This window comes from Pseudomonas sp. M1 (assembly GCF_022760135.1).
Taxonomy (GTDB): Bacteria; Pseudomonadota; Gammaproteobacteria; order Pseudomonadales; family Pseudomonadaceae; genus Pseudomonas; species Pseudomonas citronellolis.
On the sequence record NZ_CP094343.1, the window covers coordinates 6,396,603 to 6,509,357 of the forward strand.

At 68.1% G+C, this 112,755-nt stretch carries 98 protein-coding genes, 1 tRNA gene and 2 pseudogenes (2 of these 101 running past the window's edge); 42 read left to right on the plus strand and 59 right to left on the minus strand.

Annotation, left to right across the window (positions count from 1 at the left end; genetic code table 11):
* Positions 1–63 carry the 3' end of an NADPH:quinone oxidoreductase family protein gene (locus PM1_RS28485; RefSeq protein WP_009615082.1) on the plus strand. Its footprint begins 918 nt before the window's first position, so 63 of the gene's 981 nt are visible here — the last part of the coding sequence; its start codon lies off the left edge, out of view; the stop codon is at positions 61–63.
* Positions 64–501: 438 nt separating this feature from the next.
* On the opposite strand, the gene PM1_RS28490 is transcribed toward PM1_RS28485, so the two are convergent.
* The 7 genes from PM1_RS28490 to PM1_RS28520 form a co-directional block, all read right to left on the minus strand.
* Positions 502–2,025, minus strand: coding sequence for a malonate--CoA ligase (locus PM1_RS28490; RefSeq protein ID WP_009615080.1), 1,524 nt, complete (start codon positions 2,023–2,025; stop codon positions 502–504).
* A gap of 8 nt (positions 2,026–2,033) precedes the next feature.
* A complete protein-coding gene (locus PM1_RS28495) occupies positions 2,034–3,335 on the minus strand; it encodes a malonyl-CoA decarboxylase (RefSeq protein ID WP_009615079.1) in 1,302 nt (433 codons plus the stop codon).
* Between the two features lie 23 nt (positions 3,336–3,358).
* Positions 3,359–4,816, minus strand: a complete 1,458-nt coding sequence (locus tag PM1_RS28500; protein ID WP_009615078.1) for an amidase — start codon at positions 4,814–4,816, stop codon at positions 3,359–3,361.
* Between the two features lie 156 nt (positions 4,817–4,972).
* The gene (locus PM1_RS28505; protein WP_009615077.1) at positions 4,973–6,007 is read right to left on the minus strand and encodes an ABC transporter substrate-binding protein; all 1,035 of its coding nucleotides are present in this window, start codon (positions 6,005–6,007) and stop codon (positions 4,973–4,975) included.
* Between the two features lie 26 nt (positions 6,008–6,033).
* Positions 6,034–6,840 (minus strand): ABC transporter permease, encoded by an 807-nt coding sequence (locus tag PM1_RS28510; RefSeq protein ID WP_009615076.1) that lies wholly within the window; start codon positions 6,838–6,840, stop codon positions 6,034–6,036.
* Entirely contained in the window at positions 6,840–7,766 is a 927-nt protein-coding gene (locus tag PM1_RS28515; protein WP_009615075.1) for an ABC transporter permease, read from the minus strand. The genes PM1_RS28510 and PM1_RS28515 overlap by 1 nt, the downstream gene beginning before the upstream one ends.
* 10 nt (positions 7,767–7,776) lie before the next feature.
* The gene (locus PM1_RS28520; protein WP_009615074.1) at positions 7,777–8,895 is read right to left on the minus strand and encodes an ABC transporter ATP-binding protein; all 1,119 of its coding nucleotides are present in this window, start codon (positions 8,893–8,895) and stop codon (positions 7,777–7,779) included.
* Between the two features lie 218 nt (positions 8,896–9,113).
* Between PM1_RS28520 and PM1_RS28525 the strand changes: the two genes are divergently transcribed.
* A complete protein-coding gene (locus tag PM1_RS28525) occupies positions 9,114–10,013 on the plus strand; it encodes a LysR substrate-binding domain-containing protein (RefSeq protein WP_009615073.1) in 900 nt (299 codons plus the stop codon).
* A gap of 319 nt (positions 10,014–10,332) precedes the next feature.
* Here the strand turns inward: PM1_RS28525 and PM1_RS28530 are convergent, their stop codons facing one another.
* The 4 genes from PM1_RS28530 to trxA all read right to left on the minus strand — a co-directional run bounded on the left by PM1_RS28530 (position 10,333) and on the right by trxA (position 14,861).
* Entirely contained in the window at positions 10,333–11,301 is a 969-nt protein-coding gene (locus PM1_RS28530) for a CDP-6-deoxy-delta-3,4-glucoseen reductase (protein ID WP_024128814.1), read from the minus strand.
* Between the two features lie 141 nt (positions 11,302–11,442).
* Positions 11,443–12,909 carry a 4-hydroxy-3-polyprenylbenzoate decarboxylase gene (ubiD, locus tag PM1_RS28535; protein WP_009615071.1) on the minus strand — a complete coding sequence of 489 codons (1,467 nt, stop codon included), beginning with the start codon at positions 12,907–12,909 and terminating at the stop codon, positions 11,443–11,445.
* Between the two features lie 116 nt (positions 12,910–13,025).
* Positions 13,026–14,288 (minus strand): transcription termination factor Rho, encoded by a 1,263-nt coding sequence (gene rho, locus PM1_RS28540; protein ID WP_009615070.1) that lies wholly within the window; start codon positions 14,286–14,288, stop codon positions 13,026–13,028.
* A 246-nt stretch (positions 14,289–14,534) separates the two neighbouring features.
* Positions 14,535–14,861: a thioredoxin TrxA gene (gene trxA / locus PM1_RS28545; protein WP_009615069.1), complete on the minus strand. Its 327-nt coding sequence runs from the start codon at positions 14,859–14,861 to the stop codon at positions 14,535–14,537.
* Between the two features lie 194 nt (positions 14,862–15,055).
* Here trxA and ppx point away from each other — a divergent pair, with 194 nt between their 5' ends.
* Positions 15,056–16,558 carry an exopolyphosphatase gene (ppx, locus tag PM1_RS28550; RefSeq protein WP_009615068.1) on the plus strand — a complete coding sequence of 501 codons (1,503 nt, stop codon included), beginning with the start codon at positions 15,056–15,058 and terminating at the stop codon, positions 16,556–16,558.
* Between the two features lie 926 nt (positions 16,559–17,484).
* Here the strand turns inward: ppx and ppk1 are convergent.
* Both ppk1 and hemB read right to left on the minus strand, forming a co-directional pair.
* Positions 17,485–19,695: a polyphosphate kinase 1 gene (gene ppk1, locus PM1_RS28555; protein ID WP_009615067.1), complete on the minus strand. Its 2,211-nt coding sequence runs from the start codon at positions 19,693–19,695 to the stop codon at positions 17,485–17,487.
* 22 nt (positions 19,696–19,717) lie between these two features.
* Positions 19,718–20,731 carry a porphobilinogen synthase gene (gene hemB / locus PM1_RS28560; RefSeq protein ID WP_009615065.1) on the minus strand — a complete coding sequence of 338 codons (1,014 nt, stop codon included), beginning with the start codon at positions 20,729–20,731 and terminating at the stop codon, positions 19,718–19,720.
* A 244-nt stretch (positions 20,732–20,975) separates the two neighbouring features.
* Between hemB and PM1_RS28565 the strand changes: the two genes are divergently transcribed.
* Entirely contained in the window at positions 20,976–21,539 is a 564-nt protein-coding gene (locus tag PM1_RS28565; protein ID WP_099049022.1) for a DedA family protein, read from the plus strand.
* Here PM1_RS28565 and PM1_RS28570 read toward each other — a convergent pair whose 3' ends face one another.
* Positions 21,540–22,778 carry a sterol desaturase family protein gene (locus PM1_RS28570; protein ID WP_009615061.1) on the minus strand — a complete coding sequence of 413 codons (1,239 nt, stop codon included), beginning with the start codon at positions 22,776–22,778 and terminating at the stop codon, positions 21,540–21,542. It abuts the gene before it with no gap.
* A 140-nt stretch (positions 22,779–22,918) separates the two neighbouring features.
* Between PM1_RS28570 and elbB the strand changes: the two genes are divergently transcribed.
* A complete protein-coding gene (gene elbB, locus PM1_RS28575; RefSeq protein ID WP_009615059.1) occupies positions 22,919–23,572 on the plus strand; it encodes an isoprenoid biosynthesis glyoxalase ElbB in 654 nt (217 codons plus the stop codon).
* Positions 23,573–23,685: 113 nt separating this feature from the next.
* Here elbB and PM1_RS28580 read toward each other — a convergent pair whose 3' ends face one another.
* From PM1_RS28580 to PM1_RS28605, 6 genes are all read right to left on the minus strand, one after another.
* Positions 23,686–24,138, minus strand: coding sequence for a YaiI/YqxD family protein (locus PM1_RS28580; protein WP_009615058.1), 453 nt, complete (start codon positions 24,136–24,138; stop codon positions 23,686–23,688).
* A gap of 68 nt (positions 24,139–24,206) precedes the next feature.
* Complete coding sequence (locus tag PM1_RS28585; RefSeq protein WP_009615057.1) at positions 24,207–26,102, minus strand: cytochrome c/FTR1 family iron permease; 1,896 nt, start codon at positions 26,100–26,102, stop codon at positions 24,207–24,209.
* A gap of 77 nt (positions 26,103–26,179) precedes the next feature.
* Positions 26,180–26,809 carry a LysE family transporter gene (locus PM1_RS28590; RefSeq protein ID WP_009615056.1) on the minus strand — a complete coding sequence of 210 codons (630 nt, stop codon included), beginning with the start codon at positions 26,807–26,809 and terminating at the stop codon, positions 26,180–26,182.
* Between the two features lie 416 nt (positions 26,810–27,225).
* Positions 27,226–27,984 carry a TerC family protein gene (locus PM1_RS28595; RefSeq protein WP_009615055.1) on the minus strand — a complete coding sequence of 253 codons (759 nt, stop codon included), beginning with the start codon at positions 27,982–27,984 and terminating at the stop codon, positions 27,226–27,228.
* A 39-nt stretch (positions 27,985–28,023) separates the two neighbouring features.
* Positions 28,024–28,584 (minus strand): mechanosensitive ion channel family protein, encoded by a 561-nt coding sequence (locus PM1_RS28600; RefSeq protein ID WP_009615054.1) that lies wholly within the window; start codon positions 28,582–28,584, stop codon positions 28,024–28,026.
* A complete protein-coding gene (locus tag PM1_RS28605; protein WP_009615053.1) occupies positions 28,584–30,497 on the minus strand; it encodes an ATP-binding cassette domain-containing protein in 1,914 nt (637 codons plus the stop codon). The genes PM1_RS28600 and PM1_RS28605 overlap by 1 nt, the downstream gene beginning before the upstream one ends.
* A 47-nt stretch (positions 30,498–30,544) precedes the next feature.
* On the opposite strand from PM1_RS28605, the gene PM1_RS28610 reads away from it, so the two are divergent.
* Entirely contained in the window at positions 30,545–31,018 is a 474-nt protein-coding gene (locus PM1_RS28610; protein ID WP_009615052.1) for a TIGR02444 family protein, read from the plus strand.
* Here the strand turns inward: PM1_RS28610 and PM1_RS28615 are convergent.
* From PM1_RS28615 to PM1_RS28625, 3 genes are all read right to left on the minus strand, one after another.
* Positions 31,015–32,286 carry an AlgP family protein gene (locus tag PM1_RS28615; RefSeq protein ID WP_174407164.1) on the minus strand — a complete coding sequence of 424 codons (1,272 nt, stop codon included), beginning with the start codon at positions 32,284–32,286 and terminating at the stop codon, positions 31,015–31,017. The genes PM1_RS28610 and PM1_RS28615 overlap by 4 nt on opposite strands.
* Positions 32,287–32,610: 324 nt before the next feature.
* Positions 32,611–33,078 carry an Rsd/AlgQ family anti-sigma factor gene (locus tag PM1_RS28620; RefSeq protein WP_009615050.1) on the minus strand — a complete coding sequence of 156 codons (468 nt, stop codon included), beginning with the start codon at positions 33,076–33,078 and terminating at the stop codon, positions 32,611–32,613.
* Positions 33,079–33,324: 246 nt separating this feature from the next.
* A complete protein-coding gene (locus tag PM1_RS28625; protein WP_009615049.1) occupies positions 33,325–33,807 on the minus strand; it encodes a disulfide bond formation protein B in 483 nt (160 codons plus the stop codon).
* Positions 33,808–33,921: 114 nt separating this feature from the next.
* Here PM1_RS28625 and PM1_RS28630 point away from each other — a divergent pair, with 114 nt between their 5' ends.
* Positions 33,922–35,022 (plus strand): PQQ-dependent sugar dehydrogenase, encoded by a 1,101-nt coding sequence (locus PM1_RS28630; protein WP_009615048.1) that lies wholly within the window; start codon positions 33,922–33,924, stop codon positions 35,020–35,022.
* Between the two features lie 62 nt (positions 35,023–35,084).
* On the opposite strand, the gene PM1_RS28635 is transcribed toward PM1_RS28630, so the two are convergent.
* The 6 genes from PM1_RS28635 to PM1_RS28660 all read right to left on the minus strand — a co-directional run bounded on the left by PM1_RS28635 (position 35,085) and on the right by PM1_RS28660 (position 41,210).
* Positions 35,085–36,323: a heme biosynthesis HemY N-terminal domain-containing protein gene (locus PM1_RS28635; protein WP_009615047.1), complete on the minus strand. Its 1,239-nt coding sequence runs from the start codon at positions 36,321–36,323 to the stop codon at positions 35,085–35,087.
* Positions 36,320–37,435, minus strand: coding sequence for a uroporphyrinogen-III C-methyltransferase (locus PM1_RS28640; RefSeq protein ID WP_009615046.1), 1,116 nt, complete (start codon positions 37,433–37,435; stop codon positions 36,320–36,322). The genes PM1_RS28635 and PM1_RS28640 overlap by 4 nt, the downstream gene beginning before the upstream one ends.
* Before the next feature lie 22 nt (positions 37,436–37,457).
* Entirely contained in the window at positions 37,458–38,222 is a 765-nt protein-coding gene (locus PM1_RS28645) for a uroporphyrinogen-III synthase (RefSeq protein WP_009615044.1), read from the minus strand.
* Positions 38,219–39,160 carry a hydroxymethylbilane synthase gene (gene hemC / locus PM1_RS28650; protein WP_009615043.1) on the minus strand — a complete coding sequence of 314 codons (942 nt, stop codon included), beginning with the start codon at positions 39,158–39,160 and terminating at the stop codon, positions 38,219–38,221. Before hemC ends, PM1_RS28645 begins: the two co-directional genes overlap by 4 nt.
* A gap of 228 nt (positions 39,161–39,388) precedes the next feature.
* Complete coding sequence (algR, locus tag PM1_RS28655; protein ID WP_009615042.1) at positions 39,389–40,135, minus strand: alginate biosynthesis regulator AlgR; 747 nt, start codon at positions 40,133–40,135, stop codon at positions 39,389–39,391.
* Between the two features lie 4 nt (positions 40,136–40,139).
* Complete coding sequence (locus tag PM1_RS28660) at positions 40,140–41,210, minus strand: sensor histidine kinase (RefSeq protein ID WP_009615041.1); 1,071 nt, start codon at positions 41,208–41,210, stop codon at positions 40,140–40,142.
* A 231-nt stretch (positions 41,211–41,441) separates the two neighbouring features.
* Between PM1_RS28660 and argH the strand changes: the two genes are divergently transcribed.
* A complete protein-coding gene (argH, locus tag PM1_RS28665; RefSeq protein WP_009615040.1) occupies positions 41,442–42,836 on the plus strand; it encodes an argininosuccinate lyase in 1,395 nt (464 codons plus the stop codon).
* 421 nt (positions 42,837–43,257) lie between these two features.
* Here the strand turns inward: argH and PM1_RS28670 are convergent, their stop codons facing one another.
* The 3 genes from PM1_RS28670 to gabD all read right to left on the minus strand — a co-directional run bounded on the left by PM1_RS28670 (position 43,258) and on the right by gabD (position 47,639).
* Positions 43,258–44,487 (minus strand): HDOD domain-containing protein, encoded by a 1,230-nt coding sequence (locus tag PM1_RS28670; RefSeq protein ID WP_009615039.1) that lies wholly within the window; start codon positions 44,485–44,487, stop codon positions 43,258–43,260.
* A 223-nt stretch (positions 44,488–44,710) separates the two neighbouring features.
* Positions 44,711–45,991: a 4-aminobutyrate--2-oxoglutarate transaminase gene (gabT, locus tag PM1_RS28675; RefSeq protein ID WP_009615038.1), complete on the minus strand. Its 1,281-nt coding sequence runs from the start codon at positions 45,989–45,991 to the stop codon at positions 44,711–44,713.
* Positions 45,992–46,187: 196 nt separating this feature from the next.
* Complete coding sequence (gene gabD / locus PM1_RS28680) at positions 46,188–47,639, minus strand: NADP-dependent succinate-semialdehyde dehydrogenase (RefSeq protein WP_009615037.1); 1,452 nt, start codon at positions 47,637–47,639, stop codon at positions 46,188–46,190.
* 608 nt (positions 47,640–48,247) lie between these two features.
* On the opposite strand from gabD, the gene PM1_RS28685 reads away from it, so the two are divergent.
* A tRNA-Arg gene (locus PM1_RS28685) sits at positions 48,248–48,324 on the plus strand.
* Between the two features lie 61 nt (positions 48,325–48,385).
* Here PM1_RS28685 and PM1_RS28690 read toward each other — a convergent pair.
* Positions 48,386–48,910, minus strand: coding sequence for a hypothetical protein (locus PM1_RS28690; protein ID WP_009615036.1), 525 nt, complete (start codon positions 48,908–48,910; stop codon positions 48,386–48,388).
* 124 nt (positions 48,911–49,034) lie between these two features.
* On the minus strand, positions 49,035–49,520 hold the full coding sequence (locus PM1_RS28695; RefSeq protein WP_009615035.1) for a hypothetical protein: 486 nt from the start codon (positions 49,518–49,520) through the stop codon (positions 49,035–49,037).
* Positions 49,521–49,794: 274 nt separating this feature from the next.
* Between PM1_RS28695 and PM1_RS28700 the strand changes: the two genes are divergently transcribed.
* The 7 genes from PM1_RS28700 to PM1_RS28730 all read left to right on the plus strand — a co-directional run bounded on the left by PM1_RS28700 (position 49,795) and on the right by PM1_RS28730 (position 55,162).
* The gene (locus PM1_RS28700) at positions 49,795–50,385 is read left to right on the plus strand and encodes an amino acid synthesis family protein (protein ID WP_009615034.1); all 591 of its coding nucleotides are present in this window, start codon (positions 49,795–49,797) and stop codon (positions 50,383–50,385) included.
* Between the two features lie 26 nt (positions 50,386–50,411).
* A complete protein-coding gene (locus tag PM1_RS28705) occupies positions 50,412–51,245 on the plus strand; it encodes an alpha/beta fold hydrolase (protein ID WP_009615033.1) in 834 nt (277 codons plus the stop codon).
* Positions 51,242–52,723, plus strand: a complete 1,482-nt coding sequence (locus PM1_RS28710; RefSeq protein ID WP_009615032.1) for an aldehyde dehydrogenase — start codon at positions 51,242–51,244, stop codon at positions 52,721–52,723. Before PM1_RS28705 ends, PM1_RS28710 begins: the two co-directional genes overlap by 4 nt.
* Positions 52,724–52,733: 10 nt before the next feature.
* Positions 52,734–53,219, plus strand: a complete 486-nt coding sequence (locus PM1_RS28715) for a flavin reductase family protein (protein WP_009615031.1) — start codon at positions 52,734–52,736, stop codon at positions 53,217–53,219.
* Positions 53,220–53,410: 191 nt separating this feature from the next.
* Complete coding sequence (locus tag PM1_RS28720) at positions 53,411–53,800, plus strand: carboxymuconolactone decarboxylase family protein (protein WP_009615030.1); 390 nt, start codon at positions 53,411–53,413, stop codon at positions 53,798–53,800.
* 41 nt (positions 53,801–53,841) lie between these two features.
* Positions 53,842–54,594: a GntR family transcriptional regulator gene (locus PM1_RS28725; RefSeq protein ID WP_009615029.1), complete on the plus strand. Its 753-nt coding sequence runs from the start codon at positions 53,842–53,844 to the stop codon at positions 54,592–54,594.
* 4 nt (positions 54,595–54,598) lie between these two features.
* The gene (locus PM1_RS28730) at positions 54,599–55,162 is read left to right on the plus strand and encodes an NUDIX hydrolase (RefSeq protein WP_009615028.1); all 564 of its coding nucleotides are present in this window, start codon (positions 54,599–54,601) and stop codon (positions 55,160–55,162) included.
* A 322-nt stretch (positions 55,163–55,484) separates the two neighbouring features.
* Here the strand turns inward: PM1_RS28730 and PM1_RS28735 are convergent, their stop codons facing one another.
* The gene (locus tag PM1_RS28735) at positions 55,485–55,778 is read right to left on the minus strand and encodes a DUF1330 domain-containing protein (RefSeq protein ID WP_009615027.1); all 294 of its coding nucleotides are present in this window, start codon (positions 55,776–55,778) and stop codon (positions 55,485–55,487) included.
* 77 nt (positions 55,779–55,855) lie between these two features.
* Here PM1_RS28735 and ribBA point away from each other — a divergent pair, with 77 nt between their 5' ends.
* The 5 genes from ribBA (at position 55,856) to PM1_RS28760 (ending at position 61,266) form a co-directional block, all read left to right on the plus strand.
* Positions 55,856–56,986, plus strand: coding sequence for a bifunctional 3,4-dihydroxy-2-butanone-4-phosphate synthase/GTP cyclohydrolase II (gene ribBA, locus PM1_RS28740; RefSeq protein ID WP_009615026.1), 1,131 nt, complete (start codon positions 55,856–55,858; stop codon positions 56,984–56,986).
* 349 nt (positions 56,987–57,335) lie between these two features.
* Entirely contained in the window at positions 57,336–58,361 is a 1,026-nt protein-coding gene (locus PM1_RS28745) for a polyamine ABC transporter substrate-binding protein (RefSeq protein WP_009615025.1), read from the plus strand.
* Positions 58,346–59,293 (plus strand): ABC transporter permease, encoded by a 948-nt coding sequence (locus PM1_RS28750; protein WP_024128816.1) that lies wholly within the window; start codon positions 58,346–58,348, stop codon positions 59,291–59,293. Before PM1_RS28745 ends, PM1_RS28750 begins: the two co-directional genes overlap by 16 nt.
* A gap of 6 nt (positions 59,294–59,299) precedes the next feature.
* Positions 59,300–60,109: an ABC transporter permease gene (locus tag PM1_RS28755; protein ID WP_009615023.1), complete on the plus strand. Its 810-nt coding sequence runs from the start codon at positions 59,300–59,302 to the stop codon at positions 60,107–60,109.
* A 17-nt stretch (positions 60,110–60,126) separates the two neighbouring features.
* Entirely contained in the window at positions 60,127–61,266 is a 1,140-nt protein-coding gene (locus tag PM1_RS28760) for an ABC transporter ATP-binding protein (protein WP_009615022.1), read from the plus strand.
* 470 nt (positions 61,267–61,736) lie between these two features.
* On the opposite strand, the gene PM1_RS28765 is transcribed toward PM1_RS28760, so the two are convergent.
* Positions 61,737–62,672, minus strand: coding sequence for an IS110 family transposase (locus tag PM1_RS28765; RefSeq protein WP_009615021.1), 936 nt, complete (start codon positions 62,670–62,672; stop codon positions 61,737–61,739).
* A 463-nt stretch (positions 62,673–63,135) separates the two neighbouring features.
* Positions 63,136–64,542 carry a purine-cytosine permease family protein gene (locus PM1_RS28770; protein WP_009615020.1) on the minus strand — a complete coding sequence of 469 codons (1,407 nt, stop codon included), beginning with the start codon at positions 64,540–64,542 and terminating at the stop codon, positions 63,136–63,138.
* Positions 64,543–65,106: 564 nt separating this feature from the next.
* Between PM1_RS28770 and PM1_RS28775 the strand changes: the two genes are divergently transcribed.
* Positions 65,107–65,592, plus strand: coding sequence for a flavin reductase family protein (locus PM1_RS28775; protein WP_009615019.1), 486 nt, complete (start codon positions 65,107–65,109; stop codon positions 65,590–65,592).
* 434 nt (positions 65,593–66,026) lie between these two features.
* On the opposite strand, the gene PM1_RS31455 is transcribed toward PM1_RS28775, so the two are convergent.
* Both PM1_RS31455 and PM1_RS31460 read right to left on the minus strand, forming a co-directional pair.
* On the minus strand, positions 66,027–66,755 hold the full coding sequence (locus PM1_RS31455; protein WP_370686638.1) for a methyl-accepting chemotaxis protein: 729 nt from the start codon (positions 66,753–66,755) through the stop codon (positions 66,027–66,029).
* Positions 66,756–66,884: 129 nt separating this feature from the next.
* Positions 66,885–68,201, minus strand: a pseudogene (locus PM1_RS31460) (cache domain-containing protein); the annotation flags it as partial.
* On the opposite strand from PM1_RS31460, the gene PM1_RS28785 reads away from it, so the two are divergent.
* From PM1_RS28785 to PM1_RS28805, 5 genes and pseudogenes are all read left to right on the plus strand, one after another.
* Positions 68,176–69,219: an LLM class flavin-dependent oxidoreductase gene (locus PM1_RS28785; RefSeq protein WP_009615016.1), complete on the plus strand. Its 1,044-nt coding sequence runs from the start codon at positions 68,176–68,178 to the stop codon at positions 69,217–69,219. The pseudogene PM1_RS31460 and the gene PM1_RS28785 sit on opposite strands and share 26 nt — an antisense overlap.
* Before the next feature lie 151 nt (positions 69,220–69,370).
* A pseudogene (locus tag PM1_RS28790) lies at positions 69,371–69,553 on the plus strand (helix-turn-helix domain-containing protein); the annotation flags it as partial.
* Positions 69,554–69,833: 280 nt separating this feature from the next.
* Positions 69,834–70,394 carry an FMN reductase gene (gene msuE / locus PM1_RS28795; RefSeq protein ID WP_009615014.1) on the plus strand — a complete coding sequence of 187 codons (561 nt, stop codon included), beginning with the start codon at positions 69,834–69,836 and terminating at the stop codon, positions 70,392–70,394.
* A gap of 11 nt (positions 70,395–70,405) precedes the next feature.
* Positions 70,406–71,593, plus strand: coding sequence for an acyl-CoA dehydrogenase family protein (locus tag PM1_RS28800; RefSeq protein WP_009615013.1), 1,188 nt, complete (start codon positions 70,406–70,408; stop codon positions 71,591–71,593).
* A gap of 9 nt (positions 71,594–71,602) precedes the next feature.
* Positions 71,603–72,730, plus strand: a complete 1,128-nt coding sequence (locus PM1_RS28805; protein ID WP_009615012.1) for a sigma-54 interaction domain-containing protein — start codon at positions 71,603–71,605, stop codon at positions 72,728–72,730.
* Positions 72,731–72,736: 6 nt separating this feature from the next.
* On the opposite strand, the gene PM1_RS28810 is transcribed toward PM1_RS28805, so the two are convergent.
* The 6 genes from PM1_RS28810 to sfnG form a co-directional block, all read right to left on the minus strand.
* Positions 72,737–73,780 (minus strand): methionine ABC transporter ATP-binding protein, encoded by a 1,044-nt coding sequence (locus tag PM1_RS28810; protein ID WP_009615011.1) that lies wholly within the window; start codon positions 73,778–73,780, stop codon positions 72,737–72,739.
* A 53-nt stretch (positions 73,781–73,833) separates the two neighbouring features.
* Positions 73,834–74,604 carry a MetQ/NlpA family ABC transporter substrate-binding protein gene (locus tag PM1_RS28815; protein ID WP_009615010.1) on the minus strand — a complete coding sequence of 257 codons (771 nt, stop codon included), beginning with the start codon at positions 74,602–74,604 and terminating at the stop codon, positions 73,834–73,836.
* Positions 74,605–74,704: 100 nt separating this feature from the next.
* On the minus strand, positions 74,705–75,370 hold the full coding sequence (locus tag PM1_RS28820) for a methionine ABC transporter permease (RefSeq protein WP_009615009.1): 666 nt from the start codon (positions 75,368–75,370) through the stop codon (positions 74,705–74,707).
* Entirely contained in the window at positions 75,367–76,740 is a 1,374-nt protein-coding gene (locus PM1_RS28825) for an LLM class flavin-dependent oxidoreductase (RefSeq protein WP_009615008.1), read from the minus strand. Before PM1_RS28825 ends, PM1_RS28820 begins: the two co-directional genes overlap by 4 nt.
* 9 nt (positions 76,741–76,749) lie before the next feature.
* Positions 76,750–77,964 carry an SfnB family sulfur acquisition oxidoreductase gene (locus tag PM1_RS28830; RefSeq protein ID WP_009615007.1) on the minus strand — a complete coding sequence of 405 codons (1,215 nt, stop codon included), beginning with the start codon at positions 77,962–77,964 and terminating at the stop codon, positions 76,750–76,752.
* Between the two features lie 192 nt (positions 77,965–78,156).
* Positions 78,157–79,248, minus strand: coding sequence for a dimethylsulfone monooxygenase SfnG (gene sfnG / locus PM1_RS28835; RefSeq protein WP_009615006.1), 1,092 nt, complete (start codon positions 79,246–79,248; stop codon positions 78,157–78,159).
* 283 nt (positions 79,249–79,531) lie between these two features.
* On the opposite strand from sfnG, the gene PM1_RS28840 reads away from it, so the two are divergent.
* Positions 79,532–80,260 carry a hypothetical protein gene (locus PM1_RS28840; RefSeq protein WP_009615005.1) on the plus strand — a complete coding sequence of 243 codons (729 nt, stop codon included), beginning with the start codon at positions 79,532–79,534 and terminating at the stop codon, positions 80,258–80,260.
* A 13-nt stretch (positions 80,261–80,273) separates the two neighbouring features.
* Here PM1_RS28840 and PM1_RS28845 read toward each other — a convergent pair whose 3' ends face one another.
* On the minus strand, positions 80,274–80,453 hold the full coding sequence (locus PM1_RS28845; RefSeq protein ID WP_009615004.1) for a hypothetical protein: 180 nt from the start codon (positions 80,451–80,453) through the stop codon (positions 80,274–80,276).
* A gap of 236 nt (positions 80,454–80,689) precedes the next feature.
* Here PM1_RS28845 and PM1_RS28850 point away from each other — a divergent pair, with 236 nt between their 5' ends.
* Both PM1_RS28850 and PM1_RS28855 read left to right on the plus strand, forming a co-directional pair.
* Complete coding sequence (locus PM1_RS28850) at positions 80,690–81,127, plus strand: CBS domain-containing protein (RefSeq protein ID WP_009615003.1); 438 nt, start codon at positions 80,690–80,692, stop codon at positions 81,125–81,127.
* 93 nt (positions 81,128–81,220) lie between these two features.
* Entirely contained in the window at positions 81,221–81,403 is a 183-nt protein-coding gene (locus tag PM1_RS28855; protein ID WP_009615001.1) for a ribbon-helix-helix domain-containing protein, read from the plus strand.
* A 380-nt stretch (positions 81,404–81,783) separates the two neighbouring features.
* Here PM1_RS28855 and PM1_RS28860 read toward each other — a convergent pair whose 3' ends face one another.
* On the minus strand, positions 81,784–83,433 hold the full coding sequence (locus tag PM1_RS28860; protein ID WP_009614999.1) for a SulP family inorganic anion transporter: 1,650 nt from the start codon (positions 83,431–83,433) through the stop codon (positions 81,784–81,786).
* Positions 83,434–83,715: 282 nt separating this feature from the next.
* Between PM1_RS28860 and PM1_RS28865 the strand changes: the two genes are divergently transcribed.
* From PM1_RS28865 to PM1_RS28890, 6 genes are all read left to right on the plus strand, one after another.
* Positions 83,716–84,846 carry a PAS domain-containing protein gene (locus PM1_RS28865; RefSeq protein WP_009614997.1) on the plus strand — a complete coding sequence of 377 codons (1,131 nt, stop codon included), beginning with the start codon at positions 83,716–83,718 and terminating at the stop codon, positions 84,844–84,846.
* Complete coding sequence (locus PM1_RS28870) at positions 84,843–86,267, plus strand: sigma-54 interaction domain-containing protein (protein WP_009614995.1); 1,425 nt, start codon at positions 84,843–84,845, stop codon at positions 86,265–86,267. Before PM1_RS28865 ends, PM1_RS28870 begins: the two co-directional genes overlap by 4 nt.
* A 572-nt stretch (positions 86,268–86,839) precedes the next feature.
* Positions 86,840–87,436, plus strand: coding sequence for a dimethylamine monooxygenase subunit DmmA family protein (locus PM1_RS28875; protein ID WP_009614993.1), 597 nt, complete (start codon positions 86,840–86,842; stop codon positions 87,434–87,436).
* A complete protein-coding gene (locus tag PM1_RS28880) occupies positions 87,433–88,401 on the plus strand; it encodes a PDR/VanB family oxidoreductase (protein WP_009614991.1) in 969 nt (322 codons plus the stop codon). Before PM1_RS28875 ends, PM1_RS28880 begins: the two co-directional genes overlap by 4 nt.
* 14 nt (positions 88,402–88,415) lie before the next feature.
* A complete protein-coding gene (locus tag PM1_RS28885) occupies positions 88,416–89,432 on the plus strand; it encodes a heme-dependent oxidative N-demethylase family protein (RefSeq protein ID WP_009614988.1) in 1,017 nt (338 codons plus the stop codon).
* Between the two features lie 109 nt (positions 89,433–89,541).
* On the plus strand, positions 89,542–91,074 hold the full coding sequence (locus PM1_RS28890) for an APC family permease (protein WP_009614986.1): 1,533 nt from the start codon (positions 89,542–89,544) through the stop codon (positions 91,072–91,074).
* A 179-nt stretch (positions 91,075–91,253) separates the two neighbouring features.
* On the opposite strand, the gene PM1_RS28895 is transcribed toward PM1_RS28890, so the two are convergent.
* Positions 91,254–92,183: an AEC family transporter gene (locus PM1_RS28895; RefSeq protein ID WP_009614984.1), complete on the minus strand. Its 930-nt coding sequence runs from the start codon at positions 92,181–92,183 to the stop codon at positions 91,254–91,256.
* A gap of 107 nt (positions 92,184–92,290) precedes the next feature.
* Between PM1_RS28895 and PM1_RS28900 the strand changes: the two genes are divergently transcribed.
* Positions 92,291–93,178 (plus strand): LysR substrate-binding domain-containing protein, encoded by an 888-nt coding sequence (locus PM1_RS28900; protein ID WP_009614982.1) that lies wholly within the window; start codon positions 92,291–92,293, stop codon positions 93,176–93,178.
* 291 nt (positions 93,179–93,469) lie between these two features.
* On the opposite strand, the gene PM1_RS28905 is transcribed toward PM1_RS28900, so the two are convergent.
* The 3 genes from PM1_RS28905 to PM1_RS28915 all read right to left on the minus strand — a co-directional run bounded on the left by PM1_RS28905 (position 93,470) and on the right by PM1_RS28915 (position 97,539).
* A complete protein-coding gene (locus PM1_RS28905; RefSeq protein ID WP_009614980.1) occupies positions 93,470–94,417 on the minus strand; it encodes an adenosine deaminase in 948 nt (315 codons plus the stop codon).
* A gap of 93 nt (positions 94,418–94,510) precedes the next feature.
* Complete coding sequence (locus PM1_RS28910) at positions 94,511–96,301, minus strand: acyl-CoA dehydrogenase C-terminal domain-containing protein (RefSeq protein ID WP_009614979.1); 1,791 nt, start codon at positions 96,299–96,301, stop codon at positions 94,511–94,513.
* Positions 96,298–97,539, minus strand: coding sequence for a 3-hydroxyacyl-CoA dehydrogenase (locus PM1_RS28915; protein WP_009614977.1), 1,242 nt, complete (start codon positions 97,537–97,539; stop codon positions 96,298–96,300). Before PM1_RS28915 ends, PM1_RS28910 begins: the two co-directional genes overlap by 4 nt.
* 109 nt (positions 97,540–97,648) lie before the next feature.
* Between PM1_RS28915 and PM1_RS28920 the strand changes: the two genes are divergently transcribed.
* On the plus strand, positions 97,649–98,551 hold the full coding sequence (locus PM1_RS28920) for a LysR family transcriptional regulator (protein WP_009614975.1): 903 nt from the start codon (positions 97,649–97,651) through the stop codon (positions 98,549–98,551).
* A 191-nt stretch (positions 98,552–98,742) separates the two neighbouring features.
* Here PM1_RS28920 and PM1_RS28925 read toward each other — a convergent pair whose 3' ends face one another.
* The 5 genes from PM1_RS28925 to hslO form a co-directional block, all read right to left on the minus strand.
* On the minus strand, positions 98,743–99,345 hold the full coding sequence (locus PM1_RS28925) for a nitroreductase family protein (protein WP_009614974.1): 603 nt from the start codon (positions 99,343–99,345) through the stop codon (positions 98,743–98,745).
* 95 nt (positions 99,346–99,440) lie between these two features.
* A complete protein-coding gene (locus PM1_RS28930; protein WP_009614973.1) occupies positions 99,441–100,934 on the minus strand; it encodes a flavin-containing monooxygenase in 1,494 nt (497 codons plus the stop codon).
* A 124-nt stretch (positions 100,935–101,058) separates the two neighbouring features.
* On the minus strand, positions 101,059–102,993 hold the full coding sequence (locus tag PM1_RS28935; RefSeq protein WP_009614972.1) for a RecQ family ATP-dependent DNA helicase: 1,935 nt from the start codon (positions 102,991–102,993) through the stop codon (positions 101,059–101,061).
* A gap of 393 nt (positions 102,994–103,386) precedes the next feature.
* Positions 103,387–104,928 (minus strand): phosphoenolpyruvate carboxykinase, encoded by a 1,542-nt coding sequence (locus PM1_RS28940; RefSeq protein WP_009614971.1) that lies wholly within the window; start codon positions 104,926–104,928, stop codon positions 103,387–103,389.
* A 168-nt stretch (positions 104,929–105,096) separates the two neighbouring features.
* Positions 105,097–105,990, minus strand: coding sequence for an Hsp33 family molecular chaperone HslO (gene hslO / locus PM1_RS28945; RefSeq protein WP_009614970.1), 894 nt, complete (start codon positions 105,988–105,990; stop codon positions 105,097–105,099).
* Between the two features lie 108 nt (positions 105,991–106,098).
* On the opposite strand from hslO, the gene PM1_RS28950 reads away from it, so the two are divergent.
* Positions 106,099–106,899, plus strand: coding sequence for a phosphatase PAP2 family protein (locus PM1_RS28950; protein ID WP_009614969.1), 801 nt, complete (start codon positions 106,099–106,101; stop codon positions 106,897–106,899).
* Between the two features lie 700 nt (positions 106,900–107,599).
* Here the strand turns inward: PM1_RS28950 and hslR are convergent.
* Positions 107,600–107,995: a ribosome-associated heat shock protein Hsp15 gene (hslR, locus tag PM1_RS28955; RefSeq protein ID WP_009614968.1), complete on the minus strand. Its 396-nt coding sequence runs from the start codon at positions 107,993–107,995 to the stop codon at positions 107,600–107,602.
* Positions 107,996–108,113: 118 nt separating this feature from the next.
* Here hslR and rimB point away from each other — a divergent pair, with 118 nt between their 5' ends.
* The 3 genes from rimB to PM1_RS28970 all read left to right on the plus strand — a co-directional run bounded on the left by rimB (position 108,114) and on the right by PM1_RS28970 (position 110,572).
* A complete protein-coding gene (gene rimB / locus PM1_RS28960; RefSeq protein WP_024128818.1) occupies positions 108,114–108,590 on the plus strand; it encodes a retropepsin-like aspartic endopeptidase RimB in 477 nt (158 codons plus the stop codon).
* Positions 108,587–109,492: a 30S ribosomal protein S6--L-glutamate ligase gene (rimK, locus tag PM1_RS28965; protein WP_009614960.1), complete on the plus strand. Its 906-nt coding sequence runs from the start codon at positions 108,587–108,589 to the stop codon at positions 109,490–109,492. Before rimB ends, rimK begins: the two co-directional genes overlap by 4 nt.
* A 153-nt stretch (positions 109,493–109,645) precedes the next feature.
* Positions 109,646–110,572, plus strand: a complete 927-nt coding sequence (locus PM1_RS28970; protein WP_009614959.1) for a S66 peptidase family protein — start codon at positions 109,646–109,648, stop codon at positions 110,570–110,572.
* A 299-nt stretch (positions 110,573–110,871) separates the two neighbouring features.
* Here PM1_RS28970 and PM1_RS28975 read toward each other — a convergent pair whose 3' ends face one another.
* A complete protein-coding gene (locus tag PM1_RS28975; RefSeq protein WP_009614958.1) occupies positions 110,872–112,191 on the minus strand; it encodes an ATP-binding protein in 1,320 nt (439 codons plus the stop codon).
* Positions 112,192–112,290: 99 nt separating this feature from the next.
* Positions 112,291–112,755 carry the 3' portion of an osmolarity response regulator transcription factor OmpR gene (gene ompR / locus PM1_RS28980; protein ID WP_009614957.1) on the minus strand. Its footprint extends 279 nt past the window's final position, so only the last 465 of its 744 coding nucleotides appear in the window; its start codon lies beyond the right edge, outside the window; the stop codon is at positions 112,291–112,293.

Here is a 112,755-nt window from a genome sequence, read left to right on the forward strand (position 1 = left end):
GCGATCGATCACCTGGGGCAGCGGCGGGCTGTTGGGAAGGTGGTGGTGCAGGTGCGCACCTGATGTGATGGTGTTTGGGGGAGAGTCCGCTCCCTCTCCCTAACCCTCTCCCTGAAGGGAGAGGGGACCGTTCGGTGTGAAGTGTTATTTCGGCGCTCGTCGGCCACGTCGGTGTTGCCGGATAGCACGAAAACCACCGACGGCACGGATAGCTCCCTCTCCCTGAAGGGAGAGGGGGCCGTTGGGCAGAGGCGGGTGTTTTGGAGTTAGCCGGTTAGCCCGGCAGGTTCCGGCTGAAACCATTACTTCTCTCGGCACGGACTAGCCCCCTCTCCCTTCAGGGAGAGGGCTGGGGAGAGGGGCTCTTCGGGATGAGCACCAAGCGCCACCGACAGACGCCCGTTCGCGAGCAAGAACTAGGCGTCCCCCTCGCTCCTACGAAAAGCCGTTATCGCGCCGGGGCCAACGGCGGATAACCGCGAACGGTTATCCGCCCTACGTTCAGGCGTACAGCTGCTTGAAGCGCTCGCGCAGCTGGTTCTTCTGCACCTTGCCCATCACGTTGCGCGGCAGCGCGTCCACGAACACCACCCGCTTGGGCTGCTTGTAGCGCGCCAGGTGACCGTCCAGGCCGGCCAGGATGTCCGCTTCGCTCGGCGCCTCGCCGGGCTTGGCCACCACCACCGCCGTCACGCCTTCGCCGAAGTCGCGGTGCGGCACGCCTATCACCGCCGATTCGGCCACGCCCGGCAGGGTGTCGATGAGTTGTTCCAGCTCCTTCGGGTACACGTTGTAGCCGCCGCTGATGATCATGTCCTTGCTGCGGCCGACGATCTGCACGTAGCCCTTGTCGTCGATGAAGCCGATGTCGCCGGTCATGAAGAAGCCGTCCGCGCGCAGTTCCTCGGCAGTCTTCTCGGGCATGCGCCAGTAGCCGCGGAACACGTTGGCGCCGCGTACTTCGATCATCCCCGGCTCGCCCTGCGGCAGCAGCTTCGCCTCTTTCTCGCCCGGGTCGGTGATGCGCAGTTCCACGCCCGGCAGCGGGAAGCCGACGGTGCCAGCGATGCGTTCGCCATTCAGCGGGTTGGAGGTGTTCATGCCGGTCTCGGTCATGCCGTAGCGTTCCAGGATCGCCACTCCGGTGCGTTCGCGGAAGGCCTTGTGCGTCTCGGCGGTGAGCGGTGCGGAGCCGGAGACGAACAGGCGCATGTGCGCCACCGCTTCGCGGGTCAGGCCGGGTTGATCGAGCAGGCGCGTGTAGAAGGTCGGCACGCCCATCAGCAGGTTCACCCGGGGCAGCAGGCGCAGCACTTCGGCGGCGTCGAACTTGTCCACGTACAGCAGCGAGCCGCCGGCCATCAGCAGGCTGTTGATGGCCACGAACAGGCCGTGGATGTGGAAGATCGGCAGCGCGTGCAGCAGCCAGTCGTCCGCCGTGATGGCCCACGCCTGGACCAGCGCGCGGGCGTTGGAGACCAGGTTGCCGTGGCTGATCATGGCGCCCTTGGAACGCCCGGTGGTGCCGGAGGTGTAGAGGATGGCGGCGAGGTCGTCGGCGCTGCGTTCGATGTCCAGGAAGCGCCCCGGCTTGCCTTCCACATGGGGCATCAGGCTACCTTCGCAACGCTGGCCGAGGCTCGCCACGCGGGCCACGCCGCATTGCTGCGCCAGCGCCCCGGCCTGTTCCTCGAAGGCCGGGGTGCAGACGAACAGCGACGGCTCGGCGTCGCCGAGGAAGTAGCTCAGCTCGTCGCTGGTGTAGCCGCTGTTCAGCGGCAGGTAGACCGCGCCGGCGCGTAGGGTGCCGAGGTAGAGCATGACCGCCTCGGGGCTCTTGTCCACCTGCACGGCGACGCGGTCGCCCGGCTGCACGCCGAGTTCCACCAGGGCGTGGGCGAACTGCGCACTGCTGCGCAGCATCTCGGCGTAGCTGTAGCCGCCGCCATCCGGGGTGCGGAGGAAGGGTTTGTTCAGGTCTTCGGGCAGGTGCTCGCCGACGGCGGCGAAAAGGCTCTGGTTCATGACGGTTCCTAGCGGCGTGGCTTGGCCGGTGGGGGGAGATGTCGCTTGACCTCGTTGGCGGCGATCACCGTGCCCTGGTTGGCGTAGGCTTCGTGGTTTTTCTCGATCTGACGCAATTCGTAGCGGTAGTTGACCATCAGCCCGGCGGCCTGGCGCAGGCCGCCGGCGGAGAGGTCGCCGCGCCAGTTCAGGCGTTCCAGGCGGGCGCCGTTGCCCAGGTGGAAGCGCGCCACCGGGTCCAGCGGCTGGCCCTGGGCGTTCTTGGCCTGCAGGAAGTATTCGGCGGCCAGCGCCAGCAGCGGCTGCTCCAGGCGCGGCGGTGACGGCGCGTCGGGCTTGAGCGCCTTCAGGCATTCGGCGACCTCGGGGCGCTCGGCCTGGCTGTCGAGCCAGCGGCGCAAGCCCGGCACCGGCGAAAGGGTGACGTACTGCTTGAGGCCCGGCACTTCGCGGGCCAGTTCCTCCACCACCTGCTTGATCAGGAAGTTGCCGAAGGAGATGCCGCGCAGGCCCTCCTGGCAGTTGCTGATGGAATAGAACACCGCGGTGTCCGGCGCTTCTGCGGCCTCGCCGGATTGTTCGAGGATTTCCGCGATGGCGGCGGGCATCTGGCGGGTCAGCGCCACCTCGACGAAGATCAGCGGCTCCTCCGGCAAGGCCGGGTGGAAGAACGCGAAGCAGCGGCGGTCGGCCGGTTGCAGGCGGCTGCGCAGGTCGTCCCAGTCCTTGATGGCGTGCACCGCCTCGTAGCGGATGATCTTTTCCAGGATCGCCGCCGGCGTCGACCAGTCGATGCGCCGCAGCACCAGGAAACCACGGTTGAACCAGGAGGCCAGCAGGTGCTGCAGGTCGTGGTCCACCGCCGCCAGTTGCGGCCGCGCCTTGAGCTCCTGCAGCAGCCGGCGGCGCATGGCGATCAGCTCGGCGGTGCCGCCAGGCGCCTGGTTGAGGCGGCGGAACAGTTCCTGGCGCGGTGGCTCGCAGGCCTCGAACAGCGCGGTGACCTGCTCGGCGCCAGGGTTCTCCAGGTAGCGCCGGCAGGCTTCGGCCAGGGCTTCGCGGGGCGGCGCGAAGTCGTCCAGCAGGTTGTCGAAGAAGGCTTTCTGCTGCTCCGCCGGGCAGTCGCGGTAGGCGCACAGCACCTGGCGCGCCAGGGCCACGCCGGAAGCCTCGCCGTGGCCGGAGAGCAGCCGGCGGCTGGCCTCCACCAGCGAGGCGGCGCTGATCGGCGCCGGCTCGCGGGATTCCAGCAGCTGGCGGCCACGTTCGCTGATGCTCTGCAGCAGTTCCTGGAAGAAGCTGACGTTCATCGAACCTCCTTCTTCGGCGCGCCTCACTGCGCCAGCAGCGGCGGCGGGCAGCGCCGATACCATTGGGTGGCCTGCTCGTAGGCATGGGCCAGTTGCAGCACGGCCATGTCGGCCTGGTGCCGACCGATGATCTGCAGGCCCATGGGCAGGCCCTGTTCATTGAAGCCTACCGGCACGTTGGCGACAGGGCAGCCGGACAGGGTGGCGGGGATCACCACTTCCATCCAGCGGTGGTAGGTGTCCATGGCGCGGCCGGCGACTTCCTTCGGCCAGTGCAGGTTCTTGTCGAAGGGGAACACCTGGGCGCTGGGCAGCAGCAGGTAGTCGTAGCGCTCGAACAGGCGCTGGATGGCGCGGTACCAGTCGCTGCGCGCCACCGTCGCCTGGTAAACATCCATGGCCGACAGGCGCAGGCCGTTCTCCACTTCCCAGTGTGCCTCCGGCTTGAGCAGTTCGCGCTTGGCCGGGTCGGCATAGGCGGCACCGAGGGAGCCGGCGACGAACCAGTGGCGCAGGGTGCGCCAGCAGTCCCACAGGCGTTCGGCGGAGAAGCCCAGCTCGCAGGATTCGACCGCGCAGCCGATGGCCTGGAAGTCGGCGAACGAGCGCTGGCACAGTTCCAGCACGCCGCGCTCCATGGCCAGGTGGCCGCCGAGGTCGCCCAGCCAGCCCAGGCGCGCGCCCTTGAAGTCGCGCTCCAGCGGGCCGGCGAAGGCCTTGCCGGATTCGGCGATGGACAGCGGCGCGCGGGCATCGCTGCCGGCCTGCACCGACAGCAGCAGGGCCACGTCGCGCACGCTGCGGCCCATGGGGCCTTCGTAGCCGAGCTGGTCGAAGAACAGGTCGGCGGCGTCGTCGAAGGGCACGCGGCCCTGGGACGGGCGGAAGCCGACGATGTTGTTGAAGGCCGCCGGGTTGCGCAGCGAGCCCATCATGTCGCTGCCGTCGGCCACCGGCACCAGTTGCATGGCCAGGGCCGCCGCGGCGCCGCCGCTGCTGCCGCCGGCGGTGCGGCTGGGGTCGTAGGCGCAGCCGGTGGCGCCGAACAGCGGGTTGTAGCTCTGCGAGCCGAGGCCGAATTCCGGGGTGTTGCTCTTGCCGATGAGGATGGCGCCGGCGGCGCGGATGCGCTCGACCATGATGCCGTCGCGCTCGGGCACGTAATCGCGGTACAACGGCGAACCCAGGGTGGTGCGGATGCCCTTGGTCAGCGACAGGTCCTTGATGGCGTGGGGCAGGCCGTGCATCCAGCCGCGGTATTCGCCACGGGCCAGCTCGGCGTCGCGCTGGTCGGCCTGGGCCAGCAGCGCCTCGGCCGGTTGCAGGCTGACCAGGGCGTTGACCGCCGGGTTGAAGCGCTCGATGTGCGCCAGGTAGTCGCCCATCACCTCGCGGCAGGAGACCTGGCGCAGGCGGATGAGCTGCGCCAGTTCATGGGCCTGGAGCTGGACTAGGGGGCTGATATTCAGGTTCTGGCTCATGTGACGCGGCCTTTCTCTGGGTTCCCGCGTTCGCGGGAATGACGGAACGATGTTTGTGCAGATGCGACTTTCGACGGGGTGAGCGAAGCCACGGCGCCTCGCGGCGCCCTGCCCCACCCCGTCACCCCCGCGAACGCGGGGGCCCAGCGCCTTCGGTCAGCGCATCAGGTTGGTCCACAGGCGGTCGGCCAGGCGGATGGCGCCTTCGCCGCAGGTCTTGCTGAAGACCACCTTGGTGCCCTCGGGGATGTGCAGCTCCGGCGCATCCTTCAGGCTCGGGTCGAGGAAGGCGTCGGTGCCCTTGATCGGGCTCTGGTGCTTGAGGAAGTTCTGGGTGATCGCCGAGTTCTCCGGCTGGCTCATGAAGGCGATGAACTGGCGGGCGGCGTCAGGATTCTTGCTGCCCTTGGGGATCACCAGGTTGTCCACCCAGGCCATCACGCCTTCCTTGGGGTAGAGGTACTTCAGGCTCGGCTTCATCTCCCGCGCGCGCAGCGACGAGCCGCCCCAGAACAGCGACATGGAGGTCTCGCCGGAAGCGAGGTTCTCGCGCACCGAGCCGGCCTTGGAGCTATAGGTCTTGACGAAGGGCTTCTGCGCCTTGAGCAGGTTCAGCACCTGCTGCACCTGTTTCGGGTCCTCGCTGCACAGCGGCACGCCCAGGTACAGGCTGGCGGTGTCCATCACCTCGTTGACCGAGTCGAGCATGTTGATCTTGCCCTGCAGCTCCTGCAGCGGCTGGAACAGCAGCGAGTAGCTGTCGGCCGGGCCCTTGTAGGCGGCGGTGTCGTAGACCACGCTGGTGGTGCCCCAGATGAAGGGCACCGAGTAGCCGCCTTCCGGGTCCCAGGTGGGCTTGCGCAGGTTGTCCTCGATGTTCGCGTAGTACGGCTGCTTGATCGGGTCGAAGCGCTCCAGCAGGTTCTCGTGGACCAGGATCGGCACGAACTGGTGCGAGGGGATGGCCACGTCGTAGCCGCTGCCGCCCTGCTTGAGCTTGGCCAGCAGGGTCTCGTTGGAATCATACGAATCCACCGTGACCTTGATGCCGGTCTGCTTCTCGAACTTCTCCAGGATCTGCGGCGAGAAGTAGCCGCTCCAGCTGATGACGTTGACCTGCCCGGCGGCGTGAGCCGCGCCGGCCAGGCTCAGCGACAGGGTGGCGGCGATGACTGCGATCGACTTGCTCATGTTGACTCCCGGTTGTGGCGTGGCGCTCAGGCTTTGGCTTTGCCGAGCAGGAAGGAAAGGCTGACGAAGAACACGGAAACCCCGAGGATCAGCGTCGACACCGCGTTGACGTCGGGCGTGACGCCCATCCGCAGCAGGCCGAAGATGAAGATCGGCAAGGTGGTGGTGCCGGCCTGGGAGACCATCATCGAGATCACGAAGTTATCCAGCGAGACGATGAAGGCCAGCATCAGCCCGGAGAAGATCCCCGGCATCAGCAGCGGCAGGGTGACCTTGCGGAAGGTCCGCCAGGGCCCGGCGTAGAGGTCGGCGGCGGCCTGCTCCAGGGACAGGTCCATGTCCTCCAGGCGGGCGCGGATCGGCAGGTAGGCGAAGGGAATGCAGAACACCGTGTGGGCGATGATCAGGTTGCCATAGCCCAGCGACACGCCGAGGCTGGAGAACAGCGCCAGGGTGGCGACGCCGACGACGATCTCCGGCAGCACCAGCGGCAGCATGATGGCGCCCATGGACAGGCGCATGCCCTTGAACCTGGCCCCGCGCGAGGTGCCCAGCGCGGCCAGGGTGGCGATGGCGGTGGCGATCATGCTGGCGCACACGGCGATCAGCAGGCTGTTGCCGGCCGCGCTGCGCAGCGCCTGGTTGGCGAAGGCGGCGCGGTACCAGTCGAGGCTGAAGCCGGTCCACACGGTGGCGGACTGGTTGGCGTTGAACGAGTAGACCACCAGCACCACGATGGGCGCGTACAGGTAGAGGTAGAACAGCAGGCTGAAGCCGCCGAAGCCGGGGAAGTCCTGCACGCCGAGACGGCGCTTGCGCAACAGACTCGGCATCACACACCTCCCCGGGCCACGCGCAGGCGCTCGGCGCGCATCGCGTAGAAGGTCAGGGCGAGCATCACCGCCGCCATCAGCACCAGCGACAGGGCGGCGCCGAAGGGCCAGTTACGCGAGTCGGCGAACTGCCGGAAGATCAGGTTGCCGAGCATCATCTTGGTGCCGCCGCCGAGCAGTTCCGGGGCGATCATCGCGCCCAGGCAGGGCACGAAGGTGAGGATGGCGCCGGCCAGGATGCCCGGCCGGGCGATCGGCAGCACCACCTTGCGCAGGGTGCGCAGGCGCCCGGCGTAGAGGTCCTGGGCGGCTTCCAGCAGACGCATGTCCATCTTCTCCAGGGTCGAGTAGATCGGCAGCACCACGAAGGGCGCGTAGGTGTAGACCAGGCCCAGCAGCACCGCGCCGTCGTTGTACAGCAGTGGCAGCGGCTGGTGGATCAGGCCCAGGCCCATGAGGCCGTTGTTGATCACCCCGGTGCCGCGCAGCAGCAGGATCCAGGCGTAGGTGCGGATCAGCAGGTTGGCCCAGAACGGCACGGTGATCAGGAAGATCAGCAGGCCGCGCCGGCGCGCCGGCTGCATGGCCAGCCAGACCGCCACCGGGAAGCCCACCAGCAGGGTGATCACGGTGGTAGCCGTGGCGATGCCCAGCGAGCGCAGGGCGATGACCAGGTAAGAGTCGGCGAAGGCCAGGCTGTCGTCCAGCTGGCGCTCGAACAGCAGCGAGACGTAGGCGTCGCTGCTGAACACGTGGTTGACGCCGCCATAGGGGTTGGCCTGCATCAGCGAGTAGGCGGCGACGATGAGGATCGGCACCACCAGGAACAGGCCGATCGCCAGCAGCGCCGGCGACACGCCGAGCAGGCCGGCCAGGGCCCGGCGCCGCTCCAGGGCGTTGCCGGGGCGTACGGTGAGAGTGGTCATGGCGGGTTCCTCAGTCCAGCAGCACGCTGGCGCTGTCGCGGTCGAACTGCAGGCCCAGGCGCTCGCCGGCGGCGAAGCGCTGGCTCTGCCCGGCGCTGTTGGGCGTGCGCACGCGCAGGCGGGTGCCGTCGGCCAGCTGCACCTGGTACTGCAGGTCGGTGCCCAGGTAGACCTGTTCGGCCAGGGTGCAGGGCGTGGCGTCCGGGGTGTCGGCGCCGACCAGGCGCAGGCGCTCGGGGCGGATCGACAGGGTCACCTCGGCGCCTTCGCGCAGGCCCTCGCGGCCCGCCGCGCGCAGCGCCTGGCCGCCGGGGATGCGGAACAGCGCCTGCTCGCCGGCCAGCTCGGCGACCTGCGCCGGGAGGAAGTTGGTCTCGCCGATGAAGTCGGCGACGAAGCGGTTGCGCGGCTGCTCGTAGATGTCCGTCGGCCGGCCGACCTGCTGCACCTCGCCATTGGCCAGCACGGCGATGCGGTCGGACATGGTCAGGGCTTCTTCCTGGTCGTGGGTGACGAAGATGAAGGTGATCCCGGTCTTGGCCTGGATCGTCTTGAGCTCCTCGCGCATGGCCTGGCGCAGCTTCAGGTCCAGGGCCGAGAGCGGCTCGTCGAGCAGCAGCACCTTGGGGTGCGGGGCCAGCGCGCGGGCCAGGGCCACACGCTGCTGCTGGCCGCCGGAGAGCTGCGTCGGGCGGCGCTCGGCGAAGCGTTCCATCTGCACCAGGGCGAGCATCTCGCGCACCCGCTCGGCGACGGCCGCCTTGCCCAGGCGCTGGCCCATGGGGTGCGACTCCAGGCCGAAGGCCAGGTTTTCGGCGATGGTCATGTGCGGGAACAGCGCGTAGTGCTGGAACACGGTGTTGACCGGGCGATCGTAGGGCGCGCGGTTGGCGATGTTCTCGCCGTAGAGGAGGATTTCCCCGGCGGTGGGGAACTCGAAGCCGGCGATCATCCGCAGCAGGGTGGTCTTGCCGCAGCCGGAGGGCCCGAGCAGGGTGAAGAATTCGTTGTCGCGGATGTCCAGGTCGACGCTCTTCAGCGCCACCGGGCCGCTGTCGGGGTCGCCGTAGACCTTGCGCACCGAACGGATGGAGACGGCGGCCGTCTGCAGGCTGTGCAGGGCACTCATGGATGTACCTCCGGTTCCCTCCCCCGCTGGCGCGGTGCGCGCGGAGGCTTGTATTTGTTGTGGCAGGAATGGGGAAAGCGCTGCAGCGTGTGCCGGTGACCGGCTGGTTTTGTGGTGAGGCTGCTGGGGTCGAGTGTGGCCAGATTGCGGTTGAGCAAAAAGCTCAATTTTCTTACATTCGATATTAAATAATTTAACAACGCACGAGACCCACCCTCATGTCACTCCCCCGCTTGCCGCCGCTCAACGCCGTGCGCGCCTTCGAAGCGGCCGCACGCCTGGGCAGCTACGTCGCCGCCTCCAGGGCGCTGCACGTCACCCAGCCGGCCATCGGCCGCCACGTGCGCCTGCTGGAGGACTGGCTGGGCGTGCAGCTCCTGGAGCGCACGCCGCGCGGGGTCAGCCTGACGCCGGCCGGGCAGCGCTACTACGCGAAGATATCCACAGCGCTGCAGCAGATCGCCGAGGCCAGCCTCGAACTGGTGCCCGGCGGCTCGGCACGCTGGCTGAAGATCCTGGTGGTGCCGGCCTTCGCCAAGCGCTGGTTGATGCCGCATCTGGAAACCCTGCGCCAGCAGCGCCCGGGGCTGAAGGTGGCGATCGAGCCGAACCCGACCTTTACCGAGGTGGACGGCAACAGCGCCGACCTGGGCATCGCCTACGGCATGCCCGGGCAGTATCCGCAGAGCCAGGCCACGCTGCTGCACCCGCAGGTATTCCCGGTGTGCTCGCCGGCCTACCTCGCCGCCCATGGCCCGCTGGACAGCGCCGAGGAGCTGGTGCGCCACGATCTGATCCACGTCCACGACGGCGAATGGTGGAACGCCTGGTTCGCCGCCAACCAACTGGACATCCGCGTCAGCCCCGACGTGCTCTACGTCAGCAACGACCACGCGCTGTCCATGGCCGAGGCCGGCGCCGGCATCGCCCTGGCCAACGACGTGCTGGTGCGCAAGGAGCTGGAATCCGGCGCGCTGGTGCGGCCGCTTCCCAATCAGGTGCGCCTGGAAAGCTACCAGCTGCTGATCCCGCCGGGGCCGAGCAGCGCCGATATCGAGTGGTTCGGCGATTGGCTGGCGCAAACCCTTGCGGCGGAGTTTCCTTCGGCGTTGCCGTAGGTTGGATTGAGCGAAACGATACCGGAGCAACCGTCTTGCCGACTGCGCCGGGGCGCTCTTCGTAGGATGGGTTGAGCCTGCGAAACCCATGCTGCCATGGCGATGGGTATCGCTTCGCTCAACGCCATCCTACGACGGTATTTCCCTGAGGACCGCGCCGAGGTGTTTTTGTAGGAGCGGAGCTTCTCCGCGATAGCCATAACCACCGGCGCGATTCGCGGATGAGATCCGCTCCTACGGATTGCCCCAGCACCGTGCCCCCTGTAGGAGCGCGCCCTGCGCGCGAATCGCGGGCAGGGCCCGCTTACAGGGGTGTGTCTTAATCCCGTGGCGCGTAGGCGAAGACGTCGGCGCGCATCTGGTGGGCGTCCATGCCGGCGGCCACCAGGGCGTCGAGGGTGGCGTAGACCATCGCCGGCGAGCCGCTGGCGTAGACGGTCAGGCTGCCCAGGTCGGGGAAGTCCTCGCACACCGCCTCGTGCAGCAGGCCGCAGCGGCCCTGCCAGCCGCACAGGTCGCTGACCACCTTGTGCAGGTGCAGGTTGGCCAGGCCCTTCCATTCGTCCCAGTGCGGCAGCGCGTAGAAGTCCTCGGGCCGGCGCACGCCCCAGTACAGGTGCACCGGGTGGGCGAAGCCCTGGGCGCGGCAGTGCTCGATCAGGCTGTGCATCTGCGCCATGCCGGTGCCCGCGGCGATCAGCACCAGCGGGCCTTCGGGCAGCTCGGCCAGGTGGGCGTCGCCGAAGGGCAGCTGCACGCGGGCGATGCGCTCGCGCTGCAGTTGGCCAAGCAGTTCGATGGCGCTGTTCTCCCGCGCCAGGATGTGCAGCTCCAGGTCGCGCCCCTCGTGGGGCGCCGAGGCCAGGGAGAAGGCCGAGTGGTTGCCGTCCTCGCGCTCGATCAGCAGGTATTGCCCGGCGTGGTAGCGCGGCGGCTTGCCGGCCGGGGCGCGCAGGCGCACGCGCCAGACGTCGCCGCCCACCGCTTCGCACAGCGTCAATTGGCAGGCCAGCTTGCGCAGCGGCAGTTCGCCCGGGGCGAGCACGCCGTCCCAGTGCAGCACGCAGTCTTCCAGGGGCTCGGCCAGGCAGGTGAAGAGTTCTCCATGGTCGCGCACCTCGCCGTCCTGGCGCACGCTGCCCTCCACCAGCAGCGCGGCGCAGACGTGGCAGTTGCCGTTGCGGCAGCTCTGCGGGCAGTCGTAGCCCAGGCGCCGCGCGCCGTCGAGGATGCGTTCGCCGGGGCGCAGTTCAAGCTGGGCGCCGGAGGGTTGCAAGGTCACTCTCAAATGATCGATCTCTTTTTTCTATAGCTTGGAGAGCTGGAAGCTGGAAGCCAGAAGCTGGAAGTAAAAACCGCGTCTAGCTTCTAGCTTCTAGCTTCTAGCTTCTAGCTTCTAGCTTCTAGCTTCTAGCTTCTAGCTTCCAGCTCAATCTATCCCCAGACTGGCCCACAGCTCATCGACGCGACGGCTCACCGCCTCGTCCTTGACGATGGCGCGGCCCCATTCGCGGCTGGTCTCGCCGGGCCACTTGTGGGTGGCGTCCAGGCCCATCTTCGAGCCCAGGCCGGAGATCGGCGAGGCGAAGTCGAGGTAGTCGATCGGCGTGTTGTCGATCATCACCGTGTCGCGCTTGGGGTCCATGCGCGTGGTTATCGCCCAGATCACGTCGTTCCAGTCCCGCGCGTTGATGTCATCGTCCGTGACTATGACGAACTTGGTGTACATGAACTGTCGCAGGAACGACCACACACCCAGCATGACGCGCTTGGCGTGGCCGGGGTACTGCTTCTTCATGGTCACCACCGCCATGCGGTACGAGCAGCCCTCGGGCGGCAGGTAGAAGTCGGTGATCTCCGGGAACTGCTTCTGCAGGATCGGCACGAAGACTTCGTTCAGCGCCACCCCGAGGATCGCCGGCTCGTCCGGCGGGCGGCCGGTGTAGGTGCTGTGGTAGATCGGCTTCTGGCGGCGGGTGATGCGCTCGACGGTGAACACCGGGAAGCGGTCCACCTCGTTGTAGTAGCCGGTGTGGTCGCCGTAGGGGCCTTCGTCGGCCATCTCGCCGGGGTGGATCACCCCTTCCAGGACGATCTCGGCGCTGGCCGGCACCTGCAGGTCGCTGCCGATGCACTTCACCAGTTCGGTGCGGTGGCCGCGCAGCAGCCCGGCGAAGGCGTATTCGGAGAGGGTGTCGGGCACCGGCGTCACGGCGCCGAGGATGGTCGCCGGGTCCGCGCCCAGGGCCACGGCCACCGGGTAGGGCTGGTCCGGGTGCTTCTGGCACCACTCGCGGTAGTCCAGGGCGCCGCCGCGGTGGCTGAGCCAGCGCATGATGACCTTGTTGCGGCCGATCACCTGCTGGCGGTAGATGCCCAGGTTCTGCCGTTCCTTGTTCGGCCCGCGGGTGACGGTCAGGCCCCAGGTGATCAGCGGCGCGACGTCGCCGGGCCAGCAGGTCTGCACCGGCAGCCTGCCCAGGTCGACCGCCTCGCCCTCTTCGATGACTTCCTGACAGGGCGCGTCCTTGAGCACCTTGGGCGCCATGCTGATGACCTTCCTGAAGATCGGCAGCTTGCTCCAGGCGTCCTTCAGGCCCTTGGGCGGCTCCGGCTCCTTGAGGAAGGCCAGCAGCTTGCCGATCTCGCGCAGTTCGGAGACGTCCTCGGCGCCCATGCCCAGGGCCACGCGCTCGGGGGTGCCGAACAGGTTGCCGAGCACGGGCACGTCGAAGCCGGTGGGTTTCTCGAACAGCAGGGCCGGGCCCTTGGCCCGCAGGGTGCGGTCGCACACCTCGGTCATTTCCAGCACCGGGGACACCGGCACCTGGATGCGCTTGAGCTGGCCGCGCTGCTCCAGGGCGGCGATGAACTCGCGCAGGTCGCGATACTGCATGGAAGTCTCGATGGCGTAGGCGAAGATGCGACAGTTTAGCCTTTAACACCACTTCGCAGAAACACGAAGGCCGGGTTTCCCCGGCCTCGTGGCTTGCAGCGATCAACCAGCGGCGCTTACTTGCTGCGCTTCATCGAGTCGAAGAACTCGTCGTTGGTCTTGGTCTGCTTGAGCTTGTCCAGCAGGAACTCGACGGCGGCGATCTCGTCCATCGGGTGCAGGATCTTGCGCAGGATCCACATGCGCTGCAGCTCTTCCTCGCCGGTCAGCAGCTCTTCGCGGCGGGTGCCCGAGCGGTTGATGTTGATCGCCGGGAACACGCGCTTCTCGGAGATGCGGCGGTCGAGGATGAGTTCCGAGTTGCCGGTACCCTTGAATTCCTCGTAGATCACCTCGTCCATCTTCGAGCCGGTCTCGATCAGCGCGGTGGCGAGGATGGTCAGCGAGCCGCCTTCCTCGATGTTGCGCGCGGCGCCGAAGAAGCGCTTGGGCTTCTCCAGGGCGTGGGCGTCGACACCACCGGTGAGCACCTTGCCGGAGCTGGGGATCACGGTGTTGTAGGCACGCGCCAGGCGGGTGATGGAGTCGAGCAGGATGATCACGTCCTTCTTGTGCTCGACCAGGCGCTTGGCCTTCTCGATCACCATCTCGGCGACCTGCACGTGGCGGGTCGGCGGCTCGTCGAAGGTGGAGGCGACCACTTCGCCGCGCACGGTGCGCTGCATCTCGGTCACTTCTTCCGGGCGCTCGTCGATCAGCAGGACGATCAGGTGGCACTCGGGATTGTTGCGGGCAATGTTCGCCGCGATGTTCTGCAGCATGATGGTCTTGCCCGCTTTCGGCGGTGCGACGATCAGGCCGCGCTGACCCTTGCCGATCGGCGAGCAGAGGTCGATCACCCGGCCGGTGAGGTCCTCGGTGGAGCCGTTGCCGGCTTCCATGGTCAGGCGCTTGGTCGGGAACAGCGGCGTCAGGTTCTCGAACAGGATCTTGTTCTTCGCGTTCTCCGGACGATCGAAGTTGATCGAGTCGACCTTGAGCAGGGCGAAGTAGCGCTCACCTTCCTTCGGCGGGCGAATCTTGCCGACGATGGTGTCCCCGGTGCGCAGGTTGAAGCGGCGGATCTGGCTGGGCGAGACGTAGATGTCGTCCGGGCCGGCCAGGTACGAGGAGTCGGCGGAGCGCAGGAAGCCGAAGCCGTCCTGGAGAATCTCCAGCACGCCGTCACCGGAGATTTCCTCGCCGCTCTTCGCGTGCTTCTTCAGCAGCGCGAAGATGATGTCCTGCTTGCGCGAACGGGCCATGTTTTCCAGGCCCATGGCATCGGACATTTCCAGCAATTCGGTAATCGGCTTTTGCTTGAGTTCGGTCAGATTCATAAGAAGGAGGTGTTAGATAGATATGAGGAAAGGGGAAACAAGCATGTGAGCTCGTTAATGCCGTGCCGCAGAGTGACGACAGGATCGCTTGGAAATTCGAATAGGAAGTGCGTCGGCGACGGCTTGCAGGGGACAACGTAAAACAACGTTGCAGGCCCGAATGTAACACCCGCGCCAAGGGGCGTCTAGGGGACGGAATGAAAAAAGCCCCGCGTCGTGCGGGGCTTTTCCGGGGGCTGTCTCGATTCAGATGTTGCTGTCGAGGAAGGCCGCCAGTTGCGACTTGGACAGGGCGCCGACCTTGGTGGCCTCGACGTTGCCGCCCTTGAACAGCATCAGCGTCGGGATACCGCGCACGCCGTATTTCGGCGGGGTTTCCTGGTTCTCGTCGATGTTCAGCTTGCAGACTTTCAGCTTGCCCTGATAGTCCTTGGCGATCTCGTCCAGTACCGGCGCGATCATCTTGCACGGACCGCACCACTCGGCCCAGTAGTCCACCAGCACAGGACCATCGGCCTTCAGCACGTCCTGCTCGAAGCTGGCATCGGTAACGCTGACGATATGTTCGCTCATGAAATCTCTCCGTGGGAATCGGATGCGAAAAAAAGTGGGCCCATCATAGCCCGCCTTGGCCGCCTTCCGAAAGGCGCAGGCGATTGAGTGTCGCTATCGCCGGCCCCGGCGAAACCGATCGACGGCCCGGCGTTCGTTGGCACCGGAGGGCTATCGTGGCAGGATGGCGGGGTTAACAAACGGACCTTCGCACCATGCCCCATACCCCCGCCAAGACCTTCCCGCTGATCGCCGCCCTGGACCTGGGTTCCAACAGCTTCCACATGGTCTTGGCCAAGGCCGATCATGGCGAGATCCGCATCCTCGAGCGGCTCGGCGAGAAGGTCCAGCTGGCCGCCGGCATCGGCGAGGACCGCCTGCTCAACGAAGAGGCCATGCAGCGCGGTCTGGACTGCCTGCGGCGCTTCGCCCAGCTGATCAACGGCATGCCGCCGGGCTCGGTGCGGGTGGTCGGCACCAACGCCCTGCGCGAGGCGCGCAACCGCAACGAATTCACCCGCCGCGCCGAGGAAATCCTCGGCCATCCGGTGGAAGTCATCTCCGGCCGCGAGGAAGCGCGCCTGATCTACCTGGGCGTCTCGCACACCCTGCCGGACACCACCGGGCGCCGCCTGGTGGCCGACATCGGCGGCGGCAGCACCGAGTTCATCATCGGCCAGCGCTTCGAGTCGCAGCTGCGCGAGAGCCTGCAGATGGGCTGCGTCAGCTACACCCAGCGCTACTTCAAGGACGGCAAGATCACCCCGGCCCGCTACGCCCAGGCCTACACCTCGGCGCGCCTGGAACTGATGGGCATCGAGAACAGCCTGCGCCGCCTGGGCTGGGACGAGGCCCTCGGCGCCTCCGGCACCATCCGCGCGGTGTGCCTGGCGATCCAGGCCGGCGGCCACGGCAACGGCGAGATCAACCCCGACGGCCTGGCCTGGCTCAAGCGCAAGGTGCTCAAGCTGGGCGACGTGGACAAGCTCGACCTGGACGGCATCAAGCCGGACCGCCGGCCGATCTTCCCGGCCGGCCTGGCCATCGTCGAAGCGCTGTTCGACGCGCTGGAACTCAAGCAGATGCAGCACTCCGAAGGCGCCCTGCGCGAAGGCGTGCTCTACGACCTGCTCGGCCGCCATCACCATGAAGACGTGCGCGAGCGCACCATCAGCGCGCTGATCGAGCGCTACCACGTCGACCTCGACCAGGCCGCCCGCGTCGAGGCCAAGGCCCTCCAGGCGCTGGAGCAGGTGGCCGAGCCCTGGAGCCTGCAGGACGACTGGCACCGCGAGTTGCTCGGCTGGGCCGCGCGCACTCACGAGCTGGGCCTGGACATCGCCCACTACCACTACCACAAGCACGGCGCCTACCTGATCGAGCACTCGGACCTGGCCGGCTTCTCCCGCGAGGACCAGCAGGTGCTGGCGCTGCTGGTGCGCGGCCACCGCCGCAACATCCCGGCGGACCGCTTCGCCGAGCTGGGCCCGGAGGGCGACAAGCTGATCCGCCTGTGCATCGTGCTGCGCTTCGCCATCCTCTTCCACCACATCCGCGGCACCCAGGAAATGCCGGACGTCACCCTCAAGGTGGGTTCGAAGAGCCTGGAAGTGCGCTTCCCCAAGGGTTGGCTGGAAGCCAACCCGCTGACCCAGGCCGACTTCGAACAGGAAGCCGGCTGGCTGCAGCGCGTGGGGTACCAGTTGAGCGTGAGCTGAGGGAGCCGACTGCGCCGAGGCGCTCTTCGTAGGATGGGTTGAGCCTGCGAAACCCATGCGGTGCTTGGTGATGGGTATCGCTTCGCTCAACCCATCCTACGACAGCCACGGCCCCACCATTCCCCTGCGCGCGAATCGCGGGCAGGGCCCGCTCCTACAAGAAGCCGCACCAACCTCGACCGTAGGAGCGGAGCTTCTCCGCGATAGCCGGAACCCCCGGCGCGATTCGCGGATGAGATCCGCTCCTACGCTGCCCCACCCACGCCATTCCCCTGTAGGAGCGCGCCCTGCGCGCGAATCGCGGGCAGGGCCCGCTACAGGTTGTGGGGAAGCACGGTATTCCTCCCCCCGTAGAAGCGGACCTTGTCCGCGATAGCCGGATGCCCCGGCGCGGATCGCGGATGAGATCCGCTCCTACGCCGCCCCACCCACGCCATTCCCATGTAGGAGCGCGCCCTGCGCGCGATTTCGCGGGCAGGGCCCGCTTCTACAAGAAGCCGCACCAACCTCGACCGTAGGAGCGGAGCTTCTCCGCGATAGCCGCAACCCCCGGCGCGATTCGCGGATGAGATCCGCTCCTACGCTGCCCCACCCACGCCATTCCCCTGTAGGAGCGCGCCCTGCGCGCGAATCGCGGGCAGGGCCCGCTTACAAGAAGCCGTGCCAACCTGGACCGTAGGAGCGGAGCTTCTCCGCGATAGCCGGCCCCCCCGGCGCGGTTCGCGGATGAGATCCGCTCCTACGCTGCCCCACCCACGCCATTCCCCTGTAGGAGCGGAGCTTCTCCGCGATAGCCGGAACCCCCGGCGCGATTCGCGGATGAGATCCGCTACGCTGCCCCACCCACGCCATTCCCCTGTAGGAGCGATGAGCCCATGAAAAAGCCCCGGCGCTTGCGCGGCGGGGCTTTTCGGGACCAGGGCCGGTCAGCGTCCGTTGATCACCGGCGTGCACAGGCGCTCCAGCAGCATGGCCTGGGCGTTGCGCGGGTTCTGGTTGCCGGTGGGGTTCAGGCGCTGGTAGCTGCCGTCGGCCTGCAGCACCCAGGCCTGGGTGTTGTCGGCCAGATACAGTTCCAGCTCCTTCTTCACCCGCTGCACCAGCTTCTTGCCTTCCACCGGGAAGCAGGTCTCCACGCGCATGTCGAGGTTGCGCTCCATCCAGTCGGCGCTGGAGAGGTAGAGCTTCTCGTCGCCGCCGTTGAGGAAGTAGTAGATGCGGCTGTGCTCGAGGAAGCGGCCGATGATCGAGCGCACCTGGATGTTGTGCGACACCCCCGGCACGCCCGGGCGCAGGCAGCACATGCCGCGCACCACCAGGTCGATCTTCACCCCCGCCTGGCTGGCCTTGTACAGCGCGCGGATGACCTTCGGGTCGGTCAGCGAGTTGACCTTGGCCATGATGTGCGCCGGCTTGCCTTCGGCGGCCTGGGCCGCCTCGCGGTTGATCATCTCCAGCAGGTTCTTCTTCAGCGTGAAGGGCGCGTGCAGCAGCTTCTTCATGCGCAGCGTCTTGCCCATGCCGATCAGTTGGTTGAACAGCTTGTGCAGGTCCTCGCACAGCGCCACGTCGGCGGTGAGCAGGCTGTAGTCGGTGTACAGGCGGGCGTTGCCGGCGTGGTAGTTGCCGGTGCCCAGGTGCGCGTAGCGGCGCAGCTCGCCGTCCTCGCGGCGGAGGATGAGCATCATCTTGGCGTGGGTCTTGAAGCCGACCACGCCGTAGATCACCACCGCGCCGGCCTGCTGCAGGCGGCTGGCCAGCTGCAGGTTGGACTCCTCGTCGAAGCGCGCGCGCAGCTCGATCACCGCGGTGACCTCCTTGCCGTTGCGCGCCGCTTCCACCAGGGCGTCGACGATTTCCGAGTTGGCGCCGGAGCGGTACAGGGTCTGCTTGATGGCCAGCACGTTCGGGTCCTTGGCCGCCTGGCGCAGCAGGTCCACCACCGGGGTGAAGGACTCGAAGGGGTGCATCAGCAGCACGTCCAGCTTGGCCAGCACGCCGAACATGTTCTCCTTCTTCTGCAGCAGCTTCGGAATGGTCGGGGTGAACGGCGGGTACTGCAGCTCCGGATGGCTGGCCAGGCCGGTGACGCTGAACAGGCGGGTCAGGTTGACCGGGCCGCTGACCTTGTACAGCTCGCTCTCGGCCAGGCCGAACTGCTTGAGCAGGTAGTTGGACAGGTGCGCCGGGCAGGTGTCCACCACCTCCAGGCGCACGGCGTCGCCGTAGCGCCGCGAGAACAGCTCGCCGCGCAGCGCGCGGGCCAGGTCCTCGACGTCCTCGGCGTCCACCGAGAGGTCGGCGTTACGCGTCAGGCGGAACTGGTAGCAGCCCTTGACCTTCATGCCGGAGAACAGGTCGTCGGCGTGGGCGTGGATCATCGAGGAGAGGAACACGTAGTTGTCGCCCTCCCCGGCCACGTCCTCGGGCAGGCGGATGATCCGCGGCAGCGAGCGCGGCGCCGGGATGATCGCAAGGCCGGAGTCGCGGCCGAAGGCGTCCATCCCCTCCAGCTCGACCACGAAGTTCAGGCTCTTGTTCACCAGCAGCGGGAACGGGTGGGTCGGGTCGAGGCCGATGGGGGTGATGATCGGGGCGATCTCGTCGCGGAAGAAGCGCCGCACCCAGGCCTTGATCTTCGGCGTCCAGTAGCGCCGGCGGATGAAGCGCACGCCGTGCTTGGCCAGCTCCGGCAGCAGGATGTCGTTGAGGATGGCGTACTGGCGGCCGACCTGCTCGTGCACCTGCTCGCTGATCCGCGCCAGGGCCTGGTGCGGCAGCAGGCCGTCGGCGCCGGCCTGCTCGCGGGCGAAGGTGATCTGCTTCTTCAGGCCGGCGACGCGGATCTCGAAGAACTCGTCGAGGTTGCTGGAGAAGATCAGCAGGAACTTCAAACGCTCGAGCAGCGGGTAGGACTCGTCCAGCGCCTGCTCCAGCACGCGGATGTTGAACTGCAGCTGCGACAGCTCGCGATGAATGTAGAGGGCGCTGTCGTCGACGTTCACCGCCACCGCCGGGGCGGCGGGCGCCTCCACGGGGGGTTCGGCGACCACGGGGACCTCGACGGTCTCCAGGGTCTCGCTGACAGTCACTTCGGTTTCGATCAGGTCGGTAGCGTTCTGGCCTTCGGTATTCATCGCAAGTCTCGTCGCGGGGGCGTCAGCGCCCCCTTTTCAGTTGTTCTGCCGCACGTTTGGCGAAGTAGGTCAGGATGCCATCGGCGCCGGCGCGCTTGAAGGCCAGCAGCGATTCGAGAATCACCGCCTCGCTGAGCCAGCCATTCTCGATGGCCGCCATGTGCATCGCGTATTCGCCGCTGACCTGGTAGACGAAGGTCGGCGCGCGGAATTCGTCCTTGGCCCGGCGGACGATGTCCAGGTAGGGCATGCCCGGCTTGACCATGATCATGTCGGCGCCTTCGGCGAGGTCGGCGGCGATCTCGTGCAGCGCCTCGTCGCTGTTGCCCGGGTCCATCTGGTAGGTGGCCTTGCTGCCCTTGCCGAGGTTGGCGGCGGAGCCGACCGCGTCGCGGAATGGGCCGTAGTAGGCGCTGGCGTACTTGGCCGAGTAGGCCATGATCCGGGTGTTGATGTGCCCGGTGGATTCCAGCGCCTCGCGGATGGCGCCGATGCGGCCGTCCATCATGTCCGAGGGAGCCACCACCTGGGCGCCGGCCTCGGCGTGGGACAGCGCCTGCTTGACCAGTACGTCCACCGACTCGTCGTTCATCACGTAGCCGTTCTCGTCGAGGATGCCGTCCTGGCCGTGGATGGTGAACGGGTCCAGGGCCACGTCGGTGATGATGCCCAGCTCCGGGAAGCGCTCGCGCAGGGCGCGGGTGGCGCGCTGGGCGATGCCCTCGGGGTTGTAGGCCTCGGCGCCGTCGAGGGACTTCTTCTCCAGCGGCGTGACCGGGAACAGCGCCAGCGCCGGGATGCCCAGTTCCACCAGTTGCTCGGCTTCCTGCAGCAGCAGGTCGATGGACAGGCGCTCGACGCCCGGCATCGAGGCGATGGCCTCGCGCTGGTTCTTGCCGTCGAGGACGAACACCGGAAGGATGAGGTCGTCGACGCTCAGCACGTTCTCGCGCACCAGGCGACGGGAGAACTCGTCGCGGCGGTTGCGGCGCAGGCGGGTGAAGGGGAAGGCGCGTTCGGCGGAAATGAAGCTCACGGCGTACTCCAGGGCCCTGACGACAGGCACAGTGTGACAGTTATAGTCGGGGATTATGACCGATTGGTAACAAGGGGTAACAGTGACCCGGGGTCGCGGCAACCGGTCGCAGGGACCCGAAACCGCAGCATACGACCAAAGTAGGCGGCCCGGGCCATGCAAAGGCCAGCAAGCCGCCAGCAGGTGCCTTCCCCCCGGACGACAACCGCGTTAGGCTGCGCGTTCATTTTGCTGCGTTGCCTCGATAATGCTCCAACAATTCCTGCAGGATTTCGGCTATGTGGCCCTGTTCCTCGGCACCTTCTTCGAGGGCGAGACCATTCTGGTGCTGGCCGGCTTCCTTGCCTTCCGCGGCTACATGCAGCTCGAATACGTGATCGCCGTGGCCTTCCTCGGCAGCTACGCGGGCGACCAGCTCTGGTACTTCCTCGGCCGCCGCCACGGGCGCAAGCTGCTGGCGCGCAAGCCGCGCTGGCAGAAGCTCGGCGACCGCGCCCTGGAGCACGTGCGGCGGCGCCCGGACCTGTGGGTGCTGAGCTTCCGCTTCGTCTACGGCCTGCGCACGGTGATGCCGGTGGCCATCGGCCTGTCCGGCTACCCGCCGGGCCGCTACCTGCTGCTCAACGGCCTGGGCGCCATCGTCTGGGCCAGCGCGCTCGGCTCGGCGGCGTACTACTTCGGCAGCGTGCTCGAAGGCGTGCTGGGCAACATCAAGAAGTACGAACTCATGGTCCTCGGCGGCCTGCTCGCCATCGGCCTGCTGCTGTGGCTGCACCGGCGCATCAAGAACAGCCGCAACGGCAACTGATCAGGCCGGCTGCGCCTGCCGCCCCTCGTGGCGCAGGCCCCACAGCGCCAGCAGGCTGAGGGCGGCATGGGCGCCCAGCAGCGCCAGCGCCCACCCCGGCAGCGCCAGGCCGGCCGCGGCGGCGGTGATTGCCACCCAGGGCAGGTTCAGCAATAGGCGCAGCCCTTCCAGCCGCGGCGCCCAGGCGCGGTTCTCCAGCCAGGCGCCGATGACGAACAGGCCGCAGGCCATCCACGCCCAGCCCAGCAGCAGCGCCGGCAGCGGCCAGCGCTCCCCCAGCCCCAGCAGCAAAGTGCCGCCGACCACGTAGCCGGCGAACTGCACGGTGGCGTACCACTGCCGGCCGCGGGACAGCGGCACCTCGAACTTGCGGAAGGCCGCCAGGTCGGGCTTCTGCAGCGGGTAGCGCGCCGCCACGTCGGCCGGACGCCAGCCGGTGCGCATGAACCAGATACGCAGCTTGTCCCACCTGTTGCCCGCCCGCCGCGCATCGTTCCACAGCGCGGCGTAGACCTGCAGGTTGGCCCACAGCGGGTTCCAGCTGGCCAGCGGCACGGTCACGCCGAACACCACAGGCTCCTCGTCCAGCTCCTCCTGGAAGGTACCGAACAGGCGATCCCAGAGAATGAACACGCCGCCGTAGTTGCGATCCATGTAGACAGGGTTCTGCGCATGGTGCACCCGGTGGTTCGACGGGCTGACGAAGAACCATTCGAACCAGCCGAGCTTGGGAATGTGCCGGGTGTGCACCCAGAACTGGTAGAGCAGGTTCAGCGCCGCCACGCTGACGAACACCAGCGGCGGCACGCCGGCCACGGCCATCGGCAGGTAGAAGATCCAGCCGAACAGGAAGCCCGTGCTGGTCTGCCGCAACGCCGTGCTGAGGTTGTATTCCTCGCTCTGGTGGTGCACCGCGTGTGCCGCCCAGAGGATGCTGCGCTCGTGGCCCAGGCGGTGGTTCCAGTAGTAGCAGAAGTCGTAGAAGACGAAGGAGAACACCCAGACCCAGGCGCTTTGCGCGGACAGCTCGAAGAGCGCCAGGTGCTGCCAGGCGAACACGTAGGTGACCAGGCCGATGCCCTTGGTCAGCAGGCCGCTGGTGGTGGACAGCACCCCGGCGCTGAGGCTGTTCAGGGCGTCGCTCAGGCGATAGGTGGAGGTGCCGCGCCAGCGGTCGGCCAACAGCTCCAGCGCGATCAGCAGGAAGAAGAACGGCACCGCGAAGAGGATGTAGTTCATGGCGCGACCGAATCGTTATGCTTATGGATACCGATCCTAGTCCTCTGGCGCCCGGCTACAACGGCCGCCGGTGACAACCCGGCCGGCATATGGCGACAGCCACGTCGCCACGCCGGCCACCCCGAACCAGGAGTACCTGCATGCACAAGAAAGTTGCCGTCATCCTCTCCGGCTGCGGCGTCTACGACGGCGCCGAGATCCACGAAAGCGTGATCACCCTGCTGCGCCTGTCCCAGCGCGGCGCGCAGGTGCAGTGCTTCGCCCCGGACATCGCCCAGCACCACGTGGTCAACCACCTCACCGGCGAGGAAATGCCGGAAAGCCGCAACGTGCTGGTGGAGTCCGCACGCATCGCCCGCGGCGAGATCAAGGACGTGCGCGAGGCGAAGGTCGAGGACTTCGACGCGCTGATCGTCCCCGGCGGCTTCGGCGCAGCGAAGAACCTGTGCAACTTCGCCTTCGAGGGCGACCGCTGCGAGGTCGAGTCGGACGTGCTGGCCCTGGCCAAGGCCTTCGCCGCCGCGCACAAGCCGGTGGGCCTGATCTGCATCGCCCCGGCCATGGCCGAGCGCATCTACGGCCCGGGCATCGAATGCACCATCGGCTGCGACGCCGACACCGCCGCCGCCCTCACCCGCATGGGCGCCAAGCACGTCGACTGCCCGGTGGACGAGATAGTCGAGGACAGCCGCCACAAGCTGGTGACCACCCCGGCCTACATGCTGGCGCAGAACATCGCCGAGGCGGCCAGCGGGATCAACAAGCTGGTGGATCGGGTGTTGGAGTTGGCGTAAGGCAGGATTGGAGCTGGAAGCTGGAGGCTGGAGGCTGGAGGCTGGAGGCTGGAGGCTGGAGGCTGGAGGTCGTGCGGCTTCTAGCTTTCAGCTTCAAGCTTCCAGCGTCTCTTTTAGCTTCTGCTCAACCGCGTCAACAACCGATCCAGCGCATTGGCGAAAGCCTGCCGATCCTTGTCGCCATAAGGCCCCTGGCCGCCGCCCATCTGCCCCTGGTCGCGCAGGTCGGTCATCAGGTTGCGCAGCGCCAGGCGTTCGCCCATGTTCTTCGCGTCGAACTCGCGGCCGCGCGGGTCCAGGGCGTCCACGCCCTTCTTCACCAGGCGGTCGGCCAGCGGCACGTCGCTGCAGATCACCAGGTCGCCCGGCTCGGCCTGCTCCACCAGGTAGTCGTCGGCGGCGTCCATACCGCTGGGCACCACCACCAGGCTGACGCAGGCGAACGGCGGCTTGGCCACCGGCTGGCCGGCGACCATCACCACTTCCAGCTTGCGCTTCAGGGCGAACTTCGCCACCAGTTCCTTCGCCGCGCGCGGGCAGGCGTCGGCATCGATCCAGATACGCATCGGACTCGTTTCCCGAAAATGACGACGGCCAGTATCGCACTGGCCGTCGGGGTTTGCCGCGCGCCGCCTCAGGGCAGCGCCGCGGCCTTGCGTTTTTCCGCCAGCAGGCTGCGCCCGTAGAGCACGGCCACCGCCAGCAGCGCCAGGGCCTGGGCCGATAGCGAGTAGGCGTCGGCCTTGATGCCCAGCCAGTCGAAGTCGAAGAAGGGCACCGGGCGGGTGCCGATCACCCCGGCTTCCTGCAGGGCCACCACGCCATGCCCGGCGAACACCACCGAGAGCGCGCAGAGCAGCGCGGCGTTGACGGTGAAGAACAGCTTCAGCGGCAGTTTCGCCGAGCCGCGCAGGATCACCCAGGCCAGGCCGATCAGCAGCACCACCGCGCAGCCGGCGCCGGCGATGACCGCGCTGTGCCCGGCCGGGCCGGCCTGCAGCCAGAGGGTTTCGTAGAACAGGATGACCTCGAACAGCTCGCGGTACACCGAGAAGAACGCCAGCACGGCGAAGCCGAAGCGCCCGCCGCCGCCCACCAGGCTGCTGCGGATGTAGTCCTGCCAGGCCGCGGCGTGGCGGCGGTCGTGCATCCACACGCCGAGCCAGAGCACCATCACGCAGGCGAACAGCGAGGTGAAGCCCTCCATCAGCTCACGCTGGGCGCCGCCGATGTCGATCACGTAGGCCGCCAGCGCCCAGGTGGCGAAGCCGGCGACGAAGGCCAGGCCCCAACCGACGTGCACGCCGCGGGTGGCGGCTTCCTGCCCGGTGTTGCGCAGGAAGGCGAGGATGGCGGCGAGCACCAGGATGGCTTCCACGCCCTCGCGCAGCAGGATCAGCAGGGCCGAGACGAAGCTGATGGTGCTGCTCAGGGAGTCGCCGCTGAGCGCCTTGGCGGCTTCGCCAAGCTTGCCCTTGGCGCGCTCCAACTGCTGCGCCACCTGGGCTTCGGGCAGGCCGTCGCGCAGCGTCTGGCGGTAGGCCATGAGTTCTTTCTCGGTGGCCTTGCGCAGGGTGGCGTCGACGTTGTCCAGCGAGCTTTCCACCAGTTCGAAACCTTCCAGATAGGCGGCGACCGAGAGGTCGTAGGCCTGGTCGTGGTCGCCCTGGCGGTAGATGGCGAAGCTCTTGTCCAGGGTCGCGGCGGTGTAGTCGATCAGCTGCGCCGGGCCGCGGTGCTCCAGCGGCGGGTGGGCGCGCAGGGCGCGGAAGCTCTGCGCGGCGGCGTCGCCGTCGCGGGCGGCCACTTCGGCCGGGGTCTGGGTGGCCAGGCTCGCCAGCGGGTAGGCGTGGGCGCCGTCGAGCTGGGCCTCGGCGGCGCTCAGGCCGGCCACGTAGGCGGCCAGGTCCCAGCGCTGGCGCTCGTCCAACTGGTCGGCGAAGGCCGGCATGTCGGTGCCGGCGACGCCCAGGCCGATCACCGTGCGCAGGTCGTAGAGGCTCAACTGGTCCAGGCGCGCGCGGGCCGTGAGGTCGGCCGGCGGCGGCTGCAGGCCGATGCCCGCCGGGCCGTCGCCCTTGCCGGCGTCGCCGTGGCAGATCGAGCACTGCTGGGCGTAGAGCGGTGCGCCGCGGGCCGGGTCGGGGGTGATGGCGGGGGTCTGCACCACCTGGTAGACGTCCGCCAGGCGCGCTTCCAGGTGCCGCGCCTGCTGCGCCACCAGGGCGCCGGGCTGGCGCTGCTCGATGGCGCGGCGCAGGCCGGCCACCTCGCGCTCCAGGTCGGCCCGCTCGGGACGCGCCGGCAGGGCCAGCAGCAGCGCCTGCAGCTGGCCGGCGAACTCCAGTTGCTCCTTGTACTCGGTGGCGTCGACCACCTGCCCGGCGCTCACCGTCGGCGGGTAGTCCGCGGCCAGGTAGCTCAGCAGGTGCAGGGCCTGGGAGGGGTCGACCGGAACGTCGGCCAGGGCCGTGAGGCTGGCGCCGCAAAGCAGCGGCAGCAGCCAGATGAGAAGCTTTGGAAGGCGCATGGCGGAAGGCGAATGAGAATGGAGGGCGCCAATACTACTCCGCCACCATTCGGGCGCCTAGGCGGCGCCCGTCGGCTTCACACCGGGGCGCGGCGAACGGTGGCCAGCAGCGCGGCGGCGCCGAGGAACAGGCTGGCGAAGGTGCGGTTCATCAGCCGTTGCTGGCGCGGCGAACGCAGCGCGCGCAGCACCCGCGCGGCCAGCCCGGTGTAGCCGGCCATGACGATCAGGTCGACGCAGATCATGGTCGCGCCCATGATCACGTACTGCATCGCCATCGGCCGGTGCGGGTCGACGAACTGCGGCAGCACGGCGAGCATGAAGATCACCGCCTTGGGGTTGCTGGCGTTGACCAGGAAGCCGCGCAGCACCAGGCTCAGCGGGCGGCCGATGGGGCGCTCGGCGTCGGCCTGCATCACCTGCGGGGCGGCGCTCCACTGGCGCCAGGCGAGGTAGGCCAGGTAGACCACGCCGAACCACTTGATCACGCTGAAGGCCAGCGCCGAGGTGGCCAGCAGCGCGCCGACGCCCGCGGCGACCACGGCGATCTGCAGAGCCAGACCGATCTGCAGGCCCAGGGCATTCCAGTAGCCGCGCCAGAAGCCGTACTGCAGGCCGCAGGACATCGAGGCGATGGCCCCGGCGCCGGGCGACAGGCTGATCACCCAGCAGGCGATGAGGAAGGCGAACCAGGTACTGGCGAGCATGGTGGACCTCGTGGCGAAAAATCTTGTTACGGGTAGCCAGTGTGCCCGAGTCGCGCGTTGCCGTGTAGGGCGGATAACCGTTCGCGGTTATCCGCCGTTTGACCTTGATCCCAGGCGCGCTTCGGGCTTGGTCACGGAGAGCCTCTTTCCGGGCGCGTCGAGCCGTAGGATGGGTTGAGCGAAGCGATACCCATCAGCGTGACTCCGGCATTCCCCTGTAGGCGGGCCCTGCGCGCGAATCGCGGGCAGGGCCCGCTTACCGCAGAGCGAGCATGGCTTTTCGTAGGATGGCGTTGAGCGAAGCGATACCCATCGGCGTGACTCCGGCATTCCCCTGTAGGAGCGCGCCCTGCGCGCGAATCGCGGGCAGGGCCCGCTCCTACAGGTGTGGAGGAAGCCCGGCGCGGGCCGGCCGATCAGCTCGGCAGGTCCTTGCGCAGTTTCACCGGCTCTTCGCCGCGCTTGCGCGCCAGGGCGCCGCGCAGGCGGATGTTGAGGGCTTCCACCGCCAGCGAGAAGGCCATGGCGAAGTAGACGTAGCCCTTGGGCACGTGGACCTCGAAGGCCTCGGCCACCAGCACGGTGCCGACCACGATGAGGAACGACAGCGCCAGCATCTTCAGCGACGGGTGCTTGTCGATGAAGTCGCTGATGGTGCCGGCGGCGAGCATCATCACGCCGACCGAGATGACGATGGCGGCGATCATCACCGGCACGTTCTGCACCAGGCCCACGGCGGTGATCACCGAGTCCAGGGAGAAGATGATGTCGATGATCGCGATCTGGATGATCACCGCCATGAAGCCGCGGCTCTTGGCGCTGCCCTGCCCGCCTTCCTCGGCGCCTTCCAGGCTGTGGTAGATCTCCATGGTGCTCTTGAACAGCAGGAACAGGCCGCCGAAGAACAGGATCAGGTCGCGCCCGGAAACGCCCTGGCCGAACACCTCGAAGAGGTCGGCGGTCAGGCGCATCACCCAGGTGATCGACAGCAGCAGGAGAATCCGCGTGCCCATCGCCAGCGCCAGGCCGAAGAACCGCGCCTTGGGCTGCTGTGCCGCCGGCAGGCGGCTGACCAGGATGGAGATGAAGATGATGTTGTCGATGCCCAGGACGATCTCCAGGGCGGTCAGGGTCAGAAAGGCGACCCAGATTTCAGGGCTAGCGAGCCATTCCATAGTGCGTGGGTATCCGTGTGGGAACAGGGGTTGTGGTTGTTATCTTCCGCTGCTCAGCCCGGGCCCTTTCCAGCGCCGGATGGCCTTCTGGAAGAACAGGCTGTTGGGCACCTGCAGCAGGGCGCTGGTGCCGTCCTCGAAGGTTTCCTCGAGGGTGGTGTAGAGCAGGTTGATGGCGCTGACGCGGCCCTTCACGCCGGGCTTGTCGGCCGACTCGATGACCTCCACCAAGTCGCCCAGGCGGAACGGCCCGACGGTGAAGATCAGCAGCGCGCAGAACAGGTTGGAAAGCACGCTCCAGATGGCGAAGAAGGCCACCGCGGCGACCGCGACGAAGCCGGTCAGCGCGGTCCACAGCACCTGGGCGGAAACCCCCAGGCGCTCCAGCACCATCATCAGCGCCGAGCCCATGATCAGCCAGCGCAGGCCGCCGCGCAGCGGCAGCAGCAGTTCGTGGGGGGTCGGGTAGCGCTGCGCCAGGCGGTTCAGCCCGCGCGCCACCAGGCGCTGCAGCACCCAGGCCAGCAGCAGGATGAGGACGATCTGCAGGCCGCGCAGCAATGGATCGCTCCAGGCGACGAGCAGCGGCAGGTCTTCCATCACTCGGCTCCTTCGAGCTGGGCCTGGAGGTTCTCCAGGGTTTCCAGGGCCACCAGCCAGGCTTCCTCGACCTCGGCCTCGCGGGCTTTCAGGCTCGCCTGCCGGGCCAGCAGGTCACGCAGTTCGTCCTTGCGCGCGTTCTCGTAGAGGGCGCTGTCGCCGAGCTTTTCCTCCAGCGCGGCGAGCTTCTCGTGCAAGCCGCCCAGCTCCTTCTCCAGCTTGTCCGCCTCGCGCTTGTGCGGCGCCAATTGCTGGCGCAATGCGGCGGCGGCCTGGCGCTGGGCGCGCTTGTCGGTCTTCTCGACAGACGCTGCGCCGGCATTAGCGACCGGCGCCTGGCGCGCGCGGAAATCCACCAGCCAGCGGGCGTAGTCGTCGAGGTCGCCGTCGAAGTCTTGCACGCGGCCGTCGGCCACCAGCAGGAACTGGTCGGTGGTGCTCTTGAGCAGGTGACGGTCGTGGGACACCACCACCACCGCCCCGGAGAATTCCTGCAGGGCCATGGTCAGGGCCAGGCGCATCTCCAGGTCGAGGTGGTTGGTCGGCTCGTCGAGCAGCAGCAGGTTGGGCTTCTGCCAGGCGATCAGGGCCAGCGCCAGGCGCGCTTTCTCGCCGCCGGAGAAGTTCAGCACCGGCTCGTCGCAGCGCGCGCCGCGGAAATCGAAGCCGCCGAGGAAGTCGCGCAGGGTCTGCTCGCGCTCGCCCGGAGCGATGCGCTGCAGGTGCAGCAGCGGGCTGGCCTTGGCGTCCAGCGAGTCGAGCTGGTGCTGGGCGAAGTAGCCGATGGCGAGGTTCTCGCCGCGCGCCAGGTGCCCGGCCAGCAACGGCAGGTCGCCGGAGAGGGTCTTGATCAGGGTCGACTTGCCGGCGCCGTTGGGGCCCAGCAGGCCGATGCGCGCGCCGGGTACCAGTTGCAGCTTGACCTTCTCCAGCACCGTCTTCTCGCCATAGCCCAGGCGCGCCTCGGACAGGTCCAGCAGCGGGCTGGAAATCTTGTCCGACTCGCGGAAGACGAAGTCGAACGGCGAGTCGACGTGGGCCGGGGCCAGCTCCTCCAGGCGTTCCAGGGCCTTGATGCGGCTCTGCGCCTGGCGTGCCTTGGTGGCCTGGGCGCGGAAGCGGGCGATGTACTTTTCCATGTGGGCGCGCTGCGCCTGCTGCTTCTCGTAGGCCTGCTGCTGTTGCGCCAGGCGTTCGGCGCGGGTGCGCTCGAAGGCCGAGTAGCCGCCGCGATAGAGGGTCAGCTTGCGCTGCTCCAGATGCGCCACGTGGTCGACCACGGCGTCGAGGAAGTCGCGGTCGTGGGAGATCAGGATCAACGTGCCCGGGTAGCCCTTGAGCCACTCTTCCAGCCAGAGGATGGCGTCGAGGTCGAGGTGGTTGGTGGGTTCGTCGAGCAGCAGCAGTTCGGACGGGCACATCAGCGCCTGGGCCAGGTTCAGGCGCATCCGCCAGCCGCCGGAGAAGTCGCCGACGCGGCGCTCCATCTGCTCGGCGCTGAAGCCCAGGCCGGCCAGCAGCTTGCGCGCCCGCGCGTCGGCGGTGTAGCCGTCGGCGTTGTCCAGCTCGGTGTGCAGGCGCGCTACGGCGGCGCCGTCATGGGCGTTCTCGGCGGCGGTCAGCTGCGCCTGGATCTCGCGCAGGCGCACGTCGCCGTCGAGGACGTAGTCCACGGCCTGGCGCTCGAGGGTGTCCACCTCCTGGCGCATGTGCGCGATGCGCCAGTCGGCGGGGATCCGGCAGTCGCCGGCGTCCTGGCCGAGCTGGCCGCGCAGCAGGGCGAACAGGCTCGATTTGCCGGCGCCGTTGGCGCCGATCAGGCCGACTTTCTGGCCGGCATGCAAGGTCAGTTCGGCACCTTCCAGCAAGCGCTGGGGGCCACGCTGTAGCGTAAGATTTTGGAGTCGAATCATGGCGGCGGAGTTTATCAGCTTCGCCGCGCAACCGCTGTGGGAGCCCTATGACAGAAGATATCTGGTCGTTCGCCCTCGACCTCTACGCGCAGCCGGGCGTCGAGGCGGCCTGCCTGGAGCTGCAGGAAGCCGGCGCCGACGTCTGCCTGCTGCTGGCCGGGGCCTGGTTCGCCGCTCGCGGCCGGGCCTGCTCCGGACAACGCCTGGACACCCTGGCGAAGGCCTCCGCCAACTGGCAACGCGAGGTGGTGAAGCCGCTGCGGACGCTGCGCCAACAGTGGAAGGCGGGGGCGCAGGACGACGCCCATCTGGAAGAACTACGGGAAACCCTGAAAACGCTGGAGCTGCGCGCCGAACGCCTGCAACTGGAGCGGCTGGCGGAAGCGGGACGGGACTGGACGGAAGAGGCCGGAAGCGAACTGGACGCCTGGCTGCAGGGCTGCGCCGGCGAAGCGGGGAAGGCACGCCGCGGTGCGCTGCAACAGCTGCGCACCGCGGCGGCTTCGCGAGCGGCGTCTTAGGAAGCGCTGCTCGGAGTGGCGGCCGGAGCGCTCGGCGCTACCGGAGCCGGTGCGGCGCTGGCGACCGGAGCGGTCGACGCGGCCGGGGCAGCGGGAGCAGCCGGGGTAGCGGCCGGAGCTGCAGGCTTGGCGGCGACGGCGGGCTTGGCCGCGGGTTTCGCAGCGGCGGGCTTGGCGGCCGGTTTGGCAGCAGGCTTCGCAGCGGTGGGCTTGGCAGCCGGTTTGGCGGCAGGCTTCGCAGCAGCGGGCTTGGCAGCCGGTTTGGCGGCAGGCTTCGCAGCAGCAGGCTTGGCAGCCGGTTTGGCGGCAGGCTTCGCAGCAGCAGACTTGGCAGCCGGTTTGGCGGCGGGCTTCGCAGCAGCAGCTTTGGCAGCCGGTTTGGCGGCGGGCTTCGCGGCAGCAGCTTTGGCAACCGGCTTGGCGGCAGGCTTCGCAGCAGCAGCTTTGGCAGCCGGCTTGGCGGCGGGCTTCGCAGCAGCAGTTTTAGCAGCCGGTTTAGCGGCGGGCTTCGCAGCAGCAGCCTTGGCAGCCGGCTTGGCGGCGGGCTTCGCAGCGGCAGCTTTGGCAGCCGGCTTGGCGGCGGGCTTCGCAGCGGCAGCTTTGGCAGCCGGCTTGGCGGCGGGCTTCGCAGCAGCAGCCTTGGCAGCCGGTTTGGCGGCGGGCTTCGCAGCAGCAGTTTTAGCAGCCGGTTTAGCGGCGGGCTTCGCAGCAGCAGCCTTGGCAGCCGGTTTAGCGGCGGGCTTCGCGGCAGCAGCCTTGGCAGCCGGCTTGGCGGCAACGGCCTTGGCGGCCGGTTTGGCGGCAGGCTTGGCAGCGGCAGCCTTGACCACCGGCTTGGCGGCGACAGGCTTGGCGGCGGCAACCGGCTTGCGGGTGGCCAGCGACTTGCCGACCGCTTCCTTCACCTTGCTCACGCCCTGGGCCAGTTTCAGGCTTTCCTGGACGTCACGCTTGAGGTTGGCGATGTAGGCGCGGGTTTCCGCCTGACGGCCCTTCAGTGTTTCCAGCACCTCTTCCAGCTCTGCGATGCTGGCCTTGGCCTTGGCTTGTGCCTTGGCCTTCCCGGACTTGCCTGCTTCCTGCAGTTTGGTGCGTGCCTTGTGCAGTTTGTCCTGCGCTTTGGCACGTTGCTTTTCCAGCTTGGCGTGCAGTTTCTCGGAGTCCACCAGGGCCTGCTTGCAAGCGGTCTCCAGGTGCTCGATCAGACTGTGGGAAAGTTGCTGCAGCAGATGCAAAGGGGTGGTGACAGGTTTCTTGTTGGCCGACATGACGTGCCTCCTGGCGTACGTGGTTGCGCCCATACTAGACCCGCGCAGGCCCTCTCGCCAACGCCCCCATAAAGCTGAAACCCGCGCCAGGCACAATCTGCAGCCGTTTTTCCACAGGCCGGACAGCAGCCCGCGGGCACGCCATCTCCAGCGACACCCTCGCCAACGACGCCACAGACTGCCGCCACGAGGCCGTCAGGCGGAACTTTCCGAATGGCTGTAAGCCTCGTAGTACGCGGCTTTCAGCCACCTCGACGAGGTTTTCGCGGGCATGAAAAAAGGGCGCGTCCGCAAGGACCGCGCCCCTTTTCCCGCCCGCCAGAATCAGGCGGTGACCGTGCGCTGTTCGTGGGCGTTGTGCAGCACCTCGATCAGGCAATCTTCCAGTTCGAAACGCTCGTGAAGCTGTTGGCACAGCAGCTTCAACTCGTTGGTGAGGCAGGTGCCTTCGCGGCAATCGCCGTTGTCGCAGCGGTCGGTGAAGTTCAATGCGGACGCGGTGATGGCTTCCAGGCGCGGGTAGATCTGCTTGGCCAGTTCCAGGCCGCGCGCATCGCCGAAGGCCTTGGCCTCGTCCATCAGCTGTTCGTAGACCTCGAAGTGGCCGGCGGAGACGTAGTCGACCAGGCGCTGGCAGAAGTTCTCCAGCCCCTCGCCATTGACGGCGGGCGCCTGGGGTCCGGATAGCGAATCGAAGGCCTGGATGAGTTCCTGGCGGTCACGCAACCAGCGGTCGATCAGTTGGTGGACGCCTCCCCAACGTTCCTGGGCATTGCGGCAGCTCTCGAGCATCTTGTCCTCGCTTCCCTCGGCCTGTCCCGGCGGTTCCGCGGCGGGACAGTTCTCTGTCGAATGCGGGCACTCGCCGGCGTTCTACCGCTCTGATGGCGGAATCCCGGCGGTGCGGAAGACCAGAGTATGCCCGCGGGATGTCCGCTTCAAGACACCTTTCGTGGGAAAATTCATACGAGCGTTTAATCGGCAACCCGCGACGGCGCTGGCTTCGCGCCGAAGGACAGTTCTGCCGCCGCGCGGCGATCAGCCGCGGCGCAGAAACTGGAAGACGGCGAACAGGGCGAAGCCGACGAAGGCCAGCAGGCTCCACTCCGGGATGCTCAGGCTGAGCAGCGTCCAGGTCACCTCGGCGCAGTCGGCCGAGCCGTGGAACATGGTCCAGAGGATGTCCGCGTAGGGCATGGTCTGCATCATGTAGTCCAGCGGCGGCAGGCAGGACGGCAGTTGGTCCGGCGGCAGGGTCTGCAGCCAGATCTGCCGGCCGGCGGTGCCGGCCCCGCCCAGCGAGCAGAGCAGCACCAGCACCGAGTAGACGCGCCGGCCGCGGCCATGCAGCGCGGCGATCAGCGAGAACAGCCCGGCGCCGGCGAAGAAGATGCGCTGCACGATGCACAGCGGGCAGGGTTCCAGGCCGACGACGTACTGCAGGTAGAAACCGGCGCCGAGCATGGCGGCGCAGGCGAGGAAGGCGAGGAAGAACAGGGAACGCGGGCTGGCCAGGTTCATGGCGGCTCCAGTGGCACGGCATTTTCGGAAAGGCCGCTACGGTAGAGGAAATTCCGCGGGCCTTTCAAGGCGGCGGGCTAGACTGGGCCGGACAGCCATCAGGGAATTCCTACCATGCGTCGACAGCTGATCCTACTCGCCGCGCTGCTGTTCGTCCCCCTCCCCGGTGCATTCGCCGCCTCGGTCGTGGAGCGGCTCAAGGTGCCCGAAGGGTTCCGCATCGAGGTGCTCAGCGACCAGGTCCCCAACGCCCGCGCCATGGCCCTGGGCAGCGAGGGCACGCTCTTCGTCGGCAGCCGCGAGGCCGGCAAGGTGTACGCCCTGCGCCCCGGCGAACAGCGCCCGCGGGTGATCGCCAGCGGCCTGAAGATGCCCAGCGGCGTGGCCTTCCACCAGGGCGATCTGTACGTCTCGGCTGTCAGCCGCCTCTACGTGCTGCGCGACATCGAGACGCACCTGGATGCGCCGCCAAAGCCCGAGGAACTGCCGCCGCAGTTCCCCGGCGAGACGCACCACGGCTGGAAGTTCATCGCCTTCGGCCCCGACGGCAAGCTCTACGTGCCGGTGGGCGCGCCCTGCAACATCTGCCGCCCGGACCGCGAGCGCTACGCCAACCTGCAGCGCATGCAGCCGGACGGCAGCCAGCGCGAAGTGGTGGCCTATGGCGTGCGCAACACCGTGGGCTTCGACTGGGACGCCCAGGGCCGGCTGTGGTTCACCGACAACGGCCGCGACCTGCTCGGCGACGACCAGCCCGACGACGAGCTGAACCGCGTGGGCAAGGCCGGCGACGACTTCGGCTACCCGGACTGCCATGCCGGGCGCATCGCCGACCCGCAGTTCGCCCAGCGCCCCTGCTCGGCCTTCGTGGCGCCGGTGGCCGGCCTCGGTGCCCACGTGGCGGCGCTGGGCATGCGTTTCTACAGCGGCGAGCAGTTCCCCGCCGAGTACCGCGGCAACGTCTTCATCGCCGAGCACGGCTCGTGGAACCGCAGCCGCAAGGTCGGCTACCGGGTGGTGCGCGTCGAGCTGAACGCGGACGGCTCGCTGAAACGCCAGAGCCTGTTCGCCGAGGGCTGGCTGCAACCCGGCGAGGAAGTGCTGGGGCGCCCCGCCGACGCGCTGGTGGCCGCGGACGGGTCGCTGCTGGTGAGCGACGACATGGCCGGGGCGATCTACCGCATCCGCTACGTCGGCAAGCAGGCCGGCAAGTAGGCGGCAGCTGTCAGCCCAAACGAAAGCGGCGCCCGAGGGCGCCGCGTTTCATCCGAACCGTCTTACGCTTTCGCAGGCAACTGGACTGCACTGCCTACGGGCGCGCCGAACAGACCCAGGCCTTCCTGGAACAGCCTGTTGCTGCGCTCGGTTTCCCCCAGGTGCGCCAGCAGCCGCGCCAGCTCGGCGCAGGTCTCGGCGCTGTGCTGGCGGGCCAGGCTGGCCTCCAGGTAGTCGCGGGCCTTGCCCCAGAGCTTGTCGGCCAGGCACAGGCGGCCCAGGGACAGGAGCAGCACGGGGTCGTCGGGGTACTTCTTCAGCCAGGCCTCGGCGTTCTGCAGCTGGCGTGCCGGGTCGCCGCCGCGGGCCTTGCCGTAGAGCAGCATCAGGCGTTCGTCGTAGCCTTCCTTGAGGGCCTGGCGCAAGACCTTCTCCGCCTCCTCGGGCGCGCCCAGGCGCAGCAGCTGCTGGGCATAGGCGGCGACCAGCAGCGGCTGGGCGCGCAGGTTGGCGGGCAGGTTCTGCCAGGTCTGGGTGAGCGGCTGCAGGGCCGTCTCGCCCTGCCCCACGCCCTGCTCTCCGGCGGCTTCCAGGGCGGCGATCCAGGCGCGGCGCTCCAGGTCGCTGAGCTGGGCGTTCTCCAGCACGCGCTCCTTGCGCAGCTCCGGCAGCAGGGCCAGCAACGGGCGCCAGTCCTGCAGGCTGACGTAGAGCTGCTGGAGCAGGCGCAGCACCGTGGGGTGGCGCGGGTGTTCCTCGTGCAGCTTCACCAGCACCGCGCGGGCCGGTTCGAAGGCGCCACGGTTGATCAGCAGTTGCGCGCGCGTCAGGCCCACGGCCAGCTCCGTGCCGGGCTGGCGTTCCAGGGCGCGGTCGAGCAACTGGTCGCACTCGTCGAAGCGCCCCAGCTCGTTGGCCGCGCGGGCCGCGCCCAGGTAGCTGGACAGGCTGTGCTGGTTCAGTTCGGCGGCGCGCCGCAGGTGGCGCAGGGCCGGGGCCCAGTGGCCTTCGGCGAGGTCACGCTGGCCGTGTTCCTCGGCCATTTCGGCGCGGCGGCGGCGGTTGAAGCGCGACCAGGGGTTGACCACCCGCCCGGACACCCCGACCAGGCGCAATACCAGGCGCACCGCCAGGTACAGCAGCCAGACCAGCGCCAGCAGGGCGAGGAAGGTCCACAGGCTGGATTCGTAGCGGAAGCTCTTGTAGGCGATCAGCACGTAGCCCGACTGCTCGGCGATGGCCAGGCCGACCAGGGTGGCGGCGACCACCAGGGCCAGGACCAGCAGGTAGACGCGGCTCATTGGCTACCCTCCGCCTGGGGCGCGGCGGGCGCCTGCTGCTGATCGAGGGCGGCCTGGTCGCGGCGCACCACGTAGGCCTGCAGGGCGCCCAGCGCCGGGGTCAGGTCGGGCACCTGCACGGCCACCGGCTGCTGCGCCAGCTCGTCGATGCGCAGGCCCAGGGCGCGGCTGTCGGCGAGGTCGGCGTTGAAGAAGTCGCCGAGGATCTGCCGGGCCTGCTTCAGGGCCTGTTGGTAGACTTCCTGGCGCCCGTTGAGCGCGGCCCACTGCGCCTGCTCCAGGGCCAGGCTGAGGGCCAGGCGCACGCGCGTCAGCTGTTGCCCGGAGAGCAGCGGGCGCACGTCCTGGCCGGCGTTGAAGTCGATGCGCACGTAGCGCGAGATGCGTTCCCACCACTGGTCCAGGGTGCTGCTGCCGTCGCCCCAGGCGGTGGTCGAGGCCTTGCCCGGGCCTTCCTTGAAGCTCGGCTCCAGCGGTTGCAACTGGGCGGCCTGCTCGCGCAGCGCGCCGAGTTGCAGGAACAGCCCGGTGCGGTCCGGCTGCGGCAGGCTGCGCAGGGCTTCGAGGCTCTTGGCCAGTTGCGCGCGGGCGGCGAAGGCGCCCGGGTCGTTCTGCGCGCGGAGGATGTCGTCGGCGCCCTGCACCAGTTGGGTGGCGCTGTCGATGTCCTGCAGCGCGGAAAGGCGCAGCGAGGCGAGGCGCATCAGGTGCTCGGCCTCGGCCAGGCGCCACTGCTGGCGGCTCTGCCCGAGAACCTGCTTGAACTGCTGGGCCAGTTGCTGCTGGTCGCCCTGCAGCTCGACCACCAGGCGCCGGCGGGCCTCCAGCTCGTCGGCGCTGGGCAGCGCGTCCAGGCGCTTGTCCAGCGCGCTGTTGTGGTTCAGCAGGCTCTGCGCCTCGCCGCGGGTTTCTTCCAGCTGCTGCGCGCGGGCCTGGTCGCGGGCCTGCAGCTGCTGCGTCTGCCACAGCCCCCAGCCACCGACGCCGAGGCCGGCGACGCCGACCAGCAGGGCGAGCAGGGCCAGGCCGTTGCCGGACCGGGCCGGAGCGGGCGGGGTCGGCTCGACGGGGGTATCTTGCGGGGTGTCTTGGGGAGTGACGGCTTCGCTCACAGGTCCATCCTTCGCTCGGAAATTATTCTTCGTCGGCGCCCCTGAGCGCCTCCAGCAGGGCCGCGGCATTCGCCCCGCGGCAATCGATCACGTGTCGCGCACCGGCTTCCCGGGCCAGTTCGGCGACCCGCGGGCTGGGCACGAACAAGGGTAGCCCGGCCAGCCGCGGCCAGTCCTCCCCGGCCACGCGCAGCAGGTGCTCCAGGCCCTGGCCGCTGCTCACCACCAGGCCGTTCAGTGCTTCGTCGCGCACCCGCCGCGCCAGCTCGCCCGCCGGGTAGCCCGGCAGCACGCGACGGTAGAGTTCCAGATAATCCACCGCCACGCCTTGGCCGCGCAGGCGCTCGGCGAGGAATTCCCGGCCACCTTCGCCACGCAGGATCAGCGCCCGCGGCCCGGGCACCTGCAGGGCGCGGGCCAGTGCCGGCAGGGCCAGCAGCGCTTCGCTGTCGTCGCCGTTCTCCGGGTGATGCACGCGCAGGCCGTAGTCATCGAGGATAGCCGCGGTGGCCGCGCCGACCGCGAACCAGTCCTGGCGCGCCGGCGGCTGCGGCCAGTAGCGATCGATGCGCTCCAGGCCCAGGCGCGCGGCGGGCTTACTGACCACCACCACGGCGCAGTAGCGGTCCAGGTCGAGCAGCAGGCTGCGCTGCTCGGGGGTTTCTTCCAGCGGCTCGATGGCCAGCAGCGGCAGGCTGGCGCTGGCCACGCCGTGCTCGGCGAGGCTGGCGGCCAGGGCCGCGCACTCGTCCTGCGGCCGCGTCAGCAGCAGGCGCCAGTGGCTCACTGCGGGCCGGCCTCGCCATAGACGGCGGCGAGGATGTCGGCCGCGCCTTGTTCCAACAGGTCTTCGGCGACCTTCACGCCCAGCGCCTCGGCCTCGGCCAGGGGCGCGCGGGCTTCGGCGCGCAGCAGTTGCGTGCCGTCGGGCTGGCCAACCAGGCCGCGCAGCCACAGCTGCTCGCCCTCGCGCACGGCGTAGCAGGCGATGGGCACCTGGCAGCCGCCGTTGAGGCGCTTGTTCAGCGCGCGCTCGGCGGTCACCCGCAGCGCGGTGTCGGCGTGGTGCAGCGGCGCCAGCAGCGCGTGGATCTCGCTATCGGCGCTGCGGCATTCGATGCCCACGGCGCCCTGGCCGCCGGCCGGCAGGCTGTCCTCGACGCCGATGCTGGAACGGATGCGCGCCTCGAAGCCGAGGCGGATCAGGCCGGCGGCGGCGAGGATGATGGCGTCGTATTCGCCGGCGTCGAGCTTGGCCAGGCGGGTGTTGACGTTGCCGCGCAGGAAGCGGATCTGCAGGTCCGGGCGGCTGGCCAGCAGCTGCGCCTGGCGGCGCAGGCTGGAGGTGCCGACCACGCTGCCGGCGGGCAGCTCGGCGAGGCTGGCGTAGGTGTTGGAGACGAAGGCGTCGCGCGGGTCCTCGCGCTCGCAGATGCAGTACAGGCCCAGGCCCTCGGGGAAGTCCATGGGCACGTCCTTCATGGAGTGCACGGCGATGTCGGCCGCGCCTTCCAGCAAGGCGGTCTCCAGTTCCTTGACGAACAGGCCCTTGCCGCCGATCTTCGCCAGCGGCGCATCGAGCAGCTTGTCGCCGCGGCTGGTCATCGGCAGCAGGCTCACGCGCAGGCCGGGGTGGGCCTGCTCCAGGCGGGTCTTGACGTACTCGGCCTGCCACAGGGCCAAAGCGCTCTGACGGGTGGCGATTCGGATTTCGCGGGACGACATGGGCAATTCCGGACAAAGGACTGCCGGGGATGATAACAGGCTTCGGCGCCCAGGCTTTCCCCCCTGCGACGCCAAAGCAGGCTTTCGGACCATCCCTGGGATTGCGCTTCGCCAGCGAACCCTATCCGGCCTCTCGCAGGAGCGAGCTTGCTCGCGAACAAACGCGGTGCCGTGCGGTTCGCGAGCAAGCTCGCTCCTACGAAAAGCGCCTCGGCGCGCCTGCAGCCCTCAAAGGTTGTGCATCAAGCGGCGCACACCGGCGACGTGGCGCCGGCTCACGGTCAGGGCGTCGCCGTCCAGGCCCTTGAGGTAAAGCTGAAAATGCCCCAGCGGGGTGCGCTGCAGGCGCTCGATGCGCTCGCGCGAGACCAGGGCGTTGCGGTGGATACGCACGAAACGCTCGCCGAACTCGTCCTCCAGCGCCTTCAGCGGCTCGTCCAGCAGCACCTCGCCGCCGTCGTGGCGCAGGGTCACGTACTTGTGGTCGGCAATGAAGAAGATCACGTCCTCCAGGGGGATCAGCTCGATGCCCTTGCGCGTCCGCGCGCTGATGTGGCTGCGCGGGCCGGGGCCGCCGGCGGCCGGCGGCCTGGTCAGCGCCGCCAGCTGGATGCGGTTGGGCCTGGAAGCCTTCTTCAGGGCCTCGGCCAGGTCCTCGGCGCGCACCGGCTTGACCAGGTAGCCGACCGCGCTGACCTGGAAGGCCTCCAGGGCGAATTCATCGTGGGCGGTGCAGAAGATCACCGCCGGGGGGGCTTCGCGCTCGCACAGCTTGGCGGCGACCTGGAGCCCGTCCAGGCCGGGCATGCGGATATCCAGCAGGACGATATCCGGCTTCAGGCTGTCGATCAGCGCCAGCGCTTCTTCGCCGTTGCTGGCGGAGGGTTCGAGGACGCGGTAGCCGTCCAGTTGCCCCACCAGTCGGGCCAGGCGCTCGCGCGCCAGGGGTTCGTCATCGACGATCAGGACATTCATAAGCTCAGGCTTCCTGCATGAGACGCGCACATGGATAGCGTAGACAGGTGTAGTGCCGTCCGTCACGGCGTTCGACGCTGAGACTCGCTTTTGGCCCGAAAAGTGCCGCAATTCGCGCTGCGATATTCTGCAGCGCCTGCTTGGTCCCCTTCGTGGGCAGCGTCTGCGTCGACTCGTCGTAAGGGTTGCTCACGCACAGCTGGAACACACCGTCACGATAGTCCGCCTCAACCTTCACCAGGCCGCCTTCGATGCGCGGCTGGATACCGTAGATCAATGAATTCTCCAACAGTGGCTGCAGGGTCAGCTGCGGGATGGGCACGCCGTCGGGCACGCCGCTCACCTGCCAATCCAGTTGCAGCCGGTCGCCCAGGCGATACTGCTCTATGGAAAGATAGCGCCTGGCCAACTCCAGTTCCTCCCCCCAGGAAATTAAAGTCCCCGGCTTGGCCAGGCTGGCGCGGAACAGGTCCGACAGGTTCAGCACCGCCTGTTCGGCCTTGCCCGGGTCCAGCTCGATCAGGCTGGCGATGCTGTTCAGGCTGTTGAACAGGAAGTGCGGACGGATGCGCGCCTGCAACGACTCGATGCGCGCGCGCAGCTCGGCCTGTTCCTGCCTGCGCCATTGGCTCTGCAGATAAAAGTAGCGTAGCAACAAGGCCGACATGATGAGGGCGATCAACGCATGGCGCAGGTACAGGTTGACCTCGCCCTTGATCGACAGCGGCCCGCCCAGGGCGTAGTAGTCGGCCACCGCGGTGCAGCCGAGGGTCAGCAGCACCACCAGCAGGCAGCTGGCCAGCCCCGCGCCCCACGCCGGCCAGCGCGCCAGCAGCGGCCGCAGGCGGCACAGCAGGCCGGCCGAGAGCAGCACTATCCACTGCACGAACAGCGAGGCCAGGGCCAGGCGCACCCAGTTGAAGCTGGGCGTCATCGGCTCGGCCAGCACCAGTACCAGCACCAGCAGCTCGGCCAGCAGGACCAGGCTGAACAGCGCTTCGCTCTGGCACAGTTCGGGAATGAAGAAATCGTCTTGGGTTGCCGGCTGGTCGCCGGTCTTGGCTTGGTTTGGCATCGACGAAGTTTCCGCAAGCCTCCACGCCTCGGCAAGCGGCTCGTAGCCTGCCGGGCGAATTCGAGCACCGAAATGTCGACTGCGCCGCGCCCGGGCGGGGCGCCCTTGTCCTTCCCCCCACCACACCCGTCGCGGCGCACGCCGTTTTTGACCTTCAGCCTGCTATTATCGTCGGACTTTGCCCTTCCTGCAGGCAGCGAACGCGCCTGCCCGTTTCCGCGAGAGAGATCCATGAGCGTAGAGAAGACCAACCAGTCCTGGGGCGGCCGCTTCAGCGAGCCCGTCGACGCCTTCGTCGCCCGCTTCACCGCCTCCGTCGACTTCGACAAGCGCCTCTACCGCCACGACATCATGGGTTCCATCGCCCACGCCACCATGCTGGCCAAGGCCGGCGTGCTGACCGACGCCGAGCGCGACGCCATCATCGACGGCCTGAAGCAGATCCAGGCCGAGATCGAGGCCGGCAGCTTCGACTGGCGCGTCGACCTGGAAGACGTGCACATGAACATCGAGGCGCGCCTGACCGACCGCATCGGCATCACCGGCAAGAAGCTGCACACCGGCCGTTCGCGCAACGACCAGGTGGCCACCGACATCCGCCTGTGGCTGCGCGACGAGATCGACCTGATCCTTGCCGAGATCACCCGCCTGCAGCAGGGCCTGCTGGGCCTGGCCGAGGCGGAAGCCGACACCATCATGCCCGGCTTCACCCACCTGCAGACCGCCCAGCCGGTGACCTTCGGCCACCATCTGCTGGCCTGGTTCGAAATGCTCAGCCGCGACTACGAGCGCCTGGTGGACTGCCGCAAGCGCGTCAACCGCATGCCCCTGGGCAGCGCCGCGCTGGCCGGCACCACCTACCCGATCCAGCGGGAAATCACCTGCGAACTGCTGGGATTCGAAGCGATCTCCGGCAACTCGCTGGACGGCGTGTCCGACCGTGACTTCGCCATCGAATTCTGCGCCGCCGCCTCCCTGGCGATGATGCACCTGTCGCGCTTCTCCGAAGAGCTGGTGCTGTGGACCAGCGCGCAGTTCCAGTTCATCGACCTGCCCGACCGCTTCTGCACCGGCTCCTCGATCATGCCGCAGAAGAAGAACCCCGACGTGCCGGAACTGGTGCGCGGCAAGTCCGGCCGCGTGTTCGGCCATCTCACCGGCCTGCTGACGCTGATGAAGGGCCAGCCGCTGGCGTACAACAAGGACAACCAGGAAGACAAGGAACCGCTGTTCGACGCCGCCGACACCCTGCGCGACAGCCTGCGCGCCTTCGCCGACATGGTCCCGGCCATCAAGCCCAAGCGCGAGATCATGCGCGAGGCGGCCCGCCGCGGCTTCTCCACCGCCACCGACCTGGCCGACTATCTGGTGCGCAAGGGTCTGCCCTTCCGCGACTGCCACGAGATCGTCGGCCACGCAGTGAAGTACGGCGTGGACAGCGGCAAGGACCTGGCCGAGATGAGCCTGGAAGAACTGCGCAAGTTCAGCGACCAGATCGACGACGACGTCTTCGCCGTGCTGACCCTGGAAGGCTCGGTGAACGCCCGCGACCACATCGGCGGCACCGCCCCCGCCCAGGTCCACGCCGCCGTGGCGCGCGGCCGGGAGCTGCTGGCCAAGCGTTGAGGCGTTGGCGCGTCAGCCATACGTTAGCGCGTCAGCCATAAAGGAACGCCGCTTCCCTTCACGGGAAGCGGCGTTTTTTATTGTCTGCGTGCGGTCCATGCCCTGCTGTGAACGGTAGGAGCGGGCCCTGCCCGCGATTTCGCGCGCAGGGCGCGCTCCTACAGGGGAATGGCGCAGGTGGGGCGGCGCAGGACAGCGAATCGCGCCGGAACGTCCGGCTATCGCGGAAAAGTTCCTACGTTCCAGGAAGCACGGCTTTTCGTAGGATGGTGTTGAGCGAAGCGATACCCATCACCGCAACCGCATGGGTTTCGCAAGCTCAACCCATCCTACGAAAAGCGCTTCGGCGCAGCCGGCAAGACAGCCGCTCCCACCACAACCGGCGGGCACGGCTTCTCGTGCAGCCGGAAAACGGTTGATCCTACGAAGCGCTTGGCTCCTCGGCGTCACAGAACTTCTGCAGCAACTGCAATTCCACCGGCCCCAGCCCAAGCATCCGCAGCGCCTTCTCTTCCTTCAACTGCCCAGCCTGGGACGCCGGCAAACGCGCCGCCCTGGCCGCCAGGTTGAGGATCAGCGCCTTGCGCGAGAACACCCCGCTGCCCATGCCGTAGCACGCGGCGACCAGCCCGCGCAGCTCCAGCGGCAGGCGCCAGCGCGCGCGCAGCGTGGAGCCGAAACTGGCACCGAAGGCCTTGAGGCTGTCGTCGATCTCCTGGTCTTCCAGCGCCCCGCCACGCCGGCACCACTCTTCCAGGGTACGCAGCACCGCGAGGTCGCCCAGGCAATGCAGCAAGCCCGCGGTGTAGCAGCGTGGCGCGTCGACGTCGAGGCTCTCGGCCAGGGCCTCGGCGGCATCCGCGGTGCGCTGGGAAAGCGCCCAGAACGCCGCGGCGCGCTCCTTCAGGCGTGGCTCCACAAGCTGTGCGGCGCGCTCCAGGCTGAGCCCCAGGACCAGGTTGCAGGCCTGGGCCAGGCCGAGGCGGGCCAGCGCCTGGGCGAGGGTCAGGCAGGGCATGCCGACGTGCCGCGCGGCGCTGTTGGCCGCGGCGATCAGGCAGGCGGTGATCTGCGGGTCGCGACCGAATTCTTCCTCCAACTGCTCCAGGCTGACGCCCTCGGTGTTCAGGCAACGGCTCGCCGACTCGCCGACCTCCGCCAGCAGGGGCGCGCCCTCGGCGGCATCGCGGGCCTCGGCGAGAAAGTCGGCCAGGCTGCCGGTGGGCTCCCGGGGCACGGCGCAGCTGACTTCCTGCCCCGGCTCCAGCAACAGGCTGCGCAGGCGCTGGCGCAAGTCCTCGGCATTGAACGGCTTGACCAGGTAGGCGCTGGGCGCCAGCGGCAGCACCGCGCGCACGCTGGCCCCATCGGCCTTGGCGCTGATCAGGATGAAGTCCGGCGCATTTGCCCCGCGGCGGCTGCGGCGCAGGTGGCGGAGCAGGTCGATGCCGTCGGTGCCGGCCAGTTCCTGCTCGGCCAGCACCAGGGCGAAGGCGCGCAAGCGGCAGGCATCGATGGCCTGGTCACCGTCCTCGCAGTATTCGATGGCCGCGTCGCAACGCACGCTCAGCACCAGTTGCCCAAGCAGTTCGCGGTTCCAGGGGTCGGCGGCGGCGACCAGAACGGTCGGCGCGGCGCTGAGTGCTGTCATGGAGATCCTCTCGCAGATGCGCGCGCACCTTAACCGAGTCGCAAGGTGCCTGCCAGAGGGCGGCCCGGACGACATCGCGCGCAGGACAGGATAGCTGATGCGGCGGCGCTCTCCGATACGACCAAGGGGGTAGATGCGTCACGGCGCCGCAGCCGGAGCGGAACCCCGGAAAAAGAAAAGGCCCGCTTGCGCGGGCCTCTTCCGGTACTGCCGAACGAGCCGATCAGGCCAGTTCGTCGAAGCACTCGGCCAGGATGGCCAGGCCTTGCTTCAGCTGGGCGTCCGGGATGGTCACCGGCATCAGGAAGCGGATCACGTTGTAGTAGGTGCCGCAGGAGAGCAGGATCAGGCCCTTCTCGCGAGCACGCACGACGATCTTGCTGACCAGCTCGGCCGCCGGCTTGTTCACGTCGCCGCCTTCGAACAGCTCGATGGCGACCATCGAACCCAGGCCACGGACGTCGCCGATCACCTTGTGCTTGGCCTGGATCTCGCGCAGGCCGGCCTTCAGGGTTTCGCCAACGGCTTGCGAACGCTCCAGCAGTTTCTCTTCGTCGAACACCTTCAGCACGGCCAGGGCCGCGGCGCAGGCGATCGGGCTGCCGGCGTAGGTGCCGCCCAGGCCACCGGGGGCGATGGCGTCCATGATCTCGGCCTTGCCGACGACGCCGGAGATCGGGAAGCCGCCGCCGACGGACTTGGCGAAGGTGGTCAGGTCCGGGACGATGCCCAGTTGCTCGGTGGCGAAGAAGGTGCCGGTACGGCCAGCGCCGGTCTGCACTTCGTCGGCGATCAGCAGGATGCCATGCTCGTCGCACAGGGCGCGCAGGCGCTGCATGAACGGCTTGGAGTTGACGTAGAAGCCACCCTCGCCCTGTACCGGCTCGATGATGATGGCGGCGATGTCACGCGGCTGGGCGTCGTTCTTGAAGATGCGCTCGATGCTGGCGATCGACTCGTCTTCGCTGATGCCGTGCAGTTCGCACGGAGCCAGAGCGCGGAAGATGCCGCCCGGCATCAGGCCCATGCCGGCGGAGTACGGGACGACCTTGCCGGTCAGGCCCAGGGTCATCATGGTGCGGCCGTGGTAGGCGCCGGTAAAGGCGATCACGCCGGCGCGGCCGGTGGCGGCACGGGCGATCTTCACGGCGTTCTCGACCGCTTCGGAGCCGGAGGTGACCAGCAGGGTCTTCTTCGGGAAGTTGCCCGGCACGCGCTTGGCGATCTCTTCGGCCAGCTCGATGTAGGGCTCGTAGGCCAGCACCTGGAAGCAGGTGTGGGACAGCTTGGTCAGTTGCTCCTGAACGGCGGCGACCACTTTCGGGTGCAGGTGGCCGGTGTTCAGAACGGCAATGCCGCCGGCGAAGTCGATGTACTCGCGGCCTTCGACGTCCCACACGGTGGCGTTCTCGGCGCGCTCGGCGACGACCGGGTGGATCTGGCCCACGCCGCGCGGAACGGCGGCCTGGCGGCGTTGCAGCAGGGATTCGTTGGTTTTGCTCATAGCTTCCTCAGTGGCCGCTCATCGGTCGGCCGGGTCAAAGGATGAAGACGGGGAGAAGCCACTCGCGACAGCATACGATGATCGACTGTCGCGGCACTTGCGGCCCGCCGGGTGGGTTGTCCGGTGCCACCACCGGAAAACGCCGGCGCGGGGGTGGCTGCCGGCTCTTGCCTGCCACCCCCGCGCCCACGGGAAATCAGATGCCGCCCAGGCAGAGGTACTTGACCTCGAGGTAGTCCTCGATGCCGTACTTCGAACCTTCGCGGCCCAGGCCCGAGGCCTTGATGCCGCCGAACGGCGCGACCTCGTTGGAGATCAGGCCGGTGTTGATGCCCACCATACCGTACTCCAGGGCCTCGGCCACGCGGAACACGCGGCCCAGGTCGCGGGCGTAGAAGTAGGAGGCCAGGCCGAACTCGGTGTCGTTGGACATGGCGATGACGTCGGCCTCGTCCTTGAAGCGGAACACCGGGGCCAGCGGGCCGAAGGTCTCGTCCTTGGAAACGAGCGCGTTCTTCGGCACGTCGACCAGGATGGTCGGCTCGAAGAAGGTGCCGCCCAGGGCGTGCGGCTTGCCGCCGGCGACGACCTTGGCGCCCTTGCCCACGGCGTCGGCGATGTGTTCTTCGACCTTGGCCACGGCCTTGGAATCGATCAGCGGGCCGGTGGTCACGCCGCTCTCCAGGCCGTTGCCGATGTTCAGCTTGGCCACGGCGGCCTTCAGCTTCTCGACGAAGGCGTCGTACACGCCGTCCTGCACGTACAGGCGGTTGGCGCAGACGCAGGTCTGGCCGTTGTTGCGGTATTTGGAGATCAGCGCGCCTTCGACGGCGGCATCCAGGTCGGCGTCGTCGAAGACGATGAAGGGCGCGTTGCCGCCCAGTTCCAGGGACACCTTCTTGATGTCCTTGGCGCATTCGGCCATCAGCTGGCGACCGATCTCGGTCGAACCGGTGAAGGTCAGCTTGCGCACGATCGGGTTGCTGGTCAGCTCGCCGCCGACCTCGCCGGCGCTGCCGGTGACCACGCTGAACACGCCTTTCGGAATGCCGGCGCGCTCGGCCAGCTCGGCCAGCGCCAGGGCGGAATACGGAGTCTGCGAAGCGGGCTTGAGCACCATGGTGCAGCCGGCGGCCAGGGCCGGGCCGGCTTTACGGGTGATCATCGCCGAGGGGAAGTTCCACGGGGTGATGGCCGCGGTGACGCCGATCGGCTGCTTGATGACGATGATGCGCTTGTCCGGCTGGTGGCCCGGGATGGTGTCGCCATAGATGCGCTTGGCTTCTTCGCCGAACCACTCGAGGAAGGAGGCGGCATAGGCGATCTCGCCCTTGGCTTCGGCCAGCGGCTTGCCCTGCTCGATGGTCATCAGGCGGGCCAGGTCGTCCTGGTTCTCGATCATCAGCTCGAACCAGCGGCGCAGCTTGTTGGCGCGCTCCTTGGCGGTCAGAGCACGCCAGGCCGGCAGGGCCTTGTCGGCAGCCTCGATGGCGCGGCGGGTCTCGGCGGCGCCCATCTTCGGCACGCTGCCGATGATCTCGTTGGTGGCCGGGTTGTTGACCTTGATGGTCTGACCGCTGTCGGCGTCCACCCAGGAACCGTCGATGTAGGCCTGTTGGCGGAACAGCTTGGCATCATTGAGTTGCATGACCAGTCTCCTTCGAGGAAAGCCATAAGCAGCGGGTCTACCTCGACTACCCCGCCTGCTCTTGTTGTCCGGGAAGCATTGGAGGGGCGCTCGCCCCACCCGTTCCATCGTCCCGCCGCGCCGCCCGCCAGGGGACGGCACCGGCGCTAGCGCAGGGTCGCCGATCGTCGCGCACGGGCGCGCGAAAACGGACCACGGCGGTAGCCGTAGCCGGTCAGGTCAACCGGGAGGTCCATGGACGGGATACGCTGCGGAAACGCCACCACTGCAGGAATCGGCTGCTGCACGGCATCGCGCGCATTCGCCAGGCAGTACGGAAGTCGGTCATCCCACTGGCACGAGGCCGGGTACTGTGACGCCAATTCCCCTGTCTCCTGTTGTTGTGGTGGGCGTTTGAAATGTCAAACGCATCCTAGGGCCCCATCCCCCAAAGGGCAAGGGGTCGTTCGAAAAAACCAACGAAAGTACATGCCACCCGGCGCCTCCAGGCCAGCCCCGGCCGACGGGCGGCAGACCGATTTCGAATTAACCGGAGCCATGCCCGAACGATGGACGCAAGCCGATCAGATGCGTATGATTGCCGCCTGCCGCGCCAGCCGCGGCCATGCGCATCCGTAGCTCAGCTGGATAGAGTACTGCCCTCCGAAGGCAGGGGTCGTGGGTTCGAATCCCGCCGGATGCGCCATCCATATAAAAGGCCCAGGTGAAAACCTGGGCCTTTTTCGTTTTCGCGCTCGCGGCCGGGCTCACTGCCCCATGATCTGCCGATAGCGTCGCTGGTATTCCTCGTAGCTCAGGTTGCCCTGTTGCTGCTGCAGTTGCTGGAGTTGCTGGAGTTGCTGGTCCCTGCTGCTGTATGAGGTGGCGGGAGCCTGCCAGCTCTGGGGCGGTTGTTGGCGGTAATCCTGTGCGTAGCCGCCGCATCCCGGCTGTTCGTTGTCGATGATCAGGTTGCCTTTCACGTTGACCTCGGCATACCCGAAGATGAACGCGAAGAACTCCTGATTGATCACCACGTCGGACAGGCCGACGGCACAACGATCTTTCTCCACTGCCCGGTCAATAGCGGTCTTCAGGTTCGGATTGCCCAGCGGGAAAAGCACGATAGCTACACTGTCGCTACCTTCGACGCGCTTGCCGGTGGAAATGGCGGATGAGTGCAGGTTGAAATTCTTGGTACTGGCTACCGTCAGGTCGGCGACCCGCGTCGAACATCCGCTGATGGCAGTGGCAGTGAGAAATGCGAGTGCAGTGAAAGCGATGGCGCGCATGCGACCTCCTTGTCATGGATGACTGCATTTTGCCATCACCAAAACTTCCACGTCATCTTTCTGCAGCGCCCAGCTGTCAACCAGAGCGCCCACCACCCATTTGGCTCTCGGAGCCACCGGCCCCCTAGCCCTTGCCAGCAATCTCCCCAGCCTTCCACTTACGCTCGAACTCGCGCTTGGCACGAAGCTTCTGGTTCTGGCATTCCACCATCTGTTGGTCTGTCTGCCAGTTGCTGCAACCCCGCGGCTCCTTGTAGAAGTCCTGCCACGCAGCATCTTTCTCCCGTTGCCGTTCGATCTGGGCTGCCCATGCCTCGTTCGCTCGCTGCTGCTCCACCGCAGACTGCCGGCGAGCTTCTTCTTCGGACATCGTCTGGCGGACCTGCCGTTGCTGACGCTCGGCCTCTTGCCTAGCCTGTAGCTCCCGAAGCTTCGCATTGGCTCGCTCCTGGGCTGCGTGGGTGTTGACCAGCATTTCCTCCTGCATGTTGGAGAAGGTGTGGGTGATCACCTGCATCCCCACGAACCAGATCAGCAGGCCCGCCCCGAGGCCGATGACCGCCTTGATGAGTGCTCGTTCCAGTTCCCGTGCAAAAGTCGACTTCGCCATTCCCTTGGTCCTTGTGCCTGATAGCGTAATGCTACTTTCCCGACCGCCCATGACGGAAGACAGAGGCAGGTCAACCGTGCCCTGAACCGGCTACACCAACCCCTCCTCACCAAGCAACCAAAGCCCATTCCCGCTGAGTCCCCGAGCCTTCCGACAAGCCCCTCCTCAACCATCCGTCGCCAGACCCCACCGCCTTTGCCACCCTGCCTCTTGCACTTCCAATATTATGGTATACCATCAGACCAAATCGCACAGAGACACCCAAGGAGTGCCCATGAGCTTCGAAATCCGCAAGATCGTCAGCTACGTCGAGGAAACCTTCATCGAGGGCGGCAAGGCTGCCGAGAAACCGGTGTCCATGGCCGGGCTGGCCGTGGTGATCAAGAACCCCTGGGCGGGCCGCGGCTTCGTCGAGGACCTCAAGCCGGAGATCAAGGCCAACTGCTCCGAGCTGGGCGCGCTGATGGTCGAGCGCCTGACCGCGCTGATCGGTGGCGCCGACAGGATCGAGGCCTATGGCAAGGCCGCCGTGGTCGGCGCCGATGGCGAGATCGAGCATGCCTCGGCGGTGATCCACACCCTGCGCTTCGGCAACCACTACCGCAAGGCGGTGGACGCCAAGAGCTACCTGAGCTTCACCAACAAGCGCGGCGGCCCGGGCACCTCGATCCAGGTCCCGATGATGCACAAGGACGACGAGGGCCTGCGTTCGCACTACATCACCCTGGAGATGCAGATCGAGGACGCGCCGCGCGCCGACGAGATCATCGTGGTCCTGGGCGCCGCCGACGGCGGCCGCCTGCACCCGCGCATCGGCAACCGCTACATCGACCTGGAAGAGCTGGCCGCCGAGCAGGCCCAGTGATCCCGCGGCCAGTGCAGGAGCGTTCCATGATTCGGCTCACCGCTGAACACACACCGGCCGGCACCAGTTACCTGGCGACCGGCCAGGGCCAGCCCGTGGTACTGATCCACGGCGTGGGCCTGAACAAGGAAATGTGGGGCGGGCAGATCGTCGGCCTGGCCCCGCACTACCGGGTCATCGCCTACGACATGCTCGGCCACGGCGCCAGCCCGCGCCCCGAAGCGGGCACCGGGCTGGTCGGCTACGCCGCGCAGCTGCGCGAGTTGCTCGACCACCTGCAGATCCCGCAGGCCACGGTCATCGGCTTCTCCATGGGCGGCCTGGTGGCGCGCGCCTTCGCCCTGCACCATCCGCAGCGGCTGCAGGGGCTGGTGATCCTCAACAGTGTGTTCAACCGCAGCGCCGAACAGCGCGCCGGCGTCATCGAGCGCACCCGCCAAGCCGCCGAACACGGCCCCGACGCCAACGCCGAGGCGGCCCTGTCGCGCTGGTTCAGCCGCGAGTACCAGGCCGCCAACCCGGCGCAGATCGCGGCCATCCGCCAGACACTGGCGAGCAACGACCCGCAGGGCTACCTGACCACCTACGAGTTGTTCGCCACCCAGGACATGTACCGCGCCGACGACCTGGGCAGCATCCAGGCGCCGACCCTGGTCGCCACCGGCGAGCTGGACCCCGGCTCGACCCCGGAGATGGCCCGGCAGCTGGCCGCGCGCATTCCCGGCGCGCAGGTGGCCATACTCGATGAACAGCGCCACATGATGCCGGTGGAGTCGCCGCGCCTGGTCAACCAGGTGCTGCTGGACTTCCTGCACCAGGCCCTGAGCCTGCCGAACCAGACCAAGGGGATAGTCGCATGACACTCGCCCGCTTCCAGATGTGCATCGACGGCCAATGGCTCGATGCGCTTTCCGGCAAGACCTTCGAAAGCCTCGACCCGTCCAGCGCGCAGCCCTGGGCGCTGCTGCCCGACGCCGCCGAGGAAGACGTCGAGCGCGCCGTGCAGGCCGCGCAGAAGGCCTTCGACAATCCGGCCTGGCGCAAGCTCAGCGCCACCGCCCGCGGCAAGCTGCTGCGCCGCCTGGGCGACCTGATCGCCGAGAACAGGGAGCACCTGGCCCAGCTGGAGAGCCGCGACAACGGCAAGCTGATCCGCGAGACCCGCGGCCAGGTCGGCTACCTGCCGGAGTTCTTCCACTACACCGCGGGCCTGGCCGACAAGCTCGAAGGCGGCACCCTGCCGATCGACAAGCCGGACATGTTCGCCTACACCGTGCACGAGCCGCTGGGCGTGGTGGCCGGGATCATCCCCTGGAACAGCCCGCTGTACCTCACCGCGATCAAGCTGGCCCCGGCCCTGGCCGCCGGCAACACCATCGTGCTAAAGCCCTCGGAACACGCCTCGGCGACCATCCTCGAACTGGCCCGCCTGGCCCTGGAAGCCGGCTTCCCGGCCGGCGTGGTCAACGTGGTCACCGGCTTCGGCCCGAGCACCGGCGCAGCCCTGACGCGCCACCCGCTGGTGCGCAAGATCGCCTTCACCGGCGGCGCCGCCACCGCCCGCCACGTGGTGCGCAGCAGCGCGGAGAACTTCGCCAAGCTGTCCCTGGAGCTGGGCGGCAAGTCGCCGAACATCATCTTCGCCGACGCCGACCTGGACAGCGCCATCAACGGCGTGGTGGCCGGCATCTACGCCGCCACCGGGCAGAGCTGCGTGGCCGGCTCGCGCCTGCTGGTGCAGCGCGAAATCTACGACGAGTTCGTCGCCCGCCTGATCGCACGCGCCCAGCGCATCCGCATCGGCAACCCGCAGGAAGACGCCAGCGAGATGGGCCCCATGGCCACCGCGCAGCAACTGGCGGTGGTCGAAGGCCTGGTGGCCGCGGCCCAGGCCGAGGGCGCGCGCCTGCTGATGGGCGGCAAGCGCCCCGAGGGCCAGGGCGAAGGCTGGTACTACGAACCGACGCTGTTCGCCTGCGACAGCCACTCCATGCGCATCATGCAGGAGGAAGTGTTCGGCCCGGTGGCCTCGGTCATCCCCTTCGACGACGAAGCCGAGGCGCTGGCCCTGGCCAACGACTCGCAGTACGGCCTGGCCGCCGGCATCTGGACCCGCGACCTGGGCCGCGCCCACCGCCTGGCGCGCGACGTGCGCTCGGGGATCATCTGGGTCAACACCTACCGCGCGGTCTCGGCCATGGCGCCGATCGGCGGCTTCCACCAGAGCGGCTACGGCCGCGAGAGCGGCATCGACTCGGTGCTGGCCTACACCGAACTGAAGACGGTGTGGATCAACCTCTCGCAGGCGCCCATGCCCGACCCCTTCGTGATGCGCTGAGGAACAGACCATGATCGAACCCGGAATCTACAAGGAAGTCATGGGCTCCTTCCCCTCGGGGGTGACCGTGGTCACCACCCTGGACGCCGAGGGCGGCATCGTCGGCATCACCGCCAGCGCCTTCAGCGCGCTGTCCATCGAGCCGGCGCTGGTGCTGTTCTGCCCCAACTACGCCTCGGACACCTACCCGATCCTGCGCGACAGCAAGCAGTTCGCCATCCACCTGCTGTGCGCCGACCAGCAGGCCGAGGCCTATGCCTTCGCCGGTAAGGGCAAGGACAAGGCCAAGGGCATCGACTGGCACCTGAGCGAACTGGGCAACCCGCTGCTGGCCAAGGCCACGGCGATCATCGAGTGCGAGCTGTGGCGCGAGTACGACGGCGGCGACCACGCCATCATCGTCGGCGCGGTGAAGAACCTGATCCTGCCCGAGCAGGCGGTGACGCCCATGGTCTACCACCGCGGCAAGCTCGGCGCCCTGCCGCAGTTGGCCTGACCGTCCCGTCCTCGTGGGAGCGAGCAAGCTCGCTCCTACAGGTACAGGAGAAACACCGACGCAGGATGGCGTTGAGCGAAGCGATACCCATCGCCACGGCCGCATGGGTTTCGCAAGCTCGCCCCATCCTGCGAGAAGCCCCTCGGAGCAGCCGGCAGACAGTTGCTCCTACATGAAAGCAGGAGCATGCGATGAGCAACGAGAAGTACGACAAGGGCCTGGCGATCCGCACCCAGGTGCTGGGCGAGGCCTACGTGAACAAGTCGCTGGCCGCGGCCGACGACTTCGGCAAGCCGCTGCAGGAGCTGGTCACCGAGTACTGCTGGGGCCACGTCTGGGGCCGCGAGGGTTTGTCGCTGAAAGAACGCAGCATGATAAACTTGGCGATGATTTCGGCCCTCAACCGGCCGCACGAACTGAAGCTGCACATCCGCGGCGCCCTGCGCAACGGGCTCAGCCGCGAGCAGATCCGCGAAATCCTGCTCCAGGTCGGCATCTATTGCGGCATCCCGGCGGCGGTCGACAGCTTCCGCCTGGCCCGCGAGGCCTTCGCCGAGGCCGATGCCGAGACCCAGGGCTAGGCCGCTTCACCCTACGGACAGCCATTACCAGAGCGGACCACATGAAACGCTTGCCCCTCGACGATAGCTTCAAGGTCAACCGCAACCCCGTGACCCTGCGCGAGATTGTGCTGGACAAGCTGCGCGGCGCCATCCTCAACTTCCAGCTGCTGCCCGGCGACCGCCTGGTCGAGCGCGACCTCTGCGACCGCCTAGGCGTCAGCCGCACCTCGGTGCGCGAGGCCCTGCGCCACCTGGAGTCCGAGGGGCTGGTGGAGTTCGCCGACGCCAAGGGCCCGCGGGTAGCCATCATCACCCTGGAAGACGCCTGCGACATCTACGAGCTGCGCTGCGTGCTCGAAGGGCTGATCGTCCAGCTGTTCACCCTCAACGCCAAGGCCAAGGACATCCGCGCCCTGGAACGCGCCCTCGAGGAGAACCGCAAGGCCCTGGAGGAAGGCGACCTGCAGCAGGTGCTGGATTCGGTGCAGGGCTTCTACGACGTGCTGCTGGAGGGCTCGGGCAACCGCATCGCCGCTACCCAGCTGCGCCAGTTGCAAGCGCGCATCAGCTACCTGCGCGCCACCTCGGTGTCCCAGGCCAACCGCCGCGGGGCGAGCAACCAGGAGATGGAGAAAATGGTCGCGGCGATCAAGAGCGGCGACCCGGCGGCCGCGCACCAGGCCTCGGTGGACCACGTGCGCGCGGCGGCCAAGGTGGCGCTGGACTACCTGAAGTCCAAGCAGGAAGAGGGTGGCAAGGTCCGCGAGATCGCCACCCCCATCGTCCTCAAAGAGCCGCGCATAGGTCGCTGACGCCATGCCCGCCCCGCGCTTCTGCCCGCAGTGCGGCGGCGACCGGATGGAGCGCCGCCAGCCGCCGGGGGACACCCACGAGCGCCTGCTGTGCGGCGCCTGCGGCTACATCCACTACGAGAACCCCAAGGTCATCGCCGGCTGCATCATCGAGCGCGACGGCCTCTACCTGCTGTGCCAGCGCGCCATCCCGCCGCGCCCCGGCACCTGGACGCTGCCGGCCGGCTTCATGGAAAGCGGCGAGACCACCGAGCAGGCAGCCCTGCGCGAGGTCTGGGAAGAGAGCGGCGTGCGCGCCGAAATCCTCTCGCCCTACTCCATCTTCAGCGTGCCGAAGATCAGCGAGGTCTACATCATCTTCCGCGCCCAGGCCCTGGAGATCGCCGACGCCTACGGGCCGGAGACATTGGACCGGCGCTTCTTCGCGCCCGAGGACATTCCCTGGGAGCAGATCTACTACCCGGCGATCCGGCAGATTCTCGAGCGCTATATCGAGGAGCGGCAGGCGGGGGTGTATGGGATCTACATGGGGAATGACGATAGCGGGAAGATTCATTTCATTCGCTGATTGCGCTTTCTGCTTTTCGTAGGAGCGAGCTTGCTCGCGAACGGTGCCACCCGGTGACTACGGTGTTTTTGGTTGACTCCGCTCCCTCTCCCTAACCCTCCCCCTGAAGGGAGAGGGGACCGTTCAGAGTGTTCGGGTGTTTCGGCGTTAGCCGGCTAGCACAGAGACTACCGACTGAAACCACTCCTCCTCTCGGCACGGACAAGCCCCCTCTCCCTTCAGGGAGAGGGCTGGGGAGAGGGTTGCGGAGCCAATCCAGCACACCAGAGCCACCGGGAAACTCCGTTCGTGAGCAAACTCGCTCCTACGAAAACCCCCACCCTCAGGGCTCGACGCCCTCGACAATGATCACCTCCGCCCTCGCCGCCCCCTGCCGCTGCGCCCAGGCCTCCTGGTATTCCTTCGACCGATAGCAGGCCACCGCCTGCTCATAGGAATCGAACTCGATCACCACGCTGCGCTGCGGCGTCGGGCGGCCTTCCAGGGCTTCGGAGCGGCCGCCGCGGGCGAGGATGCGGCCGCCGTACAGGGCGAAGGCCGCTGGCGCGCGGCGGGTGTATTGGCTGTACTGCTCGGGGTCTGTGACGTCCACGTGGGCGATCCAGTAGGCCTTCATGGCAACCTCTTGGCGATGGATATTTTGTGTATGATGGTATACCAGAATTTCCTGACTGCCACACCCCGGAGCCGGTCATGCCGTTCAATACCACCGAAGAAATCATCGAGGACTTCCGCCAGGGCCGCATGGTGCTGCTGGTGGACGACGAGGACCGCGAGAACGAGGGCGACCTGCTGCTGGCCGCCGAGTTCTGCTCGCCCGAGGCCATCAACTTCATGGCCCGCGAAGCGCGCGGGCTGATCTGCCTGACCCTCACCGAGGAACACTGCCAGCGCCTGGGGCTGGAACAGATGGTGCCGAACAATGGCAGCCCCTACTCCACCGCCTTCACCGTCTCCATCGAGGCGGCCACCGGGGTGACCACCGGCATCTCCGCCGCCGACCGCGCGCGCACCGTGCAGGCCGCCGTGGCGCCGGGCGCCAGCGCCGAGGACATCGTCCAGCCCGGGCACATCTTCCCGCTGCGCGCCCGCGAGGGCGGCGTGCTCACCCGCGCCGGGCACACCGAGGCCGGCTGCGACCTGGCGCGCCTGGCCGGGCTGACGCCGGCGGCGGTGATAGTCGAGGTGATGAACGACGACGGCAGCATGGCCCGCCGCCCCGAGCTGGAAGCCTTCGCCGCGCAGCACGGGATCAAGATCGGCACCATCGCCGACCTCATCCACTACCGCCTGAGCACCGAGCACACCGTGCGGCGCATCGGCGAGCGCGAGCTGCCCACGGTGCACGGCAGCTTCCGCCTGGTGACCTTCGAGGACCGCATCGAGGGCGGCGTGCACATGGCCATGGTGATGGGCGACATAGACCCCGCCGAGCCAACCCTGGTGCGCGTGCACGTGATCGACCCGCTGCGCGACCTGGTCGGTGCCGAATACGCCGGGCCGCCCAACTGGACGCTGTGGGCGGCGCTGCAACGGGTGGCCGAGGAAGGCCGCGGCGTGGTGGTGGTGCTGGCCAACCACGAGTCGTCCCAGGCGCTGCTGGAGCGCGTGCCGCAGCTCACCCAGCCGAGCCGGCCGTTCACCCGCTCGCAGTCGCGCATCTATTCGGAGATCGGCACCGGCGCGCAGATCCTCCAGGACCTGGGCGTGGGCAAGCTGCGCCACCTCGGCCCGCCGCTGAAATACGCCGGCCTCACCGGCTATGGCCTGGAAGTGGTGGAAAGCCTGCCCTTCGACGACTGGAAGCCGGCAACCGAGGCCTGACCACCGGTCGGCCGATACTGGCCGCCGGCCAGCTCGCCGGCGCCCGGACATGTGGATAAAGGCTAGAAAAATCAGTCGATTGCCGCCACCGGGCGGCAGCCGAAAAGCCGCCAGGGACGGCGCCAAGCGGCAATCCACGGGGCCTGGAACGGGGAGGAGACTTGCAGAAAGTTTGGAATACCATAATATGACATTCCGTAGGCCGACGATTGTTCCGCCACCCCGAACACGGGCAGCCCGAACGACGCTCCGGACAAGGCCGACCCTGACAGGCCCAGATGGCCACTGCTCCTGATGGGCAGGCACAGACCGCCTGCCCGCGCACAAACACAACAACGAGGGCATGTACATGGTGTTCAAGAAACGTGCAGTCGCGGCGACTCTCGCCGCCATCCTGGGCCTGGCCGGCACCGCCGCCAGCGCCGCCGACGCGATCAGCTTCGTCAGCTGGGGCGGCACCACCCAGGACGCCCAGAAGCAGGCCTGGGCCGAGCCCTTCAGCCAGGCCAGCGGCATCCGCGTGGTGCAGGACGGCCCCACCGACTACGGCAAGCTCAAGGCCATGGTCGAAAGCGGCAACGTGCAGTGGGACGTGGTGGACGTGGAGGCGGACTTCGCCCTGCGCGCCGCCGCCGAAGGCCTGCTGGAGCCGCTGGACTTCAACGTGGTCAAGCGCGAGCGCATCGACCCGCGCTTCGTCTCCGACCACGGCGTCGGCTCCTTCTACTTCTCCTTCGTGCTCGGCTACAACCAGGGCAAGGTCGGCGGCAATGCCCCGCAGGACTGGAGCGCGCTGTTCGACACCAAGACCTACCCGGGCAAGCGCGCCCTGTACAAGTGGCCGAGCCCCGGCGTGCTGGAACTGGCCCTGCTGGCCGACGGCGTGCCCGCCGACAAGCTCTACCCGCTGGACCTGGACCGCGCCTTCAAGAAGCTCGACAGCATCAAGAAGGACATCGTCTGGTGGGGCGGCGGCGCCCAGTCCCAGCAACTGCTGGCCTCCGGCGAGGCGACCCTGGGGCAGTTCTGGAACGGCCGCATCTACGCCCTGCAACAGGACGGCGCGCCGGTGGGCGTGAGCTGGAAGCAGAACCTGGTCATGGCCGACTTCCTCGTGGTGCCCAAGGGCTCGAAGAACAAGGACGCGGCCATGAAGTTCCTCGCCGAGGCTTCCAGCGCCAAGGGCCAGGCCGACTTCGCCAACCTCACCGCCTACGCCCCGGTGAACCTCGACAGCGTCGGCCAGCTCAAGGGCGACCTCGCCCCCAACCTGCCGACCGCCTACGCTAAGGATCAGATCACCCTCGACTACGCGTACTGGGCCAAGAACGGCCCGGCCATCGCGGCACGGTGGAACGAATGGCTGGTCAAGTGAAAATGACGGCCGTTCCCCACGGCCGCTCCACTCCCGTCGACGGCGCCGCGCGCGCCGCCGACGCGGTGCAAACGAGGTCGCCGATGAAGCCGCAAGGCGTGTCGCCCTGGCGCGGTTCGGCCAAGCTGCTGCCGGCCCTGCTGTTCCTCGGCCTGTTCTTCCTCGCCCCGCTGGTGGGGCTGCTGCTGCGCGGCGTGCTCGAACCCACCCCGGGCCTGGACAACTACGCCCAGCTGTTCGCCAACTCGGCCTACACCCGGGTGCTGTTCAACACCTTCGCGGTCGGCGCGCTGGTCACCCTGATCAGCCTGCTGCTGGGCTTCCCCCTGGCCTGGGCGATCACCCTGGTGCCGCGCGGCTGGGGCCGCTGGCTGCTGAACATCGTGCTGCTGTCGATGTGGACCAGCCTGCTCGCCCGCACCTACTCCTGGCTGGTGCTGCTGCAGGCCTCGGGGGTGATCAACAAGGCGCTGATGGCCCTGGGCATCATCGACCAGCCGCTGGAGCTGGTGCACAACCTCACCGGCGTGGTGATCGGCATGAGCTACATCATGATCCCGTTCATCGTCCTGCCGCTGCAGGCGACCATGGCGGCCATCGACCCCATGGTGCTGCAGGCCGGCTCGATCTGCGGCGCCAGCCCCTGGAGCAACTTCTTCAAGGTGTTCCTGCCGCTGTGCCGGCCGGGGCTGTTCTCCGGCGGGCTGATGGTGTTCGTCATGTCCCTGGGCTACTACGTCACCCCGGCGCTGCTGGGCGGCGCGCAGAACATGATGCTGCCGGAATTCATCGTCCAGCAGGTGCAGTCCTTCCTCAACTGGGGCCTGGCCAGCGCCGCCGCGGCGTTGCTGATCCTGATCACCCTGGTGCTGTTCTACGTCTACCTGAAAGTGCAGCCGGAATCCCCGGTCGGCGCCAGTAACGCGAGGTAAGCCGCCATGCTGCTCTCCCCCAATGCCATGGGCCCGCGCCTGCGCGGCGGGCTGTACCTCACCACCGGCCTGATCGCCGCCTTCCTGCTGCTGCCGATCGTGTTCATCGTGCTGCTGTCGTTCGGCTCCTCGCAGTGGCTGGTGTTCCCGCCGCCGGGCTGGACGCTGAAGTGGTACGCGCAGTTCTTCGCCAACCCCGAGTGGATGGACGCGGCCCTGGCCAGCCTCAAGGTCGCGGTGCTGACCACCATCTGCGCGGTGGCCCTGGGCCTGCCCACCGCCTTCGCCCTGGTGCGCGGCAGGTTCCCCGGCCGCGAGCTGCTCTACGGCCTGTTCACCCTGCCGATGATAGTGCCGCTGGTGATCATCGCCGTGGCGGTGTACGCGCTGTTCCTCAAGCTGGGCTACACCGGCACGCTGTTCGCCTTCGTGGTCAGCCACGTGATAGTCGCCCTGCCCTTCACCATCATCTCGATCATCAACTCGCTGAAGCTGTTCGACCAGTCCACCGAGGACGCCGCGGTGATCTGCGGCGCCTCGCGCCTGCAGGCGGTGTTCAAGGTGACCTTCCCGGCCATCCGCCCGGGCATGGTCGCCGGCGGCCTGTTCGCCTTCCTGGTGTCCTGGGACGAAGTGGTGCTCAGCGTGATGATGGCCAGCCCGACCCTGCAGACCCTGCCGGTGAAGATGTGGACCACCCTGCGCCAGGACCTGACCCCGGTGATCGCCGTCGCCTCGACGCTGCTGATCGGCCTGTCGGTCCTGGTGATGCTCGCCGCCGCGCTGCTGCGCCGGCGCAATGAAGTCAGCGCCTGAGCGCGAGGAGTCAGACAATGAGTGCCGTCATCCAAGAAACCGCGCAGGGCGGGACCCTGGTCAGCCTGCGCAACCTGAACAAGCACTACGGCGACTTCACCGCCGTGGACAACATCAACCTCGACATCCGCGACGGGGAATTCCTCACCTTCCTCGGCTCCAGCGGCTCGGGCAAGAGCACCACGCTGTCGATGCTGGCCGGCTTCGAGACGCCCAGCAGCGGCGAAATCCTGGTGGAAGGCAAGTCGCTGGTGAACGTGCCGCCGCACAAGCGCGACATCGGCATGGTGTTCCAGCGCTATTCGCTGTTCCCGCACCTGTCGGTGCGCGACAACATCGGCTTCCCGCTGGACATCCGCAAGCAGAAGGGCGACGCCCGCGAGCGCCGCGTCGACGCCATGCTCAAGCTGGTGCAACTGGAGAAGTTCGCCCAGCGCCGCCCGGCGCAGCTTTCCGGCGGCCAGCAGCAGCGCGTGGCCATCGCCCGCGCGCTGGTCTACGAGCCGCGCATCCTGCTGATGGACGAGCCCCTGGGCGCGCTGGACAAGAAGCTGCGCGAAGACCTGCAGGACGAACTGCGCCACCTGCACCGCCGCCTCGGCATCACCATCGTCTACGTCACCCACGACCAGGAAGAGGCGATGCGCCTGTCCCAGCGCATCGCCATCTTCAGCCACGGCAAGATCGTCGGCCTGGGCAGCGGCTACGACCTCTACCAGAACCCGCCGAACACCTTCGTCGCCTCCTTCCTCGGCAACTCCAACTTCCTCCGCGTGCAGGCCCAGGGCAATGCCGCGGCGCGCTTCGAGAGCGCCAGCCTGGCCATCCGCCCCACCGGCGGCCTGCGCGAAGGGCAGGACCTGGTGCTGATGATCCGCCCGGAAAAGGCCCTGGCCCTGAGCGCCGAACAGGCCGCCGCACAACCCCTGCAGGCCGGCTGGAACGAACTCGGCGCCACCGTGCAGGAAGTGGTGTTCCTCGGCGAGAGCCAGACCTGCAGCGTGACCACCGTGGGCGGCACCCAGCTGACCCTCAAGGCCCTCTCCGGCGGCCAGCCGCTGCACCCGGGCAGCCCGGTGCGCGTGCGCTGGGCCGCGGCCGACGCCTGCGTCTACAACCAGTGGAACGAAAGCGACCTGGTGAAGGGCGCGCACTGACCCTTTGAAGTCCCTTGCGCCCCCGGCCGTTGTGGCGGCCGGGGGCTTTTTTTGCCTGCTGCATTCCCCTGTAGGAGCGCGCCCTGCGCGCGAAATCGCGGGCAGGGCCCGCTTACCTACCTCCCAGCAAATATGACCCCCGTAGGATGGGTTGAGCGAAGCGATACCCATCGCCGTGGCAGCATGGGTTTCGCCAAGGCTCAACCCATCCTACGAAAAGCGCCTCGGTGCAGTCGGCAAGACAGTTGCTCCTACAGATTGCCGGGAGGCACGGCACGCCCCGTAGAGGCGGACCTTGTCCGCGATAGCCGGAACCACCGGCGCGCCTCGCGGATAAGATCCGCTCCTACGCCACCCCACCCACACCATTCCCCTGTAGGAGCGCGCCCTGCGCGCGAATCGCGGGCAGGGCCCGCTCCTACAAATTGCCGGGCGGCACGGCATTCCTCCCCCGTAGGAGCAACTGTCTTTCACTGCTGCACGGTACCTGTTCTCCAGCAGGTACCGTCCCTGACCATGGCGTTCAACCGCACGATGAGCACACGCATGCAGGCCACCAGGGCAACCTTGGCGCATCGACCGTTCTCGCGCAGGCCTTGGTAGCGGCGGGCGAAGTCTTCCTGATAGCGAATAATCGACAAGGTCGTCATGTACAGGATGCGCCGGATCATTCCTCGTCCTCCCCGGATTCGGCGCTGTCCCGACTTCTGCCCGCTGTCGCTGTTGTACGGGGCCAGGCCCACCAGGGCGGCGATCTGGCGGCGGTTCAGTTGTCCCAGCTCCGGCAGATAGGCCAGCAGCCCAGCCGCGGTGACCGGCCCCACGCCTTTGACTTGGCATAATTGCTGGGCCTGTTCTGCGTCCACGACGTTCATCGCTTTGGCAATTTCCTTGTCATAGCCGCGGATCGTTTCTTTAAGCGCCTTGATGGCGCCTTCCAGGCATTGGCGGACGAAGGAGTCCCGGGCTTGATGCAAACGACGACGTTCATCATCGCGCTGGCTGACCAGTTGCTCTCGGCGTTGCACCAATTCCCGTAGCCGCTCGCGCTCTGGCGAAGGCACCGTGCTGGGCGCTTCCTCCAGCGTCTGCGCCAGATGCGCCAGGACGGCTGCATCGATGGGATCGGTCTTGGCCAGCTTGCCCATGGCCGTGGCAAAGGCTCGCACCCGTGTGGGGTTAAGCCGTGAAACCCTATGACCGGCACGAGACAGGCTGAACATCACTCCGCACTCATAACCGCCGGTCGCCTCCAGCACGATACGTTCGGGCTTTTCCTCGGCGAACAGCGCCAGCAACTGCTGGTGGCCCTGCTCGTCATTGGAAACGCTGAAGCTCTTGCCTTGTGGACGCAGCCATACGGCCAGCGAATCCTTGGCGACATCGATACCGACCCAACACGTCATGACCAAACCCTCGTAAACTGCACGGCGAGAGCACTCTGACTGCCCACGCTTGTGGTTCGAGGTTTAGCTCGTTCAACTGTTCGGGCTTGAGTCAGAGGACGGCGGGAGGCAGCTTGGGCTCCTACTCGTGCTCGCAACACCGCGGACCTGCAGCTTGCCTCCCGTCGCTCTCACCTTCGATCCTATCGAAAGTCGCTGACACAAGCGGACCTTGTCCGCGATAGCCGGAACCACCGGCGCGCCTCGCGGATAAGATCCGCTCCTACGCCGCCCCACCCACACCATTCCCTGTAGGAGCGCGCCCTGCGCGCGATTTCGCGGGCAGGGCCCGCTACAGGTTGATGCCAAACGGCCCCGTAGGGCGCATAACCGTTCGCGGTTATCCGCCGCCCGAGCTTCCCGCAGACGAAAAAAAGCCCCGCCAGAGCTGCTCTCAAGGCGGGGCGGAGAGTGGAACGAGGAATCAGTCGGCCAGGCCCAGGCGCCCCTGCCGCAGGCTTTCACGTGCCCGGCCGCGGGTGGCCAGGCAGTAGTACAGCGGGCAGGTCACCAGCAGGCCGGCCAGCCAGGACAGGTCGGCGCCTTCCAGGTAGTTGGCGTAGGGCCCGACGTAGAGCGCGGTGTTGGCGAACGGCAACTGCACCAGGATGCCGATGGCGTAGGCGGTGATCGCGTGCGGGTTGAAGCGCCCATAGATGCCGCCGTCGGCGCGGAAGATCGAGGCGATGTCGTAGCGCCCGCGCTTGACCAAGTAGAAGTCGATCAGGTTGATGCAGGCCCAGGGCACCAGGACCAGCAGCAGGGTGAGGATCAGCCCGATGAACTGCGAGATGAAGTTCGCCGAGGCGCTCAGCGCCACCAGGCAGCTGCCGCCCAGCACCAGCGAGGACAACGCCACGCGCAGGCGCACGCTGGGCGTCCACTGGGCGGCGAAGGTCTGGATCGAGGTGACGATGGAAAGCACCGCACCGTACAAGTTCAGCGCGTTGTGGCTGATGATGTTGAGCAGGAACAGCACCATCAGCGCCGGGCCGAACACGCCGGTGGCCTGTTTCACCGCGGCCATGGCCTCGGTGCCTTCGGGCGTGGCCAGCACCGCCACCGCGCCGAAGCTGAACGACAGGCTGGTGCCCAGCACCGCGCCGAAGAAGGTGGCGAAGAACGGCCTGGCGATGCCGACGCTGGCCGGCAGGTAGCGCGAGTAGTCCGAGGTGTAGGGCGAGAAGCTGACCTGCCAGATGATGCCCAGGCACAGGGTGGCGACGAAGCCGGAGAGGTTGAAGCCGCCACGGCTGAAGAAGTCCGCCGGCAGCTGCTGGCAGAAGATCCACGCGAAGCCCACCAGCAGCGCGCCACCCATCACCCAGGTGCCGATGCGGTTGAGGGTGTGAATGAAGCGGTAGCCGATCACGCCGATGGCGGTGGCGCCCAGGGCGCCGAGCAGGATGCCCGCCGGCAGCGGCACGGCCGGGGCGATGCTGTGGATGGATTCGCCGGCCAGGACGATGTTGGAGATGAAGAAGCCCAGGTAGATCAGCGCGGTGAAGAACACGATCAGCAGCGCGCCGTAGCGGCCGAACTGGCCGCGGCTCTGCACCATCTGCGGGATGCCCAGCTGCGGCCCCTGGGCCGAGGCCAGGGCGATACCGACGCCGCCGAGCATGTGCCCGAGGAAGATCGCCACCAGCCCCCAGAGCAGGTCCAGGTGGTAGACCTGGACCACCATGGCGCCGGTCACCACCGGCAGCGGCGCGATATTGGTGCTGAACCACAGGGTGAACAGGTCGCGCGCACGGCCATGGCGCTCGGCCGGGGGCACGTAGTCGACGGTGTGGTTCTCGATGAGCGGGGTGGACTCGGTATGGGACATCTTCTGGCTCGCTGCGGATGGCCGGGCGCGAGCACGGATCGGCCGGCCACGAGGCCGACGGCGTTCCACTGCGGGCGCGGACAGTCGGGAATCGGGGTTGCGGGATCAGGCCGCGGACGGCCTGGCGCCGGACCGGCGGTCCAGGGGCGGGTGCAACCTCGGGGAATCATCGAGCCAGGCCCGGTCGGGGGCGCGGCGGGGGAACATCATGGACAGCATCTTCTTGTCTTCTTTGTACGAAAGCCACGTATGAAATTTGCCTTCGGCAGCAAGCCCCGGAAAGGGCTGGCAGGCATGCTTAGGCGAACACCATATTATGGTATTCCAAGATTCCGGCAAGCCTTTTCCCCGCCAACGGCTCCGACCATGGTCTACCCGGACGCCCTTCCCGGCACCCCGCAGAAGCCTTCGAGCCCAGTAAACACGCGGATTCCAGCCGCCTGCACGACGTTCGTCGGCAACCGACTGGCGGTCATCCAGGGGCTTGAACTTTCAATAATACGGTATACCATCAGACGAAAATAATTCCTCAATCGCCAGCCCCCGTGGCAGCAGGTACCCGCAATGATCGACGCCAACCTCTACAAGCAAGTCATGGGCTCCTTCCCCTCCGGCGTGACCGTGATCACCACCCTGGACGAGGACGGCCAGCTGGTGGGCCTGACCGCCAGCGCCTTCAGCTCGCTGTCGATGGACCCGGCGCTGGTGCTGTTCTGCCCCAACTACACCTCCGACTCCTACCCGGTGCTGATCCGCCGCAAGCAGTTCGCCATCCACCTGCTCTCCGCCGAGCAACAGCGCGAGGCCTACAGCTTCGCCAGGAAGGGCAAGGACAAGGCCCTGGGCATCGACTGGCAGCTGAGCGAGCTGGGCAATCCGCTGTTGGAGGGCGCCACTGCGGTGATCGAGTGCGAGTTGTGGCGTGAGTACGAGGGTGGGGATCACGCGATCATGGTCGGCGCGGTGAAGAACCTGGTGGTGCCGGAACAGCGGGTGCAGCCGATGGTTTATTGCCGTGGGAAGATGGGGGCGTTGCCGGCTTTGGCGTGACGCCGATTGCCAGCGAGCTTGCTCACGAACGGTGTTTCCCGGGGCGTAGGTGCTGGGTTCAAGAGCGCCCTCTCCCCAACCCTCTCCCGCAAGCGGGAGAGGGAGCTGTCCTGAGCGGCGGTTTCGCTCGGCCTTCTGAAGGGGCGTTCCGGTGCGCTTGGATGTTTCTCTGGAAATCCGTACGGCGTTATCCGCCGAATCGCGGACAGAGTCCGCTCCTACGCCCGTGCGAGCAACTGTCTTGCCGGCTGCGCCGAGGTGCTCTTCGTAGGATGGGTTGAGCTTGCGAAACCCATGCGGCCACGGTGATGGGTATCGCTTCGCTCAACCCATCCTACGGGGGTGTTGCCGGAGGGCGAGCGGACCTTGTCCGCGATTGGACTCACCGGCCACGCCGGACACCCCGGTGGCACGAACAGCCCCCACCACCTCGATCAGGTCCTGAACCGCGACACCAACCGATTCAACTCCTCCGACAACCCATTCAACGTCTGCGCATCCCCCCGCGTGGCCTCCGCCAGCCCTGCCACTTCCTGGGCGTCGCGGTGGATCTGGGCGATGTGCCGGTTGATCTCCTCCGCCACCTGGTGCTGCTCTTCCGCCGCCGTGGCGATTTGCGCGTTCATGTCGCGGATCACGTCCACCGACTCGCGGATGGCGCCGAAGCAGGCGCGGGCCTCGCGGATGGAGCCGACGGTGCGCTGCGAGGCTTCCAGGCTGGATTGCATCTGCCGGCCGGTGTCGTGGGTGCGGCGGGCCAGGTTGCCCAGCAGCGCGTCGATCTCGCCGGTGGATTCGGCGGTGCGCCGCGCCAACGCGCGCACCTCGTCGGCCACCACGGCGAAGCCGCGGCCCTGGTCGCCGGCGCGGGCCGCTTCGATGGCGGCGTTGAGCGCCAGCAGGTTGGTCTGCTCGGCGATGGAGCGGATGGTGCCGAGGATCGACTGGATGTCGTTGCTGTCCTGCTCCAGCTGGCGCATGGCGCTGGCCGAGCCGGCGATTTCCTCGCTCAGGCGGCCGACGCTGTCCACCGCCTCGTCGATCTGCTGCTGGCCGTCGTGGGCCTGGCGCTGGCCGCTGTCGGCGGAAGTCGCCGCCTGGCTGCAGGAGCGTGCCACCTCGTTGGCGGTCATGACCATCTCGTTGAACGCCGTGGACACCATGTCCACCGCCTCGCGCTGGCGCGCCGCGGCCTCGGCCAGGGCCTGGGAGGTGCCGCTGGCGCTGCCGGCGCTCTGGTGGATGCCGGACGCGGCCTGGCCGATGTGCTGCACCAGGCGGCGGATGGCCTCGAGGAACTGGTTGAACCAGCCGGCCAGTTGCGCCGTCTCGTCGCGGCCGCGCACCGCCAGGCGTCCGGTCAGGTCGCCGTCGCCCTGGGCGATGCCTTCCAGGCCGTCGGCCACCGCGCGCACCGGGCGCACCACCAGGCCGGCGAACACGGCGCCCACGCCGGCGAAGCCCAGCGCTATCACCGCGGCGATCAGGCCGACCAGCCAGGTCAGGCGCGTCGCCCCGGCCATCACCTCGCTCTCCTTGATCAGGCCGACGAAGCGCCAGCCCAGGCCCTCCGACGGCCAGACGTTGGCCAGGTAGCGCTCGCCGTCGATCTCCACCTCCACCAGGCCCTTGTCGGCGCTGGCCAGGCTGGCGTAGCCGGCGCCCAGCTCGCCGAGCTTCTTGAAGTTGTGCTCCGGCTGGTGCGGGTCGACCAGCACGGTGCCGTCGCCTTCCATCAGCATCAGGTAGCCGCTGTCGCCCAGGCGGATGCCCTTGACGATGTCGGTCAGGCGCTTGAGCGAAACGTCGATGTTGACCACCCCGCCCTGCTCGCCGAGGCGGTTGGCGAAGGTGCGCACGCTGCTGACCAGCACCACCTTGTCCGCCGCCCAGTAGTAGGCGTGGGTGCGCAGGGTGCGGCCCGGCTGGGCCATGGCCGCCTGGTACCAGGGGCGGCTGCGCGGGTCGTAGCTGGCCAGCTTGTCGTCGCCCGGCCAGAAGGCGTAGCCGCCGTCGCGGGTGCCCAGGGATACGTAGGCGTAGTCCGGGTGGCTGTGGGCCAGGCCGGCGAACAGGTCGAACACCTGGCGGTCCAGCTCACCGACCGGGTGCTGCGCGGCGTCGGCGCCGATGTACTGCTTGAGGCTGCCGTCGATGGCCTGCAGCTGCGGGTGCGCGGCCAGGTACTCGACGTTCTGGGCGATGCCGTCGAAGAACAGCTGCATGGCGTTCTCCACCTGGCGGATTTCCCGGCTGCTGCTGTCGATGAAGCCTTCCCGCGCCTCGCCGCGCAGGTTGAAGATCACCAGCACGGCGACCAGCAGCACCGGCAGGCTGGCGATGGCGGCGAAGGCCAGGATCAGTTTCTGTTTGAGGTTCATCCTTAACTCCTTGGGGTGGCGCCGGGCAGAAACGCCTTGCAGATATTCCGTATTATGGTATACCAATAAACCACGGACACCCAGCACGTTTGTGGCCAATCGCCATGACCGCGCCCATTCCCCGAAGCAGCGGTGCGCGCAGGCGCATCCCATCCGCCGGCCCGCCCAGCGCCGGATACAAAAAAGGTTCGAGGTAAGCGATATGAAATTTTCCCTGTTCGTGCACATGGAGCGCTACGACGAGCAAACCAGCCACCGCCAGCTGTTCGAGGAACTCACCGAACTGACGCTGATGGCCGAGGCCGGCGGCTTCAGCACCGTGTGGATCGGCGAGCACCACGCCATGGAATACACCATCTCGCCCAGCCCCATGCCGCTGCTGGCCTACCTGGCCGCCCGCACCGAAACCATCCGCCTGGGCGCCGGCACCATCATCGCGCCCTTCTGGCACCCCATCCGCGTGGCCGGCGAATGCGCCCTGCTCGACGTGATCAGCAACGGCCGCATGGAAGTGGGCCTGGCCCGCGGCGCCTACCAGTACGAATTCGACCGCATGGCCAACGGCATGCCGGCCACCGAGGGCGGCAAGTACCTGCGCGAGATGGTCCCGGTGGTGCGCGCGCTGTGGCAGGGCGACGTCGCCCACGACGGCGAGATCTGGAAGTTCCCCACCGCCACCTCCTCGCCGCGGCCGATCCAGAAGCCCACCCCGCCGATGTGGATCGCCGCGCGCGACCCGGACTCGCACAACTTCGCCGTGGCCAACGGCTGCAACGTGATGGTCACCCCGCTGATGAAGGGCGACGAGGAAGTGGTCGACCTGAAGAACAAGTTCGAGGCGGCCCTGGCCAACAACCCCGGCGTGCCGCGCCCGCAACTGATGGTGCTGCGCCACACCCACGTGCACACCGCCGACGACCCGGAAGGCTGGAAGGTCGGCGCGCAGGCCATCTCGCGCTTCTACCGCACCTTCGACGCCTGGTTCGGCAACAAGCAGACCCCGGTCAACGGCCTGCTGCCGCCCAGCCCCGAGGAGAAGTTCAAGGAGCGCCCGGAGTTCGAGCTGGAAAACATCCGCAAGAACACCATGATCGGCACCCCCGAGGAAATCATCGCGCGCATCCGCCACTACCAGGAGCTGGGCGTCGACGAGTTCAGCTTCTGGGCCGACAACAGCCTGCCCTACGAGCAGAAGAAGAAGTCCCTGGAACTGTTCATCAAGCACGTGGTGCCGGCCTTCCGCTGAGCACCCGCCCAGGCTTCGCAACGACAACGCCGGTCAGGAAGCTGACCGGCGTTGCGCATTCAGGCCCGGCTCACCAGGAACCGGCGCCCGCCACCTTCGCCCGCTCCGCGCGGCGGCCCTGGGCGCACACCGCCAGGGCGGCCAGCGCCGCCCCATGGCGGCGATCAACGCGCGCCTGGTGCTGGAAGCCAAGCGCGAGCTGGCCCACTCGCGCCAGAGCATCAAGGCCATCGCCCACGACCTGGGCTTCTCCGACGTCGGCTACTTCAGCCGCTTCTTCCGCAAGCACACGCGGTTGTCGCCCAGCGAGTTCCGCAGCCAGGGCGCCGCCTGACGCGGCCTGCAACCCTCATATTCAATTAAAGAATAATAAAATCTGAATTTATTCTTTTTTACCTCAACCTCGATTCCTCTATAACTGCGCAGGAATCGACGGCCGCTCCACTGTTGCGCTGCCAACAGTTGCCCAGCAGCAACTAGCCGCCAGCCAACAGTTCGCCCAGCAACACTTGATGAATACCCATACCAATCAATGACTTGAGTCCTGGCACAGGTCTTGCGAAACCCGGCCTGAACCCGCCCTGCCGGCAGGGCAACAGCACAGGAAACCGAACATGACTGCCCCCTTGAAAGTGGTCGCCGTATCCGGCGGCGCCTATCGCCCCTCGCGCACCCTGGTCCTGACCGAGGCCATCCTCGCCGAGATCGGCCGCCACCTGGACGCCGAGGTCCAGCTCATCGAGCTGGCCGACATCGCCCGCCCGGTGGGCGGCGCCCTGAGCCGCGCCGAGCTGCCGGAAGAGGTAGAGGCGCAGCTGCGCGCCATCGAGGGCGCCGACCTGCTGCTGGTGGCCTCGCCGGTGTACCGCGGCTCCTACCCCGGGCAGCTCAAGCACCTGTTCGACCTGATCTGCCAGGACGCCCTGATCGGCACCCCGGTGCTGCTCGCCGCCACCGGTGGCAGCCAGCGCCACGCGCTGGTCATCGACCATCAGCTGCGCCCGCTGTTCAGCTTCTTCCAGTCGCTGACCCTGCCGCTGGGCGTGTACGCCAGCGAGGCCGACTTCAAGGACTACCGCATCAGCTGCGAACTGCTCCAGGCGCGCATCCGCCTGGCCGTGGAGCGCGCCCTGCCGCTGTTCGGCGACCACCGCGCGCTGCGCCGCATCGCCTGAGGAGCCGCCCGATGAATTCGCCGGCACAAGCCTCCATCCTCAGCCCGCTGCAACTGGCCCGCCAGCTGGCGGCGGAATTCGCCGAAAGCGCCGTCGAGCGCGACCGGCTCGGCGGCACGCCCAAGGCCGAGCGCGACGCCCTGCGCCGCAGCGGCCTGCTCGGCCTGGTCATCCCCAAACAGTACGGCGGCCTGGGCGCCAGCTGGAGCGAGGCCCTGGAAGTGACCCGCGAGTTCGCCCGCGTCGACAGTTCCATCGCCCACGTGTTCGGCTTCCAGCACCTGATGCTGGCCACCGTGCGCCTGTTCGCCCGCCCCGAGCAGTGGCAGCCGTGGTTCGAGCAGACCGCGCGCAAGCACTGGTTCTGGGGCAACGCCCTGAACCCCCTGGACACCCGCACCGTGGTGAAGAAGTTCGACGGCTGGCGCGAGTTCTCCGGCAAGAAGAGCTTCTGCTCCGGCGCCAGCGATTCGGAAATGCTCATCGCCTCGGCGGTGGACGAAGGCAACGGCGGCAAGCTGCTGATCGCCGCCATCCCCAGCGGCCGCACCGGCATCACCCTGCACGGCGACTGGGACAACATGGGCCAGCGGCAGACCGACAGCGGCAGCGCCACCTTCGAACGGGTGCGCGTGGAGGAATCCGAGCTGCTGCTCGACCCGGGCCCGCTGAGCACGCCCTTCGCCTGCCTGCGCCCGCTGATCGCCCAGCTGCTGTTCGCCAACCTGTTCCTCGGCGTGGCCGAGGGCGCCTTCGAGGAGGCGCGGCAGTACAGCCTCAAGGAAAGCCGCCCGTGGTTCCGCTCCAGCGCCCGCAGCGTCGGCGAGGACCCGTACGTGCTGCGCCACTACGGCGAGTTCTGGGTCGGCCTGGAGAGCGTGCGCCTGCTGGTGCAGCGCGCCGCCGCGCTGCTGGACGAAGCCTGGCGCAAGGAACACGCATTGGGCGCCGAGGAGCGCGCGCAGCTGGCGGTGGCCATCGCCACCGCCAAGGTCGCCGCCAGCCGCGCCGGCCTGGACATCTGCAACCGCCTGTTCGAGGTCACCGGCGCCCGCGCCACCCACGCCTCGCTGCGCCTGGACCGCTTCTGGCGCAACCTGCGCACCCAGTCCCTGCACGACCCGCTGGACTACAAGCTCCACGAGCTGGGGGACTGGGCGCTCAACGGTACGCGGCCGACACCCACCTTCTATTCCTGAGGCAGAGACATGCAACTGCTGACGCTACCCCCCTCCCCCGCACTGGCCACCTCGATCCGGGCGACCGCACAGGTCTTCGAAGACCCGAAATCGCAGGCGCTGCTCGCCCATCTGCAACAGGTCGCCCCCAGCGAGGCCAGCGTCCTGATCATCGGCGAAACCGGCACGGGCAAGGAGCTGGTGGCGCGGCACATCCACAACCTCAGCGGGCGGCGCAACGGGCCCTTCGTCGCGGTGAACTGCGGGGCCTTCTCCGAATCCCTGGTGGAGGCCGAGCTGTTCGGCCACGAGAAGGGCGCCTTCACCGGCGCCCTGAGCGCCAAGGCCGGCTGGTTCGAAGAGGCCGACGGCGGCACCCTGTTCCTCGACGAGATCGGCGATTTGCCGATGCCCATCCAGGTCAAGCTGCTGCGCGTGCTGCAGGAGCGCGAGGTGGTGCGCCTGGGCTCGCGCAAGAGCATCCCGATCAACGTGCGGGTGCTGGCGGCCACCAACGTGCAGCTGGAGCGGGCGATCAACGCCGGGCACTTCCGCGAGGACCTGTACTACCGCCTCAACGTCGTCACCCTGCAACTGCACCCGCTGCGCGAGCGCCCCGGCGACATCCTGCCGCTGACCCGCCACTTCATCCGCAGCTACAGCGAGCGCCTGGGCTACGGCCAGGTGCAGCTCAGCGCCGAGGCCGAGCGCAAGCTGGTGGGCTACGGCTGGCCGGGCAACATCCGCGAGCTGGAGAACGTCATCCACCACAGCCTGCTGACCTGCCGCGACGGCCTGGTGCGCGAGGACGACCTGCGCCTGTCCAACCTGCGCCTGGAACGCCAGGAGGAGGCCCCCGCCGGCCATGCCGGCAGCCCCGCGGCCAGTGGCGGCGAGTCCGCCGAGGAACTGCTGCAACGCGCCTTCCGCCGGCTGTTCGAGGAATCCGCCGGGGCGCTCTACGAACGCGTCGAGGAAAGCCTGCTGCGCGCCGCCTACCGCTTCTGCCACCACAACCAGGTGCACACCGCCAACCTGCTGGGCCTGTCGCGCAACGTCACCCGCACGCGGCTGATCGCCATCGGCGAGCTGGTGGTGAACAAGCGCCGCGGCCCGGAGCAGGCGCTGGACAACCGCGTGGTGCGGCTGTCCATCTGAGCCCCGTCAGGCACTGCCCACCAGGCTGACCCGATCCGCCAGCGCCTTCGCGCGCGCCACTACCGCCTCGCGCTCCGCCACCGGCGCCGCCACACGCAGCCGCAGGCTGCCCAGGGAGCGGCCCTGGATGCGCTCCAGGCTGGCCTGCACCAGGCGCACTTCGTAGCCCAGTTCGCGGCCGATGGCGGCCGGCTCCGGTTCGCGGGCGCTGCCGCCGCTGTAGTGCAGGTCCAGCAGCAGGCCCTCGCCCGCCGCTTCGCCGTCGGCGTCGTGGTGCAAGGTGCCGAGCAGGCTGCGCGTCACTTCGTGGCGCGGGTCGCCGAACACTTCCCAGACCTCACCCTGCTCCACCACCCGGCCGCGCTCCAGCACCACCACGCGGTCGCAGAGGTCGCGGATGACTTCCATCTCGTGGGTGATGAGGACGATGGTCAGGCCCAGGCGACGGTTGATGTCGCGCAGCAGCGCGAGGATCGACTGGGTGCTTTCCGGGTCCAGCGCCGAGGTGGCTTCGTCGCACAGCAGCAGATCCGGTTGCAGCACCAGCGCGCGGGCGATGCCGACTCGCTGCTTCTGCCCGCCGGAAAGCTGCGCCGGGTAGGCCTCGCGCTTGTCCGCCAGGCCCACCAGCCGCAACAGCTCGGCCACCCGCCGCTCGCGCTCGGCGCGCGGCACGCCGGCCAACACCAGGGGCAGCGCGACGTTGTCGCCAACGCTGCGCGAGGCCATCAGGTTGAAGTGCTGGAAGATCATCCCGGTGCGCCGGCGCAGCTGCGCCAGGCGCGCGTCGTCGAAGGCGCCGATGTCCTCTCCGTCGACCAGCACCTGGCCGGCGCTGGGCCGCTCCAGGCGGTTGAGCGAGCGCAGCAGCGAGGACTTGCCGGCGCCGCTGCGGCCGATGATGCCGAACACCTCGCCGCGGCGGATCTCCAGGTCGATGCCGTGCAGCGCCTGCACTTCCCGGCCGCCGGCCAGGTAGTGCTTGGCCAGGCCGCGCAGGCGGATGTGGGTGGCAGCCGCCAGGGGCTGCGAATGATTGAAGCTGACCATGGGTGCGTTCCTGCCGGGCGCGGCGCCCGTCCTGGGCGCCGCGCCGGGTCACATCAGAAGCCGGGGGCGATCTCGCCCTTGTAGCGGGTCAGGATGAAGTTGCGCACTTCCGGCGAGTTGAGCGCCTTGGCCAGCTTCTGGATGCCCGGGTCCTGGATGTTGTCCGGACGCGCCACCAGGAACTCGACGTAGAGGTCCTTGCCCTTCTCGACGATCAGCGCGCTCTTGATGTCGATGCCGGCTTCCAGCGCGTAGTTGGCGAAGACGAAGGCCAGGTCGACCTGCTTCACCGAGCGCGCCAGCATGGCGCCTTCCAGCTCGCGAATCTTCAGGTGTTTGGGGTTGTCGACGATGTCGCGCTCGGTGGACTGCGGATTGCTCGGGTCCTTGAGCTTGATCAGCCCGGCCTCGGCCAGCAGCACCAGCGCGCGGCCGGTGTTCACCGGGTCGTTGGGGATGGCCACGCTGGCGCCATCGGGCAGCTCGCTCAGGCTCTTGTACTTGGCCGAGTAGGCGCCGAAGGGCTCGATGTGCACGCCCACCACCGGCACCAGGTTGGTGTGGCGGGTCTTGTTGAAGTCGTCGAGGAACGGGCGGTACTGGTAGTAGTTGGCGTCGAGGTTCTTCTTCGCCAGCTGCAGGTTGGGCTGGATGAAGTCGTTGAACACCTTCACCTCCAGGTCCACGCCTTGCTTGGCCAGGGCCGGTTTGACGAATTCGAGGATTTCCGCGTGAGGCACCGGGGTGGCGCCAACGACGAGGTGTTCGTTGGCGTGGGCGTTGATGGCTATTACGGCAGCCAGGGCGGCCAGGACTTTCTTCATGCTGTTTGCTCCGATCAGTGGTTTCTTGGAATGGCCGTCGTGGGTTGGACGTGGGGCCAGCGGCGGCGTTTTCCCGGCCGCCGCGAGCGGGTGTTTGGGTTCAGCGCCGGGTGTAGTGGCGCACCAGGCGGTCGCCGCTCATCTGCAGGGCCTGCACCAGCAGGATCAGCAGCAGCACGGTGACCACCATGACGTCGGTCTGGAAACGCTGGTAGCCGAAGCGGATGGCCAGGTCGCCCAGGCCACCGCCGCCGACCACCCCGGCCATGGCCGTGTAGTCGACCAGCACGATGGCGGTCACGGTGATGGCGGCGATCAGCCCGGTGCGCGCTTCCGGCAGCAGGGTGTGGAAGACGATCTGCCGGGTGCTCGCGCCCATCGCCTGCACCGCCTCCACCAGCCCGCGGTCGACCTCGCGCAGCGAGCTTTCCACCAGCCGCGCGAAGAACGGCGTGCAGCCCACCACCAACGGCGGGATGGCGCCGCGCACGCCCAGCGAGGTGCCGGTGAGCAGCTCGGTGGCGGGGATCAGCACGATCAGCAGGATGATGAAGGGCATCGAGCGCAGCACGTTGGCCAGCACCGAGAGCACCCGGTACAGGCGCGGCGAGTCGAGCAGCTGGCGTTGGCCGGTGAGGTACAGCAGCACGCCCAGCGGCAGCCCCAGCAGCACGGTGCAGCCCAGGGCCGCGCCGAGCATGCTCAGGGTGTCCAGACAGGCCTGGGCGATCTCGCTCCAGTCGACGTTGGCCAGCCACTCGTTCATCGCCGGGCCTCCTCGCGCAGGGCCGCGACCGGGTGCGGCGCGGCCAGGCGGTCGCCGGCGCCGAACAGCTTGTGGCGCAGGGTGCCTTCGGCGTAGTCGCGCTTGAACAGGCCGCGGGCCTGCAGCTCCGGCACCAGCAGGTCGACCACCGCCTCGAAGGTCTCCGGCATTACCACGCCGGCCAGGTTGAAGCCATCGACGTCGGTTTCCGCCACCCACTCCTGCAGCTGGTCGGCCACGGTCCGCGGCGAGCCCACCAGCACCGGGCCGTCGCCGCCGATGGCGCAGTAGTCGGCGATCTCGGCGGTGGTCCAGGTGCGCGTCGGGTCGGCGCGGGTGAAGGCTTCCACCGCCGACTGGATGGCGTCGCTGGGCACCTCGCGCAGCACCTGGCCGGGGGCGTATTCGGCGAAGTCGATGCCGGTCCAGCCGGACATCAGCGTCAGGGCGCCGCTGGCGCTGGCGTACTCGCGGTACTCGGCCAGGCGCGCCAGGGCCTCGGCGTCGGTCGGCGCGACTATCACCGTGAGCTGTTCCAGCACCAGCACGTCGCCCGGCTCGCGCCCGGCGGCGCGCACCGCTTCGCGCAGGTCGGCCACCTGCTTCTTCAGCACCGCCTTGCTCGGCGCGGCGACGAACACGCACTCGGCGTTGGCCGCGGCGAAGGCCCGGCCACGGCTGGAGGCGCCGGCCTGGTAGAGCACCGGGGTGCGCTGCGGCGAGGGTTCGCAAAGGTGGAAGCCGGGCACCTGGAAGTATTCGCCTTCGTGGCGGATGCCGTGGACCTTGGACGGCTCGGCATAGACGCCGCTGTCGCGGTCGGCGACCACGGCGTCGTCTTCCCAGCTGGTTTCCCACAGCTTGTAGCAGACCTGCAGGTACTCGTCGGCCAGGGCGTAGCGCTGGTCGTGGGACAGCTGGCGCTGCTGGCCGAGGTTGCGCGCGCCGCTGGCCAGGTACGAGGTGACGATGTTCCAGCCGGCGCGGCCGCCGGTCAGGTGGTCGAGGGTGGACATGCGCCGGGCGAAGGGGAACGGGTGCTCGAAGGACACCGAGGCGGTCACGCCGAAGCCCAGGTGGCGCGTAGCCGCGGCCATCGCCGGGACCAGTTGCAGCGGGTCGTTCACCGGCACCTGCGCGCCAGTGCGCAGCGCGGCGTCGGCATTGCCGCCGTAGACGTCATAGACGCCCAGCACGTCGGCGATGAACAGGCCGTCGAGCTTGCCGCGTTCCAGGGTCTTGGCCAGCTCGACCCAGTAGTGGATGTCGGTGTAGCGCCGCGCCTGGTCGCGCGGGTGGCGCCAGAGGCCGGGCGAGAGGTGGCCGACGGTGTTCATGGCGAAGGCGTTGAGGCGTATCTGCTTGCTCATGGCGCCCCCTCAGTTCCAGTCGTGGCGCGGCGGGCGCTTGCCGTTGAGCAGCCAGTTGCCGACCAGGTGGTACTTCCAGCGCACCGGGTCGTGCAGGGTGTGCACGCGGGCGTTGCGCCAGTGGCGGTCGAGGTTGTGCTTGCGCAGGGTGGAGCGGGTGCCGCCGAGTTCGAACAGCTTGTTGCTCGCCTCGATGGCGATCTCGGTGGTCAGCACCTTGGCCCGCGCCACGGCCAGGGAGGCGGCAGCCACCTTGTCCTCGTCGGGCGCCGCCTTGCCGGCGTCGAGCACGAGGCCGGCGCGTTCCAGCAGGGCTTCGGCGGCTTCCAGGCGGATGTCCAGGCCGCCGACCTGGATGATGGTCAGCGGGTCCTCGCTGGCCTTCTCCACGCCCGCGTCGATCCACGGGCGCGCCTGCTCGCGGACGAAGGCGATGGTGTCGCGCAACGCCGCGCGGGCGATGCCGGCGTCGATGGCGGCGGTGGTGATCTGGGCGAAGGGTCCGGCCAGGGTCGGGCTCTCGTAGGAGCGGTAGCTGGGGAACAGGTGGAAGGCCGGCACGCGCAGGCCGTCCAGCAGCACGCTGCCGCTGGAGGTGGTGCGCTGGCCGATGCTGTCCCAGTCGTCCACCACCGTCAGCCCGGCGCTTTCCCGCGGGACGAAGGCCAGCTGCGCGCGGTCCTGCTCGTCCAGCGCCAGCACGCCCAGCCAGTGCGCGTAGAGCGAGCCGGTGCAGTAGCCCTTGCGGCCGTCGATGCGGTAGCCGTCGCCCTCGGCGACCAGGCGGGTGCGGATGTCCTGGACGTTCTTGCCGCCGGTTTCCGACAGCGCGTTGGCGAAGCGGTGGCCTTCCAGCACCAGGGCGAAGAAGTGCCGCTTCTGCTCCTCGCTGCCTTGCAGGCGGATGTCCTCCAGCAGGCAGTAGTGGTTCTGCGGGATCTGCCCCAGGGACGGGTCGGCCGCCGAGACGATGGCGATGACCTGGGCCAGGGTGGCGTGGGACACCTCGGCGCCGCCGTATTCGCGCGGCACCGTGATGCCCCACAGGCCGCTGTTGGAGAAGGCGTCGACGATCTCCACCGGCACCAGGCGGTTGAGGTCGCGCTCGGAAGCGCCGGCCAGCAGCAGCTCGGCGACCTCATGGGCGACGCGGATGGCCTCGGCGTCGTCGCGGATGATCCGCGCGGCGGGGCGGTTGATCGGATAGGCAGCAGAAACGGACATGGTCTTCCTCATGGCGAACAGTGGCCCGTGTGGGGCCGGGACCTCCCGGCAGCGGGCCCTGTCCTGGCTGAGCACGATCCATGCCCGAAATTTTCTCTCTATAAATCAGAAACTTACTGACTGGAAAAGGCAGCCGAGTCGCTGGCCGGACACTGTTTGTTGAAGCACTGTCCGGCAGCCAACAGTTGCCCGTCAGGCAACAGCCTTGCGCTGCGCCTCGGCTTCCAGCTCGCGCACCAGCGGCAGGACCTTCTCGCCGAAGTACTCCACCTCTTCCTGGAAGTGCAGGAAGCCGGAGAGCACCAGGTCCACGCCCACCGCCTTGAGCGCGAGGATGCGTTCGGCGATCTGCCGCGGGGTGCCGATCAGGTTGGTCTTGAAGCCGTCGTTGTACTGCACCAGGTCTTCGAAGCTGGACTTGGCCCAGTTGCCCTCGCCTTCCGGGCTGGCGGCGCCGGCGTTCTTCACCTCGTGGCCGAAGGCGTTGACCGCCTCGGGGTTGGCCTTGTCGATGATCTCCTGCAGCACCGCGCGGGCCTCGGCCTCGCTGTCGCGGGCGATGATGAAGGCGTTCACCCCGATCTTCACCGCGTGGCCGTTGGCCGCGGCCTTGGCGCGGATGTCGTCGACCTGGGCCTTGATGCCTTCCAGCGTGTTGCCGTTGGTGAAGTACCAGTCCGACACCCGCGCGGCCATGTCGCGCGCGGCCCGCGAGCTGCCGCCCTGGAAGATTTCCGGGTGCGGGCGCTGCAGCGGCTTGGGCTTGAGGCTGTAGTCGCGGAAGCGGTAGAAGTCGCCGTTGAAGGTGAAGTTGTCCTGGGTCCAGATGCCCTTGAGCGCGCGGATGAATTCCTCGGAGCGGCGGTAGCGCTCATCGTGCTCCAGCCAGGGCTCGCCGATGGCGTGGAACTCGCCCTTGAACCAGCCGGAAACGATGTTCACCGCGATGCGGCCGCCGGTCAGCTGGTCGATGGTCGCCAGTTGCTTGGCCGCCAGCGCCGGGCTCCACGGGCCGGGGAGGATGGCGGCGATCACCTTGAGCTTCTCGGTGGCCGCCAGCAGCGCGTGGCTGATGGCCACCGACTCGTGCTGGTACTCGGCGCCGTAGCCGGCGGTGAAGCGGATCTGCGACAGGGCATAGTCGAAACCGGCCTTCTCGGCGCTCTGCGCCAGCCGGCGGTTGTAGTCGAAGTCCCAGCTGGTGCGCTGCTCGATGTTGCTGACGACGAGGCCGCCGCTGACGTTGGGCACCCAGTAGGCGAAGCGGACGGGTTGCTGGCTCATGGTTCTGCTCTCCGGGAGTGGCGCGATTGCATGCCGCGCGGCCAGGCGCCACGCGGCTTCCACCTGGGCCGGAGCAGCAACCGTGCCAGTGCCGGAAAGCCTTGCGGATCATGAACTTGCAACAGGCGCCGGGTTATCGTCCTGTCCGCGGCCGGGCAAGCTGCTGATGCGCTGTTGCCAGGTGAACAGCCGGGCGACGGAAATGTGCCGCCGCGCCCTGCAAGCGCCAAAGCACCGACTAGACTTGCACCTCCCGGCCCGTGCATTTTCCAAGGAGGCCATCGTGCGTACCTGTTTCGTACTGCTCCTCGTGGCCGGCCTGGCCGGCTGCGCGGCGGATGTGAAGCGCGCCGACGCGCTCTCCCCCATCAGCACCTATGCCGACACCCGCAACCGCCTGCTGGTGAACTTCCAGGGCGACCCCAGCGTGACCGCGACGCCGGGCTGGACGCGGCTGACCAGCGCCTGGCGGCGCATCCTCACGGACCGCGCGGCCTCGTCCGACTACCAGTTGGGCGAGCAGGCCGGCGCGGTGACCCCCACCGCGCTGCCGGCGACGCTGCTGGTGGTGGAAGTCGACCGCCTGCGCCAGCAGGCCGACGGCGACGGCCTGGGCAAGGGCAGCCTGCGCGTCAACGTGCGCTTCACCGACGGCCCCAGCGGCCGGCTGATGGGCTCGCGCCGCTACGAGACCGACTCCGCCGAACCCGAGGCGCTGGAAGGCCAGCTCAAGGACATTTCCAAGGCGATCATCGAGGAAGTCGAAAGCGCCCAGCGCATCGCCAAGCGCGACCCGCTACCGGCAGCGCCCATGCCGGCCAGCACGCCGGCCGAGCAACCGGCCCGCCCCGCGCCGGCCCCGGCGCCCGGCCAGTCGGTGGCCAGCCGGGAGGCGGCGGCCAAGCCGGTGGTGGCAGTGGAGAACCAGGAGCGCCAGCTGCAGAAGCTGCAGCGCAGCAACCTGCCGTTCGACCAGTACCAGAACGAATACCGGCGCATCACTTCGCAGTGAGCGCCGGCGCGCCTCAGTCGTCGTGCCAGTGGGCGTCGCTGTCCTCGTCGTCCCAGTCGTCCTCAGCGTCCTCGGGCTCGTCGCGCAGGCCGGTGGCGTCGTGCTCGAAATCCTCCGGGGAATCCTCGTCCCACTCGTGGTCGAGCAGGTGCTCGTGCTCCGGCTCGGGGAGGTCGATGTCGTCGTCGTGCATGGTGCTATCTCGGCAGGCGGGGTGCGGCAGGCCTCAATGCTACGGCCTCGCCGGCCCCGCGCAAAGCCTCGGCGGTCGCGCGGCGCGGCGCATTTGGCTATAAGTCAGAAGGAAGGTCATGACGTTTTCCTATGGGGGCGATGCCGTTTCCAGCATTGTGCGGGAAGCCTCGCTTGCCGATCCTGTCGCCACCCCGGGGTAATAGCCCTGCGCACAACAGCAGAAGGACATCCAGCATGAAGACCGTCGCACAGCTCCTCCACGCCAAGCAGAGCCAGCAGGTGCACACCATAGGCCCGCACGAGATGGTGCTCGACGCCCTGCGGGTGATGGCGGTGAAGAACGTCGGCGCCCTGCCGGTGGTGGACAACGGCCAGGTGGTGGGCGTGGTCAGCGAACGCGACTACGCGCGCAAGATGATCCTCCAGGGCCGCAGCTCGGTGGGCACCCCGGTCAGCGCCATCATGAGTTCGCCGGTGGTCACGGTGGATTCGCAGCAGAACGTCGACACCTGCATGAGCATCATGACCGAGCGCCACCTGCGCCACCTGCCGGTGGTGGAGAACGGCCAACTGGTGGGCCTGCTGTCCATCGGCGACCTGGTCAAGGAAGCCATCGCCGAGCAGGCCCAGCTGATCCAGCAGCTGGAGCAGTACATCCGCGGCGAACAGTGAGCCCGCGGCGGCTGCGGCGGACGGCGCCATGACAGGGGCGCGGATGGGGCATTAGAATTTGATTAACATCCGCGAACCGAACAAGTAGAACCCATGGAAAACCGCACCGCCCGCCTGACCGTCCTGATCGACCCGGTGAAGAAGAAGGCCTTCGAGGAACTCTGCGCCAGCCAGGACCTGACACCGTCCCAGGTGGTTCGCCAGTTGATCCGCGATTACCTGGAGAGCCACGGGGTGAGCTATGCCACGCAGCCGAAGGTGGGCGGACAGGATTGAGGGCCGCCGGCCAGTCCGGAGCAGCCTGCCGGCTCGATCGCGGACGGAGTCCGCTCCTACGCCCGTGCTTCCCTGGGCCCGGTCTCGCCAGCGCTTTTCGTAGGATGGGTTGAGCCTGCGAAACCCATGCGGAGTGTGGTGATGGGTATCGCTTCGCTCAACCCATCCTACGGACGTTGCGTTTGCCGGCGGGCGTAGGAACAACTGTCTTGCAAGCCGCGCCGGGGCGCTTTTCGTAGGATGGGTTGAGCTTGCGAAACCCATGCGGTTGCGCTGATGGGTATCGCTTCGCTCAACGCCATCCTACGAAAAGCCGTGCTTCCTGGAACCATAGGAGCGGACTCCGTCCGCGATTGCTCCCAGGCGGCGCCGAATCCTTCCTACGAAGAAACCCCCTCCTCCTCCCGCCCCTCGCAGGCCGCTAGCGCCATGGCAAAACTGGCGTGGTAATTCCGCCTACCCACCGCCTCGATGATCCCCGCCCGCACCAGCTTGTGCCGCACCCGCGGGTTGGCCTCGCAGAGTTTCACCGTCACCCCGCGCTTGCGCAGTTGCTGGATCATCTCCTCCAGCGTCTGCATCCCGGTGATGTCCATGAACGGCACCCGCCTCAGGCGGATCACCAGCAACTGCGGATCGCTGCGGGTCTGCGCCAGGGCACGCTCGAAGGTTTCCGCGGCGCCAAAGAACAGCGGCCCCTCGATGGTGTAGACCAGCACGCCCGGCGGCAATGCGCCTTGCAGTTCGTCCCGCAGCTCGGCGCTGCCCTGTTGCAGCACCTCCACCGAGGAGGCCATGCGCCGCATGAACAGCAGCATCGCCAGGATCACCCCGATGTTCACCGCGATCACCAGGTCGCTGAACACCGTCAGGCCGAAGGTGATCAGCAGGATGGCCACGTCGGCCCTGGGCGCGCGGCGCAGCATGCGCACGAAGTGGCGGGCCTCGCTCATGTTCCAGGCCACCACGAAGAGGATCGCCGCCAGCGCGCACAGCGGGATGCTCGAGGCCAGCGGGGCGAGGAACAGGATGATCAGCACCAGGGTCGCCGCGTGGGCCACCCCGGCGATCGGGCTGTTGCCGCCGTTGCGGATGTTGGTGGCGGTGCGGGCGATGGCGCCGGTGGCGGCGAAGCCGCCGAACAGCGGCGCCAGCAGGTTGGCGATGCCCTGGCCGACCAGCTCCTGGTTGGAGTCGTGGCGGGTGCCGGCCATGCCATCGGCGACCACCGCCGAAAGCAGCGACTCGATGGCCCCGAGCATGGCGATGGCGAAGGCCGGGCCGATCAGCTCCAGCATCCGCGGCAGGCTGATCTCCGGCAGGCTCGGCACCGGCAGGCCGCGGGGGATGCCGCCGAAGGCGCTGCCGATGGTGGCCACGCCGTCGAACTGGAACAGCGCCTGCAGCACGCTGACCAGCACCATCGCCAGCAACGGCCCCGGCACCCGCCCCAGGTACGGCAGGCGCGGGCCGTAGAGCACAGCGGCCAGGCCGAGGAGGGCCAGCAGTGTGGTCGCCGGGTGCAGCTGCGGCAGCGCCTGCAGCAGGTGCCAGAGCTTCTGGTGGAAGTGCTCGCCGCCCACCGCCGGCAGGCCGAAGAAGTCCTTCCACTGGCCGACCCAGATGATCACCCCGATGCCGGCGGTGAAGCCGACGATGACCGGGTCGGGAATGTACTTGATGACGCTGCCCAGGCGGGTGATGCCCAGCAGCAGGAGGATCACCCCGGCCATCAGCGTGGCCAGCTGCAGGCCGTCGACGCCGTAGCGCGCGGTGATGCCGGCGAGGATGACGATGAAGGCGCCGGTGGGCCCGGCGATCTGCACCCGGCTGCCGCCGAACAGCGACACCGCGATGCCCGCCACTATGGCCGTGTACAGGCCCTGCTCGGGCTTGACCCCGGAGGCGATGGCGAAGGCCATGGCCAGGGGCAGCGCGACCACCCCGACGATGACCCCGGCCAGCAGGTTGCGTGGCCAGTTCTGCAACTTCAGAAGCCCGGCCGCCCAGGCGTCACGTACGGCGATCATCGTCCACTCCTCCGCGGAAGAATGCGCATCAGATTAACATGCCATGTTAATGGGCGTGTACTAGGCCAAAGTCCTGTCTTACGCCTTTCCCGGGGAGGCGCTACGCTTGCCCGAGGGCGCTGCGCAAACGCAAACGCTGCTGCATTTCTGCATACAGTCGCCACGGCGCCAGGCCGCGGGGCCCCATGCCGCGGGCTCCGCGTCCTGGCATGCAACCTGCCTGGGTAGACGACTGGCCCGCGCCACCGCGCCGGTCCCGTCATCCCCCATGGAGAATCCCAGATGGACCCGCTACGCCTGCTGCTCGACCGTGGCCTGCTGCTGGCCGACAGCATCGCCGCGGATGGCCGCTTCCTCGACGTCTCCGCCGAGCAGAGCGACCAGCTCGGCTACCCGCCCGGCGCGCTGCACGGCCAGGGCATGGAACAGGTCTACACCGCCGATTCGGTGCGCGCCCTGCAGCAGCTCTTCGCCAACCCGCCGGCCGACGAACGGGTGCAGGACCTGGAGCTGACGCTGATCCGCCACAACGGCGGCCTGCTGCCGGTGCTGGCCAGCGGCGTGCTGCAGTGGCGCGACGGCGAGCCGGCGCGCCTGCACCTGGTGAAGATGCCCCTGGGCGGCATCAGCCGGCGCCTGGGCGAGCTGCAGAACGCCAACGAAGTCATGAGCCAGATGCTCTACAGCGCCAAGGTGGCCTACTGGTGCATCGAGTTCGCCGAGCCGGTGGACGTGCGCCAGACGCCGGACGAGATCGTCCGCCAGGTGTTCGAGAACCGCTCCTACTGGCGCATGTGCAACCGCGCCATGGCGGCCATCTACGAGATGCCCGCCGACGTCGACTTCGGCCAGCAGCCGGTGCGCCTGTACTGGCCGCGCAGCCCGGCCAACGAGGAGTTCGTGCGGCGGCTGATCGAGGCCGATTTCCACGTCGACGGCGCGCTCTCGGTGGACCGCCGCCACGACGGCTCGCCGGCCTACGTGGAGAACGACGTGCGCGCCAGCATCCACAACGGCCGCCTGCTGCGCATGTGGGGCAGCCTGCGCGACGTCAGCCAGGAGCTGCGCATGCAGCACGACGCCGAACAACGCATCGAGGCCCTGCGCCGGGTGTTCGACGCGGTGCCCGACGCGGTGCTGGTGATCGACGAAGCCGCCCAGCCGCAATGGCGCAACGCCGCCTTCGAGCAGGTGTTCGGCATCACCCGCGCCGCCGGCGTGGCCGCCACCCTCGACCGCCTGCCGCTGCCCGAGCGCACCTGGCAGCGCCTGGAGCTGCCCGACCAGTACGGCCGCTACCGCACCTTCGACAGCCACTGCTCGCGCATCCTGATCCGCGAGGACCAGGCCTGGCGCGTGGTGGTGCTGCGCCCGGACGGCGTCGAGCGCCGGCCGGCAGAGCTGCACCCATGAGCGGCGAGGGCTTCTTCGCGCCGATGCGCATGGGCATGCGCTCGTCGGTCAACGTCAGCGCCGAGATGCTCGCCGCGCTGCTGGAGGCGCCGGCGCTGCACGCCCTGCTCGACGGCTTCGGCGAGGCGCTGGTCGTCTGCGACGGCGACTCCCGGGTGCGCTTCCTCAACCTGGCCGCCGAGCGCATCAACCGCGTGGCGCGCCAGGACGTGCTGGGCCTGAGCGACAGCGACTTCTACCAGCGCTCGGCGCTGCAGTTCGACGACTTCCTGCAGGCCGTGCGCCGCGGCGGCAAGAGCGCGCTGACGCGCTCGCGCGACGGCCGGCTGTTCCTCACCCGCCTGCAGAGCGTGCCCGCCGGCGCCTACGAGAAGCCCTACACGCTGCTGATCCAGCGCGAATACGAAGCGCGCGAAAGCGCCGGCCGCGGCGCCCCGGCGCCGTCGCTGGCGGACGGCCCGGCGAGCCTGGGCGACCCGCAGGACAACGCGCTGCACATGTCGCCGCTGCTCTCGGACATCGCCGACATGGGCGTGCGCGCCTTCCGCCGCCGCGCCCGCCTGCTGCTGCTCGGCGAGCCGGGCGTGGGCAAGACCGCCATCGCCCGGCACATCCACCGCGCCGCCGGCTGGGGCGACCGGCCCTTCGTCGACGTGAACTGCGCGAGCATCCCCGAGACGCTGTTCGAGTCGGAGATGTTCGGCTACGAGCGCGGCGCCTTCACCGGCGCGCTGCAGCAGGGCAAGCGCGGCTACATCGAGAGCGCCGCCGGCGGCACGCTGTTCCTCGACGAGATCGGCGAGATCCCCCTGCAGGTGCAGGCCAAGCTGCTCAAGTTCCTTGACGACGGCACCATCCAGCCGGTGGGCTCGCCGCTGGCGAAGAAGGTCCAGGTGCAGGTGATCGCCGCCACTAACAAGGACCTCAAGGCACAGGTGTCCGCCGGCCTGTTCCGCGCCGACCTCTACTACCGCCTGGCCGTGCTGCCGGTGGACATCCCGCCGCTGCGTGCCCACCGCGACGACCTGCCGGTGCTGATGGACATCCTCCTGGCCCGCATCAACCGCGACCGCCAGCCGCCCCTGCGGCTGTCCACGGCCTGCCGCCAACGCCTGCTGGGCCATGACTTCCCGGGCAACATCCGCGAGCTGGTGAACATCTTCGAACGCCTGGCGGTGCTGGCCGACGACGTCGCCGAGGAACAGCACCTGCCACCGGAGCTGCTGGGCCAGGCCGTGTCCGCCGGGGAGGAAGAACCGCTGCCCTTCGCCAGCGCCGACGAACCGCTCAAGGCGCAGGTGCAGCGCTTCGAGCGCCAGGTGATCCTCCAGGCCGTGCGCCTGTGCGGCAGCAAGCGCAAGGCGGCGCAGCACCTGGGGATCGACGTCGGGACCTTGATTCGGAAGTTGCAGAGGGATTGAGCGGCAGGCTGCTCTTGTAGGAGCGAGCTTGCTCGCGAACAAACGCGGTGCCATGCGGTTCGCGAGCAAGCTCGCTCCTACGAGAAGCCGTGCTCACCTGCAACGTCGGGGCCCTGACTGCGAATGGCGTTTGCCGGGTGCATTGGCATTACGCAGACCTCCCTCCCCTCTCCCCAGCCCTCTCCCTGAAGGGAGAGGGGGCTTGTCCGTGCCGAGATGAGCATGGCTTTAGCCGGAAACCATCAGAGCTGCCGGCTAACTCCGTAATACCCGGTTCTGCCCAACGGTCCCCTCTCCCTTCAGGGAGAGGGTTAGGGAGAGGGGCGGCGCCAACCTCACACACCACCCCCACAGGATAACCACCCCCACCAACGCTGCATTTCTGCCTATCCCCTTGTCATTTCTGCTTACATTCCCTCCCCTCAAAAACAATAATCCATTAATTTTCAACAACTTAATTTCTTGGCACACCCTGTGCTCCACCTCCATCGACCCGTGACCGTGCGCGGGTCCTCGAATCGCGCCAGGCATCCCCGACCGGGGTTGCCGGCAGTTCTGGAGGCACAACAACAATGCTCATCACAGGTATCAAGAGCAGGCCGGTCTACGACGACCTGCGCCCGCTCGCCGGCAGCAACCACATAGTCGCCGGCCAGGGCAGCGGCGGCAGCGCCATGCTCCGGCTGCTGGCCGAAATGCCGCGCAGCGCGCCCATCCGCGTGCTCTATTCCACCGAATCCTTCTCCGGGCAGAACCATCTGGCCGCGCTGCGCGACATCGCCGACGTCGAGCTGAGCGTCTACCCGAGCAACCGCTCGCTGGTCGACGACCTGCACGCCCTGCTCGGCCAGTCGCGCATGGGCACCCGCCTGTACCTGGCCGGCTCGGAAAGCTTCATCGGCACCGCCATGCAGGCGGCCGATGCGATCAACCTGAACCGGGACGAGGTGCTGCGCGAGCACTGCGGCTCCTTCGTGCGCCGCGTCTGGTGCGTGCACTGCGACGGCTACACCGAGAACGTCACCCAGCGCGTGTTCATCTGCCCGCACTGCGCCCGCACCCTGGTGGTCCGCGACCACTACTCCCGCCGCCTCGCCGCCTTCCAGGCGGTCAAGGCCGACGCCGAAGTCCCCGGCGAGCTGCCGGCAGCCGAGGAACTCGACACATGAGCCAGTCCAGCGGAACCCTCAACGTCCGCGTCGCCCGCATCGAGCAGGTGACCCCGGAGATCAAGCGTTTCACCCTGGTGCCGCGCGACGGCGGCCAGCTCACGCCCTTCTCCGGCGGCAGCAACGTGGTGGTGCTGATCCCCCACGACGGCGGCACCTACCGCAACGCCTACTCGCTGATGAGTTCGCCCTACGACGCCAGCGCCTACCAGATCGCCGTGCGCCGCGTGGAAGACGGCCGTGGCGGCTCCAGGCGCATGCACGATGCAGTGAAGGAAGGCGACGAGCTGGAAATCCTCCGCCCGGTGAACCTGTTCCCGCTGAGCAAGCACGCGCGCCTGCACCTGTTCATCGCCGGCGGCGTGGGCATCACCCCGGTGTGCTCGCAGCTGGCCGAGCTGCGCCTGCGCGGCACCCCGTTCGAAGTGCACCTGGCGGTGCGCGGCGCGGAACACGCGCGCCTCGGCGAGGAACTGGCGCGCGAATACGGCGATGCCGTGCGCCTGTACCGCGACGACCGCGGCGAGCGCCTGAACATCTCCGCCGTGCTGGCCGACCGCCCGCTGGGCAGCGACGTGTACGTCTGCGGCCCCGAGGGCATGATCCAGGCCACCATAGACGCGGCCCACGCCCACGGCTGGACCGACAGCCACATCCACTACGAGCGCTTCCTCGAACAGGGCAGTTCCGGCGAGCCGTTCAAGGTCACCCTGGCGCGCAGCGGCGCGACCATCGAGGTGTCGCCCGACCAGAGCCTGCTGGAGGCCGCCGAGGCCGCCGGCCACGAGATTCCCTACCTGTGCCGCGGCGGCGCCTGCGGCATGTGCGAGACCAACGTCCTGGAGCTGGACGGCGAGATCCTCCACACCGACGACTGGCTGTCCGACGAGGACAAGGCCGCCAACAAGAAAATCATGCCCTGCGTGTCGCGCGCCAAGTGCTCGCGGCTGGTCATCGACTGCTGAGCCGGAGAACGACCATGACCATCCAATTCCGCCCCGACGAAACCTACCGCGACGACTACACCTACGCCAACAGCCCCGCGTGCATCGCCCGCGCGCCCTTCCCCTTCCCGGACGACGAGTACATGTACTCGATGAACCTGGAACCCCACGTCTCCGTGGGCGACGGCGCCTTCCGTGCGGTGTTCGACATCGACGAGCACTACATCAGCGAGTGCCGCGACCGCGCCATCACCCTGGAGAAGGACCCGGGCATGCACTACGTCTCGGCGCCGCACATGATGGAGGCGCAGTGGGACCTGCTGGAGCTGATCATGGAGTCCTACGCCAAGGATTACCCGGAGTACTTCGCCCTGGAGCGCGACGGCACCCGCTGGCACTGGACCAACAAGCTGCTGGGCATCGACGACACCTTCACCTTCGGCGACCCGGCCACCCTGCCCTACGAGCCGATGGAATACATCACCCGCCAGGCCCAGGGCGACTGGGTGCTGCAGGAGGAGCGCGACGGCACCCTGTACTGGGGCGCCGGCATCGCCACCCAGCGCGCCGACTACTCGCTGCGCTTCAACCTGGGCATGGCCTGGCACGAGTACCACGGCCCGGTGCCGCTGGTGAAGGAAACCGGCATGCTCGACCGCGCGCTGAAGTTCCTCCTGCGCCTGCGCAACGGCCACCCGGTGCGCCGCCTGAACTGGTCGCTGACGGTCAACCCGCGCCTGGACGTGTCCGCCGAGAGCCTGCCGGACTGGGCCCCGGACCGCACCACGGTGACCGCCGAGAACGCCGGCGAGAAGGTCTACCTGCGCATCGAGCTGCAGCCGCTGCACCGCCTGCCGCGCAGCAACGCCATCGTGTTCCCGATCCGCACCTACCTGCTGAGCCTGCAGGACATCGCCAGCAACCCCGCCTGGGCCAGGCGCATGCACCGCGTGCTCAAGTCCCTCAACCAGGAACTGGTGGACTACAAGGGCTTCACCCGCTACCGCGACGCCGCGGTGGAATGGCTCTCGCAGTACGACGACGGCAAATAAGCGCCGCGCTTTCCATAACGACAATGAGCCCGTAGAGGGCAGCGGCGGATGCGCAAGCTCCGCCGCAGACAATCCGCCACTGCCCATTACCCCCTGAGAGGAAACAACGATGAGTGGGTCCCCTGCCAAGCGTGCCGCTGGCGTAACCGATTCCGATGCCGAGCAGCTCGCCGCCCTCGGCTACAGCTCGAACTTCGAGCGCAGCATGAGCCTGTGGGAGAACTTCTCCCTGGGCTTCACCTACCTGTCGCCGGTCGTCGGCGTCTACACCCTGTTCGGCCTGTGCCTGGCCGCCGGCGGCCCGCCGATGTTCTGGTCGTACCTGCTGATCGGCCTCGGCCAACTGCTGGTGTGCCTGGTGTTCGGCGAGGTGGTCTCGCAGTTCCCGATCTCCGGCGGCGTCTACCCCTGGGCGCGGCGCCTGGTGGGCAAGCGCTGGGCGTGGATGGTCGGCTGGGTGTACGCCTGGGCACTGTGCGCCACCATCGCCGGCGTCTCGGTCGGCGCCGGGCCCTACCTGGCGGCGCTGCTGGGCTTCACGCCGAGCGCGGACGTCAGCATCTACATCGCCCTGGTGCTGATCCTGGTCTCCACCGGCCTCAACCTGGTGGGCACCAAGCTGCTGGCGCGGGTGGCGATGTTCGGCTTCCTCTGCGAGCTGGTCGGCGCCATCCTGGTCGGCGGCTACCTGCTGATCTTCGAGCGCCACCAGCCGTTCAGCGTGCTCTTCGACACCTTCGGCCTCGGCGCGGCGCAGGGTTCCTACCTGCCGGCGTTCCTCGCCGCCTCCCTGGCCGGGCTGTTCCAGTACTACGGCTTCGAGGCCTGCGGCGACGTCGCCGAGGAAACCCCCAACCCCGGCAAGCGCATCCCCAAGGCCATGCGCATGACCATCTACATCGGCGGCGCCGCCGCGATGTTCGCTTGCCTGGCGCTGATCCTCTCGGTGCCGGACATGCACAAGGTGCTCGCCGGCGAGGACACCGACCCGGTCGCCACCATCCTGGCCAACGCCTTCGGCCCGCTGGGCTCGCGCCTGGTGATGGCGGTGGTGCTGGTGTCCTTCGTGTCCTGCGTGCTCAGCCTGCAGGCCGCCGCCAGCCGCCTGCTGTTCGCCTACGCCCGTGACGAGATGATCGTCGGCAGCCGCGTGCTGCAGCGCCTGTCGGCCAACCAGGTGCCGTCCGCCGCGCTGATCGTCAGCGGCGTGGTGCCGGCGGCCATCGTCTGCCTGGGCCTGTTCATGGCCGACGCCACGGCCACCATCGTCGGCTTCGCCGCCATCGGCATCTACGTCGCCTTCCAGCTGATCGTGGTCGCCGCGCTGATCGCCCGCGCCAAGGGCTGGGTGCCCGGCGGCCAGTTCAGCCTGGGCCCCTGGGGCACGCTGGTGAACGTCGGCGCGCTGGTCTACGGCGCCGGCGCCATCGCCAACATGGTCTGGCCGCGCAGCCCCGACGCGCCCTGGTACATCAACTACTCGATGTTCCTCACCACCGCCGTGGTGCTGGGCGCGGGCGTGCTCTATATGCTGCTGGCCAGGCCCTACGACAAGGGCACCGCGCCGGCCGGCGACGCCCACCGGATTTCCGGCCGCCAACGATCCGTGCGCGCGACTGGCGCGCTTGCCGAACCGGCTTGATCGCAACCCTGACGCAATTCGGGCCATACGCCTGAGGGGCGCGTCCGGCGCCACGCGGGGTCCCCTCCCCGCGCCGGCGCCAAGCGGTTTGCGAACGGGCCTGCCAGCCCCGCGCTTGGCAGGCCCGGTTTTTTTCCGCCCTACGCCAGGCTTGACCACGGCGTGGCCGCAACCATGGCTCAACGGGCAATCCACAACAGGCACAGCGACAAGGTCAGCAACGACCCCAGCGTCGACAACAGAATGCTGCGCGACACCACCGGCGCCTCGCGCTTGTAGTACTCCGCCAGCATGTACGGCCCGGTGCCGGTCGGCAGCGCGCTGAGCAACAACGCCGAATCGGCCCACAACGGCGGCAGGGCGAACACCTTGTAGGCCAGCACGCCGGTCAGCAGCGGCTGCCCCACCAGCTTGACCAGCACCAGCGGCCAGGCGCCGACCTGCGGGCCCTCCTGCTTCTGCGCCAGGAACAGGCCGAGGGAAATCAGCGCGCAGGGCGTGGTGGCCGCCGCCAGCAGGTCGAGGAAATGCACCACCGGCTCGGCCAGCCCCAGGCCGCTGGCGGCCCACAGGCCACCGATGATCGGCGAGACCACCAGCGGGTTCTTCAGCAGCGCGCGGCTCACCACCAGCACCGCGCGGCCGACGTGCTTCTCGCTCTGCAGGCCGACCTCGATGCACACCACGGCGACGGCGAACAGCACGCAGACCACCAGCAGCGAGGCGATCAGCGCCGGCTCCAGGCCGTCCTGGCCGAACACCAGCAGGCACAGCGGGATGCCCATGTAGCCGGTGTTGGCGTAGGAGGCGCTGAGCCCGTCGATGCTCGCCGCCGGCAGCTCGCGGCCCTGCCACAGACGCCAGGCCAGGGTGGCGACGAACACCAGCAGGCAACCGGCGGTGAAGGCGGCGAGGAAGCCCGGCTGCCAGATTTCCGCCCAGGTGGAGGTGGCGGTGACCTTGAACAGCAGCGCCGGCAGGCACAGCCAGACCACCAGCTTGTTGATCTCCGACGCCGCGCCCTCGCCCAGGCGGTTGGTCCTGCGCGCCAGCCAGCCGGCCAGGATCAGCGCGAAGATGGGCATGACGACGGCGATCACGGTGTGCATGGCAAGCTCGGCAAGGCGTTGTTATAGGAAGGCTGGCGAGCATAGGATTGCCGCATCGATACCGTCCAATGCTTGTTACGAGCCCAATCGATTCCGGAAACGCATCGATGATCGAATTGCGCCAGCTGCGCTACTTCCTCGCCCTCGCCGAACACCTGCACTTCGGCCGCGCCGCCGAGGCCCTGCACCTGACCCAGCCGCCGCTGAGCCGGCAGATAGCCGCGCTGGAGGCCGAGCTGGGCACCCCGCTGTTCGCCCGCCACTCGCGCTCGGTGGAACTGACCGCCGCCGGCCGCGAGTTCCAGCAGCACTGCAAGAGCCTGCTCGCCGGCCTCGACCTGGCGGTGCGCTCGGCCCAGGCCAGCGCCCGCGGCGAGCGCGGCGAACTGCGCCTGAGCTTCACCATGGTCGCCGCCTGGACGCTGCTGCCGACCCTGCTCAAGCGCTACAGCGACGCTTATCCACAGGTGAAGGTAGTGCTCAACGAAGTATTGCCGCGCGACCTCGGCCCGGCGCTGGAAGCCGGCGAGGCCGACGTCGCCCTGACCTTCCCGGCCCACGGGAGCGGCCAGCTGCAATACCGCACGCTATTGCGCGAGCCGCTGTGCGCGGTGCTGCCCAGCGCGCACCCGCTAGCCGCGAGCGCTCAGATGGCAGCGGGGGACCTGGCGCAGGAATCGTTCATCAGCTTCCCCCACAGCACCGCGCCGGCGCTGCACGAGGCGGTGATGCAGTGCTGCCGGGACAGCGGCTTCGAACCGCGCATCCAGCTGGAGCCGCACCTGCAGCAGACCATCGTCAACCTGGTGGCCGAGGGCCTGGGCGTGGCCCTGGTGCCGGACTCGATGCGCAAGATGCAGCTGCCCGGTGCTGCGTTCGTGGCGTTGGAGGCATCGCCACTGGTGGACTATGGGGTGGCGTGGAGTCCGCATAACGACAACCCTTGCCTGGGGGCTTTTCTGCGGTGTGCGGGGGTAGATACGGGCTCTTCGTAGGAGCGAGCTTGCTCGCGAACGGTGCTTGCTCGGGACTTTGGGTGTTGGGGGGTAGAGCGCCCTCTCCCTAACCCTCTCCCTGAAGGGAGAGGGGACCGTTGGGCAGGGTTTGATGTTATGGCGTTAGCCGGCTAGCGCAGAGGTTTCCGGCGGAAACCATCACTTTTCTCGGCACAGACAGGCCCCCTCTCCCTTCAGGGAGAGGGCTGGGGAGAGGGGACGGAGGTGACCTCACGCACAGCGTGGCCGGGAGGCACCGTTCGCGAGCAAGAACTAGGCGTCCCCCCGCTCCTACACCAACCGCGCATCCAGGCTGTTCTGCGCCAACCGCTGCGCCTGCTCCTTGGTCATCCCCAGGTGCTCGTGCAACGCCTGGAAATTCTCAGTCACATACCCCCCGAAGTAAGCCGGGTCATCCGAGTTCACCGTCACCTTCACCCCGCGCTCCAGCATCGCCAGGATGTTGTGCTGGCCCATGTGCTCGAACACGCACAGCTTGGTGTTGGACAGCGGGCAGACGGTCAGCGGGATCTGCTCGTCGATGATGCGCTGCATCAGCCGCTCGTCCTCGATGGCGCGCACGCCGTGGTCGATGCGTTCGACCTTGAGCAGGTCCAGAGCTTCCCAGATGTATTGCGGCGGGCCTTCCTCGCCGGCGTGGGCCACGGTCAGCAGGCCCTCGGCGCGGGCGCGGTCGAACACGCGCTGGAACTTGCTCGGCGGGTGGCCCACTTCGGAGCTGTCCAGGCCCACGGCGACGAAGGCGTCGCGGAAGGGCATGGCCTGTTCCAGGGTCTTGAAGGCTTCTTCCTCGGACAGGTGGCGCAGGAAGCTGAGGATCAGGCCGTGGCTGATGCCCAGCTGCTGCTCGCCGTCCTTCAGCGCGCCCTGGATGCCACGCAACACCACCTCGAAGGGGATGCCGCGGTCGGTGTGGGTCTGCGGGTCGAAGAAGGGTTCGACGTGGATGACGTTCTGCGCCTTGCACTTGAGCAGGTAGGCCCAGGTCAGGTCGTAGAAGTCCTGCTCGCTGCGCAGCACGTCGGCGCCGGCGTAGTAGAGGTCGAGGAATTCCTGCAGATTGTTGAAGGCGTAGGCCTTGCGCAGGGTCTCGACGTCGGCCCAGGGCAGCTTCACCCGGTTGCGTTCGGCCAGGGCGAACAGCAGTTCGGGCTCCAGGGTCCCTTCCAGGTGCAGGTGCAGTTCGGCCTTGGGCAGGGCGTTGAGCCATTCGTACATGGGTGGTTTCTCGTCATCGGGCTGAATCGATGCAAGTTTAACCCGGCCCGCCATGGCGGCCACCCCGGGCGAGCCGGGGCGGCCGCCCGGCCATCAGAAGGCGAAGTGCGCCTCGTCCAGCGCCATCAGGCAGCCGGCGCCGCCCAGCAGGGCCTCGCGGTGCATGCTGGCGCGCGGCAGGATGCGCCGCAGGTAGAAGTCGGCGCTGGCCAGCTTGGCGCGGTAGAAGTCGCCCTCGCCGCTGCCGGCGTCCAGCGCTGCCTGGGCGGTACCGGCAGCGCGCAGCCAGAGCCCGGCGAGCAGCACGTAGGCGCTGTACTGCAGGTAGTCCACCGACATGGCGCCGATCTCCTGCGCATCGCGGCGGGTGGCGGCCAGCACGTCGGCGGTCAGCCCGCGCCATTCCTGGATGCGCTCGCGCACCACCGCGGCCATGGGTTCCAGCTCGGCGTGGGCGGCCAGCGCGGTGCAGGTTTCCGCCAGGTCGGCCTGCAGCGCGGCCATCTCGGCGCCGCCGTCGCCCAGCAGCTTGCGGCGGATCAGGTCCAGCGCCTGGATGCCGTTGGTGCCTTCGTATATCTGCGTGATGCGGCTGTCGCGCATCAGCTGCTCCATGCCCCATTCGCGGATGTAGCCGTGGCCGCCGTATACCTGCACGCCAAGGCTGGCGACTTCCTGGCCCATGTCGGTGAAGAAGGACTTCACCAGCGGGATCAGCAGCGCCGCGCGCTTCGCCGCGGCCTTGCGGCCCTCGGCCTCGGGGTGGCCGTGCTCCAGGTCCAGCTCGCGGGCGCAGAGCGCGGCGAGCATGCGGCTGCCCTCGGTGAGGGTCTTCTGCGTCAGCAGCATGCGCCGCACGTCGGGGTGATTGATGATCGGGTCGGCGGCCTTCTGCGGCTGCGCAGGTCCCGTCAGCGCGCGCGATTGCAGGCGCTCGCGGGCGTAGCTCAAGGCGCCCTGGAAGCTGCGCTCGGCGATGCCCAGGCCCTGCAGGCCGACCTGGAAGCGTGCGTCGTTCATCATGGTGAACATGCAGGCCAGGCCCTGGTTGGCCTCGCCCAGCAGCCAGCCGCTGGCGCCGTCGAAGTTCATCACGCAGGTGGAGGCGCCCTTGATGCCCATCTTGTGCTCGATGGCGCCGCAGCTCAGCGCGTTGCGCGCACCGGGCGTACCGTCGGGGTTGGCGATGAATTTCGGCACCAGGAACAGGCTGATGCCCTTCACCCCGGCCGGGGCGTCCGGCAGGCGCGCCAGCACCAGGTGGACGATGTTCTCCGACAGGTCCTGCTCGCCGCCGCTGATGAAAATCTTGCTGCCGCTGACCGCGTAGCTGCCGTCGGCCCGGGGCTCGGCGCGGGTGCGCAGCAGCGCCAGGTCGGTGCCGGCCTGGGGCTCGGTGAGGCACATGGTGCCGGTCCACACGCCGCTGACCATCTTCGCCAGGTAGTCGCGCTGCAGCTCGGCGCTGCCGTGCTTGTACAGCGCCAGCACGGCGCCCTCGGTGAGCCCGGAATAGACGCGGAAGGACAGCGAGGCGGCCATCAGCATCTCGTGGAAGTTCGCCGCCACCAGCTGCGGGAAGCCCTGGCCGCCGAACTCGAGCGGGCCGGTCATGCTCGCCCAGCCATTGTCGCAGTACTGTTTGTAGGCTTCGCGGAAGCCGTCGGGGGTGGTCACCGCGCCGTCGTGGAGGGTCGCGCCCTGCTCGTCGCTGTTGCGGTTCAGCGGCGCCACCACCTCGCCGGTGTAGCGCGCGCCCTCTTCCAGCACGCCGTCGATCAGCTCGCGGTCCAGGCCGTTGCCCAGCAGCGCGCAGTGAGCGGTCGCGTCGAAGAGTTCGTGGAGGACGAAGCGCATGTCGCGCAGGGGCGCCTGGTAGCTCATGCGTGGTGCTCCTTGTGGACGTCGGCGAAGCGCCCGCCGCTGGCGGCCAGGCGCTCGATCAGCGCGGCCGGCTGCCAGTGCGCGCCGTGCTGCCCGGCGAGGTCGCGCAGGCGCGCGAGGATGCTCGGCAGGCCCTGGGCGTCGGCCCAGGCCATGGGCCCGCCCTTGTCGGCGGGGAAGCCGTAGCCGTTGAGGTAGACGGTGTCGATGTCGGCGCTGCGGCTGGCGATGCCTTCGTCGAGGATTTTCGCGCCTTCGTTGACCAGCGCCAGCAGGCAGCGCTCGAGGATTTCCTCCGGGCCGATATCGCGGCGCGCGTAGCCCAGGCGCTCGGACTCGCGCAGCACCAGGGCGTCGACCTCGGGGTCGTGCTCGGCCTGGCGGCTGCCGGGTTCGTAGTGGTAGAAGCCGTTGCCGCTCTTCTGGCCGAAGCGGCCTATCCCACAGAGGCGGTTGTCCACCTGCACGGTGGGCGCATCCTGGCCCTTGCCGGCCAGCTCGCGGGCGCGCCATTCGAGGTCGATGCCGACCACGTCGAACATGCGGAACGGGCCCATGGCGAAGCCGAAGCCTTGCAGCGCGGCATCCACCTGGTAGGGCAGCGAGCCTTCGAGGATCAGCCGGCGCGACTCCTGCACGTACTTCTCCAGCATGCGGTTGCCGATGAAGCCGTGGCAGTTGCCGGCCACCACGCTGACCTTGCCCATGCGCCGGCCCAGCTCCAGGGCGGCTTCCAGCACGGCGGGCGCGGTTTTCGCGCCGCGCACGATCTCCAGCAGCTTCATGATGTGCGCCGGGCTGAAGAAGTGCAGGCCGAGCACCTGCGACGGACGCTGGGTCACGGCGGCGATGGCGTCGACATCAAGGTAGGAAGTATTGCTGGCGAGGATCGCCGCGGGCTTCAGCGCCGCGTCCAGCTCGCGGAAGATCGCCTGCTTGAGCTCCAGGTTCTCGTAGACCGCCTCGATCACCAGGTCCGCTTCGCGGATCGCTGTGTAGTTGTCCACAGGCGAGATGCGCGCCCGCCGGGCCGCCGCCTCCATCTCGTCGATCCGCCCCTGGCGCACGTTGTGGGCGTAGGTGTCGGCCACCGCGCCCTGGGCCTGCAGCAGCATCTGCGGATTGTTGTCCAGCCACTGCACCTGCACGCCGGCGTTGGCCAGGCACATGACGATGCCGCGGCCCATGGTGCCGGCGCCTATCACCGCGGCGCTGCGAATCGGGGGGATCTGGCTCATGGTCTTCCTCTTGTTATCAAACGGGCGTTCGAGCAAAAAAGTGACAGTCACCTTAGGGAAGATCGGATTATTTTTGAAATTTAGTCTTGTGATGCGCAGTATTTAGCTAATGAATATAAATACCTTCGACCTGAACCTGCTGCGTGTCTTCGACGCCTTGTTGCGCGAGCGCAGCGTTTCCCGCGCCGCCGAGCGCCTGGCCCTGAGCCAGCCGGCGGTGAGCAACGCCCTGGGCCGCCTGCGCGAGTTGCTCGACGACCCCTTGCTGGTGCGCATCGGCCGCAGCATGCAGCCCACGCCGCGGGCCCTGGAGCTGGAGGCGCCGATCCGCGAGTCGCTGCAGCGCATCCTCCACAGCCTCAGCGGCACCGAGCGCTTCGACCCGGCGCGCAGCCGCCAGCGCTTCACCCTGGCGCTGACCGACTACGCCGAGTTGCTGTGCATGCCGGCGCTGCTGCAGCGCCTGGGCACGGAGGCGCCGGGCGTGGCCCTGGACGTGCGCCACCTGGCCCCGAGCCTGCCGGTGGAGGCGCTGGACAAGGGCCACCTGGACCTGGTGCTGGGCCGCTTCGAGGACATCCCGGCGCGCTTCGCCCGCCGCCCCTGGGCCAGCGAGACGCTGCGCCTGCTGGCGCGCCGCGGGCATCCGCGGGTGAACGGCCCGCTGGACCTCGACGGCTTCCTGAACGAGCGCCACCTGTGGGTGTCCGGCGGGCAGACCAAGGGCATGGTCGACCAGTGGCTGGCCAGCCAGGGCCTGAAGCGGCAGATCGCCTACGTCACCCCCAACTACCTGCAGGCCGCGCAACTGGTGGCCGGCACCGACCTGCTGACGGTGCTGCCGACGCGCCTGGCCGAATACTTCGCCAGGCTGCTGCCGCTGCAGGTGCTGGAGCTGCCCTTCGACGTCGGGCAGTTCCACCTGGAGCTGGTGTACCTGGCCCAGCGCGAGCGCGACGTGGCGTTGCAGTGGCTGCTGGGGCGGATGCAGGAGGCGGCGCCGAGGCCGTAGGCCCTGCGCCGAGATGCTTTTCGTAGGATGGGTTGAGCTTGCGAAACCCATGCGGTCACGGTGATGGGTATCGCTTCGCTCAACCCATCCTACGGGTGCCTCCTGGAACCGTACCGTCCGCGAGGCGTCCCCCTCGCCCCCACGAAAAGCAGAACGCGCCCGAGGGCGCGTTCATTGGCCATCGGCAAACCTCAGAACCGATCGCGAATCACCACCTCGTCCAGCGCCAGCTTGCCCACCCGCGGCTTGGGCGCCACGGCCTGCTTGCCGACGGCGACCATCAGGCCGATCACGTGGTTCTCCGGCAGGTTGATCAGCTTGGCCACGGCGTCGAAGTCGAAGCCGTCCATGGGGCAGGAATCCAGGCCCTTGCCGCGGGCGGCGAGCATCAGCGTCTGGGCCATCAGGCCGCAGCTGCGCATGGTCTCGTCGCGCTGCACCTGGGGCTTACCGCGGTAGTAGGTGTCGATGGCGCCGGCCATGTAGTCCTGCACCTCCTGGGGCGCGCCTTCCCAGACGCGGCGGGCGTTCTTCTCCCAGCTGTCGAGCTGGGCGCAGACCACCACCAGCATCGAGGCGTCGGTCACCTGGGCCTGGCCCCAGGCCACTTCGCGGATGTGCGCGCGCAGTTGCGCGTCGCTGACCTCGACCAGGCGCACGTGCTGCAGGTTGAAGGCCGAGGGCGCGAGCATGGCCAGCTGCAGCAGCTCGTCCTTCTCTTCGCGGCTGAGAGTGAAGGCCGGGTCGTAGCCCTTGACCGCGCGGCGGCTGCGGATGGCTTCGTCGATATGCATGGGGACTCCTTTCGTTGACGGCGAAAAATGCCCGCCATGGTAAACCGCCCGGGCGCAGGCTTGCCGCGGTTTTCCCGATAGGAATCATCGAATCGCTACACTGCCTGCAACGAGGCCTCGTCGCCCTGCCGGGAGCGCGGCGAGGTGAAGGTCAGGTAGCCGTCCTCCACCTTGCCGTGGCGCAGCAGCGCCAGGTCCAGGGCGTAGTTCTGGTAGAGCTTCCAGGGCGTGCGGTCGCCCTGCTTGGGCATCTTGTCGGCGGCGCGCTGGATGTAGCCGGAGTTGAGGTTGAGGAAGGGCTCCTCCTTCACCTGGCCGGCGCCGGCGCGCGGCGTGCACTGGCGCATGCCGATGGCATCCATGTGGTTGATCAGGCGGCAGAAGTACTCGCTGGAGAGGTCCGCCTTGAGCGTCCAGCTGGCGTTGGTGTAGCCGACCACCGCGGCCAGGTTGGGCAAATCGCGCAGCATGATGCCGCGGTAGCCCATGCTCTGGTTGACCTGGAACGGCTTGCCGTCCACCGCCAGCTCCGCGCCGCCGAACATCACCAGGTCCAGGCCGGTGGCGGTGACGATGACGTCGGCCTCCAGCACCTGCCCGGACTTCAGGCGGATGCCCTTCTCGCAGAAGCCGTCGATGTGCTCGGTGACCACCGAGGCCTTGCCCTTGCGCAGCGCCTTGAACAGGTCGCCGTCGGGCACGCAGCACACGCGCTCGTCCCACGGCTTGTAGCGCGGGCTGAAGTGGCGCATGTCGAAGTCCTTGCCCAGTTGGTGCCTGGCCAGCCCCAGCAGGGCCTTGCGCGCCAGGTTGGGGAAGGTCTTGGCGAACAGGAAGAAGACCATCTGCATGGTCACGTTGCGCGCCCGCGCCTGGCGGTACACCCAGGTCTCGGGGAGGAAGCGGCGCAGGAAGTTGGAGATCGGGTCCTTCTGCGGCAGGCTGATCACGTAGGACGGCGAACGCTGCAGCATGGTGACGTGGCGCGCCTTGTCGGTCAGCGAGGGCACCAGGGTCACGGCGGTGGCGCCGCTGCCGATGACCACCACGCGCTTGTCGGCGTAGTCGAAGCCTTCCGGCCACAGCTGCGGGTGGATGATCTGCCCGCGGAAACTGTCGCGGCCCTTGAATTCCGGGGTGTAGCCGGCCTCGTAGCGGTAGTAGCCGGTGCACATCAGCAGGAACTGCGCGCTCATGCGCACCGGTTCCGGCTCGTCGCCGCGTTGCACGGTCAGCAGCCAGCGCGCGCTGTCGCTGTTCCAGTCGGCCTTGAGCACGCGGTGGCGGTAGCGGATCTTGCGGTCGATGCCGTTTTCCTGCGCGGTCTCCTCGATGTAGTGGCGGATCGAGGGGCCGTCGGCGATGGCCTTGGCGTCGGTCCAGGGCTTGAAGTTGTAGCCCAGGGTGTACATGTCCGAATCGGAGCGGATGCCCGGGTAGCGGAACAGGTCCCAGGTGCCGCCCATGGCCTCGCGGCCCTCGAGCAGGGCGAAGGTCTTGCCCGGGCAGTGCTTCATCAGGTGATACGCGGCGCCGATACCGGACAGGCCGGCGCCGACGATCAGGACATCCAGGTGCTCGACAGACATGGGGGCTCCTCGGCCGGTGGCGGGCAACGCCTTGCTGAGTCTAGGAGGAATTTCCTCCCCCGTACCCTACAAGGGCCGCCGCCGGCCGGCGCCCCACCCTAGGATGGGTGGAGCCGCCGCGGCGTTACCCTTGCGCCAGCTGCGCCATCACCCAGGCGCGCACCTGGGCGTAGGGGTAGTCCTCCAGCGCCGCGTAGCCCGGCAGCGTGCGCGCCCGCAGGCGGGTGAAGGCCGGCACGCTGATGCCGCAGAGGAAGCGCGTCACGCAGTCGGCGCTGGGCGGCATGCCGCGGGCGCCCTGGTACTTGTCGAGGAAGGCGGCGCAGCGGCTCTGCAGCGTCTGCCCGTCCAGCGGCGGCAGGGCCGGCGGCTCCGGCAGGTGGGCGACGCGACCGGCGCAGACCGAGCAGTGCCCGCAATGCTCCGGCGCCCGCGCGTCGCCGAAGTAGCGGGCCAGGCGCCGGCTCAGGCACTGGTCGCTGGCGAACAGCTCCAGCATGGCGCCGATGCGCGCGATCTCGCTGGCCTCGTGGCGCTTGAAGTAGGCGTACAGCTCGTCGCTGAGCGCATCCATGTCGAAGCCCGCCTCGCGCACCGCGTAGACCTCGGTCATCTGCTTGCTTTCCAGCTCGATCCAGCCGCGCTCCTGGAAGTAGTCCAGGGCCTTGACCACCCGCGCGCGCTCGGCGCCGTGGCGCTGGTAGAGGGCGTCGAAGTCGAGGGTCGACCAGGTGCGCGCCCGCGCCGAGGTACTGAGGATGGCCTCGACGAACTGCCGCCGCTCGCCTTCGAAGTGGCCCAGCAGGGCATCCGGCTCGATGAGGTTCTTGAAGCGGTACTCGGCGAAATAGGCGAAGCGCGGGGCGATGATGCCGCGCAGCTCCAGCTGCACCAGCAGCGTCTTGAGCGGCAGCTGGCGGATGTTCGACTGGTCCGACAGCGCGGTCAGCATCAGCTCCCACTGGCCGTTGGGCGCCGCGGCGATTTCCGCCAGCACGCTGCGGATGCCCTCGCGCTCGGGGGTGTCGCCGTAGACGAAGTTCTCCAGCACGCTGAGGCTGTCGCGGTTGGCCAGCACCAGGCAGTCCGAGGGCTGGCCGTCGCGCCCGGCGCGACCGATCTCCTGGCTGTAGTTCTCCACCGACTTGGGCAGGTCGAAGTGCACCACGTTGCGGATGTCGCTCTTGTCGATGCCCATGCCGAAGGCGATGGTCGCGACAATGCAGTTCAGCGCGCCGGCCATGAAGCGCTGCTGGATGGCCTCGCGCTCGGCGTGGTCCATGCCGGCGTGGTAGGCGCGGGCCGGGATGCCGCGCTCGGAAAGGTGCGCGGCGATGTCCTCGGCGGTCTTCTGCTGGGTCACGTAGACGATGCTCGGCTGCCCGGCCCGCGCGCCCAGCCACTCCACCAGGCGGGCGCGCTTGGCGGCGCTGGCCACCGGCTCCACCTGCAGGTTCAGGTTGGCGCGGTAGAAGCCGGTGGTGACCACGTCGGCCTCGGCGATGGCGAACTTGGCGCGCATGTCGGCGATCACCGCCGGCGTCGCGGTGGCGGTCAGCAGCAGCACCTGGGGGATGCGGAACTGTTTCTGGTAGGCCGGCAGCTTCAGGTAGTCGGGGCGGAAGTTGTGGCCCCATTCGGAGATGCAGTGGGCCTCGTCGACCACCAGCAGGGAGATCGGCACTTCGCCGATGAAGTTGCGGAAGCGTTCGTTCTTCAGGCGCTCCACGGAAATCATCAGCACCTTCAGCTCGCCGCTGCGGGCGCGGGCCATGGTCTGCGCCACCTGTTCGCGGCTCTGCGCCGAGTCGATGCTGGCGGCGGCGATACCGTGGCGGGCGAGGAAGGCCAGCTGGTCCTGCATCAGCGCCAGCAGCGGCGACACCACCAGGGTCAGGTGCGGCAGCAGCAGCGCCGGCAACTGGTAGCACAGCGACTTGCCCGAGCCGGTGGGGAAGATCGCCGCCGCCGAGCGCCCGGCCAGCACGGCGCTGACCGCCGCCTCCTGGCCGGGGCGGAACTGGCGGAAACCGAAGACGCGTTCGAGGGTGTCGTGCATGCGGGTATCTCCCTTACCGGTCATGGGTGGAAACGCCATGCTAGGGGCAGCCATTGTAGGAGCGGGCTTGCTCGCGAACGAGCCGATTCCGGTTCAGCGGAAAGTACGCTCCTAAGGTAGCCCCGTAGGCGCGGACCTTGTCCGCGATCGCGGATAAGATCCGCTCCTACGCTGCCCCACCCACGCCATTCCCCTGTAGGAGCGCGCCCTACGCGCGAATCGCGGGCAGGGCCCGCTCCTACAGGTTGCCGGGGAGCACGGCATTCCTCCCTCGTAGGAGCGGATCTTATCCGCGAAGCCCGCCAATACGCCCGGCTATCGCGGACAAGCTCCCACAGGGGTCGGCCAATGAAAAAGCCGCCCGGAGGCGGCTCTTTCGGCGAACGGGCGCGCTTACAGCTGCGGGCCGGCGTTCTTGATGGCTTCGCTCACTTCGAACTTCTTGAAGTTCTCGATGAACTTGCTGGCCAGGCCCTTGGCGGCTTCGTCGTAGGCGGCCTTGTCAGCCCAGGTGTTGCGCGGGTTGAGCAGGTTGGTCTCGACGCCCGGGACGGCCTTGGGCACGTCCAGGTTGATGATGTCCAGGTGCTCGGTCTCGGCGCCGACCAGCGCGCCGCTCTGGATGGCAGCGATCACGCCACGGGTGGTCGGGATGTTGAAGCGCTTGCCGACGCCGTAGCCACCGCCGGTCCAGCCGGTGTTGACCAGGTACACCTTGGAGCCGAAGGCCTTGATGCGCTTGATCAGCAGCTCGGCGTAGACGCCGGCCGGGCGCGGGAAGAAGGGCGCGCCGAAGCAGGTGGAGAAGGTCGACTTGATGCCGCCGCCCGAACCCATTTCGGTGGAACCGACCAGCGCGGTGTAGCCGGAGAGGAAGTGGTAGGCCGCCTGCTCGTTGTTCAGGATCGACACCGGCGGCAGTACGCCGGTCAGGTCGCAGGTCAGGAAGATCACCGCGTTGGGCTCGCCGCCCAGGTTGGCTTCCGAACGCTTCTCGACGTGCTCCAGCGGGTAGGCCGCGCGGGAGTTCTGGGTCAGGCGGTCGTCGGCGTAGTCCGGGACGCGCGCGTCGTCGAGAACCACGTTCTCCAGCACGGCGCCGAACTTGATGGCCTTCCAGATGACCGGCTCGTTCTTCTCGGACAGGTCGATGCACTTGGCGTAGCAGCCGCCTTCGATGTTGAAGACGACGCCTTCGCCCCAGCCGTGCTCGTCGTCACCGATCAGGTAACGGCTTTCGTCGGCCGACAGGGTGGTCTTGCCGGTGCCGGACAGGCCGAAGAACAGGGTCACGTCGCCCGCTTCGCCGATGTTGGCGGCGCAGTGCATCGGCAGCACGTCCTTCTCCGGCAGCAGGTAGTTCTGCACCGAGAACATGGCCTTCTTCATTTCACCGGCGTAGCGCATGCCGGCGATCAGCACTTTCTTCTGGGCGAAGTTGAGGATGACGCAGCCGTCGGAGTTGGTGCCGTCGCGCTCGGGCACGCACTCGAAGTTGGCCACGTTCAGCACCTGCCACTCGTCGCGGCCGGCCGGGTTGTAGGTTTCCGGGTTGATGAACAGCTGACGGCCGAACAGGTTCTGCCAGGCGGTGGCGGTGGTCATCTTGACCGGCAGGTAGTGATCGGCGGCCGAACCTACATGCACGTGGGAAACGAAGTGGTCCTGGGCGTCGTTGAAGGCCTGGACGCGCTCCCAGAGGGCGTCGAACTTGTCGGCCGGGAACGGGCGGTTGATCGCGCCCCAGGCGATGGAGTCCTTGCTGCCGGGCTCTTCGACGATGAAGCGGTCGGCAGGCGAGCGGCCGGTGCGGTGGCCGGTTTCCACCACCAGCGAGCCGTTGTCGGCCAGGCGACCTTCGCCGCGGCGAATGGCTTCCTCGACCAGTTGGGCAACGCTGATATCGGTGTACACGGCTTTGTTGGCTTGCGTCATGTGGGTCCCCATCGGCCGGAGCCGAGTCCTCCAAACATTGCGTAGTGACTTCTAATTCCCACTACAGCGGAAAAAAGTCGCGGGATTATGCCAGAAAAGAACGGTTCTCGTGCAGCCTCTGATCCGGCGAGGGCGTCAATGGTTCGGCTATCGCCCCGATAGCGCCGATCAATGGCGGGTTTGTGACGGTGCCGCGCTGCCGCCGCCGGCGAACAGCTGGGCGATGTCGCTGCCGTCGAAGGCGTAGCGCTGGTTGCAGAACTGGCAGTCGACGGTGATCTCGCCGCCCAGCTCGCCCAGCAGGCGCTCGGCGTCTTCCTTGCCGAGGCTGACCAGGGCGTTGGCCGAGCGCTCCCGCGAGCAGCTGCAGCGGAACACCAGCGGCTGCGGCTCGAACAGGCGCACCGCTTCCTCGTGGTACAGGCGGTGCAGCAGGGTCTCGTTGTCCAGGCCCAGCAATTCCTCGACGTTGAGGGTGTCGGCCAGGGTGGTCAGGTGCTGCCAGCTGGCCTCGCGGTCCTCGGCGTCCTTCAGGCGGTCGGCGGGCAGTTGCTGCAGCAGCAGGCCGCGGGCATGGCGGCCGTCGGCGCCCAGCCAGAAGCGCGTGGGCAGCTGCTCGGAGGTGGCGAAGTAGGACGACAGGCAGTCCGCCAGGCAGGCGCCCTCCAGCGGCACTATGCCCTGGTAGCGCTGGCCGTTCTTCGGGTCCACGGTCATGGTCAGCACGCCGTCGGGCATCAGGTCGAGCAGGCCGGCGCTGTCGCGGATGGCCTCGGCGTCGTAGCGGGCCAGGCCGCGCACTTCGCGGTCGCTGGAGCATTCCACCATGAGCAGCGGCACGGCGCCGCTGGAGCGCGCCTGCAGCACCAGCAGGCCGTCGAACTTCAGGGTGCCGCACAGCAGCGCCGCGGCGGCGAGCATCTCGCCCAGCAACTGGGCCACCGGCTGCGGGTAGGGGTGCTTGGCCAGCACTTCGGCGAAACTGCGTTCGAGCGCCACCATTTCACCGCGAACGTCGGTGTTGTCGAAGAGGAAACGCTGACTTTGATCGATCTGGGACATGCTGGGCACAACGCTGGCTGAGGCACAAATACATGACAAGCTGATGGCAAAGGCCTATAAAGCGCGCTTTGCGACAGCCGCCCGGTTCAGTAAGGGGGAATCGATTCTATGGAGAAAGCTTCGCCGTTCCAAGCCACCTGGTCGTGGCGCCCGTTCATCGCCTGCCATGCGCTGGCCCTGGTCCTGCTGCTGCTCTGGCTGTGGACGCCGACCCGCGCCGCCATCGACTTCTTCGACTTCAGCCTGTTCCACGCCCTCAACGCGCCGCTGGCGACCAACGAGGCCTGGCGCAACGTCTGGGCGGTGGCCAGCACCCGGCCGTTCGACATTCTGGTCGGCGTCATCCTGCTCCTGCTGCTGATCCGCGGCGACTGGATCTTCAAGGCCGGCCAGGTGCGCGCTGCGACCTTCGGCCTGGTGGTGACCATGGTGGTGCTGATGGTCGTCCGCACCCTCTATGCCAAGATCGCCCACCACCTGGGCTGGCAGCACGCCAGCATCTCCGCCGTCGCCCCGGACGCCGTGCGCCTGGAAGACTTCTTCCGTAGCTGGCAGGACACCCTCTTCGAGGTGAAGGACGAGTCGGCGCGCAGCTTCCCCGGCGACCACGCCTCGGTGCTGCTGGTGTGGGCGCTGTTCCTCAGCCTGTTCGCCCGCAATGCCGTGCAGTGGCTGGTGGTCTGGGCCCTGGCCCTGCTGTTCATGCTGCCGCGTCTGGTGGCCGGCGCCCACTGGGGCCAGGACGACTATATAGGCGGCGTGCAGATGGCCCTGCTGGCCCTGGCCTGGAGCTGCTTCACCCCGTTCGCCGCCTGGGCCAGCGCCGGCCTGGTGCGCCTGACCGAGCCGCTGTTCGCCGTGCTGGCGAAGGTGCCGCTGCTCAACCGCCTGAGCGTGATCGCCGCCTGAGGCGCCCTCCGGAACCCCCGCCACGGCGGTAATGCTGTTCACTTAAGCGATATGTGGTGGTTCAGCGAAGGTGCACCAGCCTGGCCTCGCTCCCTCACCCCAGCCCTCTCCCAAAGGGAGAGGGGGCTATTCGGAGCGTGCGGGGAGTTCGGCGTCATCCCGGAACGCCCACCTCTTCTCGTCATTCCCGAGAACGCGAACCCTGGGTTCGCGAGCAAGCTCGCTCCTACGAAAAGCCAAAGCGCATTCGCTCTGGCTTTTGCTCTTGAGACTTCCAGAGAAACATCCGCGCACTCCGAAACGCCCCTTCAGCAGGCCGAGCGAAACCGGCGCTCAGGAGGTCATGCGACATGGATGTCGCGAGAGCCCCGATGGGCTACAGGGACGTACCCTCGGGGCGGGCCTCCGTGGCGGGGGAGTTCGCGAGGGTAGCCCGGCTCCATCGGGCCCGTATGTCGGGGCAAGCCTTTTTGGTTCCTTTTGTGGCGATTGACAAAAGGGACTCGCCCGAGGGGGCGAAACAAGACGGCCGGGCAGACTCGGTGCGGCGCAGAAACACCCAAGCCGAGGCAACTGGGTTTCCGCGCTCGCAAGCCAAGCCAAGCCATAGTCCCAGCCATATGAAAATCCCATTTCCCCCAGGCAAAGAAACAGCATCCTTTCTTAAGTGAACAGCATTACGCCACGGCGGGGGTTTCCGTTATTCCTGGTCGTCGAGGAAGTGCAGCAGTTGGCGGCGCTGCTTCTTGCTCGGCCGGCCGTCGGTCTGCACGCCCAGGGCGCCGGCCTTGCGCATGGCCGCCGCGTCCTCGCGGCGCTTCACGCTCTCGGCGGTTTCCTCGTAGAGCAGCTGCGCCTCCGGCGCGCCGCGGCGCACGCCCGACAGCGCCTTGACCACCACGGTGCGCTCGTCGAACCCGGTGCGCAGCACATATTCCTCGCCGACCTTCGGCTCCTTGCTCGGCTTGCAGCGCTCGCCCCGGCAATGCACCTTGCCACCCTCGATGGCCGCCTTGGCCAGGCCTCGGGTCTTGTAGAAACGCGCAGCCCACAGCCACTTGTCCAGGCGTACCCTGTCGTCGTCTTTCTCGCTCACGGCCTCATCCACACTTCTGCAACCTGGCCAGTCTACCCTCGGCCCGGCGTTCCCGGCAGGCCCCTGGCGGGCGCCGATGGCCCTGCTAGAATGCCGCAAAACCCTGGGATGGCTCCTTTTGAAGACATTCGACCACCTGTCAGTGATCGGCCTGCGCGAATGGATCGCCCTTCCCGACCTGGGCATCGTCGGCCTGCGCGCGAAGATCGACACCGGCGCCAGCACCTCCAGCCTGCACGCCAGCGACATCGCCACCTTCCAGCGTGACGGCCGCGACTGGGTGCGCTTCACCGCCCACCTGGGCACCCAGGTGCAGCGCCGCCACCGCTGCGAGGCGCCGCTGGTGACGATGAAGACCATCCGCAGCTCCAACGGCCAGGCCCAGACGCGCTACGTGATCCGCACCACCCTGGCGCTGGGCGACCGCGCCTGGGCGGTGGAATTCACCCTGGCCTGCCGCAAGACCATGCGCTACCGCGTGCTGCTGGGCTCCAAGGCGCTGGTCCAGGGCCAGTTGGTAGTCAACCCGGCGCTGACCTACGTCCAGGACAAACCCCTCATCATGGTTACCCCCGCCCTTTCAGGTGCCCAATGAAAATCGCCGTGCTGTCGCGCAACCCGCGCCTGTATTCCACCCGTCGGCTGGTGGAGGCCGGGCAACAACGCGGGCATGAAATGGTGGTGATAGACACCCTGCGTGCCTACATGAACATCGCCAGCCACAAGCCGCAGATCCACTATCGCGGCCAGCCGCTGGAAGGCTTCGACGCGGTGATCCCGCGCATCGGCGCCTCGGTCACCTTCTACGGCTGCGCGGTGCTGCGCCAGTTCGAGATGATGGGCGTGTTCCCGCTCAACGAATCGGTGGCCATCGCCCGCTCCCGCGACAAGCTGCGCTCGCTGCAGTTGCTCTCGCGCAAGGGCATCGGCCTGCCGATCACCGGCTTCGCCCACTCTCCGGACGACGTGCCGGACCTGATCCAGATGGTCGGCGGCGCGCCCCTGGTGATCAAGCTGCTGGAAGGCACCCAAGGCGTCGGCGTGGTCCTGGCCGAGACGCAGAAGGCCGCCGAGTCGGTGCTGGAGGCCTTCATGGGGCTGAAGCACAACATCATGGTGCAGGAATACATAAAGGAAGCCGGCGGCGCCGACATCCGCTGCTTCGTGGTGGGCGACAAGGTGATCGCCTCGATGCGGCGCCAGGCCGCGCCCGGCGAGTTCCGCTCCAACCTGCACCGCGGCGGCAGCGCCAGCCTGATCAAGATCACCCCCGAGGAGCGCATGACGGCGATCCGCGCAGCGCGGATCATGGGCCTGAAGGTGGCCGGCGTGGACATCCTACGCTCGCACCACGGCGCGCTGGTGATGGAAGTTAACTCCTCGCCGGGCCTGGAAGGCATCGAGACCACCACCAACAAGGACATCGCCGGGGTGATCATCGAGTACCTGGAGAAGAATGCCGGGCCGCATATGGTCAGGACTAAGGGCAAGGGGTGAGGAGGCACGTACGCGACGCATGCGTCGCGCCGACGAACGACCGGCCATGGATGGCCGGGCTGGGGGTGCCGACGGGCACGATGCCCCGACAGGGATGTCTACGCAGGATCACCATGAAGCACATCGAACTCCCGCCCGCTCACGAATAAGCCCATGCCCAAATCCCCCCGCCCCTCCGACCTGACCTGGTCGCCCTTCGAAGGCCGCATCGCCCTGGTCGCCCCGGCCTCCTCCATCGCCGAGGAGGTCTTCGAGGCCACCCTGCGCCAACTGGAGGTGCTGGGCATCGACTACCACCTGGGCGAGCACGCCGAAGCCCGCTACCGCTACCTGGCCGGCAGCGCCGAACAGCGCCTGGAGGACTTCCACCGGGCCTTCGAGCTGCCGGACGTGAGCGCCGTCTGGTGCCTGCGCGGCGGCTACGGCTGCGCCCAGCTGGTGCCCGGGCTGGACTGGGCGCGGCTGCGGGCGGCCTCACAGCGGCCGCTGATCGGCTTTTCCGACATCTCCATCCTGCTCAGCGCCTTCCACCGCCACGGCCTGCCAGCGATCCACGGCCCGGTGGCCAGCGCCCTCGGCCTGCAGCCGCTGAGCGCGCCCAGCGAACAGCGCGAGCGCCTGGCCTCGCTGGCCTCGGTCAGCCGCCTGCTGGCTGGCGAGGAGCGTCACCTGCCCTGTACTCATCTGAGCGGCCCGAAAAAGGTCGTGGAAGGCGAGTTGATCGGCGGCAACCTCACTGCCCTGGCCAGCACCGCAGGTACGGTAGCCGCACTGCACGCCCCGGCCGGCGCCATCTTGGTGCTGGAGGATGTGGGCGAGCCTTATTACCGCCTGGAGCGCAGCCTTTGGCAGTTGCTCAACAGCATCGATGCGCAGAGCCTGGGCGCGGTGGTGCTGGGCACCTTCACCGACTGCCCGCGCAAGAACGTGGCGCATAGCCTGGAAGAGATTTTCGTGGAGTACCTGAGGCCGCTGGGGGTGCCGCTGTACCACGGGCTACCGAGCGGGCATGGGGCGCAGAACCGGGCGTGGCCTTATGGGAAGGTGGGGCGGTTGGATACCAAGGGGTTGAGCTGGTAGTGCCGGCGTCAGGATCAACAGATCGCGGACGGTGCTTGCTCGAGACTCTGGAGCTGAACTCTAGAGCGCCCTCTCCCTAACCCTCGGCTGCGCGCCCCGCCCTGAAGGGAGAGGGGACCGTTCGGAGCGCTTGGGTACTCCTAAGTCAGCCGGCAGCGCCAGCGGTTTCCGGCTGAAACCATCACCTCTCTCGGCACGGACTAGCCCCAAGCCCTACGTAGCAGCCACCCTGTAGGAGCGCGCCCTGCGCGCGAATCGCGGGCAGGGCCCGCTCCTACACCCGTCGGGGATACCGCCGCTCAGGAAGCCCCCCGCGGCAACATCAACCCCAGCGGCAGGCACACCCGCGCCTCCACCCCGCCACCCTCGCGGTTGCGCAGTTCCACGCTGCCGCCGTGCTGCGCGGCGATGCGCTTGACGATGGCCAGGCCCAGGCCGGTGCCCTTGCCGCCGCGGGCTTTGTCGCCGCGGATGAAGGGGTTGAAGATGCTGTCCAGCTCCTGCGGGTCGATGCCGGCGCCGCGGTCCAGCACGCTCAGCACCACGTAGGGCGCGCCGTCGCCGCCGGCCAGGTGGCTGGCCACCTCGACGTTGCCGCCGCCGTGGTTGAGGGCGTTGCCGATCAGGTTGCCGAGCAGGCGCTTCATCGATACCCGGCGCAGCGGGAACGGCGGCAGCGGCTGCAGGCTCAGGCGCACGTGCTCCTCGCCCTGGTTGTAGGGCGCCACCACCTCGCGGGTCAGTTCGTTGAGGTCGCCCGCCTCCACCGGCTCGTCGCGGCCGTCGCGGATGAAGGCGAGGAACTGGTCGAGGATCTGGTCCATGTCCTCGATGTCGCGGACCATGTCCTCGACCATCTCGCGCTCGGTTTCAGGCATCAGTTCCAGGGACAGGCGCAGGCGCGTCAGCGGCGTGCGCAGGTCGTGGGACACCCCGGCCAGCATCAGCTCGCGCTCGCGCGCCGCCTGTTCGACGTCGTCGGCCATCTGGTTGAAGGCGCGGTATACCTCGGCCATTTCGCTGGGGGTGTCCTGCCCCAGCGGCAGGCGCACGCTGCGGCCCTTGCCGAACTCCCGCGAGGCCACCACCAGGCGCTTGAGCGGCTGGCCGAGCAGGCGCACGAAGATCCAGGCCGCGGCGGTGGACAGCAGGCCGATGCCGAGGAACCAGCCGAGCACGCTCCAGATCTGCTGGCCGCGCAGCGGGTGCGGGTACAGCGGCACGCCCAGCCAGCCGTCGCCCAGGTTGGGCGCGTGGACCCAGAGCATGGACGGGTGGTGGATGCGCAGGCGCGTCTCGGTGTCCGGGCCCAGCTCGGTGCGCATCTGCCGCTGGAAGATACCGCTGTAGGGCCAGTGCTGTTCTTCCGGCTGGCCGTTCTCGTGGGGCACCCAGGCCAGCCCGGCGGATTTGGCGATGGCCTCGCGCGAGCGCTCGTCGGCGGCCCAGTAGGCGCGCACGGTCAGTGCCGCGCCGTGGCTGTACTGGCGGTCGACCAGCATGTCCTCGTTCATCAGCAGGTAGACCAGCGTCAGCGCCTTGGAGAAGAGCACGACGATGAGCACCAGCCAGAGGGTGCGGGCGAAGAAGCTTTGCGGGAACCAGGGCGGGGTTTTCAAGATGAACTACCACAGAGCACGGAACGTAGGAGCGAGCTTGCTCGCGAACCCGCCCCATTGCGGAGTCGGTTCGCGAGCGGGCTCGCGCCTACAGGAGGATCATTTGCGGGCATTACCGTCCGGCACGAACACGTAGCCCACGCCCCACACCGTCTGGATGTAGCGCGGCTTGGACGGGTCGGGCTCGATCAGCCGGCGCAGGCGCGAGATCTGCACGTCGATGGAGCGCTCCAGGGCGTCCCACTCGCGGCCGCGGGCCAGGTTCATCAGCTTGTCGCGGGTCAGCGGCTCGCGGGCGTGCTGCACCAGCGCCTTGAGCACGGCGAACTCGCCGGTGGTGAGCATGTGCACCTCGCCGCCGCTCTTCTTCAGCTCGCGGGTGGCCAGGTACAGCTCGTAGTCGCCGAAGGTGACCACCTCGTCCTCGCCGGCCGGGGCGCCCGGCACCAGCGGCGCCTGGCGGCGCAGCACGGCCTTGATCCGCGCCAGCAGCTCGCGCGGGTTGAACGGCTTGGCCAGGTAGTCGTCGGCGCCCAGCTCCAGGCCCTGGATGCGGCTGGACTC

Excerpts from the sequence above, each read along its gene's own strand:
- PM1_RS28490 (WP_009615080.1), bottom strand. The coding sequence starts at position 2,025 with ATGAACCAGAGCCTTTTCGCCGCCGTCGGCGAGCACCTGCCCGAAGAC.
- PM1_RS28495 (WP_009615079.1), bottom strand. The coding sequence starts at position 3,335 with ATGAACGTCAGCTTCTTCCAGGAACTGCTGCAGAGCATCAGCGAACGT.
- PM1_RS28500 (WP_009615078.1), bottom strand. The coding sequence starts at position 4,816 with ATGAGCCAGAACCTGAATATCAGCCCCCTAGTCCAGCTCCAGGCCCAT.
- PM1_RS28505 (WP_009615077.1), bottom strand. The coding sequence starts at position 6,007 with ATGAGCAAGTCGATCGCAGTCATCGCCGCCACCCTGTCGCTGAGCCTG.
- PM1_RS28510 (WP_009615076.1), bottom strand. The coding sequence starts at position 6,840 with ATGCCGAGTCTGTTGCGCAAGCGCCGTCTCGGCGTGCAGGACTTCCCC.
- PM1_RS28515 (WP_009615075.1), bottom strand. The coding sequence starts at position 7,766 with ATGACCACTCTCACCGTACGCCCCGGCAACGCCCTGGAGCGGCGCCGG.
- PM1_RS28520 (WP_009615074.1), bottom strand. The coding sequence starts at position 8,895 with ATGAGTGCCCTGCACAGCCTGCAGACGGCCGCCGTCTCCATCCGTTCG.
- PM1_RS28525 (WP_009615073.1), top strand. The coding sequence starts at position 9,114 with ATGTCACTCCCCCGCTTGCCGCCGCTCAACGCCGTGCGCGCCTTCGAA.
- ubiD (WP_009615071.1), bottom strand. The coding sequence starts at position 12,909 with ATGCAGTATCGCGACCTGCGCGAGTTCATCGCCGCCCTGGAGCAGCGC.
- rho (WP_009615070.1), bottom strand. The coding sequence starts at position 14,288 with ATGAATCTGACCGAACTCAAGCAAAAGCCGATTACCGAATTGCTGGAA.
- trxA (WP_009615069.1), bottom strand. The coding sequence starts at position 14,861 with ATGAGCGAACATATCGTCAGCGTTACCGATGCCAGCTTCGAGCAGGAC.
- ppx (WP_009615068.1), top strand. The coding sequence starts at position 15,056 with ATGCCCCATACCCCCGCCAAGACCTTCCCGCTGATCGCCGCCCTGGAC.
- ppk1 (WP_009615067.1), bottom strand. The coding sequence starts at position 19,695 with ATGAATACCGAAGGCCAGAACGCTACCGACCTGATCGAAACCGAAGTG.
- PM1_RS28570 (WP_009615061.1), bottom strand. The coding sequence starts at position 22,778 with ATGAACTACATCCTCTTCGCGGTGCCGTTCTTCTTCCTGCTGATCGCG.
- elbB (WP_009615059.1), top strand. The coding sequence starts at position 22,919 with ATGCACAAGAAAGTTGCCGTCATCCTCTCCGGCTGCGGCGTCTACGAC.
- PM1_RS28580 (WP_009615058.1), bottom strand. The coding sequence starts at position 24,138 with ATGCGTATCTGGATCGATGCCGACGCCTGCCCGCGCGCGGCGAAGGAA.
- PM1_RS28585 (WP_009615057.1), bottom strand. The coding sequence starts at position 26,102 with ATGCGCCTTCCAAAGCTTCTCATCTGGCTGCTGCCGCTGCTTTGCGGC.
- PM1_RS28590 (WP_009615056.1), bottom strand. The coding sequence starts at position 26,809 with ATGCTCGCCAGTACCTGGTTCGCCTTCCTCATCGCCTGCTGGGTGATC.
- PM1_RS28595 (WP_009615055.1), bottom strand. The coding sequence starts at position 27,984 with ATGGAATGGCTCGCTAGCCCTGAAATCTGGGTCGCCTTTCTGACCCTG.
- PM1_RS28600 (WP_009615054.1), bottom strand. The coding sequence starts at position 28,584 with ATGGAAGACCTGCCGCTGCTCGTCGCCTGGAGCGATCCATTGCTGCGC.
- PM1_RS28605 (WP_009615053.1), bottom strand. The coding sequence starts at position 30,497 with ATGATTCGACTCCAAAATCTTACGCTACAGCGTGGCCCCCAGCGCTTG.
- PM1_RS28610 (WP_009615052.1), top strand. The coding sequence starts at position 30,545 with ATGACAGAAGATATCTGGTCGTTCGCCCTCGACCTCTACGCGCAGCCG.
- PM1_RS28615 (WP_174407164.1), bottom strand. The coding sequence starts at position 32,286 with ATGTCGGCCAACAAGAAACCTGTCACCACCCCTTTGCATCTGCTGCAG.
- PM1_RS28620 (WP_009615050.1), bottom strand. The coding sequence starts at position 33,078 with ATGCTCGAGAGCTGCCGCAATGCCCAGGAACGTTGGGGAGGCGTCCAC.
- PM1_RS28625 (WP_009615049.1), bottom strand. The coding sequence starts at position 33,807 with ATGAACCTGGCCAGCCCGCGTTCCCTGTTCTTCCTCGCCTTCCTCGCC.
- PM1_RS28630 (WP_009615048.1), top strand. The coding sequence starts at position 33,922 with ATGCGTCGACAGCTGATCCTACTCGCCGCGCTGCTGTTCGTCCCCCTC.
- PM1_RS28635 (WP_009615047.1), bottom strand. The coding sequence starts at position 36,323 with ATGAGCCGCGTCTACCTGCTGGTCCTGGCCCTGGTGGTCGCCGCCACC.
- hemC (WP_009615043.1), bottom strand. The coding sequence starts at position 39,160 with ATGTCGTCCCGCGAAATCCGAATCGCCACCCGTCAGAGCGCTTTGGCC.
- algR (WP_009615042.1), bottom strand. The coding sequence starts at position 40,135 with ATGAATGTCCTGATCGTCGATGACGAACCCCTGGCGCGCGAGCGCCTG.
- PM1_RS28660 (WP_009615041.1), bottom strand. The coding sequence starts at position 41,210 with ATGCCAAACCAAGCCAAGACCGGCGACCAGCCGGCAACCCAAGACGAT.
- argH (WP_009615040.1), top strand. The coding sequence starts at position 41,442 with ATGAGCGTAGAGAAGACCAACCAGTCCTGGGGCGGCCGCTTCAGCGAG.
- PM1_RS28670 (WP_009615039.1), bottom strand. The coding sequence starts at position 44,487 with ATGACAGCACTCAGCGCCGCGCCGACCGTTCTGGTCGCCGCCGCCGAC.
- gabT (WP_009615038.1), bottom strand. The coding sequence starts at position 45,991 with ATGAGCAAAACCAACGAATCCCTGCTGCAACGCCGCCAGGCCGCCGTT.
- gabD (WP_009615037.1), bottom strand. The coding sequence starts at position 47,639 with ATGCAACTCAATGATGCCAAGCTGTTCCGCCAACAGGCCTACATCGAC.
- PM1_RS28690 (WP_009615036.1), bottom strand. The coding sequence starts at position 48,910 with ATGCGCGCCATCGCTTTCACTGCACTCGCATTTCTCACTGCCACTGCC.
- PM1_RS28695 (WP_009615035.1), bottom strand. The coding sequence starts at position 49,520 with ATGGCGAAGTCGACTTTTGCACGGGAACTGGAACGAGCACTCATCAAG.
- PM1_RS28700 (WP_009615034.1), top strand. The coding sequence starts at position 49,795 with ATGAGCTTCGAAATCCGCAAGATCGTCAGCTACGTCGAGGAAACCTTC.
- PM1_RS28705 (WP_009615033.1), top strand. The coding sequence starts at position 50,412 with ATGATTCGGCTCACCGCTGAACACACACCGGCCGGCACCAGTTACCTG.
- PM1_RS28710 (WP_009615032.1), top strand. The coding sequence starts at position 51,242 with ATGACACTCGCCCGCTTCCAGATGTGCATCGACGGCCAATGGCTCGAT.
- PM1_RS28715 (WP_009615031.1), top strand. The coding sequence starts at position 52,734 with ATGATCGAACCCGGAATCTACAAGGAAGTCATGGGCTCCTTCCCCTCG.
- PM1_RS28720 (WP_009615030.1), top strand. The coding sequence starts at position 53,411 with ATGAGCAACGAGAAGTACGACAAGGGCCTGGCGATCCGCACCCAGGTG.
- PM1_RS28725 (WP_009615029.1), top strand. The coding sequence starts at position 53,842 with ATGAAACGCTTGCCCCTCGACGATAGCTTCAAGGTCAACCGCAACCCC.
- PM1_RS28730 (WP_009615028.1), top strand. The coding sequence starts at position 54,599 with ATGCCCGCCCCGCGCTTCTGCCCGCAGTGCGGCGGCGACCGGATGGAG.
- PM1_RS28735 (WP_009615027.1), bottom strand. The coding sequence starts at position 55,778 with ATGAAGGCCTACTGGATCGCCCACGTGGACGTCACAGACCCCGAGCAG.
- ribBA (WP_009615026.1), top strand. The coding sequence starts at position 55,856 with ATGCCGTTCAATACCACCGAAGAAATCATCGAGGACTTCCGCCAGGGC.
- PM1_RS28745 (WP_009615025.1), top strand. The coding sequence starts at position 57,336 with ATGGTGTTCAAGAAACGTGCAGTCGCGGCGACTCTCGCCGCCATCCTG.
- PM1_RS28750 (WP_024128816.1), top strand. The coding sequence starts at position 58,346 with ATGGCTGGTCAAGTGAAAATGACGGCCGTTCCCCACGGCCGCTCCACT.
- PM1_RS28755 (WP_009615023.1), top strand. The coding sequence starts at position 59,300 with ATGCTGCTCTCCCCCAATGCCATGGGCCCGCGCCTGCGCGGCGGGCTG.
- PM1_RS28760 (WP_009615022.1), top strand. The coding sequence starts at position 60,127 with ATGAGTGCCGTCATCCAAGAAACCGCGCAGGGCGGGACCCTGGTCAGC.
- PM1_RS28765 (WP_009615021.1), bottom strand. The coding sequence starts at position 62,672 with ATGACGTGTTGGGTCGGTATCGATGTCGCCAAGGATTCGCTGGCCGTA.
- PM1_RS28770 (WP_009615020.1), bottom strand. The coding sequence starts at position 64,542 with ATGTCCCATACCGAGTCCACCCCGCTCATCGAGAACCACACCGTCGAC.
- PM1_RS28775 (WP_009615019.1), top strand. The coding sequence starts at position 65,107 with ATGATCGACGCCAACCTCTACAAGCAAGTCATGGGCTCCTTCCCCTCC.
- PM1_RS31455 (WP_370686638.1), bottom strand. The coding sequence starts at position 66,755 with ATGGTGTCCACGGCGTTCAACGAGATGGTCATGACCGCCAACGAGGTG.
- PM1_RS28785 (WP_009615016.1), top strand. The coding sequence starts at position 68,176 with ATGAAATTTTCCCTGTTCGTGCACATGGAGCGCTACGACGAGCAAACC.
- msuE (WP_009615014.1), top strand. The coding sequence starts at position 69,834 with ATGACTGCCCCCTTGAAAGTGGTCGCCGTATCCGGCGGCGCCTATCGC.
- PM1_RS28800 (WP_009615013.1), top strand. The coding sequence starts at position 70,406 with ATGAATTCGCCGGCACAAGCCTCCATCCTCAGCCCGCTGCAACTGGCC.
- PM1_RS28805 (WP_009615012.1), top strand. The coding sequence starts at position 71,603 with ATGCAACTGCTGACGCTACCCCCCTCCCCCGCACTGGCCACCTCGATC.
- PM1_RS28810 (WP_009615011.1), bottom strand. The coding sequence starts at position 73,780 with ATGGTCAGCTTCAATCATTCGCAGCCCCTGGCGGCTGCCACCCACATC.
- PM1_RS28815 (WP_009615010.1), bottom strand. The coding sequence starts at position 74,604 with ATGAAGAAAGTCCTGGCCGCCCTGGCTGCCGTAATAGCCATCAACGCC.
- PM1_RS28820 (WP_009615009.1), bottom strand. The coding sequence starts at position 75,370 with ATGAACGAGTGGCTGGCCAACGTCGACTGGAGCGAGATCGCCCAGGCC.
- PM1_RS28825 (WP_009615008.1), bottom strand. The coding sequence starts at position 76,740 with ATGAGCAAGCAGATACGCCTCAACGCCTTCGCCATGAACACCGTCGGC.
- PM1_RS28830 (WP_009615007.1), bottom strand. The coding sequence starts at position 77,964 with ATGTCCGTTTCTGCTGCCTATCCGATCAACCGCCCCGCCGCGCGGATC.
- sfnG (WP_009615006.1), bottom strand. The coding sequence starts at position 79,248 with ATGAGCCAGCAACCCGTCCGCTTCGCCTACTGGGTGCCCAACGTCAGC.
- PM1_RS28845 (WP_009615004.1), bottom strand. The coding sequence starts at position 80,453 with ATGCACGACGACGACATCGACCTCCCCGAGCCGGAGCACGAGCACCTG.
- PM1_RS28850 (WP_009615003.1), top strand. The coding sequence starts at position 80,690 with ATGAAGACCGTCGCACAGCTCCTCCACGCCAAGCAGAGCCAGCAGGTG.
- PM1_RS28855 (WP_009615001.1), top strand. The coding sequence starts at position 81,221 with ATGGAAAACCGCACCGCCCGCCTGACCGTCCTGATCGACCCGGTGAAG.
- PM1_RS28860 (WP_009614999.1), bottom strand. The coding sequence starts at position 83,433 with ATGATCGCCGTACGTGACGCCTGGGCGGCCGGGCTTCTGAAGTTGCAG.
- PM1_RS28865 (WP_009614997.1), top strand. The coding sequence starts at position 83,716 with ATGGACCCGCTACGCCTGCTGCTCGACCGTGGCCTGCTGCTGGCCGAC.
- PM1_RS28870 (WP_009614995.1), top strand. The coding sequence starts at position 84,843 with ATGAGCGGCGAGGGCTTCTTCGCGCCGATGCGCATGGGCATGCGCTCG.
- PM1_RS28875 (WP_009614993.1), top strand. The coding sequence starts at position 86,840 with ATGCTCATCACAGGTATCAAGAGCAGGCCGGTCTACGACGACCTGCGC.
- PM1_RS28880 (WP_009614991.1), top strand. The coding sequence starts at position 87,433 with ATGAGCCAGTCCAGCGGAACCCTCAACGTCCGCGTCGCCCGCATCGAG.
- PM1_RS28885 (WP_009614988.1), top strand. The coding sequence starts at position 88,416 with ATGACCATCCAATTCCGCCCCGACGAAACCTACCGCGACGACTACACC.
- PM1_RS28890 (WP_009614986.1), top strand. The coding sequence starts at position 89,542 with ATGAGTGGGTCCCCTGCCAAGCGTGCCGCTGGCGTAACCGATTCCGAT.
- PM1_RS28895 (WP_009614984.1), bottom strand. The coding sequence starts at position 92,183 with ATGCACACCGTGATCGCCGTCGTCATGCCCATCTTCGCGCTGATCCTG.
- PM1_RS28900 (WP_009614982.1), top strand. The coding sequence starts at position 92,291 with ATGATCGAATTGCGCCAGCTGCGCTACTTCCTCGCCCTCGCCGAACAC.
- PM1_RS28905 (WP_009614980.1), bottom strand. The coding sequence starts at position 94,417 with ATGTACGAATGGCTCAACGCCCTGCCCAAGGCCGAACTGCACCTGCAC.
- PM1_RS28910 (WP_009614979.1), bottom strand. The coding sequence starts at position 96,301 with ATGAGCTACCAGGCGCCCCTGCGCGACATGCGCTTCGTCCTCCACGAA.
- PM1_RS28915 (WP_009614977.1), bottom strand. The coding sequence starts at position 97,539 with ATGAGCCAGATCCCCCCGATTCGCAGCGCCGCGGTGATAGGCGCCGGC.
- PM1_RS28920 (WP_009614975.1), top strand. The coding sequence starts at position 97,649 with ATGAATATAAATACCTTCGACCTGAACCTGCTGCGTGTCTTCGACGCC.
- PM1_RS28925 (WP_009614974.1), bottom strand. The coding sequence starts at position 99,345 with ATGCATATCGACGAAGCCATCCGCAGCCGCCGCGCGGTCAAGGGCTAC.
- PM1_RS28930 (WP_009614973.1), bottom strand. The coding sequence starts at position 100,934 with ATGTCTGTCGAGCACCTGGATGTCCTGATCGTCGGCGCCGGCCTGTCC.
- PM1_RS28935 (WP_009614972.1), bottom strand. The coding sequence starts at position 102,993 with ATGCACGACACCCTCGAACGCGTCTTCGGTTTCCGCCAGTTCCGCCCC.
- PM1_RS28940 (WP_009614971.1), bottom strand. The coding sequence starts at position 104,928 with ATGACGCAAGCCAACAAAGCCGTGTACACCGATATCAGCGTTGCCCAA.
- hslO (WP_009614970.1), bottom strand. The coding sequence starts at position 105,990 with ATGTCCCAGATCGATCAAAGTCAGCGTTTCCTCTTCGACAACACCGAC.
- PM1_RS28950 (WP_009614969.1), top strand. The coding sequence starts at position 106,099 with ATGGAGAAAGCTTCGCCGTTCCAAGCCACCTGGTCGTGGCGCCCGTTC.
- rimK (WP_009614960.1), top strand. The coding sequence starts at position 108,587 with ATGAAAATCGCCGTGCTGTCGCGCAACCCGCGCCTGTATTCCACCCGT.
- PM1_RS28970 (WP_009614959.1), top strand. The coding sequence starts at position 109,646 with ATGCCCAAATCCCCCCGCCCCTCCGACCTGACCTGGTCGCCCTTCGAA.